This is a genomic window from Turicibacter bilis (assembly GCF_024499055.1).
GTDB lineage: Bacteria > Bacillota_I > Bacilli_A > MOL361 > Turicibacteraceae > Turicibacter > Turicibacter bilis.
This window is the reverse complement of the sequence record NZ_CP071249.1, coordinates 403700-519042: the sequence shown is the minus strand read 5'-3', so window position 1 is coordinate 519042 and position 115343 is coordinate 403700. Positions and strand designations below refer to the sequence as shown.

The following is a 115343-nucleotide window of genomic DNA, read 5'->3' as shown; positions in this document are numbered from 1 at the left end:
TTGTGAATCAGATGGGATCGAAACGTACAGTCCATTGCTTGATTTAGATTTAGAAGATTATTCGATTTGTGATGCGGGAGATGTCGCTTTATCGAACGGAAATACACCGAAAATCTTATCTGAGATAGAAGAAGTTGCAGCGGGAATTATTAATGATCATAAAAAGCCATTAATGATTGGTGGAGAGCATTTGGTAACACTTCCAGTTATTGAAGCATTAGTGAAAAAGCATCCTAATATTCATATTCTACATTTTGATGCGCATACAGACTTACGTGAAACGTATAACAATGAAAAATTATCGCATGCAACAGTTATTCGTCGTTGTTGGGATATTCTTGGTGATGGTCGCATTTATCAGTTTGGTATTCGTTCAGGAATGAAGCAAGAGTTCGATTTTGCTTTAAAAGATCACCATACTTATATGGAGCCATTCACTGTTCATAGCGTGAAAGATATTGTGGCACAGTTATCAGGGAAAAAAGTATATATCACGATTGATTTAGATATTTTAGATCCATCTATTTTCCCTGGAACTGGAACGCCAGAACCAGGTGGAATTACATATCGTGAACTAGAGACGGTGTTTAAAGCAATTAAAGCAGCTGACATCGAATTAGTTGGAGCCGATATGGTTGAATTAAGTCCACATTATGATACAGCTAACGTATCAACGATTGTGGCATGTAAAGTATTAAGAGAATTAGCATTATTAGTAGCAAGTAAATAGATAGGTAGGGAGATATTTATGAAACAACGTAAATTATTCACATCAGAATCAGTAACAGAAGGGCATCCAGATAAAGTTTGTGACCAAATTTCAGATGCAGTTTTAGATGCAGTTTTAGCACAAGATTCAATGGCGCGTGTCGCATGTGAAACAGTTGCTTCAAAGGATTTAGTTTTAGTGACAGGAGAGATTACAACGACAGCGACAGTTGATTTTGAAGCGATTGTTCGTCAAACGATTCGTGAAATCGGATATACAGCAAAAGAAATTGGATTAGATGCAGATAACTGCCGCGTGATGGTAGAGTTAAATGCACAATCACCTGATATTGCACAAGGGGTTGATGCTTCATTAGAAGCGCGCGAGCAAGATGAAGAAGAGGCAGTGATCGGAGCGGGCGATCAAGGATTAATGTTTGGTTATGCTTGTCGTGAGACTGAAGAGTTAATGCCGTTACCCATTTCATTAGCTCATAAATTAGCTAAAAAATTAAGTGAAGTTCGTAAAAATGGAACATTAGACTACTTACGTCCAGATGGAAAAACACAAGTAACGGTTGAATACAATGAAGTAAATGAACCAGTACGCGTTGATACGATCGTTATTTCAACTCAACATGATGAAGAAGTGTCACATGCACAAATCGTTGCTGATTTAAAAGCGCATGTCATTGAAACAATCATTGATCCTGCTTTAATGGATGAAGCAACTCGTATTTTCATTAACCCAACCGGACGCTTTGTGATTGGTGGACCAGATGGAGATGCTGGATTAACAGGACGTAAAATCATTGTTGATACATATGGTGGATATGCCCGTCACGGTGGAGGAGCTTTCTCTGGAAAAGACTCAACAAAAGTAGACCGTTCAGCAGCTTACATGGCACGTTTCATTGCTAAAAATATCGTTGCGAATGGTTTAGCTGAAAAATGTGAGATTCAATTATCTTATGCCATTGGGGTTGCTGAACCAACATCGATTTTAGTTGAAGATTTCGGAACTGCAAACGTTTCAAATGAGCAATTAGTTAACATCATTAAACGTAATTTCAAGTTACATCCACAAGGAATTATTGAAATGTTACAATTACGTCAACCCATCTTTAAACAAACAGCCGCATATGGTCACTTTGGACAAGCCAACTTACCTTGGGAACAAGTGATCGAATTAGCAGTATAAATCTCTATATAATATAGAAAGAAAAAAAGCTATAAATATTTCAAAAACAGTTTCAGTTTTGGGGTTGAAAAAAGTAAATTACCTTAATTTTTACAAAGAAAAAAGCAGTCACTTTTACAATGACTGCTTTTGTTGTATTATCAACGTTTTTAAGTATTATTTATTAAAAATATGACGATTTTTACATTAGTTTTTACATCACTAAATTTTACGGTAATAAATTTATTACCGACTTTTTTATGACTGTAAAAATATCTACAAAAACGATTGTAATTTCAAATGATAAAACGATAATTTTAGGCGATAACTCCCTTATGTATTAGAAAAATTAGCCTTATATAAAGGGTTGTCATTTTACCTACTTTTTGTCATTTATTTTTACAATTATTATTTTACTCTATTGTTCTAAAATGTAAAGTTTTTCCTGTTTTTGTGATATAATCAAGAGGACAAGATTAATATAGTTCATGATAAGTAAAAATTGACTGATAAGGAGAGGTAAAAAAATGAAACTATTGAAAATAATTCTGTTCAGTCTGGCCATTGTGATAACTGGCTTACTCTCATTATTTGCATGGGGATGTGTCGGGGGACAATACAATCAAGATGTTTTAAATGAGTTAACAGGTCAAATTATATATACTCGACGTGATACAGATTCCATTTTGAAAATTTATACCGCTCAAGCTAATTTAGAGAATGAACAATTACTTTACGAACATCAAGATTCCATTGATAATGGAAACATTTCGGGTATTACCTATGATAAAGCAAATAACCGTCTTATTTTTGAAGCCTATGATGACGCATTAGAAGATTGGGGACTTTTTAAATTAAATGAGGATGGAACAGCAACTTCTCTTGGAATTTCCACCCTCGATTTAGAAGCAGATTGGCGTGTTCATTCCATAATGGCTGAGGATAGATTTTACGAAGAAGGTGGTGATTTATACTTAAAGGATGCCGTTACGGATGAAACCATGTTAATCAAAAATTTCTACGGAGCCTATGATGCAAAGTTTTCACCAGGTTACGTTCCTCGTGCTCTTTCTCAAGATGAAACCTTTGTTTTCTTTTCTTACAGTAAACACCTCACACCTTTTGGTGCTCTATTAGAGGGATTACTTAATTCTGATTACCACTTTCAAACCTATGTGCGAAACGTAAAAACAGGAGAAGAAAGTTTATATGTTGATTTTGGAGAGATTATCTTTCTATCAGAAACCGATAATTTCCTCGCCCATAACTAAGGTTGTGGGCTTTTTTACTTTTATTAGGCCTTATTTTAGAAAGTTAGGAAACTATAATCATTATTAATAAGTAATATTGAATGCTCTTAAAATATTAAGATTTAAAACATAACCTTCTAATAAAAAGGTACTTATTCAAGCGGATTAAACCCTACTCGATAAGTACCTTTTTAGGTATAAAATCATTTAATTGACCATTTTAACAGAAATTTAGTGATTAAAATCCATAAAACTGAAACTGTTGAATATTTCAATTGATAGCTTTTTTTGTCATAGCGTCTAAAATTATGTCATACACTTATTAAGAAAGAGGAAATTCTTCCGAAATGGAATCCTAGGACGAGGTGATAAGTATGATTTATAAGTTATTTAACTATTTAAAATCAGTCTCAGTGGAGGGGGAACATGGAATTGAATATTTAAGACATAATTCTCCTTATTTTGAAAGTGAACATGTATGTATAGAAGTTAAAGAAGTCTCTCATAATGAGATTCAGGTGCAAGTGATCCGTACCGTTTATCCTCTTTATAAAGTGAGACTCGAGTTTTTAAATCCAATGGAGAATGTTAAAGCGCAATTAGATTCGACAGGGGAATCTACTCCGTTTTGTGAGGAAGCAAAACACAATCAATGCTATACTTGTTCTGATTGGGGAGTATATGCTTTAGGAATTGAAAAAGACTATGGAAATGATGCGTCATTTCTTGTTAGTCCACACTATATTAAAGTAGAAATTCCATTAAATGATTCAAATGATTCTTGCTATCGTCTTTTATTTGAAAAATATTTAACCATTCATCCGAACCAAGAAATTGTCTCACGATTTAATCAGCTATTAGGGTATTCAATCGCTAATTAGATCTATTAAAACCTTCAGGGATTTATTGTAAAATATAACTTTTTTATTAAATAGAAGTAAAATATGGATTTTATCTAGAAGTTTGTCGAACTTAAGAGTTTTTTAAGGTAACTTATGGTATAGTGATGAGGGGATGATTTTAAATCATCAAATCATTAATTGGTGATATTGGGAGGATTTATGAAGAATCAACTACAATTAATAGCTTTAGTAAGTATCCTCATGGTGATAGGTGGATGTTCTCCCCAACTCAAGGCATTAAATGTTGTTCCAAAACCGGAGATAGAAACAGTAGAGTTAGAATCATTAGAAGTAGTGAGTGAAATAATTTCATCTAATTATCAGCCATTGGCTGAATCGTTAGATGCCTATTTACTTGATCAATCATTTAATGGTGTAACATTAGTCGCTTCAGGTGATCAAATTATTCTGTTAAAAGCGTATGGATTAGCTCAAGTGAATGAGCAGGAAGAAATGACAGTCGATCATCAATTTCAAATTGCTTCTGTTTCAAAGTCATTTGTCGCTGTTAGCATTTTACAATTAGTTGAAGCGGGAAAATTAACATTAGATCAGACGATTGATAAGTATTTTCCAGATATGCCAAATGCAGAGTTAATAACGATTCATCAATTGTTAACGCATACATCAGGCTTATACTCAGGTGATGATCTAACAAATTACAGTCAGGTAACAACTGTTGACGAAATTATTGCACCTGCGTTTAAGTCTTCGAATTTATATTATGAGGAGCCAGGAACGTATTCAATTTATTCAAATTTAGGCTATGATGTCTTAGGAGCCATTATTGAACAGGTTAGTGGTCAAACTTATGCAGACTATATTGAAGAACATGTTTTGATTCCTGCCGGAATGACTCAATCTGGTTTGAATATGGAAGGATTAGTATTAGAAAATATGGCAACAGCTTATAATGGGAATATCTCCGAGGGCGATGAAGCTAAAGTCTTACATCCATCCTTTGGTTATTCCTCTGGTGGACTTCATTCGACAGCCATGGATTTATATAAATACGATCGTGCGTTACATTCTAATCTGTTAATTTCACAGGAAAGTTACGATTTAATGACTCAAGAGTCTTCGAAAGTTGGAACTAAATCATATGGTTATGGTTGGTATGTCAATACGGGGGTAGAGGACACAGTTTCTCACCCTGGAAATTTAATTGGTTGGCATTCGATGTTACTCCGTCATCAAGAAGATAAAGTTACGGTCATTTTATTAACAAATCATGATGAAAATGACATGTTCATGGCTTATAATCTGGCTCGTTTAGTTTTAGCGGAAGTGCAATAGTAAAGGGAACTCTTCTTAATTGAAGAGTTCCTTTTTATTTAGCTCTTTAACGTTATCTAGTATAGTGGCTAGGTCAGTTAAAGGAAATGAATTAAATTAAATAGTTGATTAAGAGACGATGCTATGATAGTAGGTAAAGATTCATAAGAAAGGGGAAAATTAAATGAAATTTGGAAACAAGCCTCTCATCAGTGGTATAAAGAGAAATAAGGACGGAAATAATGAATCATAGACCGAGGAAATCGCAAAAATCTTACACCATTTAACAAGAAATCAAAAAGGAAATGAAATCATGACGAAATATATGAAACCATCACCAGAAGAATTAAGAATGAATTTGACACCTTTACAATATGAGGTGACACAAAATAATGCAACCGAACAACCGTTTTATAACGAATATGATCAGCATTTTGAAGAAGGGATTTATGTCGATGTTGTCAGTGGGGAACCCTTGTTTTTATCGTGTGATAAATTTAATTCGGGTTGTGGGTGGCCTGCTTTTTCAAAACCTATTTCACGCCAAATGATTAAGGAAAAGGCAGATTGGTCACATAACATGCATCGTATTGAGGTTAGAAGTGCACAAGCAGATTCTCATTTAGGCCATGTGTTTAATGATGGACCGATTGAACAAGGAGGATTACGTTATTGCATCAATTCGGCGGCTTTACGATTTATTCCAAAGGAAGAGATGCAAGCAGCGGGTTATGGGGAGTATTTACCGTTATTACGTTTAAATGAATGACTTTATTGAAACGTAATAAAGATTGTCAGACAAGCAATACGAGAAGTAGAAAATGAGGTTTCATCACGAATAGGAGATCCATTGTTTTCTAGGTAGCTTGATACCGCTTTAATACGATCTAATCAATCATTCCAAAGCGTTGAACGGAGTGAAGAAAGATTAATCAAAATACGATTTTAATTTTATTCTAATCAATAGTTTTAATAAAAGAGAGTCTAAATTTAAATGTTAAGGCTTTCTTTTTTTATGAGGAATAAGGATAGAATAATGTTAAAAAAACGTCTATTTTATCTCTTGATTTTCTAATACGGTATGCTAAAATAGCTATTATTTACCAAATTATGTAATTAAATTCTTGCTAGAGGGGGAAATCTAGTAAGGATCTAATTAAATAAATCATAAGGGGGAATCCTATATGGCACGTCAACAGTGGAGTTCAAGAAGTACTTTTGTCATGGCTGCGGTTGGGTCAGCCGTAGGGTTAGGGAATGCTTGGCGATTTCCGGGAATCGCATATCAAAACGGGGGAGGGGCATTTTTAGTTCCATACTTTATTGCCTTATTTACAGCTGGAATCCCATTACTAGCTTTAGAGTTATCAATTGGTAAAAAGTTTCAATCAGGTGCACCAGGGGCGTTCGCTCAACTAAATAAGAAATTTGAATGGTTTGGATGGTGGGGAGTAGGAACCGCATTTTGTATCGCGGCTTACTACTCTGTTGTCGTAGCTTGGGTGATTGATTATGTTGCGTTATCTTTTAAAGTACCGTGGATGGATAAAGCTGCAGCTGAAGTGTTTACACAAGGGGTGTTATAAGTCTCAAGTGGGATGTTTGATTTAGGAGGATTTAGTCCTGTTGTTTTACTTGGGCTAGTCTTTGCGTGGCTAAGCATTTGGTATTGTATTCGTCATGGCGTAGCATCTGTAGGGAAGGTTGTAAAATATACTGTTATTTTATCAATTATTTTACTGATGTTTTTAATCCTCCGCGCGGTGACTTTACCTGGTGCTTTAGAAGGATTAAGTTATTATTTAGTTCCTGATTGGTCTAAATTATTGGATATTAATGTTTGGGCCGCAGCTTATGGTCAGATTTTCTTTAGTTTGAGTATTTTATTCTCCATTATGGTGGCCTATGGAAGTTATTTGGGGAAAGATGCAGAAGTGACTAAGGATGCAATGATTATCGGTTTAGCTGATGCTGGAATTAGCTTTTTATCAGGGTTTGCTGCCTTTGGAACACTTGGATATCTAGCTCAAATTAGTGGAACACCGATTGTCGAGATGAAGCATACTGGAATTATGCTCGCCTTTGTCACTTATCCTGAAGCGTTAGGACAAATGCCTGGTGGAAGATTTGGAGTCATTTTATTCTCATTAATTTTCTTTATCATGTTATTTACATTAGCGATTGACTCGGCATTTTCTATCATTGAAGCGATTATTACAGCATTTGTTGATAAATTTGGATGGAATAAGGAACGTACAACCTTCTGGTTTTGCGTAATCGGATTTTGTTCAAGTTTAATTTTTGCGACTCGTGCTGGACTATATTGGTTAGATATTGTTGATCATTTTGTGAATGATTTTAATTTAATTGCCATTGGATTAGTGGAATGTATCGCATTAGGTTGGATTTTTGGGGCTAAAAAGCTTCGTGAGTATCTCAACTCTAATACAACCTTTAAGTATGGAGTTTGGTGGGATGTTGCGATTAAATACATCTGTCCAGTTATTTTCTTATTTATTAGTGTAACGTATCTCATTACTAATCTTAAAAATCCATACGATGGTTATCCCGTAGCACATTTGATCACAGGAGGATGGGCAGTGGTCGCTTTAACCGTTGTTTTCGGTATCATCATGAGTTTCATTCCTACAAAAGATCAATCAAAGTCTGTCGAAAATAAAAAAGTGACAGTTTAATAAAGGGAAGATCAGTCTTAATTAAATAGACTGGTCTTTTTTATGTGACGTCGCATTCATCTAAAAAAGTCAGAGGATTGACGCAACAAGGTAAAATTGGTTATGATAGAGCCATTTAGATAGGAGGGTTTTGATGGACGATCAAGCTTATATTCAAAAAGAGGCAGAAATGCTGTATCAGTACATGATAGAGGATGGAGAAACCTTTAAAAAGCCAAAACAAATCTATCATCAGATTTTTAAAAGTATCCAAAGTAGTGTGGCCTGTGAATGTGGGGGACTTGCGCACTTAGAAATCTCTGAGCAAGAAGTTAAAGAAATTATTCAAAAAATCGTTGATGAACACCCAGTTAGTTTAATTAAATAAGATTAAAAATTCCCCAAGTATTTTTTATAATTGTTTTTTTAATATAAGTATGAGGAGGTTTTATAAAACCCTAAACATTAGGCAGTAAATGATAAAAGATATAGCAAGTTTATATAAACTTCTAGCTTGACGATATGAAAATCTTACTTAAGTAGGAGTAATTAGAAGTAGAAGGCGATTACTAAATCCAATGAGTCGCAAGATTGGTTGTATGGAGAGTGGGCATTATAATCTTATAGAATAAATGTGATCAGATAGCATCTCATCAATAATTAGTTTTTTTAGCAAACAGTATTTTTTACTGTTCTTTTTTATCACTAAAATACAGGTAATTATTAAAAAAATATCAGAAAATTGATTTTAATTCGCACAAAAAGTAATATTTTGAGGGTATTTTTGCGTAGCATTAATAGGTAATATTAGGAAGGGATTAGGAGGAGGAGGCATGAAAAAATTCTATATGAGTCTCGTAAATCATCGGAAAACGATGGTTATGATTTTTACGATGGTTTTTGTGGTGTGTTTATTACTTGGGAATCTAGTTAAGGTCAATTATGATATTAATGACTATCTGCCAGAGAGTAGTCCCTCTACAGTATCCCTTGAGTTGATGCAAGAAGAGTTCGATGGGGGGATTCCTAATGCGCGTATCATGATTTCTGATGTTACAATTCCAGAGGCTTTGGAATATAAAGAGAAGTTGGAAGCTGTTGATGGAGTCACAGCTGTTACTTGGCTAGATGATGTGGTCAGTATTTTTGTTCCTCTTTCAACACTAGATACTGATACTCTCGAAACTTATTATAAGGATAATAATGCATTGTTTACAGTGACCATTGAGGAAGATCGTCGTATTGAAGCGGTATCTAGTATTCGTGAGCTCATAGGTGAAGATAATGCGATGACAGGAAGTGCTGTTTCAACCGCTATTTCAACGACTGAGACTGTTTTAGAAATCAATAAAATTTCAATTTTTACAGTTTTGTTCGTTTTAGTTGTCCTAGTGATGACGACAAATTCATGGATGGAGCCACTGATTGTTCTGATCGGCCTTGGTCTTGCTATCGTCATTAATAATGGAACGAATTTGATTTTTGGTGAGATATCGTTTGTTACGAATGCAGCAGGAAGTATTTTACAACTTGCAGTCTCGTTAGACTATTCGGTATTTTTGCTTCATCGTTTTGAAGAATGCCGTCAAGAAAATCCAGACGTTAAAGCTGCGATGACGGAGGCACTTTGTAAGTCAACATCCTCGATCCTTTCTAGTGGATTGACAACAGTTATTGGTTTTTTGGCACTAGTACTGATGCAATTTAGACTAGGACCTGATCTTGGCCTTGCTTTGGCAAAGGGTGTGGCAATTAGTTTGATTACGGTATTTGTTTTCATGCCGTCATTTATTTTATTGACCTATAAATGGTTAGATAAAACAAGACATAAAGAATTATTACCTAAGTTCGATTTATTTGGAAAGATTGTGAAAAAAGTTACAATTCCTATGGTTTGTATTTTTGTTATTCTCATTATACCTGCTTATTTAGCTTCTAATGCTAATGATTATTATTATGGTTCATCTAATATTTTTGGTAGTGAAACCCAACTAGGATCAGATACAGCTGTAATCGAATCAGTGTTTGGCAAAAGTGATACCTATGTGCTGATGGTGCCAGTAGGGGATACAGCAACTGAAACAGAACTTTCTCAGGAATTAAATAGCCTACCACAAGTCACAAGTATTATTTCTTATGTGGATCTGGCTGGGGCAGAGATTCCACTGGAATATCTAGACGAAAATACACTCTCACAGTTGATATCAAAAAATTATAGTCGAATGGTGTTATCAGTTGATGTTCCTTATGAGGGAGAAGATGCCTTTTCTTTAGTTGAACAAGTTCGCGACATCGCACAAAAATATTATTCTGATACGTATTATTTAGCTGGTGAGGGTGTCAGCACGTATGATTTGATGGAGACTGTAACCAATGATATGGTTAAGGTTAATTTGATGGCAATTGCAGCCGTATTTATTGTTCTCTTATTATCACTACGATCAATTTCTTTGCCAATTGTTTTAGTACTTAGTATTGAAACAGCCATATGGATAAATCTATCTATCCCATACTTTATGGATACGCCTATTTTTTATATTGCTTATTTGATTATCAGTTCTATTCAGCTTGGGGCAACTGTGGATTATGCTATTTTAATGACCGATCGATATAAGGAAAATCGTGAAATGATGAACAAAAAAGCAGCGGTTATTCAAACAATTTCTGATGTGACTGTTTCTATCTTGACATCAGGAAGTGTCTTAACGGTAGTTGGCTTATTACTTGGATATATTACGACAAATCAGCTGTTAGGACAGCTTGGTATTTTTATTGGACGCGGTGCTATCTTATCATTAATCATTGTATTGTTTGTGCTACCGGGACTTTTATATCTATTTGACCCATTAATTATTCGGAAAAGGAAAATCAAGCAGATACAAATGGGAGCTGATTAAGAATGTTAACAGGAGGTCATCTGAAAATGAAAAGTGTCAAAGGGAATGAAAGTAAAGTGATTGCCACTACATTGGCTGTATTGATGTCTATTTCAATGCTACCAGTGATGGCACATGCCGTATCTGAAAATACACCCAAAGAAGAAGTCGTATATATTAATCTGAATAACGATGGTTCAGTGGAGGAAATTAATGTTGTCAATATTTTTGAGTTGAATGAAAATAGTGAAATAGTTGATTACGGAAAATATAAGTCCATTCGAAATATGACAACAACAGATGAAATTAAAAATCTTGATGATACAATAATAATTGATGCACAGGCAGGAAAGCTTTATTACGAAGGGAAACTTGATAGTCGTGTGATTCCTTGGGATATTAGTATTCAGTATTATATGGATGATAAAGAATATACCGCTGATGAAATTGCCGGTCAGAGTGGAAGTTTGAAAATTAAGATATCTGTAAGTAAAAATGAACTAGGGCAGTCCGATTTTTTTGATACTTATGCCCTTCAAGCCTCTTTAACATTGGATACAAAAAATTGTGCAAATATTGTGGCAAATGAGGCAACTATTGCGAATGTGGGTAGTGATAAGCAATTGACTTATATTTTGCTTCCTGGTCAGGAAGCAGACATTACGATTACGGCTGATGTCACTGATTTTGAAATGGGGGGCATTTCGATTAACGGGATTCCACTTAATCTGAATATTGAAGTGGATGATGAAAAGCTAATAGAGCGAGTCACTGAATTATTAGATGCGATTGAACAGTTGGATGATGGAGCTAACGAACTAAAAAGTGGTGTAGCTGATTTGCAAGAGGGTGTTAAGAATGATTTACAAGCGGGGGTTAACGATTTACAAAATGGTGTTCAAAATTTGTATGCGGGGACTAAAAGTTTAAAAGATGGTGGGAGTTCATTACAGAGTGGCGTGGCAAATTTACAAATTGGAGCAGAAGCATTAAATGAGGGACTTCAGTCGTTGAATGATGGGATTGTCCAAATTCAAACGGCACTTCAGTCTTTGAACGGTCAATCATCTACTTTAACGGAGGGTTCTTCTAAAATCAAATCAGCATTGTCACAGATTCAAGGCGCTCTTAACAGTGTATCAGTAACAACAGATGATTTTAAAGCATTAATCCAAGCCTCTAGTGAACTTAAATCAGGTATAGAGTCTTTGGTGTCTAATGTGTCTTTTTTATATCAAAACGTAAGCTATGAGTCTTATAAATCTGTCATGTTACAAAATGGTCTGGATATTGAGGCGTTAAAACAGAGTAATGATTCAGCGATTAATGCGTTACAAGCCACTATTGTCTCTTTAAGTGAGCAGATTGCAACACTGCAAGCAGCTGGAGTAGATACAACACAGCTTCAATCCCAAGTAGCGCAACTCGATAATATCATTTCACTATTTGGAGCTAATAATGCTAGCATTAGTGGGACAGAAAGCTATCTCTCTACTATTCATGAAAATCTCTCAGCATTGTTAGAGGCGGTAACAGCATTACAAACGAATTATACAATCTTTGATGCAAAAATAGATGAACTTGTTAATATGCTTGGCGGTCTAGCTTATAAGCTCACTGAGTTATCGACGGCAATTAATACTTTAGTGACTGAGTATGAAAAACTTGATTCGGGAATTAATGCTTATACAGAAGGGGTGTCAGAAATCCTTGCCGGTTATTCACAGGTATCTGATGGGGCGACTAAGCTAGTAACAGGTAGCGGGACGCTAAAAAATGGAACAGAAACACTTTATAGCGGAACCAGTGATTTACTTTCAGGAATTGTTGAAGTTTATAATGGGACAGGGACATTAACAGATGGAACTGGCACATTAGATGAGGGAGTTGCTAAATTGTTGACTGGAATCGTTGATCTTTACGATGGAACCGGTGAATTAAAGGATGGAACCACAACAATGCGTGAAGAAACGTCAGGCATGGATACAGAAATCAGTGATAAAATAGATGAATTGTTAGAAAGTATCACTGGAGGAGACAGAGATATTGTTTCATTTGTATCAGAAAAAAATACGAACGTAAATGCGGTACAGTTTGTCATTCAGAGTCAGGCGATTGAGGTATCGGAAGTAGAGGAGAATTACTCACAACCAGTAGAAGAACTTAATTTTTGGGGTAAATTGTTAAAACTATTTGGCATTGAGTAGGCTGAAATATCTTTTATACGAATACTTGAGAATGTTTAAATAATTAAATTCGGTTTACTATAGAAAAAGCAACTAGATGGCAATACGCTACTGAGTTGCTTTTTTTATTAAGACACTAATTTAGTATTTGAAATTAATAGTAAGTATTTAATAGGCTAGATTGGACTTGTCGTGAGAAGATTGAGTTGATTAGATGTGCCAGTGTTGTACGGATATTGAGAAGAACAGGATGGAACGATTAGCTGAAAAGTGGGGATAGATAGTCATTGAAGAGGAGAGCGCACGTTGTAATTCTAAAATCGTGAGCGAATCGAGTTTGAGTATTATCAAATTAAATTCGTAGCCATAAGACTGATTCAAAAGTTGCTAAAATATTAAGTGATAACTTTCTCTTAATTTCAGTGTGTAATAAGAAACCAGATATGAAGGGTGTCCAGTGGATTAAAGCGGACATGTCTAACTTTGTTAAATTCAAATATGACTTTGATCGAATTCTTTCTATAATGTTAAATAACTAAAAAATCGAATCTGTTTTGACTCCGTTATTTTTAAAAACATATAGAAATAACGGAAATAATGAGGTAAGAAAGAGTGTAATATCAATGGTTGATAAGAATTCATATATAACTTCCTATAATATATATTATGTAAACTTATAAGTTTACATAATGAGGATTATTGGTATTTTAGGCACAATGACTATATAAGTCCAGATAAGTTTTTTACATCGTAAAAACTTTTAGCTGGACTATAGTCTGCCTTGCACGGCATAACCATCTCATATTTCGGTTGATGTATTAAATGTAGAAAACATTTCTGTTTGTATATAGATTTTTGTACATATTTTAGTTTTAGTGTTTAAAACTAAGATTATCTTAATTTTAGGAGGTTTTTTTATATGCGTGTTCCTTTATGGTTAGATACGGTTTCGGCACCCAATTATCCGACACTTACTCATCCTCTAGATGTTGATGTGTGTATTGTTGGAGCTGGAATTACTGGTGTGACGTTAGCTTATTTACTCAAAGATACTGATTTAAAAGTTGTTTTAATTGATTCCGATCATGTTTTACATGGGACGACGGCTTATACAACAGCAAAAGTGACGGCCCAGCATGATATTGTTTATGATGAAATTATCCATTCTTACGGTGAATATCAAGCTAAGTGCTATGCGAATGCTCAAACAGATGCCCTTTATTTCATTGAGCAAACCATTCAGCAATTAAAGATTGACTGTGAATTTGAACGAAAATTTGCAGCAATTTATACGCAAGATCCTACGTATGTTCCTGTGCTTGAAAAAGAGTTTAAAGCTTATCAAACGTTAGGGTTAAAGGGAAATTTGGTAGATGAATTAGATTTACCTTTTGCGATTGAGAAAGCATTGATTTTAGAGGATCAGGCACAGTTTCATCCCTTAAAATATACACTTGGCTTACTCAACTCTATTGCAGAAGCTTCTAATATTGAAGTTTATGAAAATACGCCTGCCACAGATATAAAAAAACAAGATTCTGCTTATGTGATTGAGACAGCTTCTCATGTGGAAATTCGTGCCCAAAAAGTGATTCAAACCTCACACTTCCCTTTTTATGACGATCTTGCCCTACTCTTTGCTAAAATTGAACCTTCTCGTTCTTATTTAATTGCTTGTGAGGGAGCACAAAATTTACCCGAAGGGATGTATTTGTCTTACGAACAGCCGACGCACTCCGTTCGAACCTATCAAGATTTATTACTCATTGGTGGTGAAGATCATCGAACAGGAAATCAAGAAGATACAGTGGCTAAGTATGAGGCATTAAAAGGTTTTGCTCATCAGAATTTTCATGTCGATGATGTGATTTATGAATGGTCAACACAAGATTATGAGACGGTTGATAAGCTTCCTTTTGTCGGTCGGATGCAAGAGAATGATAATATCTTTGTCGCAACAGGTTTTCGAAAATGGGGAATGACGAATAGTACGGCAGCTGCCCTACTTTTACGTGACTTAATTTTAGACAAAGAAAATCCATATGAACCTTTATTTAGTCCACAACGTAAAAATTTAAAAGCACAAATCAAAAATCTAATCTTTTATAATGCTCAAGTGGCGTTTGAATTGTTGAAAGGAAAATTACAACACGTAGAAGGAGTAACCTCACTTAATCCTGGTGAAGCGACAGTTATTTCTACAGATGAAGGAAAATATGGCGTTTATAAAGATGAAAATGAGGAGTTATTTGTTGTCGACATTACGTGCCCTCACTTAGGATGTGAGTTGAATTTCAATCGTGCAGAATGTACATGGGATTGTCCATGTCATGCCTCACGTTTCTCATATAAAGGTGAGATTATTTCGGGACCTGCTCATTATTCATTGAAGTCGACGAAAAATAAAATTGATCCGAACCTCTTTTAATTTATCTACAAAATAACTCATAAACAACAACTGATGCTATAAACATTATGTTTTTAGTGTCGAAACTAGTGGTAAATCGTCAAAAAAGGATGTTAACGACTCCCCTATTTCATTTTATTGTGTTTCATTGAGGGGATTTGGTTGAAGGCAGTTCAAATAGAACGTATAATAGATTTGAGCCTGTTGTGCTCACACTCCTTATCTTTACCTACATTCCTAAAACACCATTGACCGGCAATGGTGTTTTTTCTTTACGCTATGTTTTAGAATAATGTTGATATTTAAAAAGAAAAAAGCTGAAACTTATATTTCAGCCTTTTTCTTTTTAATTTATTCTAATTACTTATGTTCTTCCCATTTACATTCTGTAAATTGGATTTCTGTAAAAGTGGCTTCAAATGAAGAATCTTCTGGACTACAAGCATATACTCCAATTCTTATTTCGCCTTGCCCCTCAAATAAATGGAAAATCCTCATTTGTTTATAATGAATTCCATCATATGAATTTTCAATACAATAATCACTACCACGTCGGCTGAGCCTATAATACATTTCTTTTTGTTTAGCTGGGATATCTGTTGTTGCCCAATCTGAATACCCATGATTAGTCACAACACTCCCTAATCGTTGATAGTTCTCATTTTCATATTCTATAGATGCTTTAAACCAATTATCACTATCTTGATAAATTATGACCCCACATTGGTCAAATCGATGTTTACTGTTAAATTGTGTTTTCACACTAAAAGAAAAATATTTTTCACTTGTATGAATCAGTAATGCAGGCGCATTGTCATTTTGAAAGCCGTAGTAGGTTCTTTGCCAAAAATCTGTTTTAGGTTCCGTCTTAATCATTAATTTTTCATCTGATAAATTATATTCTTTAGGTTCGTAAATCCAAGTAGAATTATAACCTTTCAACAACATATCTTTCCCCCTATAAAAGTTATCATTCATAGCTCTTATTTAACAACAATCTAACCTCGATTTCATAGCATTGGTTACTTAATGTTTAGGTTAATTATATACTAATTGTAATAAAATAGGAATATAGCAAAAAAACACTTACTTAAATACCTATTAACAATTTATGTAATTTATTGGATAGGTTACAATTAATTAGACAGTTTTTTTAAGGTCATGTAGAATTATAAATAATATCAATCTAAAGGAGCTTTAACATGACCCAAACTAAAACTCGTAGACTTCGCCGTACGTATACAGATGAATTTAAAAACCAATTAGTCCAGCTTTATTTAAATGGGAAACGTAAATGTGATATTGTTCGTGAATACGATATCTCATCGTCTTTACTCGATAAATGGATTAAACAGTCAACTTCTACAGGTTCTTTTAAGGAGAAAGATAACCGCTCAGAAGAAGAACAAGAGTTAATCCAACTTCGTAAAAAGGTTAAACAATTGGAAATGGGTCACCTAGCATGCGAAGCATAAATCCTCCACTGCTAGGGAATGGAAAATGATATTTTAAAGCAAGCCGCGCTGATCTTAGGACGAAGATAAATGTGATTAAAAACAATACACACAAATATTCAGTTTCAGCGATGTGCAAAGTCCTTAATGTGCCTCGTAGCACTTATTATTACGAGTCTAAACCGAAGAAAGATGAAACTCAACTGGTTACTGATATCATTGAGATTTTTCGTCGAAGCCGAAATAATTACGGGACTCGAAAAATTAAGCAAGAGTTAAAAAAGATGGGACAACAAGTTTCACGTCGTCGTATTAGTCGTATCATGAAACAAGAAGGCCTTGTATCGAATTATACCGTTGCTCAATTTAAGCCGCATACAGCTAAATGTAACGAAGATAACACTGAAAATATCGTGGATCGTAACTTTGATGAACAACCACATTTAAACGTTGTTGTCAGTGATTTAACGTACGTTCGTGTAAAAAATCGCTGGCACTATCTTTGTGTGCTTGTAGACCTGTTTAATCGTGAAATTATCGGTTATAGCTCTGGGCCTAATAAGGATGCAGAATTAGTTAAGAAGGCGTTCAGTACAGTCCAAACTAACCTAAGTCAAATCAAGATTTTCCACACGGATCGAGGTAACGAATTTAAGAATAAAATCATTGATGAGATTTTAGAGGTATTTGAAATTGAACGCTCTTTAAGTATGAAGGGATGTCCCTATGACAACGCTGTTGCAGAAGCGACCTATAAAGTAATCAAAACAGAATTTGTAAACCATCAGATATTTGAAACCCAAGAACAACTAGGTTATGAATTTGCCGACTACGTTAACTGGTATAACAATCATAGGATCCACTCTTCACTAGGTTATTTGTCCCCAGTTGAGTATCGTAAAAACACCCTTAAAAAAGTTGTTTAGTTTAGTGTTGACAATCCATATAGATGTTAAATTATATAAACTGTGGTTTGCGTCTTTTAATACTTTCATTTGATATGACAGAGTAACTTGCTTGTGATTGAACATATACCTTTTGAATCTTTGAGATTCCTTTTTCAACTTCGACTAAATTTTCTGGTAAATCAACTGATGCTACTCGCTTTAAAAGTGCTAAAATAACTGCTTTTGGTATAAATCAAACCCATCAAACGTATGTTCTAATAATATTATAATGGATATTTTAGGAGTTAGTTATGCAAATTCTGTGTGAAATATCAACACCTTTCTAAAACAAAGCCTTTCTTTATTAAAAAATAAAAAAATGACTATAACATTGTATAACTAATCATAAATAATCCATACTACTAATGAGCACAACTTAGACATTCAACTAGAGCTCACCTTTCTTCTCCTCCTCATACCTCTCTATTTGTAATGATGTATTATTAATCTAAAAGACACTGATTCAGTGTTTTTTTATTATTTATAGAAAAAATTCGATTTTTATTTTGTATTTTCTTCTAAAAAGGTGTAACCTTAAATGGTAGCTGAAGGAGGTCTGAAGATGAAAGAATTTAGTAGTTTAGATGTAGCTAAAGCGGCTGTTAAAGTTTCAATGACCGCATCGAGAAGTGAAGAAGATCAATTAGTTCGTGAATTAAGATCGCAAGGTATTTATGCCACTGCAGTGGATATCGGGGGAAATTTAATTCAATCCATTCCTAAAATTATTGAGCGTGCGATTATTGCCTCACGTAAAACAAATGTGACAAAAGAATCTTTTATTTTAGATGGAGCTGTTGCAGGTGCAACACGTGATGCCATTATGCAAGTTTCAATGAAAGCAACTGGGTTAAATGCAGGAGGTAAAGTTGCCATTGCTCGCTGTGGTGAAAATTTAACCGTCTGTATTTTCTTAAGTATTGGGTTACTTCATTTAGATGATGTCGTCATCGGTCTCGCCCATCGTTCAGTACCTGCAAATCTGTAATTTTATAAATAGATAAAAAAATCTCTATATTCCTTTTGACATTTATTACCAAAACTCATATAATAATCATAATTTAAAACTACTCAATAGTAGGAAAACATAAATCAACGGTGATTTATGAGGTAGAAATTATATGGGGATTTTGTAGGTTCGTAGAATGGTAGCTCAAGTAAATTAAACCTCTATTTACATAGGGTTTTTAAAGTCTACCTACAACTCTCTTTATAAGAGAGTTTTTTTTTATTTCCATATAAGCAGGTGATGTTTGACTCATCTGAGTTTAACAAGATAAAAAATGAATATAGGAGATGATCGTATGAAAGCCAGCAAACTGTTAAAATTTGTAGGTGTTGGGATGGTTTTTAGTAGTTTTTTATTTGCTTGTAGTCATAAAGACTCAGATGTAAAAACGATAGGTGTTTTACAGTACATGGAGCATGGTGCATTAGATGCAGCTTACGAAGGTTTCATCGCAGGATTAGCCGAGGAAGGATATATTGAAGGGGAAAATATTAAAATTGATTTAAAAAATGCTCAAGGGGATCTTACAACCGCTCAAACTATTGCTAATCAGTATGTAAGTGACGATGTGGATATGATGTTCGCCATTGCAACACAAGCTGTTCAATCTGCCTATAATGCAACAAAAGACATTCCTATCTTAATGACTGCGGTGACTGATCCTGTTGAAGCTGGAGTCGTAAAAGACTGGAACCAGTCAGGAACAAATGTGACAGGAACGAGTGATTTAACGCCTGTTGCTAAACAAATGGAATTGATTACCGAGTTAGTTCCAGAGGCGAAAACAGTTGGTGTGATTTATACAACGAGTGAGGTCAATTCGGAAGTTCAAGTCAAGATGGCAGAAGAAGCCGCCTCTAACTTAGGGTTACAAGTGATTCGCGTGGGAGTCACAACGGTTAATGATATTCCTCAAGCAGTTGCATCTGTGATTGATAAAGTTGATGCGATGTATGCCCCAACTGATAACTTAATTGCAAGTTCGATGCCAGTTTTATGGAATGCTTGTTTAGATAAAAAAGTTCCCATTGTTGCTGGAGTGGATACGATGGTCATTGATGGTGGTATTGCAACTGAAGGGATTGATTACTATCAATTAGGATATGAGACAGGTTTAATGGCTGCTCAAGTATTAGAAGGAAAAGATCCAAGTACGATGCCAATTAATACCCTTCAAAATACAACGTTAATCGTGAATCAAAAAAATGCAGAAGCCATTGGATTATCCATTCCTGATTCGATTTTAAAAGGTGCTGAAATTATAGGAGGTGAATAAGATGGGAGTTTTATTAACAGTCTTAGAGCAAGGACTCATTTTTGGGATCTTGGCTCTAGGTGTTTATTTGACTTATAAAGTGTTAGATTTTGCTGATTTATCGGTTGAAGGAACCTTCCCACTAGGAGCGGCTATTACAGCCTTCCTTCTGACACAAGATGTCACTCCCCTACTCGCTGTGTTAATTTCTTTTTTAGGTGGCATGTTGGCTGGAGCTGTGACAGGAATTTTGCATGTTAAGCTTAAAATTACGAATTTGTTATCAGGAATTTTAGTGATGAGTGGTCTTTATTCCATTAACCTACGTATTATGGGAAAAGCGAATATTCCACTGTTTAATGAAGAACGTATTTTTTCAGGTGCGATTCCTATTTTATTAACCATTGTGATCATTGTAGTGTGTGTTAAAATCATCGTCGATTTATTTTTAAAAACGAAGTTTGGATTTATGATTAAGGCCACAGGAGATAATCCCCAATTAGTGACGACATTAGGGGTGAATCTAGGATGGGTTAAAATTGTATGTTTAATGGTTTCGAATGGATTGGTCGCTTTAGCAGGATCATTAAGTGCTCAGTATCAAGGATTTGCTGATGTTGGGATGGGAACAGGAACGATTGTCATTGGCTTAGCCGCCGTTATTTTCGGTGAAGCGATTTTTAAAAAAGCACGTTGGATTCTTCCAACCACGATGGCTATTATTGGAGCGATTTTATATCAAGGATGTACAGCTATTGCGTTACAGCTAGGATTCCCTGCAACAGATTTAAAATTATTAAGTGCGTTAATTGTTACATTAGCTTTAGCGTTAAATAATCATAAAATTAAAGCTTTTCCTACCCTATTATCTAAAACTTCGAAACCATCTAACATTAAAGGAGGGATTGCGCGTGCTAAACATTCAACAATTAAGTAAAACTTTTTATCCGAATACCGTCAATGAAAAGAAAATTTTTCAGGGGTTGGATTTAACGATTGAAGAAGGAGAGTTTGTGACGGTGATTGGAAGTAATGGTGCCGGAAAGTCAACCTTATTAAATCTAATCTCCGGAACGTTAACACCCGATGCAGGGGTTATTTCCTTACTTAATCATGAGATTACCCAACTAAAGGAATATCAACGGACACGCTTTATCTCACGCGTCTTTCAAGATCCAACGCTCGGAACTTCACCTTCTTTAACCATTCAACAAAACTTATCCTTGGCTCGTAATAAGGGAAAACGATTTGGTTTAGCATTTTTAGAATCTAGAAAAGATATTGAAACATTTAAAGCAATCGTTGCTCCTCTCCAACTTGGGCTTGAAAATCAATTGCAAACTCCAGTTGGTCTATTATCAGGAGGGCAACGTCAAGCGCTCTCTTTAATTATGGCGACTTTGGTGAAGCCCGATTTATTACTGCTTGACGAGCATACGGCAGCACTCGATCCTAAAACATCCGCTAAAATTATGGATTTAACGAATCAAATGGTCCAAGAATCAAAGATTACGACGTTAATGATTACGCATAATTTAACGCATGCGATTAAATATGGATCTCGTTTAATCATGCTACATGAAGGACAGATTGTTCTTGATATTAGTGGCCATGAAAAACAAGAACTAACGCCTGAAAAATTATTACATCAATTTGAAAAAAATGTGCATAATGGATCGCTCAGTGATGAATTATTATTCTCATAAAAAAAGTGATGTCACGTAGCGACATCACTTTTTTTATGAATGGAAAAGAGACGATTCGATCTCTTTTATAAAACTGATCTAATATCATGATATCGTCGTATCTCCCCTATTCTACGATTTAAAGACTTTATTTTTAGTCGTTGATAGCTACGATTTTAAATACGATAGGCTACTTTTTTAAAACGTATTTAAAAATACCTTTTTGGAAAAAAATAGAAATAAACGTTTGACTTTTATTATTTAAGCTCATATAATAATCATAATTCATTGAAATCCAACTTAATCAATAGAAAATAATCCATGAGGTTGGTGTCTTTAGTAAATAGAGAGGTTTGAGAGACAACTCCTTTATTCTCAGCCAAAAGGTAATGTGATGTGAAGATAAAGAGGATGGTTTTACTCATTATGAGTTGAACAAAATAGATAATGATAGGAGGATGATCATATGAAAGCTAGTAAAGTATTAAAAGGTCTAGGGGTTGGGATGATTTGTTGTTATTGTAGCTTTCTAGCTGGTTGTAGTCAAAAGACGGATTCAGATATGAAAACAATTGGTGTTTTACAATATACAGAACATGCTGCCCTAGACGCTTCTTATGAAGGATTTATTGCTGCTTTAGAAGATGAGGGATATGTTGACGGAGACAACATTCACATTGAGTTTAAAAATGCACAAGGACAAAATCCAACGGCACAAACCATTGCCAGCCAGTTAGTGAATAGTAACGTTGATTTAGTTTTTGCCATTGCGACACCAGCGGCTCAAGCGGCTTATAACGCGACAAAAGATATTCCAATTGTGATCACAGCGGTAACTGATCCTGTGGAATCAGGGTTAACAAAGGCATGGGATGTGAGCGGAACAAATGTGACAGGAACGAGTGATTTAACACCTGTGGCTAAACAAATGGAACTGATTCAAGAACTGTTACCTGAGGCAAAGACAGTTGGGATTTTATATACAACGAGTGAAGTGAATTCGGAAATTCAAGTGGCATTAGCAGAAGAAGCTGCGGCTAAGCTAGGGCTTGACATTATCAAAGTTGGAATTACATCTGTCAATGAGATTCCAAATGCCATTGCTTCTGTTGTTGATAAAGTTGATGTGATTTATACCCCAACGGATAATTTAGTTTCAAGCTCAATGCCAGTCGTTTGGAATGCCTGTCTTGAGAAAAAAATTCCAGTTGTCACAGGTGAAGAAGGAATGGCTAAAAAAGGTGGCGTTGCAACCGAAGGTATTGACTACTTCCAGTTAGGTTATGAAACAGGTTTAATGGCTGCTGAAGTATTAGAAGGAAAAGATCCAAGTACCATGCCAGTTAAAACGTTAGAAAATACGTCTTTAGTTGTGAATCAAGAACATGTCGATGCGATTGGTTTAACCATTCCGGATAGTATTTTAGAACGAGCTGAAATTGTAACGAGTGAAGAATAACAGGCTGGATTCCCCTACTCTAACATAAAATGATTAATTTGTTGCTAAAATGTATATCAAAGAAAGAAAGGTCTAAAAATTAGACACCTCTTTCTTTTTTTTGTCAAAAGGTTGCATCAAAGAACTGGAATGAGTAAAATAATTACGTAGTAAGATTAAAAAATAAATAACGTGGAGGCTTTTTTATGGCAAAAAAAGTAGCAGTAGTATTTACAGGTGGAACCATTTCAATGAAAGTAGATCCACGTCTGAAGGCCGCCATTCCGTCAATGTCTAGTGAAGATATTATGTCAATGGTCACAAACATTGATCAAATTGCTGAGCTTGATATTGTAGAGTTTGGAAAACTTCCAGGACCACATATGACACCCGAAAAAATGATGGAGTTAAAACGTGTGGTAGAAGAAAAATTAAATCAGGACGATATTGTAGGTGTTGTCGTAACACATGGGACGGATAACTTAGAAGAAACAGCTTATTTATTAGATATTTGTTTAAATACTGAGAAACCAGTCGTTGTCGTTGGAGCAATGCGCAATGGATCAGAACTTGGTTATGATGGGCCAAGTAATTTAGCAGCTGCTATCTGTACAGCGGTTCATCCTAAATCACGAAATAAAGGAGTCTTAGTTGTCTTAAACAACGAAGTCAATGCAGCCCGTGAAGTGACTAAAACTCATACGATGAGCCTGGATACATTTAAATCGTTAGAGTTTGGTCCAATTGGTATTGTCGATCAAGATGATGTCATCTATTATCATAAACAATCGATTCCAACTAAGCATGTGCAGACGGATCGTATTGAAACGGATGTTCATTTACTGAAAGCTGTCTCAGGAATGGACTCTACCCTTTTAGATTTCTTAGTTGAAAAAGGGGCGAAAGGAATCGTCATTGAGGCGATGGGACGAGGAAATGTTCCACCAATGATGATGGAAGGAATCAAACGTGCCGTTGCTCATCAAATTCCGGTCATTATCGTGTCTCGTTGTCCAATGGGACGTGTACTAGAATCGTATGGTTATGACGGTGGTGGTGCTCAATTAGTTGAAGCGGGAGCTATTTTAGCAAGTAACTTAAACGGTCAAAAAGCTCGTATTCAATTAATGTTAGTTCTAACAGTCGCTAAAAACTTAGAAGAAGTCAAATCATACTTTATAGATTAATTAAAAAGCGCAAAAGGAGGAAATTTCGCCTTTGCGCTTTTTTTCTATTAAGATAATTCTTCAAGTAAATATTGTTTGAAGTCTTCTATCAAGGCTTCTTTTTGAGTTAGCCATTGATCGTAAGTCGTCATTTGGGCTGTTATATCACGCAACGTATCCGCAATGACAGAGGCAACTTTTGTAATATTGTTTTCATAAATACATTCAACGTCATCAATGGAAACAATTATATGAGCGACGGTTTCCATGAGGGTCTCCATGACTTCATCAGCATGCTCTTCAAGTTGTGAATACAAAATCTTTTTAAGTCGTGTGATTGAAGATGAAGTTTGATACGCTTGTTCGAGGAAGCCTAAGAACTTTTCAAAATCATCGACGCTATCTTGAGGTTCGATTTCAAATAAGATTTTGAAGAAGAGATTCCAATGGAACTCTTTATTCATCACATCCCTAAAATACGGCCCAACAATCTGCGCGAACTTATTCGTATAATGAGGTTCACGTGAGAAAATAATTGGAACGTTGAATTCGACTTGCTCATTTGAAATTTGAGAAATACGTTCAAGTGCCTTAATAAGAGAATCACTAATATTTTGAATTTCTAGCATCCCATTTGGAGAGAATGTGTATTTCATGATGGTTTGGCATGCTTTTTTAATATTAACGTTCATTCCCAGTTGCTCTTTTAACTGTTTAGCAAAGACATCATTACACATTTTAGCCATCACTTCTTCTAGGTTACGACGTTGATACTCTTCATCCGTTTGTCGTTGTTCCACATTTCGGTAAATGGTTAATAATTGTTTATCGAGTAAAGCTAAGTTATTTTTAATCGAGTGCATCATTTCAATTAATAAATCATCGACTAAAAGGAAGTTATAATTTTTATAAATAATTTTATGTTCAATTTCACCCCAGAATGAGTTAACAAGTGATTTAATCTGTAACTCAAAGGGTAACTCATTATTCGTATCTGTGACAATTCCATCAATTCTGAAGATTTTAAATCCATTTTTCTGTTTTTGTGGTTGACGCCCGTCTAAGCTTAATTTAACATTTGGATTCATTTCATTATAATAGTACCCATCATCATTTCTCACATTAAAATGTTTTTTTAAGACTTTATAAATCGCACGTTCATCTTGTTCAAAGCGACATTCAATACGAACTCCAATTAAATCGGATAATTGATAAATCAGGCGGATGGGGTCATTGTATTTTTTATAGTATCCTTGGCGAAGAATTTTTTCTTTTAAGCTGTCTCGTCCTTTCACACGAGTGGTAATATTTAAATACTCCATCGTATGGAGGTTCATAATTTCAGTGAATTCCATCTGAAGTAATTTTGAAATGACTTCTAGTTGATCACGTTCTTTATCAAGTGTCGATAATGCTTTGTCAATATATCTAAATTCTGCTAATGGCAAGGTTAACTCCCCTTTTTGCTTAAAATCTTATATCTTTATTTTAACTCTATTTTTAATATGATGCTAATGAAAAATTAGTATAAATTAAAAACCTAGCAAAATATCATTGCTAGGTTACCAAGCGCGTTCATCTGAAAAACCATAAGATTCAACTTCATAAAGGTATTGACTTTGACTAATATCTTTTGGAGTGACCAACCAGCCACCATTACTATCGATATCAACGCCAATAGCATTAAAAACTTTCCAAACAATATCTGAACAATGCGTGAGATTCATGTTTGTTTTAGTTGCAATCAGATTATAATTAATATCTAAAAAATCTGACATCGCTCGTTTAACGAGTTCACTGATGGTTTCTTCAGTGCGGTTTTTGAGGCGTAGCACTTTCACAGTCGGATAATAGTCCCATTTTTCAAGTGATTCTAATCGCGAACTTGTTCCATACCCTAAGGCTTCAAGAACTAGTCCCGCTTCTGCATCGAGCACAATTCCAGCATGTCCATGGCGATAGAGTAGTGTATGATTAGATTTGGTGATTAAAATATCTCCATTTTGAATATCTTGAAGCTGATGGCACTTGACTTGTTGATTCTGCTCATCGACACAACGCTCTTCTAACGTGATAAGACTAATAGGATAATCTACGACTTTAAAGTCTTCAGTTGCTTGTTTCATCACTGAAATAGAATTTTCAGCATGATTTGGCGTATAAGCATTCAGTTCAACTAAAAAATTTAGCATGGAAATGATTAAAATAAAAAAAAGAAATGTAATGAAATAATAGTTTGGTTTCATTTGATCCTCCAAAAGTGGTATAAGACAAAGTAGTTTCTCTATTATAGCATACATTTCTTTAGTTTATACAAGATTTTCTTACTTGACCCATGATTCATACCATAAAATAAAGGTCATTAAGGTCCAAATTTTACGACTATGATCCCCTCTTCCTTTAGCATGGGCTTCTAAATAGGAAAGAGCCACCTGTTGATTGATGAGATGCTCACAACTTGGCGCTAAAATGATGTCCCGTGCTTCGTCGAAAAGTTCGTTTTTAAACCATTTTTTTAAAGGGACCGGATAGCCTTTTTTCGGAGCCTCAAGGACATGAGCTGGGATAAAGCCTTCAAAAGCTTCTCGTAATAAAATTTTTGTTTGAACCCCCTCTATTTTTTCACGATGTGTTAAATATTTCGCTAGTTCGAGTACCTGTTGATCTAAAAAGGGTACCCGAAGCTCTAAAGCATGTGCCATCGTTAGTCGATCTGACTTCACTAAGAGATCACCACGAAGCCACGTTTTTAAATCAATCATTTGCATTTGTGTTAGTGGATCGAGATTCTTGATTTGATCATAGATCGGATGGGTAATCTCCGTAAAGGGATGAGACGGATGATAAAAGGATAGGAGCTGATCTTTTTCTTGCTCGTTAAAGACGAAGGCGTTCCCAACATATCGATCTCTTAACGGAATACAGCCGCGTCTGATAAAGTTTTTCCCTTTGATATTCGGCAAATGGTTCGCCACCCATAGAAGTATTTGTTTCATCGGTTGAGGAATCGGGTGAAACAGTTTTAAGGCATCTACTTCTCGATAAATTCGATAGCCACCGAAAAGCTCATCGGCTCCCTCTCCGGATAAGATGACTTTGACATGTTTTCTTGCTTCTCTCGCGATGCTATAAATGGCAACACTTGAGGGATCAGCAACGGGGCTATCTAAAAACTCAATGGCTTGCCTAGCTTCCTTCATAAATTCATGAGCATTTAACGTTTTTGTTGTTAAATCTAGCTTTAATTTCTCTGCTGTTTTTATAGCCTCATTGATTTCGCTATAACCTGCTTCTTCAAAACCAATTGTAAAAGCTTTTAAATCCTCTTTAAACGCTTTAGCACATGTTGTCAAGATGGTGGAGTCTATTCCCCCTGATAAAAAACAGCCAACTTCTACCTCACTTTGTAGGTGAGATTTGACGGAAGAGACAATGGCTTGCTGGAGTTCTTCCTTTAAGACATAGGACGTTTTTTTAGTCGGTAATAATTCTACTGTGGCATACGTCTTTATCCTTAGTCCTTTCTCAAGTGAATAAGTTAAATAAGTCCCTGCTTCAAGTGCTTTAATATCTATGAGGCATGTATCAGGCTCGGGAATGTATTGAAAGGTAAAGTAATGCTGGAGTGCTTTAAAATCGAGAAACTGTTCTTTATCGTATATGGATTTAAACACTTTAAGTTCCGATGTTAGGAAGATTCCATCGTCAAAGTGGTAATAATACAATGGTTTAATCCCAAACCGATCTCGAACAGCAATTAATTCTTGTGTTATTTCATCGTATAGCACAAGGGAGAACATCCCTCGCAGTTGAGACATGAATTCTAACCCTAATAACTGATAAAGAGTCACAATCACTTCCGACTCACAAGAAGTTTCAAAACTGAATCCTAATTTCTCAAGTTGAGTGCGAAGTTCTAAATAATTATAGATTTCTCCATTAAACACAAGGTGGCACGTCTTATCACTTGAATGAAAAGGCTGTGATCCACCTTCTAAATCAATAATACTTAAACGATTGAATCCTAAAATAAGTTGTTCAGATACATATAATTGTTCATCGTCTGGTCCACGGTGCTTTATTTGTTGTAAAGCATACTGCATGAATTGGAGATCCTCAATCGTTGTTTTATTTTTCATCAAGACAACTAATCCACACATGGTTATCACCTATTCAGCTAACTTATAAGATAGTTTACGAACTGATTGTCTTAGAAAGAACTAAAAAACAAAATAATTAACGCAAACATTTGTTCGCTCCTTATTCGAACGGTGAGAAAAATAGACTCAGCTACGTGTATTTTTTGCTAAATGAGTAATAAATGACTTATTTTCATGCAATGATAACGCTTAATCAGGTCAGGTGCCATTTTGCCACCGTCTGGATAATCTTAGAACGAATGTTCGGAAATATAAAAAAGATAGCAAATGCTATCTCTTTTTAACAGTTAATAATCGTTCCACCATTGACATGGATGGTAATACCAGACATATAAGATCCTTCATTAGAAGCTAGCAACACGTAAGCACCTGCTAATTCTACGGGATGTCCCATACGTTTCATTGGCACATTCGCTCCATGTTGAGACACTTTTTGAGCATCAAATGACGCTGGAATAAGTGGTGTCCAAATGGGACCTGGTGCCACTGCATTCACGCGAATCCCTTTTTTAGCTAAATTAGAAGCCAGTGAACGAGTGAAGGCTGTTAAGGCTCCTTTTGTAGATGAATAATCCAATAACGTTTCATTTCCTTCATAAGCAGTGACTGATGTTGTGTTAATGATGCTATCTCCTTCAGTTAAATGCGGCACCACAGCACGCGTTAAATAGAAGGTTCCGAAATAGTTGACCGCAAATGTTTTATGAAGGTCTTCATCTTTAATTTGAGTGATTTCATTTTGTGGATATTGAACAGCGGCGTTGTTTACTAAAATATTAATTTGATTAAATTTTGCTAATGTTTGATTGACAATGTCCTGTGCGAAGCTTGGATTCGTCAGATCACCTTGAATTAATAAGCATTCACCGTGCGCCTGCTCAATAGCTTGTTTAGTTTCATTCGCATCTTCTGTCTCATCATAATAAACAACAACCACTTTTGCTCCCTCTTTGGCAAAAGCAAGCGCAACAGCACGCCCGATTCCGGAGTCGCCACCTGTAATAATCGCCACTTTATTTTTTAACCGTCCAGAACCATTATTATATTCAGGATGATCATAGATCGGTTTGGGATCCATTTGTGATTCAATCCCTGGTTGTTTCGTTTGAGTTTGTGGTTTTGCGGTTTTGGGAAACTGACTGCATGGGCTAGTCATTTAACAAATCCTCCTTTTGATTAAAACATTCATTGATAGTTTTCACAAATGTCCTATTTTTATAAGAAAACCTTGAATGAAAATATGAACAAAAAGGCCATTAAATGTCTCTTGTCGAACCGCAAGACACATGCTATATTATAAGGTAGCAAAGTTCAAACTTTTTAGAGATTTAGGGGGACATGAGATGGATATTAAGCAACATGTTGGAATGAGAACACTAAAAACAGGAATAGCCGTTGTCATCACCGCCTGTCTCGGAAATACCTTTTTAATTAGTAACCCTTTTTATGCCGTGATTGGGACGGTGTTTGCGATGCAAAATACAGTGAAAAGTTCCTTTGTGGCAGGAAAAAATCGATTACTTGGCACCGTACTAGGAGCTATCATTGGTTACCTATTTGCACTTGTCCATTTTGATCACCCACTTCATCTTGGTTTTGCAGTCATTGTGACGATTATTTGTTGTAATGCTTTAAAAATAAGCTCCTCTATTATCATTGCAGCAACCGTCTGTATTTCTATTTTAATGGGGATTACAGCCGATCAAAATCCACTTATTTATTCTCTTTTACGTACGACAGATACTTCAATTGGAATCATTGTGGGGATTTTAGTCAATTATTTTATTGCACAGCCGAATTACTTAGGGCGTTTAACGGATGAGATTGAAAAGATTGAACAAATGACGATTGAACTGGTCAAAAATATTTTAATTCATCAAGACTTAAATATATCTCCTTTAAATTCTGAATTAAGTCGTTTAAATGCGTTATATCATAATTATTGTGCTGATACAAAATTTCATAAGAATCCTGTTTCCTCTAAAAAATTAAAGAAATCCATTGATGCGTGCCACGACATTTATTTTCATGCTAAGTGTATTGCTAAACTGGAATTAGAGCAAACAGAGATGACGTTTGATAATAAAATGGAGATTATTGAATTTTTTAATCAAGGCTGTCAAGAAAAAGTCAAGCTTAGGGAACCGATTCATCCTATTTTTGAATATCATATTCATAAGATGTTAGACCAAATTTATTTATTAACCTCTACCGTTGAAGATTTAACGGAGCATTTGAATCCAACACAAGAATAAAAGGACTAATCAACGATTAGTCCTTTTATACTATTTTTAGAGTGAATCGGTTAATGACATGATGTTTACCACATCCAGGCATCTGCATCGCAAAGATAAGAGCTTCTTGTTTTGTTTTCCACGCAGAGTAATGACAGATTTTTACGTTATTTTCGGGAACAACATAAAGACAAAGCCAGAAGTATTCTGGATGAGCCAACACCATTTCTAAGTCATCAATATCAATGATGACATCTCCATCTAGTTCTAAAATTAAGATAGCTTGGGCTAGTGTATATTTATTAATATCAATATCTCCTTCATTCCATTTATCTTCGATGGTTTGAATGATATCGTTGATTTCTTTGATTAACTCATGTCCTTCAAGGGTTAAATCTAAGACATAAGGTGTGAATTCAGTCTCTAAATGACTGTAAATGCGATACAGGGCTTTTCGAACTTTTGTTAGCTTGGCACACTCCTCTTTGAGTTTGTGATAAAGCGATCGATTAATCAAGATGATAATGTTATTGTTTTCAAGCAAACTATGACAACATTCTAGAATTTCATCCATTTCGGATAGACAAGTTCCAATATTTGTCTTAATTCGTAACATTGTTTGACTTAACATCGCCTAAACACCCCCTTTTCTATAATATATGACAGTACCTCCTTCTGTGAGAACATAAAAAAAGAAGGCAGTTGCCTTCTTTTAAATAAACTGTTTTAAGTCACCGAGTGTATGGACGGGAGCGTGACAGCTTCCACCTTCACAGACGTAAAATGAGGGATCTTTTGATAAAGGATAGTCTGTTAAAAATGGAATTAAATCTGATAATTTGTTCTCATTTTCAGGGGTTTTTAAGATAACGGTTAAATTAAACAATGGAGATAAAGAAAGAAATGTTTTAAAATCTTCGATTTCATTGTCGTTTGTTAAGATAGCGATGAGTTCTTTACTTGATTCGAGAGCGAATTGAGCAGCGATTAAGTAAAAGGCATGACTAATTTCATAATGGGTCGCATGAGCCGCCATGAAGTTTAGTTGCTCCATCGCTTCTTTTTCTAATGTGGCGTCTCCTGTTAAGCGAGCTAAACGAATTAAGTTATAAGCTGCGACTGAATTCCCTGATGGCATGGCCCCATCGTACGTTTCTTTTGGACGAATCATTAAATGCTCAGCATCACTGCCATATAAGTAATAACCTCCCGCTTCACAATCCTTAAACAAGCGAATCATCTCTTGCGTTAGTTCGATGGCTTGTTTAAGGTAGTCTGGGTTAAAAGTACTTTGATAACTTTCAATTAAACCATAGACATAAAAAGCATAATCATCTAGATAACCTAGATAATGACTTTTTCCTTCGCGGTAACGAGCGAGTAATCGTTTTTCTTCAAAGAGATGTTGATTAATAAAAGAGATTGTTTCCTGAATGAGGGTCTCATACTGCTGATCTTGTGTCACATGGTAAGCTTTTGCTAGAGCGACTAGCATTAAACCATTCCATGACGTTAGAATTTTATCATCTTTATGTAAATGATAACGTGAAGCACGATACGTTAAAAGCTTCTGTCTTAACGGTTCGATGTGTGATTCGTCAAGATCAATGGATGCATGGAGACGATTGAGAATGTTCTTTCCTTCAAAATTTCCAAGTGAGGTTACGCCATAATACGTATTAAGGAGCGCTCCTTCTGTTTCACCGAGTACCTCAATGATTTCTTCTGGTGTAAAGAGATAGTACTTCCCTTCTTCTCCTTCACTATCAGCATCTTCAGCACAGTAAAAACCACCGTCAGGATGATGAAGATTATTGAGGACATACTTAAGGGTTTTAGTGGCAATCATAAGATATCGTTTTTCTTCGGTGACTTCGTAGGCTTCTAAATAAGTGATAATAAGTAGGGCATTGTCGTAGAGCATTTTCTCAAAGTGTGGAACGAGCCACTCATCATCGGTGGAATATCGGGAAAACCCAAAACCTAGATGATCGAAAAGACCACCTTTATACATTTGATCCAGTGTCTTTTTCACCATTTTGATGGCATTTTGATCACCGGTACGTAACAGATACATGAGACGATGTGGGGTTGGAAATTTTGGAGCATCTCCAAACCCACCGTTTTCAAAATCATAACTCGCCTTAAAATGTTGCATGGCATGGGCAAAAAGTTTTGAATTGACTTCTTGATTAGAGTTTCGCTGTTCATTCATTTGTTCGAGATGTTCTTGAATGCCAGTTGTTACTTGTTCAATTTTTTCACGATTTTCAGACCATGTTTTAACAATAGCTCTTAACACATCTAGTAGTCCTGGTCGACCATAGCGACTATTTTTAGGAAAATAAGTCCCGGCATAAAACGGATGAGCCTCTGGTGTCATTAAAATGGTGAGTGGCCATCCACCCTGCCCCGTTAAGCTCTGACAAACGGTCATATAAACACTATCAATATCCGGGCGTTCTTCACGGTCCACTTTAATTGAAATAAAGTGCTCATTTAAATAAGCCGCCACTTCTTCATCTTCAAACGATTCATGCTCCATGACGTGACACCAATGACACGTTGAATAACCAATACTTAAAAAAATCGGCTTATCTTCGGCTTTTGCTTTGGTAAAAGCTTCTTCATTCCATGGATACCAATCGACCGGATTATACGCATGTTGCAATAAATAAGGGGATAATTCATGAATCAAATGATTGGGGTGTTTACTTGTTGTCGTCACAAAATCAACTCCTATTCCTTTCAATAGCTCTAGTGTTTGAAAAGATCGGGCTTCCTATTCCATTTCAGGCAAGGTTAATTGAAAACGTTCTATCGTTTCAGGATAAATTTTAAGTGGCTTGAAACTTAATCGCTTAATTTCTCCCGCATTATCTACTGAAAAATAGAGTTCATAATCACCAATGGGATGATGAGCGCCAATCATTGGAGTGATTTTTAGGGTAACGGTCGTTGGTTTATAAGGTTCAGCTGTTAGGTCAAGTATCGACATTTCATAGTTATAGAGTTCCACACGCTTACCTAGGTCTTCTCCATAATACTTCACCATTTCTTCTTCAATAGCAGGTTGTAATAAATTGATAATGAGTTTTTCACAAGATTCAGGATTAACATTCATGGCATGAGCAGTCTTAGGAACTAAGTTGAAGGTAAGAACAAGAGAGAACATGACTAAAAACTGTCTCATTCGGTGAATTTTCATCTATAAAACCTCCTCTTTACATGAGCTTTCTCATATTATTTGTCATTCAAGGATTAAAAAAACACGACGTTGAATGTTTTTGATTTTATTCCCCTTCAGTCAGGAAGAATTGATTTAATTTTCAACATTCATTTATAGACTGGCTTCAATTATCAAATATAGGGATGTCGTCTAATTCTTTGGTCTCTTGAAACGTTTGGGTTTCAATGTCTCCTAAAGAATCAATCAAGTACGTGGCGATATAATTAGCATAAACTTTCTCTTCATTTAAAAAAGAGGAAAAGGCTAATTTAATGGAAATTTGTGTTTCATTGATTTGTTCAATGTGAAGAAGATTGATCTCCTCTGAGTTGACTTTTAAGGGTGTAACGGCTCTTTCTTCTCTTATTTTTGCAATAATTTTAGGATATAACAGGTTAATAATCAGTTGACTTTTTAAGTCCATCCTTGTTATGTTTTCCTTTTCCTGAGATTTCTGTTTAGAATCTGGTGGGATCATTAAACATAAAAACATCATACTGATGATTAGAATGAGACTATAAACGAATCGTACATCCATACTGGCTTCCTCCCTTTTAACGCTTAGCTTAATATTTGAAAGAAAACAGTGACTTATTCAAAAAGTGATGATTAAAATGCTAAATAGCCTTACTAACTCATCCGTTCATCCCCAAAGACATAAAGTTGATTTTTTTAGAGGGTCATCATCACTCATGGGATAAGACGACCTTTAATCGATTTAAACAGCCAGTCAAAAAAACAAGCAAGCCAAGGCCTATAAAGCCTTTACTTGCTTGTTCATGATTGCTATGGATTAAAAACTAAGATGATTTATTCTAGAGGAACGAATGGTCATCACGCCAAATGATTTCCACAGTGAGGACAGTATTGGTACGTGGCGTCTACCACTTCGTGACAGTGATGACAACGTCGTTTATTTTCTGATGGGGTATAAACGATTTCTTGATCCCATAAGGTGAGTTCCATCTTCTCATCCGCTTCAAGTGCTCTCCCCTTTTCTAATGGGATTTTAGCAATGGTTTGGCAGGTGTCACAAACAATATAATATTCTAAGCGCCATTTCCAGAGTGGAATAAAAAAGAAATGGAATTGATGATAGTGTTTAAATAACGTGAATTTTTCCGTTCCACGACAGTGTTTACACATCGTAGCCGGTAGTGGTTTAAGTTCAACGTTTTTTGTCTCTATTCCAAAAATACCAATAAAAAACATAAATCAAAAATCCTTTCTTAACATGCTCTTTCTTTTATTATAATGAACTTTTCGTGTGTTTTAAATAAGAACTCATCAGAAACATTCCAACTTTTAAGAATTTTTACAATCAAATATAGGAATAGAAACACCATCTTTTTGACTTGTTTTTATATAATATAGTAGTTTATAGAAAAGGACGTGAAAAAAGATATGGGTAATACGTATCAAACAATGCCTTTAGATCCCACGACAAATTATCTAAAATATGGTCAAAAATTTCCCCCAACTCAAATGACTTATGATCAAACTTCAAATAATGTAGCAGCCATTAACCAGCGTAACGATTTATCACAGTTGAATGATTTAATTAATTTAAGTAACGCTGACCTAGATAACAATTTTATTTCAACGTTAACTAGTATTTTTCATGTGGGTGATACGATCATTATATATGAAAGTATTTCCGGTTACATTTCTTCTGGAGCCCTTCTTTCAAATATAACGATTAAACCCGGGACTTATGTTATTTCTAAAATAGTAGAAGGTAGTCGCCATCCTATTCGTATTTCAAAAACTGGTAAAGCAGCAGGGGCGTGGATTGATGGCATGACCCTTTATAAACCTTTGTCAGGCTTCTTTGTTGAAGATAGTATATCTACTAGCCAACCACTTGTTCCTATTTTTACTGATACTAAAACACAAGGTTTTTGGGGTGATGATTCAATCGGATTAAACCTTCCCAATCTCTTTATTGAAGGTGAGAAAGTAATTGTGACAAAAAATATCGTAGGTTACAAAACGTCAACCTCATTGAAACGAGCCAAATTTATAAAACCCGGGACTTATTATATTTATAAATACGTTGAAGATGCTACTCATCCTCTCAATATTACTTCAAATCCTGGAATAGCGGGCACTTGGGTTGATACAACTTACATTGAAAAATAAAACAAAAAGGATATGCAAATTTTTACGCATATCCTTTTTGTTTTGATAGAACTGAATTAAACGATAAAAAGTAAAAGTCACAGAAGTGCAATTATGAATCCATTGTTGTTTCTTACTGAGACGATGGGATGTAGAAGATTTATGTGTCTATATACAAAAAAGAGAGAAACTCTCTCTTTTAAACTAATTGATTAATCCATTTTTTCGAGCGTACACGGAACATTCCGAAGAAGACTTTGACTGCTTCTTCTAATTGAACGATAATAGCAACGATCAGAAGTGGCGCATGGAAGAATTTAACCGCGATAAAGGTACCTAAAACACCAACCGTCCATAAGACCCCTAACTCTAAAATCATCGCATATCTCGTATCTCCACCCGCGCGGAAAACACCAACGATATTAATAATATTAATAAAACGGAACGTTAAGCCTACCGCAAAGACAATTAAAACGTGTGACATGAGCGTAAGTGTTGATGGCTCGAAGTCTTTATATAATTGAAGCATCACAGGAATACACATGACAAGCATTAGTCCTGAGATAATTCCAAGGACAATCCCTACCTTTAAGAATAAGATTGCATCTTGATAACTCTTTTCTTTCTCCCCAGCTCCTAGTTTCTTACCAAGCATGACCGTCGATGCATTTCCAACCCCAATTGCTGCAATAAAGAAGATATTAAAGATTGAATTGACAATATTCATAATGGAAATCGACTCCACATTAATCATCCCGTAAATCACCATGTAAGCTGTTGTACCAAGCCCCCAGAAGCATTCATTGATCACGACAGGTAAACTTGTGACAATTAGTTTATTAATGAGCTCACGATCAAACGCTAATAACACCGATAACTTAGGATTCATTGTCTCTGTTTTTAAGTAAGCAAAGCCAATCACTAGGATAAACTCAACGATACGTGAAACAAGGGTCGCAATGGCAGCCCCGATGACCCCTAATTGAGGGAATCCCAATAATCCAAAAATTAAAATTAAGTTAAGGATCGTATTTAACGTTAACGCAATGATCGAAGCAATCATTGAGAATTTAGGTTTTTCCACTGCTCGTAACCCCATACTAAATCCAAACGATAAAATCATGAACGGATAACTTAAACAAGCAATACGTAAATACTTGGCACCGAGTTCTTGAACCGCGACATCTTGAGTAAAGATACGAATAATCTGTTCTGGAATCAGTAGAGCTAAGCCCGTAAAAATAGCAGCTAATCCAATCCCTAAAACTAAAGTAAATCCTAGTAAGCGGTGAATGTTTCGAATCTCTTTCTTTCCCCAAAACTGAGCAAAGTAGACCATTCCTCCACTATAAATTCCGAACATCACCATATTTAATAAAAAGTAATATTGGTTTGAAACCCCAACCGCAGCCACTGCATCAACTCCAACTTTTCCAACCATCAGTGTATCAACCATGTTTAAGCTTGAGGTCACTAATTGTTGTAAAGCGATAGGAAGCGCAATAATCCATAAATCTTTGTAAAAGGCAGCATTTTGTTTAAAATGTTGCTTCAAATTCATCATATCACATCCTTATTTTTTTCCATTAAAAAGAGGAAGACTCAACGTTCTTCCTACGATTTACTTCTCTATAATCTATCAGATTCAATTTCCCTTGTCAATGACCGTTTCGTGTTCTGCGATTAAATTAATTTCATCACCTAAGACTTCATGGCGACGACTGAGTTGTTTTAACGTGAGTGTGTCAAAAGTTTTACATTCAATCGCTGCCATTAACTCCGTATCACTAATAAAAATGGTCTCAACTTTACGCTGATCAATATATAATTGCGAATCAATATTAAAGCCCGCTCCATAAACGATGAGCCCCGCTTCCGTCCAATGATAATCCTCTAATCGTTGTTCATTTAATCCAAAATGAAGTGTTGTTTGATGGGTGGTAAACACCTGATTCGTCAAATAAGCCTTTCCTTCTAGCTGATCATATTGCGACAAACGTAAAATATCTTGATAACATTCATGATCTTTATAAGTAATATGAAGCTGTTGCATGATGGATAAAGGGATATTCAATGTTTTCATCAGCCAAGTCCCTAATTGATAGCACTCCAATTGTTTCGGAAGTGGATAGTCAAAGCTTGGATGAAAGTGTGAGATAAAATAAGGGACTTCATACGGATTATAGGGATACATCGATTCATCATTTAAAATTGGAAGATTAGGTAAATGATCAGCAAACATCATGAGAATTACCTCTTGCTCAGATGCTTGCAGTTCCTGAATTAAACGATGAATTTCTTGATCGAGCTGATAAATACGCTTCGCATAATCTTGTAGGGCATACTTCATCTCTATGGACATAGGTCCTTCTACTTGTATCAAGGGATTATCATCAGGCGTCTCATCATAAGGCTGATGAGTTCCAACCGTAATCCCGTAAATAAAGGCTGGCTGATCAGTTGCTAATGTTTTTAAAACATAATTGACTAAATCCGCGTCATTCATTTGAGATAAATCATGGGGTATCCCTACTCCACTCATATATTCGATTGGAATATAGCGTGAAAAGCCAAGGTTTTCGTATGCTAGATGTCGATTATAAAAATTTCCTTCATAATTATGAATTAACGTTGAGCAGTAGCCCAATCGTTCTAATTGAGAAGCCAATGACTCAACGGGTGTATGTTTTAAAAATGACTGATGCGGAATTTCTCCTGGTTTTAATAGCTCTGCATTCATCGACGTCAAAATAGAGAACTCCGTTTTAGCTGTTCCTCCCCCAAAGGTCGGGACCCGCATGACACCACTTTTTTTCTGTTGCATCAACTTACGAAAAGTCGGAATGGGATCTTGGCTAAATGAGACTCCCTCTAACCTTAACGGATCAAAAAATGATTCGAGCTGTAAGAGAATGATTTGCGGGTGATGGACGGGCAACTTTGAAGAATGATAAGTGATTCCTTTCAAAATTTGACTCATCATCTCTTCGTTATAAGTATCTGGTTTACGGTTAAGATACGGATAAATCGAGTCTGCCATTGCATAGGCAAAACCTCTCTCCTCATCCTCAACCGAAGACGAATCAACAGGCTGTCCTTTCTCGATTCGATTAAAGATGAAGGCAGCAAGTGTCACGTAGATCGACGCTAATAGATAATCAAGAGATTTCACGGAATATTGGATTTGATACCACCCATATCCAATATGGAGAATGATCGCCATTCCAGCAATAATAAGGGCAATCACCCATGGTTTAAAATAATGTGACGATAAACTCAGTCCTTCTTTAATCAGGAAGATATCCGAAAACATTAAAGGGTATCCTCGTAAATGGGTCACAATGGCATTCATGATCGCAAGAAATAACCAAAAAAACGTCATAAATCCAATAAAAAAAAGTTTACGTGAAACAAAGAATGAAAAAACTAACGTTGCAGAGACAATTAATAAATTAATGGCAAAATAACTTGGCCGTTTTCTAACAAAGTTGAAAGCCTTGATGATGGATTGAAATTTGATCATCTCCATGATTAAGGTCAAAATAATTGATAAGAATAACCATCCGATCCAATATTCCATATTCTCCCCCCATAAAAGAACATCTGCTTAAAGATAAAAATTAACACAAAATTTGGTATCTTTCAAGCATCCTCGAGATAAATGATTGTATAAATATAGTGAAACCCCGATGAGATTACCTTTCTTTCAGATTAGAAAGCATCGCCCATCGGGGTTTTAAGTTTATGAATGGGTTGAAATTGACTAAACAGATTCATTCGCAACGTTTTATAGGCTAGATTAAAAATAAACCTTTAACGCTCAATAACTTTTATAATTTTACCTCGGACACGTCCTTCCTCTAAACGAACTTGATTAATTCGAAAGGCGACTTTCATTCCTTCTTTGACCGTGAAAAAAGTTGGGACTGGACAAATGGCGTCTAAATTTGGTGCAATATTCACAAAGCAAGCCCACGGTTTCACGCTACGCACTAACCCATAGACGACCGTTTGTGGTTCAAAATCTTCGATAGTGATTGAAGAGTGACACTCATATTTAGTCACTGCTTGAACGTTGATTTTGAGATTATCATTCACTTTCAACAAACAAACTGAAATTTGATCCCCTTCTTTATACACATCTGAAACTGTCGTATAATCATTGGCAAAATCTTGATTTCTTAAAATCACAGAGACACCGTCAATACTTAAGTAAGCGCCAAAGTAAACTAAGCGGGTAACTTTAGCATCAAACGTTTCTCCTGCCTTTAGACGTTCAATCAGTTCTAATCGTTTTTTATGTTTGACCTCTCGACATGAACCGAGATAAACGTGACGATTAGCATCATACGCTGTAATCATATATTGAAGCATCGTCCCGATATAATGATTTAATCCTCCCTTAATCTCATATAATTCGAGTTCTTGACGCGGAATAATCACTTTGTCTCCATCTAAATCTAACCAAACGGCATAATCATTTAAAATGATATCGTATTGAACGAGTCTAACAATGCCTTCTTTAATTTCTTTCTTTGTTTTTAATGGAATCATTTGTTGAGAAAATTGCTCCATTATTTATCCCCCCCCACATTTAATCAAAATGATTAAGCGTTATAGAAGCTCTCCTCCCGAAAGAAAGCGTTTCTAATTATATTTTACCAATAAGTAGAGCAAAATAAAACTCTCATTTTCATAAATAACGGGTATTTATTTTACATTTTTCGAAAATGAGCGTCATCTGATGAAAAGAAGAGATAAAAATCAAAAAAACCTACCAACAGGTAGGCTGAATCATTCATAATATGATAAAAAAGAACACCGAAGGCCATTTCGGTGTTCTACAAGTAAAAAGGATGTATGATGAGGACATACAAATTTTTCACCTGTAGTCCACGAGATAATCGGTCGTGGGTAGAAACTAGTTAACCATATCTTAACAATTATACAAGTAAAATATTATAACTATTTGGAGTAGGAAATAAATTAATTATTCATTTCCAGGGGTATATAATATCATCATCTCACGTTATTTGCAAGCGGTTTTTATCATTTTTTTAAAAAAACACACTAGAACATTCTGGTAATAAGACATATTTCTAGATTATTCTAAATTTACAAAAAACATGAAATAAAATCAATGATGTTCTTAACATGAGCCTCACTATCTAAATGTATATAAAAGCTAGTGGCATCCTATCATTTTCAAGGTGACTACAATTAACCATCGGTACCAGTATGATTAGGTTCAACTTCGTCTGGCAAAGGGATGTTTAATTATTAGCTAACGTGGTTAACCGTTTATTTAAAATATGAATAATGATTAAATGACACGAATAAGTAGCAAAAGATGAAACGCCCATTTTTATAAATAAACGTTATTTGATCAAAAGAAGAGATAAAAATCAAAAAAACCTACCAACAGGTAGGCTGAATCATTCATAATATGATAAAAAAGAACACCGAAGGCCATTTCGGTGTTCTACAAGTAAAAAGGATGTATGATGAGGACATACAAATTTTTTACCTGTAGTCCACGAGATAATCGGTCGTGGGTAGAAACTAGTTAACCATATCTTAACAATTATACAAGTAAAATATTATAACTATTTGGAGTAGGAAATAAATTAATTATTTCCGGACCTTTATATTATCATCATCTCAAGTGATTTGCAAGAAATTTATCTCGTTTTTTTCGAAAAAGATGATAGAACATTTTGGTAAGGAGAAAGATTGATAGAATCTTCTAAATTAACTAGAAACTGTGCGATTAATTCAATGATTTGCTCAACATCTTTGAGGGATCCCACTTCACTACCTGAATGCATATATCGAAGTGGAATTGAAATAAGAGCTAGTGGAATCCCATCATTTTCAAGATGAATTCGGTCTCCATCTGTTCCAGTACGTCCGGGTGCGGCTTCGTATTGAACAGGGATGTTTAATTCTTTAGCTAAAGTCGCTAATCGTTCATTTAACAGGTTATTAATAATTGAGCCATTAGCTAATACAGGTCCGCCACCCACTTCAATTTCTCCGATTGCTTCCGCATTCGCATCTGGATAATCCGTCGCAAAGGTTACGTCAACCACTAAAGCTAACGTTGGTTTCACACGTTTAGCCGCCCAAACCGCCCCACGCATCGTTGTCTCTTCTCCAACGGTTGTCGCACTATAAATCCCAACACGTGCGCCTAATTCTTTCGCTCGTCGCAGCGCTTCAATCACAATAAATGCACCTAAACGGTTATCTAACGCACGCCCGGAAATGCACTCATTCATTAATTCGCAATAATCCGTTGCTGCTACAACATAATCACCAGGTTTAACAACCTTTAATGCTTCTTCCTTTGAACTTGCCCCTAAATCAATGAACAAATCGGTTGCTTCTAATGATTTATTTTTAAGAAGTGAGCGATTCACCCCAACCACTCCATTGACGATGCCAGATGATGTTAAAATTTGAACTTTCTGTCCCAAATAAAGAGCCGGACGAATTCCACCCACATTGGTTACTTTTAACAATCCAGCATCTGTAATCATCGTCACCATGAGTCCAATTTCATCGACATGTCCTGCTAATAACACCTTACAAGGAGAATCAGGATTTAAGACACTAATCACATTTCCTGTGACGTCTGCCTCAAAGGTGTCAACCGTCTCTTTCATGTAATGAATGATTTTCTTTTGTAAGTCAAATTCAGCCCCTGATGGAGAGGGGGTTTGAATCATTTCATATAAAAAGTCTTTATTCATTTCGGTTACTCCTTTATTAAATTAATTCCCAAACAATCGTGACGTAATCAGTGGCACTGATATCTTGAGGTTGTAAATCCATCATGGCCATTGAATAATTAGCACTCTCACTTAATAGGAGTTCACGTGGTTGATAACTGATGGTACTCCAATCATAATCAATCACTTGAATCGGTCCTAATGTCACACCCGCTGCTTGTGCTAAAACATTCGCCTGCTCAGTTGCCTGCTTAACGGCATCCTGAAGAATTAACGATTTTAACGCGGATTCATTTTTTAATTGATACTGAATGGAGAACTCTGGATGCGCTGGGCAATTACTAATGACTTGAATGACGTCGCCAAGTTTTTCATGATTAAAATCAAATCCAAACGTTAAACGATGTCTGACAATGTAACCGCGAAAAACACGAACATAATTCCCCTCTTCGTCTTTCACTTGCTCATAATCCGTATCGACTGTAAAACTACTTGTTTTTAAGTCTTCTTTTTTAAAACCAATCTCCTCAAGACAATGCTGTAATTCTTCAAGCTTTTGACTAGCCAACTCGATGGCTTGGTCATACTGTTCATCTCTCGATTCTAAATACAGTGGAATCTCAATATAATCTGGCGGTAAAGACGCTTGCCCCGTTCCTTTCACCGTTATCGTCCGTTGTTTCATCCCATTCCCCCTTCTTTATGATTTATGCCTATTATAGCATACCTTACGTGGTTTAACCAAAAATGACCAAAATAAAAATGATATCCAAAAGGTAGGATGGATATCATTTTCTCAAATTCGTTTAGATGATTGATTCTCTCTCATAATCGCCTAGTTGAAAATCCTTTTCAATATAATAACTTCCCCACTCTACGTTTACTACCAAATCTGGGCACTTGCATGCGATCGTCTCCGGCATAGGATTAAAGGCACGAACTAATTCAGGATAAATGGCTTGATCATAATCTTTTTCATTTAAATCAAATTCAATCTCATCCGAAAGATGGTGTGTGCCGTAATAAACCATATAATTCACTCGGTATTTGAGTACCTCTTTATTCAAGCGTTGGTATAAGCGAGTTTTATGCTTTAAATTTGAACTAGAAAATTTCCAACACTCATGACTTTGAACCTCTGGTGTTAGAAAAAAAACAGGATCACCTTCATTTTCATCAATTCCCATGGAATAACGATACTCGCCAGATTTTTGAATCCAGTCTAAGTAGACCTTCATTTGTTCTTTTGGACCACTGACCCGGACCTCTACACAATTTTCAATTTCTCTCATAGTCTCTCCCCCTTCATCTCTTATTTATATATTATACTCTATTTTATAATAAAAAAGGTAATTAATACCAAACGTATATAACGTTAATTAATTTTATTAAGGATTTGAATTCAAGTAGAAAATTTGAATATTTATACAGATTGGATAAACAAAAAAGGCTATCGCAAATGATAGCTCTTTTGTGTTATATGCTCTAATCTATTTAGATTCTAGTTTTTCTAAACGGTTTTTATAAAACTCTTGTTTTCTAAGCTCGATGGCATCTTTGATGTGTTGAATAAATAATAGATTCTCTTGGTATGGGGCTAAAGAATTAGTTAAATACATAAACTCCTCATCTGAACTAAAGATTTCAGATTCACTTTGGCACAAGAAGTGTACTGGATTTTTCCGTGCTAGTTTAACGTATTCTGCTTTTCCCCACTCCTTAAAGGTTTGGCTGTTTTTGTCACGTAATAAATCGACGGCATTTGATCCATGAGAATAAAAATCTTTAAATGATTCATATAAATTATCATCATTAATTTTTAATTCTAAGCGCCCGTTTTTAATAAAAGCAAGTATCGTTGGTAACTTATATGTTTTTGACATCGATGTTTTCTCGATCATATTGATAAAGTTGACAGCTGGAGTATCTAACCAGGCTATCTCTTCGTCACTTAAATCATTCTGATTCTTTAAGAAGTTTAAGTAGTTTTTAAACGGATTGATTTTAGCTTTGGATTTGATATTTAAATAAATCGTTTCATCCATATAGGTAAATAGCTCAGTACGTGAGGGACGATGACCTAACTCGGCTTTGATTCGTTCATATTCTTCAACTAAAAGCTTCTCTATTTTAATTGATGAGCGATCCATTTTCTCAAATAAGTCAATTAAGCGGAAATCAAAATCCATGATGCAATCTTCTGGTAATAATGCATCTTCTTTAATGACATCACTTGCTTTCTTGAATTGTGACTTTGATGCACCAGTCATTAAATAAGGTGAAAAGTTTGCTTTTTTATAGTTTCCAATAAAATCAAGGACATTTAAATAGTGCTTATCCTTATATAAACGTAACCCACGTCCTAATTGTTGTAAAAAGATCGTTGGTGATTCTGTTGGACGTAACATCATGACCATATCTAAAGAAGCAATATCTAGCCCTTCATTAAACATATCCACCGAAAAAATTACATTAATTTCACCTTTAACTAGTTTACTTAATGCTTTTTCTCTTGCCGTATTATGAACCCCTTCATCTCCACTGTACACAGCACAGGCGCTTACCCCGTGATTCACAAAGTAATCTGCCATAAATTCTGCATGATGTTTACTCATACAAAATCCCATCGCACGTGTTGAACGATACTTTTTATAATGACTGAAAATTAAATCAGCTCGCTTATGAATACTTAATGCTTCTTCAAGTTGAGTGGTTTGATATTTCCCATTACGATAGTCAATCGTCTCATAATTTACTGTTTCATCAAAGATAGCATAGTATCTAAATGGCACTAACCAACCTTGATTAATGGCTTTTTTAAGGGGTGCTTCGTAAACTAAATTATAATCACAAATTGCTAATACATCTTTACTGTCTAATCGCTCTGGTGTTGCCGTTAATCCTAAAAGGAATCTTGGTTGAAAATAGTTAATAATATTTTGATAGTTTTGAGCAACCGCATGATGAAACTCATCCACAATGATATAATCGAAGTAATCAGGTTGAAATAGTTTCAAACTATCATTTTTACCTAAACTTTGAACAGATGCAAAAATGATATCTTTATCAGTCTCTTTTTGAGTCCCCATAAAGAAACCACGTTCACTGAGAGGGCGAACATTTTTAAAACTCTTCTCTGCTTGTTTTAAAATTTCCTCTCGATGCGCCACAAATAAAATTCGTTGATACTCCCGTGAATCAAAGGCAGCTAAATACGTCTTCCCAATTCCAGTTGCAGCAACGACGAGCCCTTTATCAAACCCTTCTTCTCTTGTTTTCTTTAAATGATAAAGAGCTTCTATTTGAGCACCACGCGGTAAATATAAATCCGTCACATATGATGGTGCCTCATCAGCTGCAACTTCTGTAAAGTTTGTATTTGGAAACGGTGTTGTTTGATAGATTTTATTTTTCTTCCAATTCTTTGAATAGAAATCCAGTTCTGCATCCGTAATTTTAATGGAATGATTATAAAATAAATCTTCAAATACTTGATAATACTGCTCATACTCTACCTGATGCGTCAGTTTATCAAGTTTGAAATTCCACTCTACCCCACTTGTAAAAGCAGATTTAGACAAATTTGAGGATCCAATGTACATGTCAGCCCCATCTTCATATTCGAAAAAATAAGATTTTGCATGAAAACTACGATTAGGCTCATTAAAAAATCGCAAATCAGCACTATCACCGAAAATATCTTTTAATCGATACAACGCCGAAGGCTGTGTAATATTCAAATAATTCCCTGTTAAGATTCGAATCGGAATATTTTTCATTTTAAGTTCTATTAAATCTTGTTCTAATAGTTTAACCCCTGATTCCATTAAAAAAGAAACGATAATATCGATTTTTTTAGCTTTTTTAAAACTCTCTTTCATATGATAATACAGATAATCATCATACCCTGTAATACTTTTAATTGTTGTCACCATTTTCACCCTACCTTACACTTTGGTAATATTTTATCATTCTTTTGAAATTTTTGACAGAATTTATCTCTTGAAATATAATAAAACTAATTAAAGTACAGAGGAGAATGATCTATGATTCAATACGATAAACTAGTTCGTGATTTAATTCCGGAAATCATCGCAGCATCAGGAAAAACAGCAGACATTGAAATTGTTAATAATGACGTTGCCTTTAATTATCTAGTTAAAAAACTAGATGAAGAAGTCACAGAATTCAAAACGGACAAAAACCTAGAAGAACTAGCCGATGTCATGGAAGTCTTATTTGGATTAGCCCATAAACTTGGATACACAGAGCAAGATTTACTAAACAAACGCCAAGAGAAAAAAGAAGCACGTGGAGGCTTCGAAAAAAATATCATCTTAAAATCAACAAAATAAAAAGACACTCCTAACGTTAGCAATTAAGTCTAACAATGGGGGTGTCTTTTCCTTAAGCTATTTTTTAAAGCTCTGTTAGACAAAAATGTTGATATGGGTTATTCTCCTACTTGAAATGGAGGGAATCTTAAAAAATAATGTTCAATAACCACTGCTATCAAACGATTGATTACCACCAAGATTGGCTAACACAGCTTTATTATCATGCATGTTGATCTTCTCCTAGTCAAAATTAAAAGAGCCACTACTGATGTAATGGCTCTTTCTCTATTTAAACTAATGTAATTTCTTCAACACGTTTAGTTGTTAAACAGGCACCTGCAATACTAGCGTATTTCAAATCAGGTTGTAACTCATTTAAGACTAATACTTCACTATCAATCACATAGTTCATGAAGTCTAAAATTTTATCGTCTGATAAATCTTCTGTTGGATTATTAATCTCAATTGAGCGTGTTTTATTTTCAGTGTCTTTGAATTTACAAGTTAATGTGTATGTTTCTTCCATGACTTTTTCCCCCTATCATTATTGTTTATTAAAGCATACGATAATCAGCCACGACCGATTTCGTGTGTGTACCTGATGATAATGCCACATACTTCTCCGCAAAGTTTGATAACTCTTCATCTGTGGTGTCTAAGCGAACGTTTGAAAAAGACTTCGCCTTGACAATGTCTTTCCCCTCATCGTCTTGACCAGCCGTTAAATAAATAGATAACTTGCGATCATAAATATCTTGCATGTTTAATTCCCCCTAAATTCATTATGTGTTTGAGGTAGCGCCACCTACCCTTTAATTATATCCCGATTTACGTTTCTATCCAAAAGCTGTCCCGCTACTATGAATGCCCTTCATTAAATACATCGAACTAAAACAAAGGTCTTGGTACTGACCCACCGCAGGGATGCTAGTAACAAGACCATTAGTTTTAGGTCAGAGTTGAAGAAAGAATACTCTTTGTAGCGGGATTGAAGATGATTATAGAAATACCTGTGGTGACATAAAGCACTCTAGCCTTTTTCAAAACAGATGATTTCTCTTTAAATACCCTGCTTTTGAATAAAAACAGAAATATAACCCATAACATAATTGTAAGTTTAAGACTTGCTATTCCAAAAACTCCTTATGTTATAAATTCCCTTTCATCAAACAACTGATTCCCCCTATCAGTTGTTTTTTTTGTCTTTTATTCTTAATGCATCCCGCTACTGTGAATGACCTTCATTAAATACATCTGACTAAAACGTGGGATTGGTACTGCCCTCACTACGTCAGTAGTCAAGGCAAGTAACAAGACCATGAGTTTTAGGGTGGAGTTGAAGAGGGATTACTCTTTGTAGCGGAATGATTAGGATGATTAAAATGCCTGTTGTGACATCAAGCACTCTAGTTTTTAAAACAGATAATTTAGATTTAAATACCCTTTTTTTGAATAAAAATAGAAATATAACCCATAATAACATCATTGTAAGTTTAAGACTTACTATTCCTAGAACTCCTTATTTTTTAAACTCTCTTTCATTGAACAACCGATCCCCATCAGTTGTTTTTTTCTTTTATTCTTAATACATCCGCCACTATAAAACTACCTCCTATCTACATCCTCTAAAACGGAGATTGGCACTGCCTCACTACGCTATAAAATCCACATCTGTAACTGTTACATGAAAATTAACAAAACAAAAACCATTATCTGAGTTCAGATTAAATCTGATTTGAGATAATGGTTTTTTTAGCCCCTTATTATAATTAGGCTCTGTTTTAGAAGAGTGTTGATATTTAACTAAAAATATGAACTTAATGTTGATTAGGCTAAAGTGATTATTTTTTGAAATTTGATAACATCAATGATTTTAGCCATCAATATTTATTTAAAAGTCTATTATAAAAAACTTTTTCTCCAACTGCCACGCCCCTTAAAGGGAAATTCCGACTTGCTCTAGGTCCGATTGAAATAGTAATCGGATATCGGTATTGTATACGTTGTTCTTGTATTTTTTCTGAATTTGCTTCATTTATAATATGCTGAATTCTTTGAAATTCTTCTGATTGATTTAATAAAACATTTCCAACTTCTTTTAATATTAACATGTTTAGTTCTTGTTCACTTAACGCATCACTTAGTTCACCAGGAACCGTATATCCAATGATTTTATTAAAATCTAAATCATAGGTTATAGAGATTCCACTTTCCGTTTCAATTTCTTCAAATGTTCCTACGCCATCCTCTTCGTGATAATTCTCTTGGTCATAAGTTCCATTTATAATATTCTGAATTCTTTGAAATTCTTCTGATTGATTTAATAAAACATTTCCAACTTCTTTTAATATTAACATGTTTAGTTCTTGTTCACTTAACGCATCACTTAGTTCACCAGGAACCGTATATCCAATGATTTCATTAAAATTCAAATCATAGGTTATAGAGATTCCACTTTCCGTTTCAATTTCTTCAAATGTTGAATTATTCGTTTCTGTTACGATCAAGTCATTTGTTTCTAGACTACTTAAATTAGAGTTTGCCAAAATATTATTTTCATTTCCAAGTACTAGTAAAGCAGAAAAAAATGTTATAGCATATATTTTTTTCACAGTTATCCCCCCTTTTTTATTAACTGTTTTATAAGTGTATCATAACATATAAAAATTAAATTTATTGTCTTTTTTTGGCTCAACACCAAAATTGGTTCTTGACACTTAATTCATCTATAAAAAATCGTTCATTACATTCCAACAAGATTCTATTCTCATAGATCGTTCGATTCGGAAGAAAATAACTTCTTCGAATTAATGTTTTAATTTTATTATTTCGTCCTTCTACTGAACCATTTGTGTAACGACACTTATGGTAATTAGAAATTTCTTCTGTCCAATTTTCAAAAGGTTTAAGTGCTTCAGTTAATTCAGGAATATTTAGGGCTTTAGCTCGAGCAATCCATTGAATTAAACGTCTATAAGAATTTGTTTCATCACTTAATTCATACCAATTAATCAGTGATTCTTTAATGGCATACACTTCCGTCAGTTCTTTTGAATAGCTTAGAAGTTTTCCTAATTTTCGTTCTTCTTTCTCGCTCAAAGAATCATATCGTTTACCGATAAGGTTTTTATTTCGTTTCAAATATTTACGACTTTCCGGTGTTAGCGATAAACTAATCCGTCTTCTCACAGCCTGTAAGGCATCTGTTAGATAACGATTCACATGAAATCGGTCAGCAATTCGGATAGCATCAGGAAAAACTTCAGCAACAAACTTGTGATAAGAACGTGCTAAATCCATCACAACAGCGTAGGGTTTCAACTCTTTGAGTTGCTTCATTAAGCCTTGATTTTGAATTAACGTTTGATAAGTTCTTCCCATGACTAATGTTAACAGGTTACCATTTCTTAGGTCATGAAATCCTGTATTATAAGTATGACCTTTTCGAATCGCAAAATCATCAATGCCTAATATGAGCCGAGTTGATCCTTGAGCAGCAGCGATCACTTTTCTTTGAATAGACGGAATTAAATGAGCAAGATGTTGCTTAATGAAGCGTTCACCAGTTGAGTAAGGGACCTTAAACGTATCTGTTAATTGTTTAACAGTGGTACCGACTAACGGTTTAGAAAGTTCACGTTTATAATCGTTTGTATAGCGAGTTTTCCCTGTCAAAAATGCATATTGATAGGTAAAAGAAACTTCACACTGTTTACAGAAAAGACGCTTCATCGGAATCAATAAAATGGTTTCACGATTGAAACAACGTAAATGTCTAACTTGACGTAGTTTTTGACGGCTACCTTTACAAATAACAAATGCTTGAGTATGGCAACAAGGACAAGGTTGTTTACTCTTTGTTGGACACATGCTTAAAACTAAAACATGATCTTCAGAAATATGATAGTTACTGACTGTAACATCTTGTAATTGAATTAAATCATTGATATGATGTAAGTGCATCTAAAATCTCCTAACTTTGGTTTGGTCGCACTTACTAAAGTACAAGATTTTAGATGTTTTTTTTATAGGTAAATATAAGCATTTATTTAGTCAAGCACCATTTCTGGTGAAGACTCCTTTTTTTTAAGGAACTATGAAATCAACTAAAACAGTCTAAAATAATAAAAAGGATTTTAAAATAAAGGACTACTGAGCAACCCCCAGTAGTCCTTTATTTTACGTGAAGTAGTATATCATCTTTTAAAACTTTTGCCTCTTCCAATGTTTTAGCAGGTCCTACTATGACATTGGAAGAGTTTATAATATTAAAAACAATTTTACTGAAATCTTTTGGCGTGTAAAATGTGATTACGCCAACTGGTAACAAATGAGGTATTGAACCCTGTTCATCTAAATTAACACTTATAATGCCAATATAACCATTATTTTCTTCAATTAATTCGATAAACATAGGTTCTTTTTTTGTGAGTTCATTGTTATTTATTTCTATCCTACCGTTAAATCCGTCTTCTAGGAATGTTTTTTTGGTCAATACCCCTTGGATTTTTACAGTTGTTTTATTGAGTTCGATATGACTGATATCGTCAAACTCAATCGCAGAGAATTCTTGAAATATTTCTTGTTTGATACCAACGAAAGATAAATAACATATTACGCTAATAAAACTAACCAGTAACGAAAGAATAACTTTTTTAATCATAATTAGTAAATTTGTCCCATATGTGATGGCATACTAGCTGTGAAACTAGTTACTGTTTTTCCTTGGGCACCTTTTAATGTTATAGTACCTGCCGAAGAATAGGTAGAAGTACCTTTTCTGAAATTATCTATTGCGTTATTATAAACATTATCAAACTCTTTAGATTTGTGAGTAGAGTTAACTTTTTTGTTAATGTTATCAGCTGTACATCCTAAACTTCCATTTCCAGAGCACGTAAAGTTGGGAATTGCAGTAGAAACTGATGTTGTAGCTGCATTTGCTCTAAATGATAATTGCTGATTATTATCTGATTCTCCATTCTTCTTAACATAACAGAATTTTACTTGCGTACCAACAGTTCCAGTGTAAGTAGCTTCACCATTACTTACCATTTGTGATGAGCTAAATACGTCTCCTGCTAATTGATATAATGAAATAGCAGTACCTGCAAAACCAGATATTGATGAAATAGCAGCATTTGCAGCATAATCAAATATTTTCAACGCACCAGCACTAATTAGCTGTGATGATGACTTAATTGTTGTTTTTGATATAGATTTAGCTAAACTACTAGATGTGCTTGTAGGAACAGCAGTGATGACTTGAACTTCATAGTTAACTCCATATTTCAGAACAACAGTTCTTCTAGATGTCCAAGTAACATTACTAGTTGTACTAGGATAAGATACACGTTGAGATACAGGTAATTTTCTATTAACTTGTTCTTGAGTTAAAATTTCCGCACCCAAACTCACCATTTCTTCTAAAATTCTTTCTTTTTCTTTTTCTTTAAGTTGTTCGTCATCAATAAATATTAACTCGCTTAGCTCTACGTGTAATTCATCAAGACGTTCACTATTTTCTAATTCAATAATCTTTACATCATCATTTGCACTAACGTTTAAATTATAAGGTGTTAATACTGCAAGTGCACAGATTAAACTAATAAATTGTTTTATTCTTTTTTTGAAAAATTTCATCCTAACCCCTCCTATAAACTTTAGAAAACGTTTATATATTAACATATATTTCTTTTTGTGTAAATTTTTAGAAAAATGTAGGTGGTGGATGTAAGTTTAAATGGGATTAAGAGTAGATATGAGGTTCTAGAGAGTTTTAAACTAGTAATATTAATTTTATCGCTATAAAAGCAGATAGGAAATAGTAAATAATCGACACTCATTCTCTCTTATATGTCGTTATTTACTTCATTCTTACCTGCTTTTTCTTGTTTTTAAAGATAACGTAGCACTAAAACCAGTTGAATCAGCATTGTTTTTTCGAGTTTTTACCTTAAAAAAGAGGGTGTAAGATAAAGTGTGTAAACTCTTAGAACAGTTACCATAATAAGTTAACTATTTCAAAGGAGTTTATTATTTATGACAAGAAAAGCTACGATGAACCAATTATTTAATCTCCTCCAAGATGAATACAACATTAAATCTGCTAGTGATATTGAAGCTGTTTTATTAGACATGTTTGGAGGCTTTATTGAACAAGCATTAGAAGCTGAATTAGATCAACATCTAGGATATAGCCGATATGATTTTCGTAATAAATCAACTTCAAATGCACGAAATGGACGTCAATCTAAAACCATTCAAACGCGTCTTGGTGAAACAACGATTCAGACTCCCAGAGATCGGCAAGGTTCATTTGAACCTCAAATCGTGCCTAAACGTCAAACCAATGTCATCGGAATTGAAGAAAAGATTCTATCGCTTTATGCTAAAGGTTTATCAACGCGTGATATTTCTAAAACATTAGCAGAGATTTATGGCTTTGAAACGTCACATGAAACGATCTCTGCTGTAACTGATAAAGTGATTCCACTGATTCAAGATTGGCAACAACGGCCTTTAGAGCCTGTTTATCCTATCATTTATTTAGATGCGCTTCATGTCAAAGTGCGTGATGGAATGAGTGCCTCAAACAAAGCAGTTTACTGTATCATAGGTGTGTCTTTAGATGGTCGCAAAGATGTTTTAAGCCTCTCTATCGGAGAAGCAGAAAGTGCCTCTTATTGGATGAGTTTATTAGATGAATTAAAGGCTCGTGGAGTGCAAGATATTTGTATTGCCTGTGTGGATGGTTTAAGTGGCTTTAAACAGGCCATTCAAGCTGTTTTTCCTCATGCCCTCGTTCAACGTTGTTTAGTTCATTTAATCCGACAATCAACGAAATTTGTTTCTTATCAAGATAGAAAATCATTCTGTTATGATTTAAAACAAATCTATCAAGCGATTAATCGATCAGTAGCAGAACAAGCCTTTGAGACCTTTAAAAATAAATGGAGTCCCCTGGTACCTTTAGCCGTTAGAGTGTGGGAAAATAACATCGAAGAAGTTTATCAACTCTTTAATTTTCCTAAAGAAATTCGAAAAATGATTTATACGACAAACGCCATTGAAAGCTACAATAGCCAATTAAGAAAAGTTCTAAAAGGAAAAGGAGCTTTTCCAAATGAAACATCGGTGATGAAATTAATCTATCTTCAAACCATGGAAGTTACTAAGAAGTGGCGACGTCAACTTTCAAATTGGAGTCAAATATTAAATCAATTATTAATCTTATACCCAGATCGTTTAACACCCTATCTATAATTTTTAAAAATTAGTTTACACACTTAACTTGACAGGCTCTTAAAAAATGTCTACCTCCCGTGCTTCTAACCACTCCCCTACTTTTTAATCAAGGCACTGTTTTAAAATAAGGTTGATAAATTCTAATTAATATCTTTCTTTGAAGATTATCTAAAATTAATATAGTTGTCAATATTAGTGATTTTTTTATCAATATTTAATTGTATAATAAACTTAAGAAAACATTAGGAAAGATAATATGCTTTTGATAATTTGTTTTATACTTTTAATTTCTGTTTTATTTTACTCACTGCCAACTTCCACATCAATTGAAACTTCACCACTTACGATTTCAAGTGGTATCACCTCACCAGAAGACTTGTCAGTTAGTACCACTTTAATTCCTCAAGAAGTTTTAACACTAATTATACTGTTGTTAATATTTAGTCCTTTAATTTATAAGCTCATAAAAAAAGTTTGTTTTTTAAAAAATATTGATAAATAATTAAAAAAAGAGTAACAAGAATGGCAAGGATATTCCATATGATTCCGTTTATATTTTCGGTTTTAAACATCCTGTATAAATCGCAAGAATAACACATTACGAATACACGGTCAATCCATTTTAAAATCTCCCTTTGGATAAATCTATCTCAAAACATGATGGATACCAACACCGCATTTATGCCGTGTTTGTTTTCTTATGGTTTGTGAAGAAATATTTTACTTAGAAGAGTGAGTGTTTTTTTTATGAACCCTTAATTGTTTATAAATTTAGGATTAGAATGATGAAGTGGTAATTATTGCTGCTGCAACAGTTAGCACTTCATCCCCTCTGTATAAAGACTATCACTAGGTATAGAAATAATTGTCCCGCTACTTTGTGTCATCTCTATTAGATATAAACACTAAATATCAAGTCACACCGCCCTAAACATACGCTAGTATGTCGGCCGGGTGGGAATTAAATATTTAGTGATCCTCTTATTAGGAAACAATCCAATGAGAAAAGGCTAATGACGTTTTAACGTGATTAGCCTATCCATGCTTTAATCTATTTCTTTGGGAGCAATGAAGTTAGAAAATTCCTTGTAGCGGGATAGCTCATGATTAATTCAATCCCCTTTTATATCTATGCCACAGGGAGCAATGGATACCAACACCGCAATCGTGCCGTGTTGGTTTTCTTATTTGTCTTTCTACTTTAATTTCTTCCTTAATCAGTAGATAGTATTTAGTACAAAGAGTAACTACCAGTTCAGTGCCTTCCGTCTACGGATTCACCACTGAACCGTTAGTTACGGGCTTTGTATTCCTATTTTTTATATGATAAAAGCCCCAATCGTTGACTTGCAACAGTTAGGGCTTTTATCAATTTTATATACAAAGACTGTTCTTTATGTATAGTGAAAAAAATATCCCACTATCATGAGTTTTCTCTATTAAATAGAATAGCTAAACATTAAGACAATCACCACTATGATACGATAGTATGTTGGGTAGTGGAGGTAATGCCAACTGTATTCAAGGGTAAACCATCTCATGAGGAAAGGCTAATGATAGGCAAATGTCGTTAGCTTATCCTTGAATAATTTGTTGTAGCAATTAAATAGCATCATTCACTACCATTTTAACTCTCTAAAATTCTTAACGCTGTAGCAATTGAATCATATGCGCCTTGCACACGATTCATTGTTAATACCTCTTGCTCTATTTCTCCCATACTCTTTCCTTCTCTTTTCAGTCGCTCAATCATTATTTCAGGTGATTCATATTTCTGCTCCAACTCTCGTTTTATATGATATAAGCGCTTTTTTAAATCTCGCAATCATTTCCCCCACCTTTCATCATCCTACATAAAAATATAACATATTTTTCTATTTTAGTTCAATTATTTTCCACACCGCTTTCAAAAACCACAAAAAGAGACAATTTCATTTAGTTTCAGTCGATTGAAAAGGAATTAAAACTAAATTGCCTATGACCTAGATCCGTAGGATAGAGGTACAAATAGATAGATGTCTTATAACAGGATTATGCTGATTAGTTTAAAGGATTTTTAATCTTAGTCTCAAAAAATCATGGATACCCACACCGCAATCCTGCCGTGTGGGTGTTCTTATCCCCTTGCGACATAGACGTTCTCTTGTATCAGAAGATTGACTTTACAAATAATATCCCCTGTTAAAGAACGAATATCAGATGAGCTTGCAACCGTTTGGGATGGAAGCCCCTCTTTGTACTAAGGTTATATCTAAGTATCGTGATCCCCCTAATAGGAATTATCTTTGTTAAATAAGCAACTAAACAGCAAGCCCTCACTGACCCAACATCAGTATGATGTGGCGTAAAAAGGGATTGATGCTTAGTGATCATCTTTGTTTGTAATAAAACATCCAATAAGAAAAGGCGAATGATGTGATGAACATGATTCGCCTATCCATGCCTTATTGTGTTTCTTTAGGTGAAATGCAATTAGATAAATTCTTGTAGCGGGATAATTCATGTTTATTGCTATCAAGGCTTTAATGCTATGTCAAAACATCATGGATACCCACACCGCACTCGTGCAGTGTGGGTTTTCTTATTGTTTGCAAACTATCATTCTACTTGAAGAATGATAACTTTTTATGAACAATAAATTTTTTATAAATAAATGTTTAGGCTTATGAAGTGCTAATCGTTGCTATTGCAACAGTTAGCAGCTTCATGAAAATCATGTACTAAGATAATCATCACATATAATAATTATTTTCCCGCTACTATGGACAAGCTGTATTAAATATAGTAACTAAACATCAAGCCCTAACGACCAACATCAGCATGATGTGGGCGTATAAAGTGATTGGTGGTTAGTGATTTCTCTATTTTAGATTAAAAATCTAATGAGACAAGGCTAATGATGTGCAAACATGATTAGCCTATCCATTTTCTGTTGTTATTAGGAAGCATTGAAGTTTAATCACGAATGGTAGCGGGACTGGAATCTTTTAAGGTTTGGTGGTTATTCTCAACTACTAGGGCTTGATTCTTAGGTCTATCAAGGAAACTTTTCTTAAAGATGGCACTTTATTTCATGTTTTAACATAAGAAGAATTCATTAGAACCCTTCATCACAGAAAAGTTCATCACACTCGATATCAAAAATATCTGAGAAAGAGATGAGAGTTCCTTCCCTCATCACAAGGATGTTTTGGTAATCATCAATCTTTTTCACATAGCCATTCGTCGTCACATAGGCACCACCAGATTTTTTTTCATCGTGTTGAAAATAGGTGATTGTGACCCTCGGCCGCTTCAGGAGATGTTCCTTTAAAAGTTGTATCTTCTCATTTAGCCTGTTGAGGGATGATTCATCTAGTTCTACCTTATCCGCCGTTAGTCTTGCAACTTCCCTCACTGCCCTGTCATGTCCAGTTAGTGCCGCAAATGGAGCGAACTGCGCGGCACGATGACTATTTAACATAGGGGGATGGTTTTTAGATTTTTGATAGGGCAGATGTAGTATATCGCTATATTTATGATTCATAGGTATTCACCTCATTCTTTGTTTAGGCTTTGTGACCGCCAATTTGATTATTTCTATCTCTTGTAGTTGCCCCTTCTTCCAAATTCATTCCTTTAAGAATCGCATTTTTTCCAAACTTTTTACGAATAGATAATAGCGCTTCTTGTTTCTTACGTTCCTTTTTAAGAGTAGCCTCTTTCTTTTTTTGCTTCTCCTCAATGATACTGTAATCGGTAAACAAATCAAGTTGCTTCGTGGTTGGGATTGACTTTACTGTCCGCTCATCTACCACATGATTAAACACCACCGTTAACCGCCTCACTAAAAGCTTCTGATTCACGATTTGATCAAATAAATCCGTTATCGCATTCATAATCAGTGTGGTTGAGGACGTGTGACCTTCAAGCTTTCTTGAACCACGTGCACGCTTTGGAATCTTTCTTCCATATCGGTCTACGGTCACCTCTTCGATATAATCCCTTGCCATGTTTGGATCAGCTAAACTCTCCCTATCATAATCAATCACTAATACTAAGTGATTGGTGACTAACTTTTTCTCAACCATTTCAAGCACAAGAGAATCCGCCATCTCACGAACAACTAACCTCGCTTTATTAGCTGGATAAGCGCTTTGCAAAATCTGTCCTGAACTGATACTGCTATTTTCAGGTTGATAGGCTTTAATATCAGCCATGGTACAAGATTCCCACCCCCAGGCATGGTCAATTAATAACTCGGCCTGAACCCCAAATAGTTTATATAATAACTTCTCTCCACCCTCCGATAAGGACATTCTTGCCACATCCCCCATCGTATACATCCCATGGGCCTCTAGCTTCGTTGCATAACCTTTCCCAACACGCCAAAAGGACGTGAGGGGCTGATGATCCCATAAAACCCTTCGATAAGTCATTTCATCAAGCTCGGCGATACGAACACCCAATCGATCAGCCGGCATTTTCTTCGCCACAATGTCCATCGCCACCTTACATAAATATAGATTAGTTCCAATTCCAGCAGTAGCTGTGATACCTGTTGTTTTTAAAACATCATGAATCATGGTCATCGCTAAATCATAAGCGCTCATTTGATACATCTTAAGATAATGGGTCGCATCAATAAATACCTCGTCAATGCTGTAAACATGTATATCTTCGGGTGCAATATATTTCAAATACACCTCATAAATTCGAGTACTGTACTGGATATAATGTGCCATTCTGGGCGTGGCAACAAGATAAGATACCTCTAAGTTGGACGAATTCATCAACTCCGTCTGATCATACGACGCACCAACAAACGTGTGATGATTTGCGTTCTGTTTACGAGCATGATTAATTTCTTTAATCTTCTGCTCAACCTCAAATAAGCGAGGTCTACCGGAAATACCAAACGACTTAAGGGAAGGAGAAACCGCAAGGCAGATGGTCTTTTCTGTCCGACTTTCATCGGCAACAACGAGATTCGTCGTCATCGGATCTAATCCTCGCTCATGACACTCAACGGAAGCATAAAAACTCTTAAGATCTAGTGCGATATATACCCGATCTGCCATGCCATTTCCTCCTTTCTTTATCATTATTATAACCACAATCGAACGAACGTTCAATGTTTTTTAACGAATTTAATTCCAAAATTAACTAAAAAATTATGATAACCAAAGATATAATCTGAATAATAAAACACTCTTTTCCTGCTTCTAAAGAATCTTTATTCTTTTAAAACGCACAACAAGACAAAAAAAGCACCACGTAGTAGATGAACTTCATGATGCCAATTGTTATAAATACGTTTTTATTATTTATTTTTAATCTATTGAATAAATTGGGAAATCGACGTCAATAACATCAGTGTGCTACTCCCCCTAGCATGTATAGAAAACTTACTTTCTACTCTTCCTTATAATGATATATTTAGATTCAAGTAAGCCCTAATCGTTGCTCCCCCCCTGCAATCATTAGGGCTTTTTTCATACTTATAAATATTTTTTAGTGTTAAAAACGTTAGGTTATTTCCCGCTACGATGAATGACCTTTATTAAGTACAACAACTAAATATCAAGCCACACCCCACCCGACGTATGCAATAGGCGGGTTAATCGGTGGGATTGATATTTAGTGACTCTTTCTTTTAGGGATAAGCTTTTATCTTTCCTTGTAGCGGGATACCTATGGTTATTTCAATCTTCTGTTATATCCCTATCACTATTAAGGCATGGATACCAACACCGCACTCATGCCGTGTTGGTTTTCTTATTCTTCTTGCTACATTGATTTATTACTTAATCAGAAGATACTATTTAGTAATTCGATTAAATAACAGTTCAGGATCTACCGTTTACGGATCACGACTGAACGGTTATTTATAGACCTTGTATTTATATTTCTCTTGATGATGATAAAAGCCCCAATAGTTGCCTTGCAACCGTTGAGGCTTTTATCAATTTCTTGGTACTAAGTTTTATTCTTTATCCACAACGAAAAATCTCCCGCTACGATGAATGACCTTTATTAGATACAATACTAAACATCAAGCCCCACGCCCTAACCATACGCTAGGATGGTGGTACGGGTGGATTGAATGTTTAGTGATGACTTTGTTTTAAGCTGTGTTAGATAATATTGTTGATATAAAAAAAGAGCAAATTTAACTTTGCTCTATCTATAAAAATAAAATATTCTTTACTTTTTAATCTAATAAGGTTGTCCCATATGAATTATCAATAGCACATAACCATTTACCATTGACTTTTCGATAGACATACGTTGCTCGACGTTCCATCGCATATTCACTCTCATCCTGATTATCTGATTCTAATAATGTTTGAGATAACACTAAGACTGTATCTCCAGCTTCAAGCATTGTCATCTTTCCTTGTGTTGGCACCAAACTATTTTTAAAATAAGCAGCAATCTTAATAAACGCCTCTTTAATTTCTTGTTTACCATGAGCTAATTTTCCAGGCATCATCACTAAAACAGCATCATCTGTATAAAAATCCATAAGTTTATCGAATTCTTCGTTTCGAATTGCCTCATCAGCTTGTTCAATTAAAGACTTAATTTCTTGATTCATATGCTATCACCTCTATAATAGTTAGTCACTAATTGTAGATAAATTTATTTTATACGATTAATTATAAAGATAATTATTTTCATACTCAAGAATAAATATTAAAAAATAACTGCGTTAAACAATCTTATTGATAATGAATCACTTGATATCAAGAGTTTCTGACATTCATTTATTAGGAGTTTATCTATTTCAAGAGAAAAAACTCCTAATAACAACAGCTTAGTCTAACAGAGCTTTGTTTTAAAATGAAAAATACAATAAGAAAAGGCTAATGATGTATTTACATGATTAGCCTATCCATTGGTTAATTTATGTTTAGGATTATTGAAGTTAGATACTCACTTGTAGCGGGATAATTCATGATTAGTTCAATCCCCTTTTATATTACTATTTCAATGATTATAGATACCAACACCGCATTGATGCCGTGTTGGTTTTCTTATGGTTCGTTATATATCATTTGATTTGAAAAGTGATAATTTTTTATGAATAATTATCACTTCATAAATAACTGTTTAGATCATGAAGCTGCTAATTCTTGCAAAGCAACAGTTAGCAGCTTCATGAAAACCATGTACTAAGATTACTACTTGGGATAGAAAGATTCCTCCCGCTACTAGATGCAACCTCTATTAACTATAACCACTAAACATCAATTGCCTACGCTCGAATATCGGTACGATATGAGGCGAACTGGAAAGATTACATGTTTAGTGATGATAAAAGTTCTAATGTGAAAAATCCAATAACAAAAGGCTAATAACGTATCAACGTGATTAGCCTATCCATGTTTTATTGTGTTTATTAGGGAAGATGTAGTTAGTAGTTTTCATAGTAGCGGGAGGCTTGTGATTAGTAAACTGACTATTGTTACATAGGTGACACCTTAAAGTCCCGCTACCATGAGTTTTCCATATTAAATATAAAACTAAATAACACATCCACCTGCCCAAACATCCGAATGGATTTAGACCTAGGTGGAGTGATACTTAGTGATGATATGTTATTTTTTCTTTCGCTATGTTTTAGAAAAGTGTTGATATTAAAAATAATTTTAATATCAAAAAAGTATGAGTTATACTGCTTGATATAACTCATACTTTTTTGCTCGCATTATATTAAAATTGTATATTAACTAATAATTTTGATTAGAAAAAATATTATCATTAAGCAAAAATACTTAAGTTTTTCCATATAAGTTTTTCTGAATTTGATTTTACTCCTCCAAAATCATCAATAAAATATTTATAATGAACTGCACCAAGTTTTTCATATATCCTTTTAGCATTATCATTTCCTTCAACAATACAAATACTCATGCATTCATATCCATGTTTTAAAGCATACTGCCCTACTCTATAGATTAATTTCGTTCCTATTCCTTTTCCTCTTGAATTTTTTGTTATATGTAAAGAATCTAAATACCAATAATTTTCTTCCTCATCATCCTTTTTAGATGCTACAAAACCTAAAAATTCATTTTCTTCATACGCAACAAAAATTTGATTTTCATTTTTTAGATATTTACTCCACTTTTCTACTGCATAATCTTTAGTTAAACCATTTAAATAATCTTCAGATAGTAATCCTTTATAAGTTTCCTTCCAATTTGAAATATATAATTCCGCTATATTATCTATATCATCATATACTGCATCTCTTATAATCATAAAACCACTCCTTTAATAATATTTGTTATAAAAGTATATTTACTTCGTATTATATAACAATTACGTACTTGTTTTTATTATAGGAGGGTGTAAGATAAAGTGTGTAAACTCTTAGAACAGTTACCATAATAAGTTAACTATTTCAAAGGAGTTTATTATTTATGACAAGAAAAGCTACGATGAACCAATTATTTAATCTCCTCCAAGATGAATACAACATTAAATCTGCTAGTGATATTGAAGCTGTTTTATTAGACATGTTTGGAGGCTTTATTGAACAAGCATTAGAAGCTGAATTAGATCAACATCTAGGATATAGCCGATATGATTTTCGTAATAAATCAACTTCAAATGCACGAAATGGACGTCAATCTAAAACCATTCAAACGCGTCTTGGTGAAACAACGATTCAGACTCCCAGAGATCGGCAAGGTTCATTTGAACCTCAAATCGTGCCTAAACGTCAAACCAATGTCATCGGAATTGAAGAAAAGATTCTATCGCTTTATGCTAAAGGTTTATCAACGCGTGATATTTCTAAAACATTAGCAGAGATTTATGGCTTTGAAACGTCACATGAAACGATCTCTGCTGTAACTGATAAAGTGATTCCACTGATTCAAGATTGGCAACAACGGCCTTTAGAGCCTGTTTATCCTATCATTTATTTAGATGCGCTTCATGTCAAAGTGCGTGATGGAATGAGTGCCTCAAACAAAGCAGTTTACTGTATCATAGGTGTGTCTTTAGATGGTCGCAAAGATGTTTTAAGCCTCTCTATCGGAGAAGCAGAAAGTGCCTCTTATTGGATGAGTTTATTAGATGAATTAAAGGCTCGTGGAGTGCAAGATATTTGTATTGCCTGTGTGGATGGTTTAAGTGGCTTTAAACAGGCCATTCAAGCTGTTTTTCCTCATGCCCTCGTTCAACGTTGTTTAGTTCATTTAATCCGACAATCAACGAAATTTGTTTCTTATCAAGATAGAAAATCATTCTGTTATGATTTAAAACAAATCTATCAAGCGATTAATCGATCAGTAGCAGAACAAGCCTTTGAGACCTTTAAAAATAAATGGAGTCCCCTGGTACCTTTAGCCGTTAGAGTGTGGGAAAATAACATCGAAGAAGTTTATCAACTCTTTAATTTTCCTAAAGAAATTCGAAAAATGATTTATACGACAAACGCCATTGAAAGCTACAATAGCCAATTAAGAAAAGTTCTAAAAGGAAAAGGAGCTTTTCCAAATGAAACATCGGTGATGAAATTAATCTATCTTCAAACCATGGAAGTTACTAAGAAGTGGCGACGTCAACTTTCAAATTGGAGTCAAATATTAAATCAATTATTAATCTTATACCCAGATCGTTTAACACCCTATCTATAATTTTTAAAAATTAGTTTACACACTTAACTTGACAGGCTCTATTATAGCATTATTTTTACCAATTTATCACTAGTTAAATAAACTGTGCTCTTCTTAATTTAAAATCCTTTACTTTAGTATAAGAATATACTACATTACTTTGTACAATAAAATTCTTAGCTTTAATAGAATCTCTATCAGTTTCAAATATTCTTAGCCATTTAAAGCATTGCATATAGTTTGAGATATATTTACTTGCAACACCGTTAAATCTACCCATCCATTTCTTCAAATTACTATGAAGGCTATTGATGTGTTTACATGATTAGCCTATCCATTGATTATTAGCAGGAATTGAAGTTGGAATAATTCTTGGTAGCGGGATACTCATGCTTATTGAACATTCTTTTTATATCTCTATCACAAAAACATGGATACCAACACCGTATCATACCGTGTTGGTTTTCTTAGTCCACTGTTGATAATTGCTACTTCTTTAATCAGTAGATATCGGTTAATAATCTGAGTAAATAACCATTCATTTTTGAACCGTTATTTACGTCCTTATTTATAATATGGTTGATAATGATAAAGCCCCAATCGTTGTATAACAACAGTTGGGGCTTTATCAAATTCTATGTACTCAGATTTAGTCTGTAATTAGAAAGAACACTCTCCCGCTACTAAGAAGCCTCCTCTATTAAGCAACACCTAAACATCAAGCCCTAAAGCCCCCAACATCATCATGATGTGGGCGTATAAAGGGATTGGTGGTTAGTGATTTCTCTATTTTAGATTAAAACTCTAATGAGAAAAGGCGAATGATGTCAAACATGATTCGCCTATCCATTTTCTGTTGTTATTAGGAACCCTTGAAGTTTAATCACGCATGGTAGCGGGATGCCTATGATTATATAAATTCATATTTTATATCCTTTTTTAAGGTTTCATTCTCCTTTTATAAACGTAACATTTTTTGCTTCATACGTCTAATTTCCTCTAATGCAATCTCAGTATTATCAATTGTGGCAATTAGAGAAAACTGTTTGATCTATTTATAGATAGTAACTTCTGACACACCATATTCACGACTAAGGTCTTTGACTAAACGTCCCTTTTTATAAAGTTCAACAATCATTGATTTAAATTCAGTATTATATTTTTTGATAGCGACACATTCTTTGATTAAGTCTAGTATAACGACTTAACTTATGTGTGTCCATAAAAATATACTAGAACCACATACTCAAAATATAAAAAATAACTTTCTATAAATCTTTTAATAATCCTTCAAACCACTTAATATTTACTAAATGATGAGAAACTGAATTTTCCATCATTTGTCTGAAATAATTAGGAATACTATCATTATTTTCAAGAGATTTTTCTAATAAAAAAATTCTCTCCTTAGTTTGTTCTATTTGTGTTTCTATTAGCTTTTTTAATTCCTCGCTTCTATACTCATCAGCAAATAATAGCGCTCCATAAAAAGATAAATTTACATACTCAGTTTTAGCTCCATACTTTTGCATTAATCTTTCAAATTCTTTATCACCTAGTTCGGTTATAATATAATTTTGTGTATCTCTAGTATTATCTAATTTTTCAATTCTTTTAATATACTTTTTCTCTTCTAATTGTTGAAGATTATAATAGAATGACCCTTTAGTAAAATTCACTATGTATTTATAGTGTCTCTCTTCCATTAAGGATAATAATTCATATCCGTAAGAACCTGGGTTTTGTTTTAATAAACCTAAAATTAATAATGGTATCAAAAAAATATCTCCTTTACATTTCTAAAATTATACAATAATTATTTTGTCATTATAAGATTTAATCATTATTAATTTTCATAACCTGAGCCATAAATTCATCATATGATATTTTTCCTAATGCAAAGTCCATGCTGTTTATATACATCTTTTCTGTCTTTGTATATGTTCTTGAATAACTTAATTCTAATAATTCATTTTCATTAATTAATTGTTCTAATATATGTTGTTTCTTAGAAAAGGCCTCAAAATATCTTAAGCCAAATTTTCTTTGAGAAACTGCATCAATATGAATACCATCTGGATTAGAAGTTAAACCTACTGCAGTAACAAAATAACAATTATCTTGTTCAAAAGCAAACTTCTCTAACTCTTTATTAACCAAAGCATATTCAGTACAGTTTTTACCAAACCCTTCTTTTCCTAAAAAGTCTGGTAATCCACCAATAATAAGTGGAATATCTGGAGTATTTAATTCTTTTCTAAGTGTTTCAATAATTACAAGTAACTTTTCATAATATACTTTATAGTTACCATTAAAACTATCACTTTCTCCTTGATGCCATAGAATGCCGACTAATTCGCTAGTTTGCATAGCGAATTTAGCTTCACTTATGGCATGTTTAAAAAGTACCTTATCTATAGCCCAATCATCTAGTGAACTACCACCTTCAGCACAAGGAATTAAGCCAATAGTATCTTCTTGATTTTCACGACACCAGGCATCTGCAAAAGAACCAGCTAGACTGACTCCTGAAACAGGACGATCATAATTTATTGGTTCAGTCATCATTTGCCATTGTCCATTACGTAACATTTGTATTCTTTCATTGTAAATAGGAGGGACTTCATCAATAAAACCCCTTCCAGCCATGTTTGACTGTCCTAACATTAAAAATGATTTAATCATTTTTTTCATCCTTTCTTTTGTTTAATATTTTTAATTTGAGCAAATTTTATTAAATGACGAATCGTCAATACAAGTGCGGCACTTGCTCATGAAATAACTAAATCTATCATTAGTCTAATTAGACTAATGTACTTAAACAGTATAGTCTAATTAGACTATACTGTAAATAAATATTTTCATAAATTCAATAAAAAACCACACCTATTTATGGTACGGTTCTCCGTTACACCTCCAAAGGAGCACGTTTTACTTTAATTGTTCTAAAGCCTTATATTTTTTAAGCTCTTTCATAAGTTCTTTCTCTATTTCTTTATCTAAATATCTCCTTGGAATTATATGAGCTACAAATCCACTTATATATAAGGATCATATCTTCGTAAACTTTTACATCTTTTATACTTTCTAACGATACTGTTTCTGATATAGAATCCCCTTTTACTACTATTGTCCCATCAATAATTTCTAAAGTCTTACTTCCAAATATTGATGAATTATCTCCTTAACTTATGAGTTTATCAGTTTCTTTAGCTACTAATTTTTTGTATTGCTTAGGATATGTTAAAATCCAAATGACTAAAAAAACTATCGCTACTATAATCCAATATATACTCGGTTGATTAAATATCCCCGTTCCTGTAAAGTAGATTGGTATAGAAAGTATTATGGGTACAGCATATCTAAGTATGTTAAATGTACTTTTCTGTGATTTCGAGTTTTCTAAATGATGTAAATTGAAGCTTATATAGTCATCTTTTGTTATTTTAAAGTCGATTTTCATTTGTGCCGTCCCCTTATTATTAAAAACTTTATTTACATTATATTACAAATTTCAAGCACTTACAATTAAGCATAGTAACATGAAAAAAGGAAGGGTCTTCATCTTCTTCAGACGACCCTTCCTTTACTTTTAGGCTTTGAATGTCTTATATTTAAATCCTACATATAAAAATTTAACTTATCTATTTAAATTTAATCTCTAATTGCGTTTAGTTTATGAAGCAAATACTCTTTTTTATTCAATGGATCATACGTTGTTTTTTTGCGTGCTTTTGAAAATTCAGCTGAAGCTTCCTTATACCCATAAAATTTTGTCACAAACATTCCTCTACCTTCTGTATATGAAGCTATTTTCATTTTATATTCTTTTGAATTTTCTACTGGAATTAATCCCTTTATTGAGAATTCATCCCCTATAACAATAGGATTATCAAAGGTTGCCCTCATAGTTTCTAAATCCCATACCGCTTTGCTTAAAGCATTTTGAGGAATCTTTAACTCAAACTCATGTAATGGCTCTAATAAAACAGTTTGTGCTTTATATAATGCTTCCATGAATACCATAGGTGTCACATTTCTAAAATCTGCTGGAGTGCTGGCTGGACTAAAAAATTCACCACAGCTAAGAGTGACTTTTACATCTGTAACCTCCCATCCAAATAATCCTTGTTTACTTGTCTTAATAACTGCTTCTTCAATTGCATTTTGAAAAGATTTTGGCAATGACCCTACTGAAACATTAGAAATATACCTAAGACCTTCGCCTCTCCCTGCTGGTTCTATTTCTAAGCCTACTGTCGCCCAAAATGGATTTAAGTCTTCCTGCATATGCATTATTGACGCTCCAAAACCTTTAGGTGTTTCCTTATAGATAGTCTCAATATTCGAAAACTCTACTTTTATTCCATATAAATCATCTAACATGGAACTTAGTATTTCCATTTGAACTTCACCGAATAAGTTGACATAAATTTCTTTATCTATGTCATTCATCTCTAATTCTAGTAGTGGATCTTCCTCTGCAAGTAATGTTAATGCTTTAAATAGCTCTGGATTTTTTTCTTTATCAATTGCAGAAATTGTTGTTTTTAATGCTGGTTTAGCTATAGATATATTTTTAATTTTATCATTTGAAATTCCAATAACATCTCCCACTTGGAAACTTGTAAGTCCATATAAAATACCTATATCCCCTGCTTCTATCCTCTGTGCTTCAACAACTCCCCCATTTTCTAACCTATTAATTTTCTTTACTTTTTCTGCTATCTCCTTATTAGGTACTTGAATTTTATCTCTTACAGATATTTTTCCTCCAAATAATCTTACATAAACCTTCTTTTCATTTTTACTTGTTCTTTCGATTTTAAATACTACTCCAGATAAATCACTTTCACAATCATCACCTGCAAATGGAAAATAACTACAAATTCCATCTAATAAGTCTTCAACTCCAAGTCCAATTGCTGCCGCACCACAAAATACTGGATATAGACTTCCTTCACTTGCATATAATGAAAGCTTTTCTTGTATTTCTTCTTTATCAGGTTCTATTCCACCAATATATCTTTCTAAAAATGCTTCGTCTAAGTCTGATAAAACATCAATAGCATCATCATTTATCATGCATGTATCAAATAGTTTTTTTATATAAACAGCTTTGCTTCCTACATCATATACTTCTTGTAATCTAACTACTTTATTGGACATATTCTTCTTTATATCTTCAAATACTTTATTGAAATTTGCCCCAATTCTATCTAGCTTATTTACAAAAATTATTGTTGGAATGTTTAACTCCTTTAATGTCTCAAATAATATTCTTGTTTGTGACTGAATACCCTCTACTCCTGATATAACTAGTATCGCTCCATCTAAAACACTTAATGAACGTTCAACTTCCGAAATAAAATCCACATGTCCTGGAGTATCAACAATATTAACCTTGACATTATTCCAATTAAAAGATATGGTTGATGATTTAATGGTAATCCCTCTCTTACGCTCAAGCTCCATAGAATCCGTCTGTGTATTGCCTAAATCAACTCTTCCAACTGATTTTATAGCTCCACTATAATATAATAAGTTTTCTGTTATAGTTGTTTTTCCTGCATCCACGTGTGCTACGATTCCTATATTAATTATTTTCTTCATAATCAATACCTCCAACTCTATCAACCACCTTTTTATCCATTATCATAGCAACAATATATAACACTAATACCGGTGTTACTAATAACGAAGTACATGCTATACCCATACTCACTGAAATATTTGTAGCTATGATTCCTATAATTGGTCCACCTAAAATTTGACCTAAGGAATTTATTTGTCCATTTATAGAAAGTACAGTAGATCTGGCCTTGTCATCTATATGTCCATTAAGCCATGCACTAAATATAGGTTCATTTATAGTTCTAAAGGTACTTGTCGCTAAATAAGCTATTAGCATTAAGTTAAATCTTTTTGTAATAGCAAATATGAACATAAATGATATATAAAATATATTTATACATAATAACAGCTTTCCATTTTTATTCTTATCATCATCCTTAAGCTTCTTTTCCATAAAATGCATTACTATAGCACTCAATATCATTCCTGCAATTCCAAAAATTCCGAACCAAGTCACTGGTTTAAGGTTTCCAAGTTTAGGAAGCATAGTATCTTGTAAAAAATGCATATTAGAAAGTCTATCATAACCTTCACTGGATAATCCATAAAATAAAGTTACTGAAAGCAAAATTATAATTATAGGTTTATTTTTTATAAATTTAAGACCAGATTTAAAGGTATATCCCATCTTTTTAAAAGTATTTAAATCCTCTGGAGCAGATGATTTAAAATTATTTTCTGGCATATATAACCATAAAAATAATGCAAGAATTATAAATAAGACTCCACTAACTATAATAGGTAGTCTTACAGATAAATTAGCTATTACAGTGCTTAGTACTATTCCAATAACCGATCCTATCTGTCCTGCTTGTGCTCCCTTTATATAAATTTTATCCAAATCTTTATCTTTCTCTTCTTCCGCAATCCAAGCTTCAACAGATCCACTAATAAAAGTAGAACCTAATCCCCATACAATCTGTGCTACAAGTACGAAAACGAAACTAGAAATAGAACCTTCTAAAATAAATCCCACTCCTGTTAAAACTACACCAATAACAATAGATAGTTTACGACTGTACACATCTGCAACTATTCCTGTAGGAATTTCAAATATAAAGCATGCTACTTCTAAAGTAGTTCCAACAAGTATAAGCTGAAGTGGATTTAAATGCACCGTTTCAATGTGATACACTATCATAACTGTAGCTACTAGTGAAAAACACATTGCTGTAATAGCTGAAAATAATAAATAAGTTTTATATGCTGAAAGTTTATTAACCATTAATAATCACCATCCTAGTATTTTTAAAAAAATTTATTTGTTTTTCATAATCTTCATATTTAAATATATAAATCATCAAAATAATCTCCTTAAATAAAAAAAGCTGTAAGTGAACATAATTCACTTACAGCCTCATAATTATATAACCTAAATATAAACATGAAATATACAACTTTAATTTATATAACTTATGATTAAGCTATGCAAATTAAAGTCTTATATCATATCTATAAATATAGTAAAAATAGGCATAAAAATACCGTGTTTAGAACACAGTTTTCCTATTCTTCAAATAAAGATGTAATATGCTCATTATAATACTGATTATTTTTAGAGTACACAAATAGACATGGTAATATCAATATTATTAATAATTGTTTCTACCACAAATAAACCTTGAGTTATCCAAGATTTTTTTCATATACTTTTTAAAATAATCCTTATTCAGTTAGTTTAGTTAAAAACTACCTCTTTGCGCATATTTACATCTCCTTTACATTTATATTTTTCATGTTTATATTTTAGTATAATTACATTATATATAAACTTTTATTTTTTTTCAATACTTTTATATTCATATTTATCCAAATTCAATTGAAACTTTATTACTTCAAATAACTTATATACACAAAAGAATAACTACTAACTTTAACCTAAATCTGAAATGAATATAAAAAATATATTTGTGGAATGTTTTACAATTTCTTTCAATACTATAGATTAGAAAAAACAAATTCTAATTTGCTGAAATAGGTGAAAAACGAAGAACCTATGAATAAAACTACAATAACCTACAAAAATTCAAATTTTAGATTTTTGTGAGTTTCATTGCAGAATTAAAGCAGACCTACCTTTCATTTATATATCCAATTTTGGTAAAGTTCGCACTTACTTGTGATACGGTTCACCATCTCTTATGCTAAATCACATCTCTATTGAATTAAATGTTTCTCTAATTCTTATAAGCTTTATTACATATCTTTTGATTTATGGCATATATAATTTTTTAATATCATATATCTTGAAAATCACTTGTAACATGTATATGAACGTGGATGCTAACCGAAACACCCCATCTCTACCATGAAATTCCCCTGTAATAAAAATACACTATCGTCATACTAGAATAAGACTATCCATGCTTTATTATATAATTTTATATGGTAACTACGAATGAATTGTGATATACTATTTATGTAACGAATTAAAAAGTTATAACCCTTATTGTTATTTCTCTTTTAGTTAGTTTGTTTTGTTTGTTGAAGAACAGCCTAGTCAACTGTTCTTCTTTTTTTATTTCTGAAAACTGAAAGAAAAAGCCTAGCTGTCATTAGCTAGGCTTTTTTGATAAATTAACAGCAACTGTTCTATCGTTGCCTATTGCATATCATGACACGATATGCAAAAAATACCGTTTAACTTTTCTAGTCCTAGTTTTATACGTGGATATTTCCCGCTACTTTGAAATTCTTTTTATTAAATGAAAAAACTAACCATCACAAGACTCCACGCCTAACATACGTCAGTATGTAGGAAACTCGGAGGATTGATGGTTAGTAAGAACCATAGTTTTAGTGCTAAAATTCTAATATGAAAAGGTGAATGATGTGTGAGCATGATTCACCTATCCTTTTACTGTTGATACTAGTGAACAATGAACTTTAAATGCTGCATGGTAGCGGGATGGCATTAGTTATTCAAACTTCTCTTTTATACCCTGTCTCAAAACATAAGGATACCCAAACCACAGTCCTGTCGTTTGGGTTTTCTTATCCCCTAACGACTAGGATGCTTTCTTGTATGAGAAGATTAATTTGATAAATAATAGCCCCTGTTAAATAAAGAATATACGATGATCTTCCATCCTCAATCGTTGCCTTGCAACCGTTTGGGATGGAAGGTCCTCTTTGTACTAAGGTTATATCTAAGTATCGTAATCCCGCTACTAGGAATTATCTTTGTTAAGTAGGCAACTAAACATCAAGCCCTCACTGCCCCACATCAATAGGATGGGGGCGTAAAAAGGGATTGATGCTTAGTGATCATCTTTGTTTGTAATAAAACATCCAATAAGAAAAGGCGAATGATGTGATGAACATGATTCGCCTATCCATGTCTTATTGTGTTTCTTTAGGTGAAATGCAATTAGATAAATTCTTGTAGCGGGAGGCTTGTGGTTATTAGGATAACTGCCGTTACAGGCGGCACTTTAAAATCCCGCTACGATGAGTTTTTCAGATTAAATATAAAACTAAATAACACATCCACTTGGATGTAGGCATGAGTGGATTGATATTTAGTGATACTGTTATTAGGGATAAATGTAGTTAGAATGCTTCATGGTAGCCGAATATTCCATGTTTATTTCTAGCATGTTTTAAATCTATTACAAAAGATCATGGATACCAAAACCACATGAATTCATGTCGTTTTGATTTTCCTATTTTTCTTTTTATATCAATCTCTTTATTAATAAGAAGATACTATTTAGTGGCGGGAGTAAATAATAGTTCAGTTTCTTCAATACTGAACCGTTATTTACGTTCCTTATATTCATAGTTCTGTTGATGATGATAAAAGCCTCAATAGTTGCCTTGCAACCGTTGAGGCTTTTATCAATTTCTAGGTACTAAGCTTTATTCTTTATTCACAACGAAAAATCTCCCGCTACTATGCAGTCTCCTCTATTAAACAAAAACAGCTAAACATCAAGCCCCACACCCTAACCATACGTTAGGATGGTGGCACTGGTGGATTGAATGTTTAGTGATGACTTTGTTTTAGAATGAAAAATACGATAAGAAAAGGCTAATGATGTGTGAACATGATTAGCCTATCCATTTACTTATTGTTATTTGGAAGCATTGAAGTTTCATCAGGCATGGTAGCGGGATTACACATGATTATGAAAATACCTGTTGTGACATAAGGCACTCTAGTTTTTTAAAACACATGATTTATCTTTAAATCTCCTGCTTTTGAATAAAAGCAGAAATATATTCCATAACATAATGGTAAGTTTAAGACTTGCTATTCCAAAAACTCCTTATATTATAAATTCCCTTTCATCAAACAACTGATTGCCCCCATCAGTTGTTTTTTTATGTCTTTTTATTCTCAATACATCCCGCTACGGCAATCACCTAAAACATTTGGGATGGGTACTGACCCATCTCCACGATAATATTCACATCCGGAAATTTTACAGGGAATTGATAAAACAAAAACCATTATCTGAGTTCAGATTAAATGTGATTTGGGATAATGGTTTTTTCTTTTCCTACGTTATCAATTTAAATCAGACAATTAGTTATCACAAATTAAGTCATTGATTTTTGTTTACTTTATATTAATGAATATCTATTAAATAACTTAAATTTTATAGCTTGCTAATTGTTTGATCATAACTGGATCTGAATGTGAGAAGAACTGGCTTGAACCAACGTTTAATGTTGCGATTGCAGTTTTATCTTCATCTGTTAATTCAAAGTCAAATACATTGATATTTTCAGCCATACGTTCTGGTTTAACTGTTTTTGCTAATACTATGACATCTTGTTCAACTAACCAACGAAGGATAACTTGTGCAACTGATTTTCCATACTTTTCACCGATTTTTGTCAGAACAGGGTTTGTAAAGATTCCATTTTGTCCCTCAGCAAATGGTGCCCAAGCTTGTGGTGCAATTCCTTCTTCACGTAAAGCAGCAATTATTTCTGTTTGTTGTTGAAATGGATTGATTTCAATCTGATTAATAGCAGGTGTTACTTCATTAAAAACAGCTAAGTCAACTGCACGATCAACTGCGAAGTTTGAAATACCGATAGCACGGATTTTTCCTGCTTTATACAATTCTTCCATTGCACGCCACGCACCGTAAACATCGTTATATGGTTGATGAAGTAATAGTAAATCAACATAGTCAGTGTCTAATGCTTCAAGTGATGCTGTGAATGATTTCATAACCCCTTCGTAGCTAATATTTTGAATCCAAATTTTTGTTGTAATAAACAACTCTTCACGAGCCACATTAGATTCTTTAATCCCGATACCCACTTCACGTTCATTCATATAGCTTTGCGCTGTATCGATATGACGGTAACCTGCTTTAATCGCATCTTTAACTGCTTGTGCCGTATGTTCTGGTTCAATTTGGAATACACCGAAACCTAAAATTGGAACATCTACCCCATTATTTAATTTTACTGTTTTCATCATTTATTCGCCTCCTGTAATTTGTTTCAATCAAATTTACAAGTATTACTATAGACTATGAAGTAAACTCTATAGCAACTAATTTTTTCTTAATTCCCATAATTTTTCAATATCTTCTTCTAATATCTTACCATTTTTAAATTTTGCAAGATGCTCATCATAAGTCTCGATTTTATAAGCAAGTAAATCACGAGCTTCTTGAATTTCAGCTAGTTTTTTTTCTACTTGTTCAAGCTGATCAATTAAAATCTGTTTTTGTTTTTTCTCTACGTCAGGGTTATCCGCCTCATGCTCTTTTGCAAGACGAGCAAACTCTTGTAAAGAATCAATTGTCATTCCAGCCTTTCTCAAAGTTTTGACAAGAAAAATCCAGTTTAAATCGCTCGTCTGATAGTCACGATATCCTTGTTTATTTCGTGTAACTGCTGGAATGACGCCAACTTTTTCATAATAGCGTAAGGTATCAATCGAAAGATTGAACATTTCTGATACTTGTTTTGAGTTCATCTGTTTCACTTCCTATCATTTACTTCTGTATTATAAACACTGGAGTGAACTCCATAGCAAGCGAATTATCTATTATTAATCATATTTTACACGTATATCCAAAAATTAACAACAATTGATCTATAAAGGCAATAGTGATTGAATTAAATCACTTTTACTAGTTCTCTATCTTAGATGATGATAAAAGCCCCAATAGTTGCCTTGCAACCATTGAGGCTTTTATCAATTTCTATGTACTAAGATATATTCTACATTTACAAATAATAATATCCCACTACTATAATCGCCTTCTCTTAAATAGCAACTAAATATCAAGGCACCTGCCACCACCATTCCCTACTAGTTGAGGATACATTTACTCCGTAAATGGCAGGTGACCCATCACCCCATACAATCTTTTGACTTCATCAGGTAATCCCTCTCTTGCACTGTAAGCCAAGTCACAATTTCCTCTTAATTTGTTTTCCATTTTCACTTCCCCTTTCACATTGATCGTTATAAAAAAAGCCATTCATTTGAACGGCATAAAAGAAAAATATAAGAGACTTTGTTGAATTTTAAAAAATAGTGATGAGTAAATGGAGGAGATTTTGCAACGCTTGGTCATCGTTACAATAATAATTATACTTCGATTTGTGTTTTCATCCCATGAACCTGCTACCAAGCTTTTAATGATTTCAAAAATTCTTAAATAAGAAAAAGGCAGTTAGGTAGCAAATGCTACTTGACTGCCTTTTATTTTCCATTATTCTTATAATAATTCAAATGCCCTATCCCATGCTTTTTGGTACTCTTTTTGTACCTCTTCATCAAATTCATTATCCTGAATTAATAAGGCTTTTAATAGTAATAGTGAATCTAATCTTTCTTCAAATTGTTTTTTGGACCTTGTCAAGTTAAGTGTGTAAACTATTTTTTTAAAATTATAAATAGGGTGTTAAACGATCTGGATATAAGATTAATAATTGCTTCGTTGCAGATTTTCTTGCCATAAATGATAAACTCCTTCGAAAATAGTTAACTTATTATGGGTCACCTGGCGATTATCGTAGATAATCTAATCCTCAACTGCTAGGGAAATGGTAACTGTTCTAAGAGTTTACACACTTTATCTTACAACCTCTGGATATTTTTGAAGCAATGGAAAAAAGTCATTCAGTACGTCGCTATTTAGATAAGAAGATTGAAGAATCGGTTGCTAATGAATTATTAACTTATATTGAAGAGTGTAATCAAAAAAGTGGATTACATATGCAGTTATGTTTAGATGAACCAAATGCTTTTGATAGTTTTATGGCACACTACGGTTCATTTTATAATGTTAAAAAAATATATTGCGATTGTAGGTGAAAAGTTATGTTGTGTGATTGCACTTGGTTATGGCGAGACACAAGGGGGCCCGCATAAAAATAAACCAATGGAAAGTCTATGTAAAACAGATAAACCCATGCTAGATTGGTTTTAAAAAGGAATGGAAGCAGCACTTTTAGCTCCTACTTCTTTGAATCAACAAAAATTCTTTTTCAATTTAGAGGGGAATACAGTCATAGCGAAAGCAGGACTAGGATTTTATACGAAACTTGATCTTGAAATTGTAAAAGCTCATTTTAAAATTGGTGCACAGGGTGCCGGGTGGCAGTGGAAAAAATAATAGAATATAAGATAAAACCCCATCTTTTTTAGAATGGGGTTTTATCTTATAGAAAAGCGATGTTTTAGAAGATTAAGATTTAATATTATTAACGTCTTTTAAAATACTTTCAAGTTTCTTTGTTGAAGTGATGCGTTCATTGCACTTATTACTATCTAAACACATATAAAAACCGATTGAGCGATAAGTATCTTTTCGTTTACAGATTGGAGAAACGAAAGCTACTTCATTTTTAGGTCCTATGTGATTACAAAGAGCACAAATATTCGTTTGTTTAACTTTTGCTTCAGTTAAACGACAAGACATACCGAGTAACTTGCCGTTTAATGGATAGATAACAAATAATTTTTTTGTAGCCTGATCAAACCAGCCAAGATACACTAAGGGGGTGTCTTGAGCCTCTGCAGGAGGTAATTTTAATTTTTTCTCTTTTTTAAAGAGTTTACTAATTTCTGCATTTGATACAGGTTGCATACCATAAACGTAATTTTCAAGTTCTTCTAAAAATTTATTAATCTGTTTTGAATCCTTTAAATCTTTAATATCTAGTAACAGTTTCTCCTCTGATGATAAATGACTTAGGTGGCTGAGAATTTTATCTTGAATATAGTCACGGCTAGCATCGCGAGTATTGTAATCGTTGCAATTACGAAGCGCACTGCTTAAGTCTTGTAGACGTTTATTAATATAATTAAATTCTTCTTTCTTTAAGAATGCATTCATGACAAGAATCTCCTTTCTATTTGTTTCTATAAAAAAGATGATTATGTCCAATATAATCATCTCTTGATATTGGATTTATTATCAGTTTAACATGGATAAAAAACTGGTGGCAATCCAATAAATAATTCTATATTAATTATGAGCATTTACGTTTTTGTTCATTAATAATTCGTCGAATACTTTTTTCTGATAAATAATATTCTTGCGCTAGAATAGGAATCGTTATTCCATTTATATATCTTTGATAAATATCTTGATTCCTCAGTTGAAGCGTATGTTTTATTCCACTTTTCTCGCCCCAAGATTTTTGATTCCCATTTTTTCTAGGAACATAAAGATATTCGCCATCCACATATTCTTGAATCAGTTTTAAAAGATCTTTCGGTAACACATCTTGTGCTTTTACATACCTCATTTTCTTACTCCTTTACGATTAAAAATTTAAGTCGTAAAGCGAAGAATTCTCAGAAAGCATGTGTTACAGAGCCGAATCATGTTTATATTTCAGCTATTTAATTAATCGATTAGGCTCCAAACAAAGCATAGCTGACTTTGAGTTTCTTCGCAAGGAGCAAGTCGAAATAAAATTGAAGGTATCTAAGACATTCAAAAAAATCACCTCCTAAAAGATAAAAAGATAGAGTTATTATAACATATAAAAGTAAATCATAAATATAGTCAAAAATAGGTATATAAGTCCAGATAAGTTTTCTTCAAAGAATTTTTCTAACTGGACTATAGAATTCCTTAATCAGTCAATAACATTAATCATTTCCATTTATTATCTGGATTGTAGAATACTTATCTGTTTCTATATAGACTATTTGTGAGGATAAAATCATTAGTGTCAATCTATTAATCATGATGATAGTATAAAAAGTGCACACGTTAAAAAGAGATTTATTAGCCAATAATAAAATGACGAAAAAACAGATAATTGGATACCCAATCCTAGGGAAAATGTACGTAGATAGATTAGCAAGGATATTTTTTTTGGATACAAGTAAGTAAGCATCTACAAAATCATCAATCGTATTTTTAAATATTAATTTCTCCATTCCTACATCTCCTTAACAAAAAAATGGTTATAAAATCTTTTTTTACAATTATTATATCTCAAATCTTACCAATTTTATATACAAATCACTTTTATCTTAAAAAGGTAAATCATCGTCACTTACGGAAATCGGATTCATCGTTCCATTTAGACTCCCAGCCATAGTTGTAGCGGTTGCGAATGGACTGTTGTAATTAGGATTTGAGAAGTTTGGATCAAAAGGATTGATATGGCTCTGTGTAGCAGGATAGTCCTGGTTATTAAAAGGCTCTACTGGTTCAGGGAGCGTACTACTCTTTTTAGATTCTAAGAATGTAAATTTATTAACTAAAACCTCTGAGATATACTGGCGCACTCCCGCTTTATTCCCTACCAATTGAGGATGGCTAAGAGCTTCGCTACTTAGCGCAGGGGACCTATTCTCATAATTTCTGACTTGTAATCGCCCCTCTATCCCAATCATCTTTCGTTTAGGACATACCTATCAATGGTTTGAGCCGTTTTATTCCAGGCTATACAGTTAATAAAATCCGCCTGGTTCCTTTGATGATCTAGTTAAAAAACTAGAAGAACTAATCGATGTCATGGAAGTCTTATTCGGATTAGGTCATAAACTTGGATACACAGAGCAAGATTTACTAAACAAACGCCAAGAGGAAAAAGAAGCATGTGAAGGCTTCCACAAAAATATCATCTTAAAATCAACAAAATAAAAAGACACCCGCTAACGTTAGCAATGAAGTCTAACAATGGAGGTGTCTTTTTACTTAATCTATTTTTTTCATAATCACGTTCAACCAACTAACGTTCTCACGACCTGGAATCACATCTGTTGTGACTTCTACTTCTTGAAGTTCTAAATTAGGAAACTCTTTCAGTAAGGTACTGAATGAAACTTCAGTAAAGTCATTAAAGTATCGTCCGTCACGCTCACCTTCAAAATCACCGTATTTGAATGAAGCATAGAAATAGCCATCCTTTTTTAACGCTTTCTCTACTCTCTTTAGTGTCTGTTTTAATTCATTAGTTGGTAAATGTAATAAAGAGGCGCATGCCCATACTCCATCAAACTCATTAACAGCATCTAGTTCATTAAATAACTGACAAATGACATCTTGCCCGATGTTTTTGCTTGCAATTTTGCATAATTCTTTAGAACCATCTACGGCAGTCACTTTATAACCATTTTGAAGGAACCCTTTACTATCTCTTCCCGATCCACACCCTAAATCTAAAATATGCGCATTCGGTTGAAGATATTTTAACAGCATCTCACGCTTACTATCAAACTCAATATTTAAAGTTGTTTCATTGTATGCCTCAGCACACTGATTATAATAATTTAATGTTTTAGTCATCGTTGCCCTCCTAAAGTTCTTTTCTACAGTGAATGATTTAGCCATGGTGTTAAGTTAATTTCTGTTGCAACGCGAACGTAGACGTTTTTTGATTTTGTTGAATGTTTTTTATCAAATTGAAAAACACCAAGAAATCGATAATAGTTTTGTCCTAGATTATTTTTACTTTTAGCAAATATAATTCGATATTGATTTGTTTCACCTACTGCATAGCGAATATCGCCTTTTTTATGATTTTCTTCATATATATAGTTCCAATCGCTTGATAACGTATTAATCCATCCATTTGCGACGGCTTCTGCTTTTCCTTCTACCATTACTGCAAGCTTAGGACACCAAACAGAGTATCCCTCACCGAGAGGAATTCCACTTTTTTGATATCCTTTATAGTTCTTGCCAAAACATCGTGCAATCATTGTAATTTTATCAAACTCTAAATGATCCTCTACTCGAATGATTTGTTTTTTAATACTTTCCTCTGCTGCATCGAGCTTCACAACCCAAGGTTTAATTTGACGGTTAATTAAAATTGTCTGAATTTCATGAACAATGTCATTAATTTGATTTTCAATCGAATCAATACTTTCATATGCTTTGACTCTCCTTAAAATAAACCCTTGCGTTTCTTCAACCGAGTCTAACATTTCTTCTATACTTAACGTTCGAATTCTATCTTCTTCATCATGTTCAAGATGGTATTTTTCGTCACATTCAATCCCATAATTGATTTGTGGAAAATATAAATCAATTAATGCGTATCTCCCATCTGACCGCTTCACATATTGCTGCGTTACAGGTTTGACATCTAGACGATTTAACTTATGATAAATTCGATTAATGATGTAATTTTCATAATCTTTACGTTTCGTTCTGGATAATGTCTTAATTAAATACTCTCTTTTTTTATCTTCAATAGACATTGATTGATTACTTAATTTGTTATACATTTTTACACTCATCCCACTTTTTACATGATTTAAACTAAGTTTATTTTAACAAATTATAGAAAAACATGACATACTTTGGAGATAATTTTAATTTAATAAGCAATCCCATTGATTGTTTTTTAAAAGACCTCAGTTGTATAATGAATATACAACTGAGGTCTCTCATTTTTAGGAAGATTAACTGTTAAAATAATAACGCTTCTTGTACTGCATCTTCCACGTAAACGCGCGAGGGAATCACCAGGTGGGGTTCGACTTCGCCTTTAATGTGTTGGCTTTTTAAGTATTCACATCCTTTTTTGAAGCTGGATGGAACGAGACTTAGGGAATAGATGTTTTCAAATCGACTATAGATGGAGTCCCCCCCTAGCCCGGATAAACAAATTAACTGGGTGTTATTTTTCTTTGCGAGTTCAATAAGTGGTTTTAAAAGGTGGGCTGCATTCGTCTGGGCAAATGGGTTATCCATGAGTAAAACTTTTCCTTCTTCAAAGCTTGAGAAGATATCTGTTTCGTCTCGACGCATGAAAGAAAGTAAACTTGTTAAAATAACGAAGGCGGATAAGAATCCTTCCCCTCCTGAATTTTTCGCCACTTGCTCCCATGTGATTTGATATTCACGTTGCTCTTCAATTTTATATAATTTAATCTCAACATTTGACGTTCCAACAATTTGGTCATAAAGTTGTTTGGTTGTCACTTGATGGCCAATAAACTCTTCGATATTTTCATTATTTTGCATGAGTTGTAAGCAATGTTGCGTTAATGAGTTGACAAAGTCGTTCATTCGCACGTGATAAACATTGGCATTACTTTGCCAATCAGGTAGCTTGATGCGAAGCATTTTAATGTTTTTCCCACGAATCGGAATACTTGAATTTTGATCAATTAAACCGAGTTGTTTATGAATTTCTCCGACATAATCAAGTAACAATTGAATGACATTGCTTTTCTCTTTTTCACTCATTTCAATATCAACATCTAACTTTTTCATTAGGCTGTTAAAGACTTGATGCATCGTGTCGTACTGCTCGATAAACGATTGCGGGACATGTTTGCATACAGCAAATCGCTGTAATGGACGATTAAAGAAATCCTCTTCAAATAGAGGGAGGCGACTCATTCGATTAAACTCATCGCTAATTGAATGTTTTAATGTTTCGACCATTTTTTGTTGTTGTCTATAATCACGAAGTAATGTTCCTCTCTCTTTTTGCCATGCTTTTTCATCATAGCTTCGATAGCTTGAATCAATGACAACATCTGTTTCAGGTAACTCTTGGTTATATTCGACTAAATTCGATTGCTCACGGGCGTATAACGCTAATGATTGCTCGAGCGTATGAAGACATTGCTTCACCGTTTTAATTTGTGCTCGATTTTGTGACAGCAATATAATGAAATCCCGCTTCACGACTTCAGATTTATCTAAAATCTCGGTTTCACCTAAATCACGTTTTAATAAATCATAGGCATTTTTCTTCTCAGTTTCATATTTTGCAACTGAAATCTTTAACTCATTAATCACCTTTTCTTGTTCACGAAGTTCATGCGTCAATCGTTCAATCTCATGTAACACCTCTTCATGCGCAAATTTATCATAGGTTATGTGTTGGTAATCAGCATCTGAAAGTTCATAACGTTGCATGAGTGTATGAAGTTGCTCTTCTTCAAAGTTAAATCGCTTTTTCGCTGAAATGAGGTCTTCCTCGCTGCGATGTAGCACCCCATCTAATTGATCTTTAATGGCCTCATACTCTGCTAATAAATCCTCCACATCTTTTCGTAATTCTTCTCCTTCTTCATAATGCTCAAAGCGTTGAAGAACTGCTTGTGACTGGGATAAACGCGCTTTTTTTTCACGCTCACTGGCTTTTAATCGATCGTATGATTCATGAAGTTCTGCTTGCTGTTGCATCGCCTCATCAATCTCGCTTAACGTTGTATTTAATTGCTCACGGACGTCTAATAACTCCTTCAGAAACTGAACATAACGCTCATAAGCAATTATAAATTGTTCAAAATCTTGAAGTTTCAATTGAGTAAAGTGAATCTGTTCTTGACGTGTCGTTAACTGTTTCAAGATCGCGTCTAATTCTCCACGAAGACGCTCTTTTTCCGCTTGAAAATGAAGAAGTTGTTGTTGTAATTCATCTTGTTGTGTTAAGGAATCAGAGAGTTGTTTTTTAGCATGATCATATGTTGTGGCAGATAGCTTTTGATATTTTAAGACACCTATTTGCTCCTCATATCGTTCAAGATGAAGACGTTGTGTGGCACACTTATCTTGAATCTCGGCAATTTCTTTTTCTTTAAGCAGTAACAATTGTTGCAAACGGTGCTCGTCTAATAATTCTTCATTAAACCAAACATAAAAATGAAGGGTATCTAATTGACAATAACCAGATAAATACGTTGTGGCCGGTGCTTGTTCTAATTGTTCCCTCAGAATCATCGGTACAGGGAATGGCGTTTTAATTTGAAGGTCAATACGTTTTAATCGCTTCATCTCTGTAGCATTTAAAATCAAACTGTAGGGCAAAAATGGATTTTTCGAAATAAGGAGTTGATTTTCTTCGGCTGAACGTTGATTTCGTTTTAACCAGTCTATTCCTTGGATATATTGAATCCCTTCATCCGCTAGACGTTGTTTTAAATCATCAGGAATCGGCAAAACTTCTCCCGATTGAAGTTGTTGTTTTTCTTTTTGTAAACGATCCATTTCACGTTCAAACTCACGTAGACGTCCTTCAACGGTTTGGCGCTTTTGGTGTAGCGCCTCTATCATGCCATCTGTATCAAGAACGGCTTCTTCAGGCCAAGCAATGTAACTACGAATACGATGACGAACTTTCAATTCCTCTTCTAATTGTTGTAGTTCTTGTTGATAGGCGTTGATCATCATTTTTAACGACCCAAGTGCTTCTTTAGCATCTTCTGAATCACGATTCACCTTATGCTGCAACTCTTTTACGTGAAGCTCTTGTTCTAAGTCTTGTTTTTTTTGTTTCTTGAGTTCTCCAAGCTGATGTTTGATCGAGTCGATTGTCTCCTTTAACAATCCCGCTGCATAAAAACCTTCTAAGTTTCGTTGAATAGCTTCGTCATACTTAGAAGATAAGCGTTGTTCGTCTTGATCAAATTGTGAAATAGCTTGCTCAAGTCGCCCTATTTGAGTGGAAAATTGCTGACGATCCTCTTGCTTGATCTCTAATTGCTTGTGAATGTGTTTTTGTTGTTGCATCACATCTTTTATTTGCCAACGAACATGAGTTAAGTCAGCTTGTTCACGTTCGACTTGCTGTTCATACGCTAAACTTAAACTATATCCAAGATTTTGTAAACGTGGGAGTAAATCTTCTTGACTTTTTTTCGCAACGGCAAGTTCCGATTCACAACGCTGAACATCTTCTGACGCTTGCTTATACGATTGATAACGATTCGCTGCTTCATAGATGTGTTGTTGTCTCACGGTTATTTGTTGACGCTCTTCTAATTGAGTTAACCGATGTTCTTGCTCACCTGTTTCCTTAAGTAAGGTTGTTATCTGATCCATTAAATCATAAATGACAAGGGATTGTTGTTCATAAGCTAGACGATGTTGTTGTTGAGTTAACTGCTCTAATTGCTGGTTCTGCTGCTCCTTTGCCTGTGTCGTTTCTTGGTGTAAGACATCTAAAATGGCATATAATTTAGCCAATTGACATTCATACTCATGCACTTGAGTTTCATTCTCGAGCAACTGTTTTTCAAGCTCTAAAATCGGCTGCATTTCTTCTTGAAAACGTAAAATTCCTTCTTTTTTTTTGAAATTCCCTTCGTTCGCCTGATACTGTAAGATATATTTTTTTATTAGTGTTTCAAAGTTTTTCATGCGGTCTTGCTGCTGATTGAGCTTATTTTCAATCGCTTCTAAAAACCATTTTTCTGTGAGCCCTTTTTCATCTTTTGCATCCTTAAATAATTCAGATAATCCCGACTCTTTTAAATTGACCTTTTTGATGATGGACTCCCATTCTTTATAATAAATTTGAAATTCTTCTAATTTATTGAAGTAGGCACGGCTACGTGACGGTTGATTCATATCATAGTAATCAAATTTAAGTTGTTTATCTTGTTTACATTGCTCAAATAATTGACGACAAACATAAAACCCTTTTAACGTCTTACGCTGACTTTCTTGAATCAGTAGCGGGAAGTTTTGAATATCGTAATCATTTTCTGACGTATATTCATGAATAAAGTTAATCATTTCAAGGTCAAAACGATGATCCTCGTCCTCTTTCAGCTCTTGATTTTTACGAACCATCATTCCCGTTAACACATACCCAGCCTCATGATCTAAACTCCATTCCACTAAAATAAACGTTGGCTGATTCGTCGTAAAATAGCTAGCAAATGGACGATCACTCGTATCACGGTAACGTTTATGAACAAACGGAGCGGTTAACATTTGAATTAACACCGATTTACCGCCCCCATTCCGTAAAGAAAGTAACGTATTTTCATTGACTAGTTCAAAGCATTCATCATCGATTCGAATGGCGTTATTATTGTAATTTAAGTTGACAATACGGATACGATTAATTCGACTCATTTTCGGCCTCCTTTAGGACGTGTAATACTCGAGTATAGTTGTTTTGATTTAATAAATTAAAATCCATCAGTTGATCAAGCTTTTTCGTTGTTGTAATCATTTCATCTGCTTCAATGTATTCAATGAGTTGTTGCTCTTGTAAAAACTTAAAGATTCCATGTAAAAATCCTTCTTTTGTTGTTTTTTGTTTTGAACCTCGATCATCACTTCGTAGCGCTTCAAAGGCTTCTAGCATGTTACTATAGGCAATGCCAAGTTGCTGTTGTTGTTCTTCGTCATAGTAGGTTGCGCCTTCTTTTAAACGCTCGGCAATGATATTTTGTAACTCTCCCACACGCATAAAGTCTCGCCCTTTTGCACTTTGTCCTTGTCCATCATAAAATTCAACAAGTAAGGTTAAAATGACAAATTGAGATAAATAATAATCTTTATCTGTTCCCGATGATTTACAAAGGACTTTTTTTAGTTCACGTTTTGAAAATCCTAGAACTTCATTTTCCTCTTTTGGAATTAAGTAGATGCTACTTCCATAACGTTCAATGACACAATTGGCAATTTCGCCTTGGCTTTTGACTAAATTCATCACCGTTTCATTTCCAGTATAGGCGTAATAAAGAGCTTTGTCTTGTTGCTCATTTAATTCACGCTGTGAAAGTAAGTGATAAAAGATTTGCTGGCTAAGTTTTACTTCTTCTATTTGATAACTCATGTTACTTCACCTCTAATTTAATGTTAGAACATTTAATCGTCTTTTTACGCCCTTCTTCATCTTGAACGTGCTCAAATGTCACCACTTTTTTTGTTTCTGTTCGAGTGACCGTCAGCGTTTCAATTCGTTTTAATGGAAATTGTGCTTCCAGTACATCAAGCAAACAAGTGCTCAGCTGAAATTCAAAGGTTTGTTCACTAATATTTTCGGAACGTTCTTGTTTTAAGCGTTGGATATCGAGTTCTTTCGCTTGCAATAATTCAATCATAATTTCTTTAAAAATTTCAACGGTTGGAATAAGCTGTTGTAATTGAGAGTCATTCAGTTGTCGCTGGATCTCATTTAGTTCAATACTTCCCGTTTTAAAAACAAATGACAGTAAAAGGGTTAGACTATCCCGATAACGCTGAAGTCGTTGCTGCTTTTGTTCAAGGATAAAGGTTTCCATTGATTCTTCTTCAATTGTGGTAAAAAACTCTTCTTCTTTTTTCTTTTTTGAAATCGGGCGTTGTAACTCAATACTTTTATTAAGGTTGTACGTCTTTTCTAATGGTTTCATAAATAACGGGCGTAAGAAATAATCCATAAAATCCAAGGTATGTGGTTGTTTTAATACTTCTTCATAAAGTTCAGTGCGTAAGTTAAATCGTTGAATCATCCCCATTTGCGTCAAACCTTCAAGTTCTTTGGTATACAAACTTTTCAAATCAAAATGTAAGTTTAAAATTCGCTGATGTTCATCAAGGGCTTGATTTAAATAACTTTCAATCGTTTTTAAATGCCCTAAGTTTTCACGTTCATCTTCTGCAAGCTTTTGAATCGTAATATCTTTTTCTTCTAGTTCTTGCATTCGACGTTTAATATTCTCGCGATAGCCTAAAAATTTCTCTTTGGTTTCTTCAATAATGCTTAAATTTTGTTCAACAACTTCTTTATAGTCATCCACTGAATATAGCAAGGCATTTTGACGGATTTTTCGCATGGCTCCCTCAATTTTTTGAAATTGAATGCGCAATAAATTAAAGATATTTTTGACATCATCCACCGCTTTATCGTACGTTGCCTTCTCTAAGTGCAGTTTAAAGATCATCTCTTGAATCGTTAATTGTAAATGACTGTCGACTTCAAGGGTGGATAACATCAGTTCATAGCCTTCATCGGTTAAGTAATACGACGTTCGTTTCAATTCTTGATCGATGTAAACCACTTTGTTTCCGACGAAGCTGATATAAATGGACTCATACTGGCTTTCTTCGTAATTATAACTCTCAAAGTACATCGGACGTCCTTCATTACAAAGGGCTACATCAACAATAAAAATAGCCAGCTCTTTTGCTTGTTCATAGGACAGTGACTTCTGATAAGCTTGCATGTTAAGTTGATCAATGAAATTCGCAATGTCATCCATCGTGCACACCTCTTCTTTGAGTGAGCACTCCATAATATAAAGTAAGACTGAAAACATGAGGTTGACTTGTTCATAAGATTCATCAAACCCATAACTTTTCCATGTCGTTTTGGCTAAACTGTTCTTAAACAAGACCGCATAGGCACCCACTTTTTTCATACGCATTTGAAAGTGTCGTAAAAAATCGTACTGCATGTCCTTCCTCCTAAAAATCTTCCATCGTCAATATTTCTTGTGGAATATAATACTCATTCTCTAAAATGGCTTTCATGGCTGACACCTCATTAAAATAGCTAAAGAAAACGCCTTGTTCGTGACGGTTTTGTTTTTCTTTCGTCTTTGGTAATGGAAGATTGGCTGCTTTTTGAAGCATCGCCTCATATGCTGACACCAATGGCTCACAGTAAAAATGGGCGCATAAACTTTCATAGATAATGATTCCTTCATAATCTAAATCTCCAAAATAGTAAAATCGATTGTCTTGGTGCAATAAATACGGTTCAACGCTCGCGTGAAAATGTTGAAATCCTTTAACGCCCTTTTTACCGCCTCCATAAATTAAGGTACTGATTCGACACCCGAGAATCTCTTTATGCCCCTCAATTAAATATTTACGCAAACTATAAAACGTATCTTTATTTTCAATAATTAAAATATTTTGAGGCGTCTCTTTACAAGCACTAAAATACGCCAGGGGTTCTGCTGTTTCATAAACGTTTAAATCAGTCATTGATAGGCCAACATTTTTTAAAAGTCTGTTTCCTTCTTCTAAGAGAAACTTCTCTTGTTGCCAAATCTGAAAACTGCGTTCATTGATTGCAGTGGGATGTTCTAAATCAGATGATTTCGTTTGAAAAAAAGAACTGAGCTTCAATATGGCTTCACGATCGTTGCTATATTGCGTTAAATGAGTCAGGTAATAATCATTTTTTAGTTTGGGATGAATTAAATAGAGTAACTCCTCACGAAGAGTTGCTTCATTTTCTATCGTGACTTGAATTCGGTAAGTTTTATACAATGCTGGTTTTTTCCCATTACTCCCACTACTTTTGATTGGGATGATGACTCCTGTTTTTAGTGCCTCTTGTATAAAATGATATAACTCTTGATAGTTACCTAGCTTGTAATGTTCCTCAATAGTTGCTAAGTCAATCTTTTTACGAGGATAGTGTTTAAAAAAGTCCATTATATTCACCTCTATTTTTATCTGACAACTTTTACGATAATTATACATGAAATATAAAAAGTAATCCGCTTTTTATCGAATAAAAGTTGAGTGAACTCCGGATTTTATCATTTAAAATAAGGGTACGAACTGAAATATTAGGTGTCATCGGAAATCATTCATCACTGTTATTCTTAAAATTCGATAAATTATTGTAGTCGTGAATTTTTTCTCATGTTAAAATGGATAAGGTATTTCAGATAAGGATGTGTTATTATGAAGCAAATGTCTTCTAAGTATTTAAATTTAAATTTATTATCTGCCATGGCTAACTCTGGTGATGGATATGTTATTTTAATCACTAACTTTGGCCATGTCATGGGACGTTTATATTACGCTGGAGATCAACTAGATGAAACAATGGCAGGAATCATCTCGGCAGCAAAAGATGAAGTGATTAAAAACATGCGTGAAGAGGACGTCGAATTTATCGGTGATGGTAGCATGATTTGTGTCAAAGAGGCTATCGTCACTTATGCAGCGGGACACACACTAAGTTTTGATGAATTAACCCTTCATTGTGATCAAATCGTTGGATTCTCTCCTATTGATCGTGAATCATACGTTGCAAACTTAGAACAAGAATAATTTAAAACACCTCCGAAGAGGTGTTTTTTTTGTTTAACTAAGAACTTTTTCTCCTATAATAAGGTATTCGAGGTGATGAAATTGAATATCTTAGATATCTTACATGCACTTGGCTGGAAAATTATTTCAGCCGATAACTTTAAACAGATTTATGTGATTACTCAAAGCAGTGAACGATTAGCTAGAGCACAAGAAGTGGCTAAAACTTATCAAGTCACCATTGATGAAATGTGCTTTGATGAAACTGGAAACCTCTACATTAGCTTTATGGATAAAAAAACAAAAGAATTCGTAGATAATTATTATCATAATGGAATGGATCCCCATGAACTTTATTAAAGACAGATTTCAAATGATTAACACGAGATTTTAAAAATTGAGAACCGTATAAAAGAAGGCAGTTCATAAAGAGTCAAAAAAAGATCATAAAATCCAGCATGAATCGAATGAACTACCGATTGCATGCCGGATCACGACTAGTCTTGTCAATTTAATTCATCTTGTTTGTTTTCTGTGCCACAATTAAAAAACGATGGCGTGTAAAATCAATATACCCTTGTTGATCAATAACAGCTTGGATGGCTTCTAAACGATCAAAGTATTTTTCCACTGAAAAATCAGGGATTTGCCAACTGATCGCTTTTAAATAATAAACAATGGCTCCCACATCATAAAAACGTGTAAATGAGACATCATCCGTTGCCTTTAAAATCGTTAATCCTGCTTCTTTTAAACGGTTCACAGCACAACGTAAACTCCAATTGGAAAAGTGACTGGGTTCTGCATTTAACCAGATGTTCAACTCACAGTCACTTAAACCACCGACTTGTTGAGTAATGAAGTAACCATCTTCTGATAAAAGACGTGCCACTTCATCTGCGTTAAACGATTCATGCTTATTCATGATGACATCAAACGAATCCTCTTCAAATGGTAAATGATCATCTGATTCAATTGGAACGACAGTTACTCCAAGTGGTGCTAAACGCTCAGCAGCAATCGTTACATTAGGTTCATACCCTTCTGTTGCAAAGGTCACCGCTGGAAGTGGTGCGAATGAACTTAAATATTCACCGCCACCTGTGCCCATATCTAATAATCGGTGACAATTTTCAAGATATGGCTTTAAAACATTTGAAAATTTCCACTTTAAAGGAAACTCTACCATTCGACCACTGTCTTCTAAGTAACTAAAATCCCATCCTGAAAATGGTTGTTGTTCTTCTTTAATTAATGTTTCAAAAAGCCCTTGACTCATACTCACTACCCCTTTACTCCTTTATTTCTAACGATCGTCTTTCCCCAACGAACGTTAGCATTCACTCACCTACTCACTCACGTCATGGTGATAGGACTCTATTTGAAGATCAACGTCTTCAAATTCATCCTTTGCAAAAAAAGAAAGATCAATAAGTTGCTTTAGCTGATTTGAAGTCTTAGAATGACTTCCCTACCTATATGAGCCTTCAAATCATGACGTTCAATGATTATGATACACTGTATCAAGTCCTTGAATACTAGCTTTGCATGACTCCACTGATCGTTATCTAAAAAGCTTTCCATATAACCCACTTGACCATCATTTACGATTAATAACCGATACCGTTTGAATGGTACGTTTAAAATAGGTTTCAGTCATTCAGTTCACTTGTTGCTATGTCAATTCATTTAGGAATAGCGATAGCCATCTGCTTATATAACCTATCATCTTCAACATTTTTACATCAGCTTAAAAAATTAAATGGCCTCGTTCTAAGAATCGATCCCACTCTTTTGAGACGCTAAAGTGTGCCATCTAGATCTAAGATAATTCACTCATCAGCCTAAAGCATTTTAACTTTTCTTTTTTGTTAAATTAAGAATATTATACACTGTTTTTCAAATAAAATGTAAAAATTTTTCAATATTCCCATAAATTACTGTAACGGTTGAATGATGCACTCAGAATCTTTCCAATTATCAGGTGAATAAAGTAAGTAAAAAGTCGTATATAAATCGGAATCTTCAAATAATAAGTAACCTGTGACACTTTCTTGTGGTGCTAAGGTGCCACTCGTTAACTCGGATTGATTATCAATTAATAAAAGACTTGGCATCGTTAAACGACCTTGCTCATTCATTAATTTAAAATCAAAAGCGGTATATTCTTGATTTTCAGCCGAGTGATTTGTCAACTCAACACGAACAGCAACAAATTGATGATGTTCTTTAGCTTGCGTGTATTTAGTTTCTTTTATTAACTCTGTTTCTAAAACTTTGAGTTGTCTGTTATTGAGTTCGTCCACTGACTTCCATTGTTCACTTAATACGACTTCAGATTGTAGCGGTAGGGACTGGTTACTTGTTTCCATTAAATTGATTTCAAGCATTTGTTTTGTAAATAATGAGGGTTCCTGATAATAAAGCTTTAAATCCGTCGCTCCTTTAGGAACTTCAAATAGTAAGGTGCCCGTCACCATTCCTCCGCTAGCTAACTCGGTTATTCCTAATGTTTCTACTTCAGATATTCCCATAGCTGATTTTACCCGATTAGGACTTGAACTACACTCTAACTCAAAATGAAAGGGATAGTACGTCATCGCACGATTACTTGGATTTTTAATACTTAATGAGACTTCAATATATTCAAATCCAGCTTTAGCACTCTGATTCATTCGCCTCACTTCATGAACTTGAATCATCGTTTGTTTTGTCTTGATGATTTCTCCAATTTTGCTAACACTGACTTCTGTTGAGGCTTCTTCATTGGATTCTGCTTCTGTAGCTAGTGGTAAATACGTTAAGGTCAAATAGGATTCGTCAATCGGTTGTAAATAAACTAGGGATAACTCAATTGTTTCTTCTCCCGCGAGATCAATCCTTGTTTCTGTCGTATCCTCAATGGTTGGTGTTAAGACTTCAAGCATCCCTGTTTGTAATTGAAGTTCACGTGTATCAAGTGTATAGGGCTCATTCATTTTATTTGTTACCCTTAAATCTAATTGAACAAACTCATATCCTTCAGGTGCATTATAATTTTCATTACCTAAAGAGGTCTGCTGATTCAGAATATTAATCTCTAAATGATTGGTATAGCCGGTTTCAGCAATTTTATAAATTTTCATTCGATCTCCTGCCTCAATGGGAGAAAAGACAAAAATATTAGACGGTTCTTCCTCAGGATTAAATTCAGTATAAGTCTTGGGTAATGATTCACCGATTTGTGTGATGATGACTAATAAAAGTGTCACACCTCCAAAAAGTGCAAGGACACGTCTTCTAGTTTTAACGGAAGGAATTCCCCATCTAATGATGACTTCAGGGCTAAAAATACCGGTGATGAAACACAAGAAGGAGCAAAGTAGTAAGATTGATTTTATGTCTGGCATATGAATCCTCCATTTCGCCTAGTTAATATGACTTATTATATCGCATGACGGGTGGTAGCATTTGATATTACTCATTCTTCGATAAAAAAATCATTCATTAAACGTCTTTAAATAGAGAGGAAGTTGTCTCAGTCCGTCACATTCTCATTTCTTCTGTCAAAGGAAAACAAAAAAAGAACGGAAGCCCGTTCTATCGATTATTCAGTAATTTAGCAATGAGCGCATCAGTAAACTGTGTCGTTGTCGCTGTTCCACCTAAGTCCTTGGTTAAGTCATGCCCTTGCTCATATACCGCATAAAGGGCGGCCTCAATGCGATTGGCTTCATTTAGAAGGTTTAAATGTCGAAGCATCATGATTGCAGATTGAATCAAAGCTGTTGGATTGGCCTGATTACAGCCGGCAATGCTCGGTGCACTACCATGAACAGCTTCAAAAATGGCAATCTCTTCTCCAATATTTGCGCCCGGAATTAATCCAAGTCCACCTACAAATCCGGCACATAAATCAGATAAAATATCGCCATATAAATTCCCCATCACTAAAACATCTGAGGATTCAGGATGCAAGACTAAATTCATACACATCGCATCTACAATTTGTTCATCATATTCAATGTCAGGATATTGTTCACGAATGTCACGAACACAATCTAAGAATAAACCATCACTTAGTTTCATAATGTTCGCTTTATGAACAGCCGTTACTTTTTCACGTTGTTGTTGATTTGCGAGTGTAAAAGCATACTTCGCGATGCGATCACTTGCTTTTTTCGTGATGACCTTAATACTTTCAGCCGCTACCTCTCCGATTTTATGTTCAATTCCAGCATATAAATCTTCTGTATTTTCACGAACAATAATTAAGTCAACCTCCTCATAACGGGAAGGAACCCCTTTAATACTTTTAACAGGACGTACATTGGCGTATAAATCAAAATATTGTCGTAAGGCTACATTAACACTACGAAATCCTGATCCAATCGGCGTTGTAATAGGTCCTTTGAGCGCGACTTTGTTTTTTTGAATAGAATCTAAGACCCCCTGTGGCAGTGGAGTGTTTTCTTGATCCATCACTTTCGCTCCCGCTTCAACGATTTCAAATTTAATCGGAACCTTGGCAGCTTCAAAGATTTTGACGACAGATTGACTAATTTCTGGTCCAATCCCATCCCCTGGAATTAATGTGACTGTTCTCATTAAGCTTCCTCCCTTTGACGAATTAAATTAATGATCCCACCTGCTAGAATCGCCTCTTTTTCACGAGGACTTAATGGTAAATGAACGGTAAACGTGCTTTGTTTACTCTGATTTGTCACTGTAAGCTGTGTTTGATTCAATTCAATGGCCTCTTTTAAATTTTTGATTGATAATCGATCTCCTTCTTCAATCAAATCATAATCTGAAGACTGTTCAAATTCAAAAGGAAGGATTCCTGAGTTAATTAAATTTGAGCGATGGATGCGTGCAAATGACTTAGCAAAAACAGCTTTGATTCCTAAATACAGTGGAACAAGTGCCGCATGTTCACGTGAGGAACCTTGTCCATAATTTTCTCCTCCAACAATAAAGCCTTGCTTCGCCTGTTTGGCGCGTGAAGAAAAAGTAGAATCAATCGTTTCAAAGCAATGGTTCGATAAATATGGGATGTTTGAGCGATAAGGGAGAAGCTTAGCATTTGATGGCATGATATGATCAGTGGTAATGTTATCTTCTACTTTCAATAACACCGAGGCTTCTAAATCCTTTTTAAGTGCCTCATTTAATGGGAACGATTTAATATTAGGTCCTCGAACGACGTCTTGTTTTAGTTCGTTTGGTAAAATAATACTATTATCTAACACTTCAAACTGATGAGGGAATGAAGGGTGCTCAAACGTTGTTGCTTGCAATGGACTAACTAATGTCCCACTAATTGCGGAATAAGCTGCTGTTTCAGGTGAACATAAATAAACTTGTGCGGATAACGTCCCACATCGTCCATAAAAATTACGGTTAAATGTTCGTAAACTCACGGCATGACTGGCAGGAGCTTGTCCCATTCCAATGCATGGACCGCATCCAGATTCTAAAATTCGCGCCCCACTAGCAATTAAATCTGCCAATGCTCCATTTTGAGCTAACATCGTTAATACTTGTTTTGACCCTGGTGAGATGACCAGACTGACATCTGGATGCACTCTTTTCCCTTTTAAAATAGCAGCGACTTTCATTAAATCAAGATAAGAGCCATTCGTACAAGACCCAATGGCCACTTGATCGACTTTTATGGCTCCTACTTCTTTGACGGTTGAAACGGCATCTGGTGAATGAGGTTTGGCCACAAGTGGCTCTAATTCATCTAAATGAATTTCATAACATTCATCATAATCAGCATCCTCATCTGCAACTAATGGTGTAAAGTCTTGTTCACGTTGTTGAGCCTTTAAAAAGGCGTATGTTTGCTCATCACTTGGGAAAATAGATGTCGTAGCTCCAAGTTCTGCTCCCATATTAGTCATCGTTGCACGTTCCGGAACCGTTAATGTCTTTACCCCTTCTCCACTGTATTCGATAATTTTACCAACGCCACCTTTGACACTTAGCAGACGTAAAACTTCTAAAATAATATCTTTAGATGAGACACCCGTTCTTAGTGCCCCAGTTAGTTTGATTTGAACCATCTTGGGCATCTTTAAATAGTACGGTTGACCTGCCATAGCAAGTGCAACATCTAAACCACCTGCCCCAATGGCTAACATGCCAAGCCCCCCACACGTTGGCGTATGTGAATCACTCCCAATTAACGTTTGTCCAGGTACTCCAAATCGTTCAAGATGAACTTGATGACAGATCCCGTTGCCAGGCTTTGAAAAATAAATCCCATATTTATTAGCGACCGTTTGAATATATTTGTGATCGTCTGCATTTTCAAAACCAACTTGTAACATATTATGATCGATATAGGCAACTGAGCGTTTAGTTTTGATTTGATCAATATTCATGGCTTCTAATTGCAAATAAGCCATTGTTCCTGTTGAGTCCTGTGTTAACGTCTGATCAATGCTGATTGCAATTTCTTCTCCTGCTTTCATCTCTCCATGAAGCAGGTGTTTTTGAATAATTTTTTGTGATAATGTTAATCCCATTATAAAACGCCCCCATTAGATTTTAAAAACTCGACATAATTGGCTAACTCTTCATCTGACATAATTCCAATTCGACCTTGTTCAAATTCCTGATCCACAAATCTTTTTAATCGACAGACGAGTGCTGAGTTTTTATCTACAGCCTCCTCTTCTTTTAACTGATAATAGCTATTCACCCAATGAGCAATTCCAGCTAATCCTGAATGAGCAGAAATCGAGACAAGGGTTGGACGATTTAAAAATTTATCCGTATCAAAAATATTATAAATTTCTTCATTTTTTAAGAGGCCGTCGGCATGAATACCGGCACGAGTCACATTGAAGTTTTTTCCAACAAAAGGAGTATTAGACGCCACTTTATAACCAATTTCATGCTCATAATAAGAAGCAATCTCTGTAATGACAGTAGGATCCATGCCATCTAGTGTTCCTTTCAGCTGGGCATACTCAAACACCATCGCTTCCAGAGGCGTATTTCCAGTTCGTTCTCCAATCCCAAGCATCGTACAATTAACGCCACTAGCTCCATATAACCAAGCATTCGATGAGTTATTAACGGCTTTATAAAAGTCATTATGCCCATGCCACTCAATTTGTTCACTTGGAATTTGAGCATGATGATTAAGTCCAAAAATAATTCCTTGAACCGAGCGTGGTAAAGCCGCTCCTGGATAAGTAACCCCATATCCCATCGTATCGCAAGCTCTCACCTTAATAGGAACACCACTTTCGTTACTTAATGATTTCAGCGCCATAGCGAATGGGACTACGAATCCATAAAAATCAGCACGGGTAATATCTTCGAGGTGACATCTTGGAATGATACCAACTTCTAACGCTTGTTTAACGATGCCTAAATAATGATCAAAAGCTTCTTTACGTGTCATCTTTAATTTTTTAAAAATATGATAATCCGAGCAAGAGACTAAAATACCCGTTTCTTTTAATCCCATCTCATGAACTAATTGAAAATCATCCTTATTCGCACGAATCCATGCTGTGATTTCTGGAAATTCATAATCTAATTCTAAACATCGATAGACGGCTTCTCGATCTTTTTTCGAATATAAGAAAAACTCACTTTGACGAATCTTTCCTTGTGGTCCACCAAGACGATGTAGCATTTCATACAGTGTTACCATTTGATCAACGGTATAGGGTGCGCGTGATTGTTGTCCATCTCTAAATGATGTATCTGTTATAAAGATATCATCTGGCATACGTATAGGAACCCGCGTATGATTAAATGTCACCTTTGGAATTTCATCATACGGATAAACATCGCGATAAAGATTTGGATCTTTAACATCATTTAATAAATAATTAAATTCAATCGCTTCCATTAAATTCGTTCGGTTATTAAATTTAATCATCAAACTCATCCCCCTATCTATGACTGACTTATACCAAAAACACAACTTTTACCAATTAATGGTATTGTAGCATGCTTTATACGAAATATCAGTAACTTTGAAAATTGTTTTACTATCTTTTTAAAATCAAACGTTCCTTTAAACTCATCCTCATTATAAAATGGGATAAAGTAACATAAAAAGCGTTTTTAAAGGTCGGTTTTTATCATTTTTTAGGTTTTCATTATTTACATTGTAAAAATCTTGTGTTAAATTAAATAACGTTCGCCAAAAAGTGTAGCAATGGAGGTCAATATGAGACTACAACAAATGATATTTGCAGCTTTTGCAAGTACTGTTTTACTGATTGGGTGTCATGAGACACCAAACGTGGTTGCATCTTCAGAAGTGACGCCAATCATGAACATACAAAGCCAAATGAACCTTAATGAAACCATCGAACCATTAAGCCTAACTCAAGACATGACATTAATGCAACATGTTAAATATATAAAAGAAGAAATTAAACACGTCGTTTTACAATTTACCCAATCTTTTTCATCAGTTCAGATGAAAACTGTGTTCCAATCATTACAAGACATGATCGATTCACAAATCGCTTTTATGAATGATTCCTCACATTTATTTATGAGATTAATCGAATTTGAGGATTTTTATCCAAGCTCATATAAAGGAATTGAATCATATATAAAAGAAGAACAAATCATTATTCATGGTGAATTAAAACCCTTAAATATATAAAAAAAGGTTAACTCCAATGTCAGAGTTAACCTTTTTTTATGCTCCTTTAATCAACTTCGCAAATGCATGCTTCTCTTGATGGTTTTGAAATAATTTAAACCAAGCACAAATTTCTAATGTGAAATCTAAAAAAGCAATGCTTTGTGCCGTGATAATATGTCTGTCACGTACGAGTCGCTTTTCAATACAATTATCGCGCGGGAATGGATCTTGGATTCCATAGACATATTGGTATTTCGTTGACCACTGCGTTAAAGGTGTTGTATAAGTCGCTTCATCTAAGACACCTGATTTAGCTAACATGATGGTTCCAGCTGTTCCAATCGCTGCTAATAGTTTTCGCTCACCATGATAGCGTTGAATTAATTTAACTAGTGAAGGTTTAATATCAACCTCTCGCCCCCCACATAATATAAGTCCCTCAGTATCTAAATCAACGACTTCCGCAAGGGTACAGTCAGGTTCAAAGTTGAAGCCTGATTGTGCTTTGACGACACGATCCTCATAAGCGACCGTTATAATATCTTTCCCTGCATCTGAATGTAAGACATGACAAATAAACGTAATTTCATAATCTGTCATCCCATCAAATAAAAAAACCAAAACTTTCCCCATATTTAGCCCCCATCTAACTCATCTTGCGTTCAAGTTATTCTCATTTTATTTGAAATTGCCATACCTTGTCAACGCTTTCCCCAGTAATGTTCAATAATAGAACTAAACTGTCCTTAAGTCCGAATGTTCGACGGAAAAAGTTGCTAAGAAACGTGCTTAATAGATTACTCAATCAAAGAAAAAGGATAGCTTTTCTGAGCTATCCGTTCTAAATGATTATTTTTTGCGACCTAATCCCATTTTATGTTCCACTTTTTTTACTTTTTTGAATGCTAGTTTATTCGCTTGTTCTGCCCCACGATCTAATACTTCATCAATAATTGGTGAATTTAATAATTCTTTCATACGATTTTGGATCGGTTCTAATTCAGCCACGACTACTTCAGCTAAATCAGATTTAAATTGTCCGTATCCGCATCCTTCATAGCGAGCCACGATTGAATCAATTGATTCTCCAGTAATCACTGAGTAGATTTCTAATAAGTTTGATAATCCTGGTTTATTTTCACGGTCAAATGCGATAATTCCATCTGAATCCGTCACAGCCGATTTAATTTTTTTACGAATGACATTCGGTTCATCTGTCATTAAAATGAAGTTACGTGGGTTATCATCTGACTTGCTCATTTTCTTTGTCGGTTCTTGTAATGACATAATACGAGCCCCTGTCTTAGCGATTAATGGCTCAGGAATTTTGAAAGTTTCTCCAAAGCGGTTATTGAAACGCTCTGCTAAGTCACGAGTTAACTCTAAATGTTGTTTTTGATCATCTCCAACTGGTACAAAATCAACATCGTATAATAAGATATCAGCTGCCATTAAGACTGGATACATGAATAATCCAACACCGATTCCTTGTCCTTTAGCGGCTTGCTTTTGTGATTTATCTTTAAATTGAGTCATGCGCTCTAATTCACCCATGGATGTGTTACAAGTTAACATCCAAGCTAATTGCGTATGCCCTGGTACTTCTGACTGAACGAAGATCGTTGCTTTTTCTGGATCTAATCCACAAGCTAAATATAATGCAGTTAACTCTTTAATTTTTTTACGTAATTCTAAACGATCTTGTGGGACTGTAATCGCATGTTGATCAACAATGAAAAATAAACATTCATGCTCATCTTGTAATTTCACGAAGTTTTTTAATGCCCCTAAATAATTTCCAATAGTTAATGTTCCTGATGGTTGAATTGCAGATAAAATTCTTGCCATAATTTCGACTCCTTTATTAAGTTTTAATCATCCTTTTATTGTTTATCTAAATAAAAAAACGTCCTCTATCTCAATCGATAGAGGACGATAAAAACCGCGGTACCACCTCAATAGAATAAATCCTTGTTTATTCCACTTCATACTCATAACGGGAGTTTACCGGGTTCCTTACTCTTTTTATTCAGGTTCCACTCATGAGCCCATTCATTTAAGACATTTATCGATTCACACCACCCATCGACTCTCTTTAAAATGACACTTAAACTACTATTTCTCAATCAAAGGTTTATTATTTATTATCATTGTATGAAAAGCATCTCACTTTGTCAATTAAAAATCATCATCACTTTCAAAAAGTGCGGTTAACTCTTCACTACTTAATTGAGTAATAAAGGTTTCTCCTTCTTGAACGATTGCTTCAGTTAAATCACGTTTTCGCTGTTGAAGACGTTCAATTTTCTCTTCAATTGTATTTTTAACGAAGAGTTTAAATACTTGAACCGTTTTTTCTTGACCGAGACGATGTGCACGGTCTGTTGCTTGATTTTGAGCACTCATATTCCACCATGGATCATAATGGATGACGACGTCTGCCCCGGTTAAGTTTAATCCCGTTCCACCCGCTTTTAAAGAGATTAAAAAGACAGGGGTATCATCTGAATTAAACTGTTCCGTTAATGCTAAACGCTCATTCGTTTTTGTTGAACCCGTTAACATTAAATGTTTGATTTCTTTAGCCGTTAATTCTTTAGATAAAATATCTAACATCGATGTGAATTGTGAGAAAATCAACACTTTATGGCCTGTAGAAATACATTCATCGACTAATTCTAAGCAAAGTTTTAATTTTGCGCTTTCCCCTTTATAGTTTTCTAGATATAATGATGGATCACAACAAATTTGACGTAAGCGCATTAACAGTGCCAAGATTTTAATACGGCTACGTTCAATGCCTTGCTCTTGAATCTCTTGATTCATTTCTTCTTTCATTTCATAAACCATCGCGTGATATAAGTCACGTTGCGTTTTATCCATTTCACAGTACATACTAGTTTCAATCTTCTCAGGTAATTCTTTTAAGACGTCCTTTTTCAAGCGTCGTAAAATGAATGGAGCCACTTGTTGATGAATCCGACTTAATAAATTCAGATTCTGTTGCTTCATGATAGGCACTTCATACTTCTTCCTAAACTGTGCGTATGTTCCAAAGTATCCTGGTAAGATAAAATCAAAGATCGACCATAAATCTGATAATGAATTTTCAATGGGGGTCCCAGTTAAGGCAAATCTAATTTCACTATTTACTTTTTTCACAGCTTTTGCACTTAACGTCGTATGGTTCTTGATATAATGTGCTTCATCTAAAATACAGTATCTAAAGCTTTGGGATTGATAACTCTCCACATCGCGACGTATTAAGTCATATGACGTAATGACGATATCAACGTTAGAACTGTCTTGAATGAGTTGCCTTCTCGTCGCTGGATCGCCATGAATAATCATAGTTGTTAACCCAGGAGCAAATTTATGAATTTCACTCTCCCAGTTATAAATGAGCGAACTTGGTGCCACAATGAATGATGATTTATTGGATTGACCCTTCTCAGATAATAAAACAGAAATGACCTGTAATGTTTTTCCAAGTCCCATATCATCAGCTAAAATTCCACCCATTTGATATTTTGATAACGTTTTAAGCCATCGATAGCCTGTTTTTTGATAACGACGAAGTGTTTTTTGAAGATTAACTGGCACGGTAAAGTCAGCATCTTCCACCTGTTTAAATTCACGAACCATCGATTTAAAGGAAACATCGCGTTCGACATGTAAGGACTGACTAATTTTGGTTAATTGATCTAAGTACAGCGCTCGATATTTTGGAATTAAAACTTCTTCCTCGTCTAATTGGTCATCATTTAGATTTAAATCATCTACAAATGAAGCAAGTGTATCGACATACTCATTCTTTAAATTTAAGAATGAACCATCTTTTAAACGGAAATATTTCTTATTTTGACGATACGAGGCTAGAATCTTTTTATACTCAGATGGTCCAAACTCTAAATCTTCAAAATTTAAGCTCAGCCAATCATTTTTCAAACGAATACCAACTGAGAATGATTTAGGCTCTTTTATTTTAATCGCTTTAAACGTTTCAGAAGCATAAACTTCTCCTAACTGCTTTAATTCAGCTGTTCCATCATGTAAAAATGAATAAATCGCTTCTTCTTCCGCTAAAAGATAAGTTCCATTAGATTGCTTTTGGAATTGGTATTGTTCTAAGAGAGCTAAGATTTGAGCTTCTTTGTTTGCATCTCGTAAAATAGAGGTACTGTGTTCAAAGGAATTCGGATCATTTGCCTGAATAACCGTATCACCGTAGCAAAATTGAACATTCAATCCAATATTTCCTCGTTTTAATGAGTCTAAATAAAATTTAATCACTAATGGATAAACTTTAAACCGTTCATAAAGCGCATCTAAAGATGTGTCCCGAATGTAGTTTTTAATTTTGGGCATGACTAATGATAAAAATTTTCCCATATAAGCTTCATTCATACGCAACTCAAAACGAGGTGACTGAATGAGTGTTTGTAAGATTGGGAGCATTTGATCGATGAATTTACTTCCACAGCGATAGGCTTCTCGTTCACAAAGAAGATACATGTATTTCTGCCCTTGAATCATTCTAAAAGCTCCGAGATTATGCGATAAATAATAGTCTTCATCCTCTTGTGTTAATCGAAATTCAATCGCTGGTTCATAGGGATGGAGGGTTATCATTTCACTTGATAAATCCTCGATGTCACATGCAATCGTTTGACGTTGATATAAGTCATAAAACCGATCAAACCAACTAGGGGTCAAGATTAACGTACGAGTTGACTTCACAGGCCCTAGTAATGGAAGCTGTTTTGCATAAATATCATATTCCTTGACGATTTCACAGATAAAGCTCGCAAATGGACGTGAACCCTCATCAAAATGTTGAATCGCATGTTTAAATTGAAGCTCTTTCCCATAGCTTACGACATTTTCATTCCAAATATCGCTGGCTAACTTATAAATATCGCGAACAACATAAGGACGATGAATGCCGACAGAGACCTCAACTGAGGCTTCTTGTTGTGATTTCATGATTAATTTTGGATAGATCATGACATCTTTTGTATACATCTCGTAATTCATCTCTGTTGTTAATTGTGATTCATAAGCCGCTAATAACTCGTCCATGAGGCCTTCTTCTTCATCTCCTGTGGAGTGAATAACAAGTTTATTACGCACTTGATCATCATAGACCTTCAACAGTGTCGCAATCACATGCTTACATGAACCAAAGTTTGATAAAAATGTTCCGCAATCACATTGATCATGAATCACTTTACTCTTTTCATCTAAATTAATCAAAATATGATGTAATTCGTTATCATCTTCAACTTCTGCAAAGATTTGATAGAGATCGACTGGATCGTAAGTTACATAGTATTGAATTTTTCCCCCACTGTTATAAAAAGATTGAGCACGCGAAAAAACAGCAGGGTTAGCTGCTCGATTTTTAATCATAGTTTGGTTTAAATTCACGCTACTCACACTCCTATTTTCCACTTATCTCTTCATTTTACCATAAATTGCTCATATAAGAAACGAGAGACGCTTGGCTTTTTGTAAAGAACTGTCAAATCACTATTAATTTACCCGAACCAATGACATTTTATAACCTTCAGATCTAACGTTTTCTTGTCTTAGAATGATATCAATATATTCTTTTAACAGGACAATCTGCGGGGTCTGATAGTTATAGTTCGTGTAGTCACAATAAAGCTCTAGTAGGTGGGTTGCTAACTGAATATATTTTGAAAGTTGCTTAAAGGAAATCACTTCCGTTACTTTCGATGGAGAGTTGATTAAAGCATTAATGTCTTGTAATTCGTCTACTGAAAAACATACTCCAAAATAGCTCAACCACTGGACGAAATGAACAATCGTCCATTCAATACAAAATTCTGGTGACGATAGTGTGAAATAAAAAGGTTGTTGCTTAATCAACCGGCATATTTGAAGAATTTCTTCGTAAAAATCGGAGACTAACGCTCGAAGTTCAACTTCTATTGGAGGTTCCTTCCATTGTCCAAAGTTCATCGCCTCAATTCGAATTCGCTCCGATTTAATTAAGAAATCACGATCAATAAAAACAATTATTTTAGATTGTTTAAAAAAATAGCTCTTTTCATCATTTTTAATAAAAATAAATTGGCTGCTCCATGCTGTTTTAAAGATGATACAGCAATTAAAATAAATATGACTGCTTTGATAAAAGGATCGTTCTTTTTCGATATGACCAACAGGATCAATTTCATTAACCCAATTTAAGTCTATAAAGAAACTGGCAGGATCTGTACAAATTACGATAAATTTATAACCTAAGTCAGTGTCTTCCTCTTCAAAGTCATAAAGAAGAAGTGCTCTAATTGATTCACGATTACTGGCCATTTGATAAACAGACCATAATTGCTGATTTAATAACATCCCACCTCTCCTCTCTATCTTTTTAATACAGTTTATGGAGAAATTTCAGTCATCATGATAGTTTTTAATACAATACATGCGAAAATTATCACAAATGGTTATATTTTTTATTGTTTGACTTTATTGTATCGGCGATGTTTTATCATTTTTCGTTGGATTTTTTTTATTGTCAATTAATTAGAGTATTGTCTAATTTTATAATTACTTTAATTTAAAATATAAAAAAAAGGTTATCGTGGCTCTTATTGGCGGTCACGATAACCTCTTAATCTTGCAAAATACGTTTTTCTTTTTTGTTCTTGATCCGTCATTTTTAATTTATACGTGTGATGAATATTTGAAGGAATCGTTCGCTGCTTTGGTCGAAGCGATGGACGCTTTCGTTCTTTCATAGCTAATCACCTCATGTCTTATTCTCTTATTTTATCATATGCATCCAGCCTTTAATTGGCATCGTTACATGATGATTAATCGATAGATAAAAGAATGCCCCAAAAATCAATATGGGCATTCTTCATCACATTTTTATTGTTGGTAAATAATAGCTAAATTATTCAACATCTTGACTATTTTGTTGATTATTTTCTGCACGTTTAGGAAAATGTGGGGCCTTAAACCCGATAAACTGACCTTCACTTCGAATTTTTTCTGAAACGTCAGACATATGTTTTTGAATAGACTTTGCCTCTTCATCTGTCATTAATCCTAGTTCCACATACTTATCTAATAATTTAATTTTTGCAACATTAACCTTATCATAGAGATCATAAATTTCTTTTTTCTGTTCATCTGTTAAAGCACTAAATTTCTCTTGCATTTGTTTATACTCAGCCTCAAATTGTTTTGCCTTCTCTCCTTTTTGCTCTTCAGTTAAAGCAGGTGGCGTTGGCATCTCTTTTGTTGATTCTTTTGCGTAACCCGTTAAGCTAAGTGTGGCTGCTAAAAAGATAGCACCTAATGTCATATTTATTTTTTTCATCTTAAAATCTCCTTTCGAATAAACTGACTTTTTTAGTTTTCACCACTTTATCCAAAAGTTTGCATTCCAGGTTTTTGAAAATAAAAAACATCCTTAATTTATTGGATGTTTCTAACGACAATATAAACCTGTTTTAATTTCGTTGATATATGCTTCTTGATCAGGAATCTCTACTTTCATGGCATCACTAATGGATTTCATACGATCATATTTAACACGATAGAATTGAATCGAAAAATCAGCTTCTTCCCGACGATGAAGATGCCCCTCTAAGATTACATAAGCTGCCATTGGAATTGAATCACATGAATTTCCAACACTTCCGACATTGAATAACACGCGTCCTTGCTCTAAATGTTGCAAATATCCTTCATGAATATCACCATACCCAATCATATCAGCGGCTTTTGAACTGCTTTCAGTCGATGGTAATTTTGGGACTTCAAATAAAGCTAAACGTTTTTCAAGTGGAGAGGTCGCATAAACCCGATCATATAAACTATGTGGATTCGCATGAAAAAGACGAATATATTTTCCACTCATCCAAAAACCTGTCACCGAAGGTAATTGTCGAATATAGGCTAAACGTTCTTCCCCTAGTTGATTTCGATAAAACTGAATAAAAGGTGTCGCTTCCGTCTTCGGATCTGAAATAAAATCTTCCCAATTCCCTTTGACAATTCTTTGACACCTGATTTGACACACTTCTAATACTTCTTTTGAATGAGGGCCTTTCCCGATCATATCCCCTAAACAAATAATCTGAGAAACTCCTCGTCTATCAATATCCTTTAAAACGGCTTCAAGCGCTGGTAAATTCCCATGAATATCTGAAATAATTGCAATTTTATCTAACATTACCATTTTCTCACTCCACTCTTACTTCGGATAAATCTCGATAACGACAATATCTGGGCGATTAAATAAACGCAAACGTCCAAGCCCTCGACTGACAATCATCTTCATTTTTCCAATTTGATAAATACCTGCGCTATATTTAGGAAACAACTTTCGCTCCGGTGATAAGACTCCACCGATCAACGGTAATCGAAGTGCTCCACCATGAACATGCCCACAATAAACATGATCAAATCCATGTTGTTCATATAGATTTGCTAAAAATGGATTATGTGCTAATAAAATATTAAAATGTCCTTCTTCTAAATCAGGAAGTACCTCCGATACTTCTTTAATCGCTCTGACACTCACCTGTTTTTGAATATCGATGGGAACAGAATAATAATGCGCTAATGGGACCGTAAGCCCATAGATATACAGCTCATCCTCATTAATCGTGACTTTTCGAGACTCATTATTTAATAAATGAACCCCTAAATCTTCTAAAGACTTTAAATAGGCTTCATACCATTTCGTTTCTTGATTTAAGGTATCATATTTAGCCGTTATCTCATGATTCCCTTCAATATAAAAAATCGGATATTTTGATGAGCACGCGGTAACGACATCTAAGAAAGCATTGCCATTTGAATCCGTAGAGGTAATCATGTCACCCGTAGTCACAATAAAATCAGGATTTAAACGTTTAATTTTTTGAATCAAACGTCTATTTTGACGACCAAAGGATTTCGAATGTAAGTCTGATAATTGGACAATACGAATTGGGCCCTTTTTTAAATTTAGTTTATCTGTTTTTAATTTATAAAATGAGGTTGAAAAGACTTCTTGCTCAAAGTAAATGAATAAGAGAGTCACTATAAAGAGTAAGATTATCATATGTCATCTTTCCAAAACATTGAAATTTAATCTTTAAGCCTAAGAATATCAAATCGTTTTGGTAAATGTCCCTCCTTTCTAAAAAATTTTATTTCTCCTATATTATAAAATCATGGATACTAATCGGTAAACCTTTTCTTCAAGTCGGACAACCCATGATTTATTTTTTTCGTAAGATTCATCCACTAATAAACAATTTTCTAAGTCTTTATCAAATTGATGTGAGACGCGATGCGTCAAAAGTTGATCATAGATAAAGGCATTTACTTCATAATTGATTTTGAAGCTTCGTTGGTCAATGTTTGTCGATCCAACGGTACAAATCTCATCATCAATCACTAAAATCTTAGAATGTAAAAAACCCTTATATAAGTAAACATCAATATTCGCTTCTAGTAACTCATGAATAAAAGAAGTAGTTGTGCGATAAACATAATGATGGTCGGCAATTGTTGGAATCATCACTTCGACTTTAACACCGGAGTAAGCAGCAATTTTTAACGTCTCTAAAAACAACTGATCGGGAATAAAATACGGGGTTTGAATGCGAATTGATTTCGTTGCTGTTTGCATCATTTTCACAAAAGCTAATTTAATATCGTCGGTCGGTGTATCTGGACCATCTGAGACAATTTGGATTGGACAGATGGTCGTCACTAATGAAGCAGTGAAGTAATGATCTAGATTGGATTGAATGTGCACTTCATCACGTTTATCTTCACAAACCATGAAGTAATCTCTAAAAAAGCGATGTTGTAAATCCCAAACTGCATCGCCTACTAACCGAAGATGGGCATCACGCCATGGGGAATAGTTAGGATCGAGTGACATATACTCTTTCCCAACATTCATCCCACCTAAATAACCAATCCGTCCATCAACGACAACAATTTTTCGATGATTTCGATAATTATAATTTAAACCAATCAGACGTAAAGTGGGAGGATGAAACTTATAAACATGACCACCTGCTTTAATAATTGAATCAAAAAATTTTAAAGTTGTACCAAAACACCCCGCACTATCATAAACGAGTCGAACTTCAACGCCTTCTGCTGCTTTTTGGGCTAATAAAGAGATTAACCTCTGTCCAACCTCATCTTTACGGACAATAAAATATAATAAATGAATGGATTGTGTCGCCTGCTCAATATCGATAAATAATTGATCATACTTACTCTTTCCATCCGCAAAATACATCCAGTCATGATACATGAATAAGCGACTTCCATTATAAATTTCATTAAACGCAATGACCGATGCAACACACTCACTGAATTGATAATCAATTTGACGTTCCAAACGTTGATCAGTATATTCTGTTAAAAACAACAGCTTCTTTCTAGAAACTGGTGTTCGTTCAAACAAAAGGTACATAACAAATCCGACTGGAGGTAAAAATAACAAAAGGAGAATCCAAGCTAGCAATAGAGCTGGATCTTTTCGTTTATAAAAAATTAGGATTCCGATTAATATCAAGTTAATCATTCGAAATATCGCAAAAAAACCAGTAATCATATAGACAGCCTCCAGTCGTTTAACCCAAAACCCCTCTCTCCTATTTTAAGAAAAAATAGCCAAAGGCATATCCCATATAAATAAAGATTAAATTCCAAATGGTTATTCCAAACACCGAATAAATCGTGAATGTTAGAAAATTCATACGTACGGTTCCTACCGTTAACGACACTAACGTTCTTGCAACGGGAATTAGCCGAGCAATAAAAACACCTTTACTTCCATGTTTATCGGTATAACTAATCGCCTTATTAATCGAAGGTCTGATTTTTTCATATTTTTCATAAAATTTATCTAAAATAGGCTTTCCTAGAAAATAACCAATAAAGTATAATACATAACTTCCAAATAAACCGGCAATGACTGAAATAACTAGCGCTGTAATAAAATCCATATCATTCCCTGCGATTAAGATTCCTGCTGCAGGCATAATAATCCCTGCTGGTAACCCAGGTAAATTCATATACTCTAGGAAGACGATCAAAAATAAAAACACTAAACCATACTCCGAAAAATAATTTAATACAATCTGAATATTATCCATTTATGTCCCACCCTTTTACTATCTGTTCACTTATTATTCCACAAATTAATCAAACCATTCTATCACAAGAAATGGAAATAACAGTATAAATTATGTAAAAAAATAAAGAGGGTCTAAGAATAAACTTTAGACCATCTTTACTTAGATACGATGTGTAAATTCATAAAACCAGCCAAGAACATCACCGATTACCGTTGTGTTTAACGTATATACAACAAATTGTCCACGCTTTTCACTTTGAATCAAATCAGCATTTTTTAAAATATTTAAATGATGCGTAATCGAGGGTTTACTCATATCGAAACAATCGGCAATTTGACCGGCTGTCATTTCACCTTTATTTAAATTTTTTAAAATCGTACGTCTTGTTGGGTCCGCTAATGCTTGAAATGCTTTATTCACAGCTTCTTTCCGTTGCTAACCAATCAGCTAACGGCACACCTCCTTTATGTTATAACTTAGTATCCAGCCTGCTTGTATTTTTCAAGTTCAATATCTTCGACTTTTGTTAAATCTTCATGATAATTTTTAAACTGCTTAACCATAAAAATGATAAAGCTAATCGCAATTAATGTTATGAAACCTTCCACGACATAAATATTAAACATCCCCACTTGCACTAAAGCTGCTGGAACATCTAATATAGCATGTATGAACACAGCTAACACATAATAACAAATTTTTCGCTCTCGAACACCTTTAAAAACGAGAAGACTTAATCCAATTTGAATCATGATCGTCATTAACCGTTCATAGCCGGCCAATCCAAAAATTATCGGCGAAATCTGTGTGAGTTGCGTCACAACGGTCTCTTCTAATTCAGCACTTAATCCAAGTTTCTCAATCCATCCTTGATTAATGAGCACTGAAAAAATCAGATTATTTAAATACGTCGTTCCAACAATGAGCATGGCCTCTATCCCCCCATGTCCAATCCCATAACTGACTCCATCTTGGATTCGATTTTCTTTCTTCAAAAACCACTTAAAGCTAAAATAACGTCCTGTTTCTTCAAAAATGCCTGCCATTAAACCACCATATAACGAATAGATGAGAGGTTGCATGAGCCAAATCGATGTTGTTTGATTCACTTTTAATAAATAAACGTGAACAACAGCTTCTAGTATTTGTGTAGTCACAATAAAAACAATCAGCCCAACGAAAAAACTTTTAATGGATGCTTGATAGCGTCGTCTAACAAACCAAAATAAGCCAAGTGGAACCCCAAAACAAATCATAAGTGTCAAACACATCATCATCATTGAACTAATACTAACCATATTCTCCCCCTTAGTATAATTAGAAAAATATCTAATTATTAAGTTAATTATAAATCCCCTTTAAATAGGTGTCAATGCGCTCACTTGATGATTTTCTCATAAGACTTCTCAGTCGCATTTTCCCCTACTTTTTTGAATCCACATGATTCAAATAATCGCTGTGATCCGATATTATAATGATATATAGCCGGAACTGAAATTTTTGTCATACCAAGGCTCTTTGCACGTTTTAATAACGTTTTTATTACTGCTTTTCCAATGCCCTGTCCCCAATAGTCTTCATCACCAATTGCAATCGGTAAATTTTCTTCCCATAGTGTCACATCACCAATTGCATACCAGTTTTCGTTTTCTTTGACCTCAATAAAGTATAGCTCTCCCCGAGTACTTAGAAATTCATACATATTATAAATTTGTTCTAATTTGTATGTCTTATTAGTCACTCCTTCTGACAAATACATCACATTTGGATTCTGATACCAAGGATATGCTAAATCCCAATCGGATTTTTTAGGAGTCCTTAAACGTAAAGCTGAATTAATTTCAATGAATTCAGGTTGTTGTTGCATCTTCTTCACCTCACTCTTTTTAAGTATATCATATTTAAGACTTCATGTTTCCCTCATTCTCATTAGTAGTCAAAATTTGACTTTGACCTTTTTTAATTACTTGCAAGATCATGATGATCTCATTAAATTCATCTTCACTCAGTTCATCAAAATGACTCAATTTCTCAATTAATTCTGTCACATACTGAGATTGGTGGTTCGTTATTCGTCGATTTAAAAAATAAGTAGAAATGGTTCCCGTAAAAACACCTAAAAATCCAATTCCGCTAATCATAACTATCCCCGCAATCACCCGACCAAGCCCTGTTTTTGGAACAATATCACCATAACCAACGGTTGTCACTGTTACAATACACCACCAAAGGGTATCTTTAAACGCCATCCCCTCCACGAACGATAAACTGCCTGCGCCTAATAAAATAACAATGAGTGTCACTCCAGCAACATAATGAAAGTTATTCGTTTTAAAAAAAGAACCTACTCGCTTAGATAGACTACTTAACATAGCCGTCGCCCGTAAAACCTTTACAAAATGAAACAATGGTACTACTTGTGTCACACGAATTACCCTTAAAATACGAAAGAATGAAAAATAGGGGATGATTGTTAATAAATCTATTTTGTTATTTTTGACAAACTCTTTCTTACTCTCACTTTTTATTAACCGGCGAGTATAATCAATTAAAAAAAACAACCAAATTAAAATATCTAAAATATTAAAGACTTGATTGACTGACGCACTTAAATCTAGTGTTAATTGCATTATCGTCATCACAACCACTACCAGCGAACAAACGATAATACTCCATTGATACAAACTAATTTTAGTCATAATCTACCTCACTCGATTCATTTATGTTTATTATGAATCAAAGTGTTAATTCTTATCAAAAAAAGCGATGACTCTTGATGAATCATCGCTTTTATCGTTATTTTGATGTTTTTATCTTTCTATGATGATGAATCCACATTCCAACAACAATTAAGCAAATACCCAAGCTTAATGATAGCCCTAAATCACCATAACCCGTAGTTGGATGTTTTGAAGTGTCTATCTGTTCCTCTTGAACTCGATAAGTCTCTAAATAGTGAATTAAGTCAGTATCCGATGGATTGACCTGAAGAATTAAATAATAATTTTCAGTTCCCTTTGTTAACGTCACAGAATAAGTAGCAACTGAACGTGCAACCCTTGAAACCTTAACTTGATAATCATTAAACGCTTCAAAAAGTTCTTTTAATGCGTTCAGTTGTGTTCCTTTTTGAATCTTAATCACTAATGGTGCACCGTAGCTTCCATCTCCTTCAATAAATGAAATAAAATCAACATTTAAGATGTCTTTTAATACGTCTGGAACTGTATACGTTGGTTTTTCTGGTTGAGATGGATGTTCAGGTGTTTCAGGTGTCTCTGGATTAATTGGTGTTCCCGGATTAGATGGTTCTTCTGGTGTTGATGACTCTTCTTTATAGTCATAGTCAAGTAATAACACATACGTTGCATGTGGCTCAACCGTTACTTGATTTCCTTCAATCACATCTAATGGCTTAAGTCCTGCCTCCTCACCATTGACCACCAAACTCCATGTTCCTTCTTTAGCAAGTGTAATGATTTGCTCTTCATCTGTCACGTTATGGATGACAGCTGTATTTGAAACCAGCTTCTCAGCCGATTCATCTGTAATATTAAATGAAACAACACCTGTTGGTACCTCATCATCAAAACGCAGATTGGCAACCACTTCATCTGAGGTCATCATTCTAAAGGCAGGATTTGCTTTACGTAACTGAATTAATCCTTCATAATATTTAACCACATCTAAATGTTCTGTTTTTAAGTCCCAATTGATTTGATTCACTTCATCCGACGCATTGTAGCTGTTATGATTTCCATTTTTAGAACGAAGCATTTCAACACCCGCATGTAAAAACGGAACCCCTTGCCCAGTTAAGACAATCGCGTTGGCCTGTTTTTGAAGTTGTTTTAAATACTCTATCGACGTATCGCCATTTGCTTTTCTTTCGACTCCCAGTAATTTATCATACAGCGTATTATTATCATGAGCAGATACATAGGAAATCGACTGACTCGGATTTTCTGCCCAGAAGGTCCATCCTGTGACTTGATCATGGTATGATGAACCAACAATTCCAAATTTCAAACGATTGTAGAAATAATCAGATGTATCTCCATTAATATATCCCGCTTCCCAATCGTTTCCGACATTTCCTTTCACCGCATCACGGATATCGTCATTAAAGAAGGCAATATTAGGCATTTGTTTTGCATTTCCTTTATAAGCAGCTTCTTCATCTGGAAGTGGTGATCCTCCACCCGTCCATCCTTCTCCATAAATAATAATACTTGGATCAATCTCATGAAGAGCTTCTTCAATCGCATTCATTGTCTCAACATCATGTAGAGCCATTAAATCAAAACGGAATCCATTAATGTTATACTCTGTGGCCCAGTACTTCACAGAATCAATCATGAATTTTCTCATCATGGCGCGTTCCGAAGCTGTTTCATTTCCACACCCTGAGCCATTTGAAAAGCTTCCATCTTCATTTTGACGATAATAATACCCTGGTACAATTTTATTAAAATCTGAATCAGCTGTGGCCCCTGTATGGTTATACACGACATCCATGACAACACGGATACCATTTTCATGTAAAGATTGAACCATCTGTTTGAACTCATTGATTCGAACTTCCCCATTGTATGGATCAGATGAATAAGAACCTTCTGGCACATTGTAATGTTGAGGATCATAACCCCAGTTGAATTGTGGTTGATCTAGATTTTCCTCATTAATTGAACGATGATCAAAGGATGGAAGTAAATGTAAATGAGTAATTCCCATCTCTTTAATATGGTCAAGTCCCGTTGATAATCCTTGATCATTTACAGTTCCCGATTCCGTTAATTGTAAGTACTTACCAACATTCTCAATTCCAGAATTGCTAGCACTCGATAAATCACGTAAATGAAGCTCATAAATAATAGCATCTGTTATGTTTCCGCTAAATTCTGGATTAGAATCCTTTTCCCATGAATCCGGATTAGTTTGTTCTAAATCGACCACCATCGCACGTTTCCCATTCACACCTACTGCTCGTGCATATGGATCAACAGCCTCTTCTGTATTTGTTCCAACGGTTACTTTATACGTGTAATAAGTTTTGTGCCAGTCACCTTTTACAGTCACTTCCCAAACACCTTTTTCACCTTTTGTCATCGTCACTTCTTGAATGAAGTCGTCTTCATGACCTGTTTCATACAGTTTTAAGCTGACCTCTTTGGCTGTTGGAGCCCATACTTTGAAGGTTGTTTTTTCTTTTGAATAAGTGGCACCTAAATCATCGCCTTCATATGTATATAACGCTTCAAATACTTCTGAGTCAAAAAGTCCATAATAACCAATCACAGTTTTATCTCTAAATCCGTCTTTCGCAAGGTAATAATTCTCTCCAATTTCAATTTCTTCTTCTAATGTGATGTCTAACCAGGCTTTATCTTTTGACAATTCAACTGATTGAATGCTCAATGCTTCACCTGCTTCATTTGTCACTGTGACCCCTTCTGCATCTTCAAATAAAATAGGTGCTGTTGCTTTTAAGGTATTCATATCAGTAAATGTAACACCACTCAGTGCGGGTGATTTATCAACCTCATCTGTGTAATACACCATTTCTTCTCCTTGCAATAAATACACATGAAGTTGTTTTTTACCATCAACCTCACTTGCCTTAGTTAAATCAATCAAACGGTCTTTATCGATATCTTTAGCTGACCATTCACCCTTACGAACAATGA

92 protein-coding genes, 4 pseudogenes, 2 riboswitches and 1 other annotated feature (2 of these 99 running past the window's edge) are annotated in these 115343 nt (G+C 34.5%); of the genes and pseudogenes, 29 read left to right on the top strand and 67 right to left on the bottom strand.

Annotated features, from left to right (window positions below; genetic code table 11):
* The 11 genes and pseudogenes from speB to J0J69_RS02425 form a co-directional block, all read left to right on the top strand.
* Positions 1 to 730, top strand: partial view of an agmatinase gene (gene speB, locus J0J69_RS02475; RefSeq protein ID WP_055276715.1) — the 3' portion only. The gene continues 143 nt to the left of window position 1, outside the view; 730 of the gene's 873 nt are visible here — the last part of the coding sequence; its start codon lies off the left edge, out of view; its stop codon occupies positions 728 to 730.
* 18 nt (positions 731 to 748) lie between these two features.
* Positions 749 to 1909, top strand: a complete 1161-nt coding sequence (metK, locus tag J0J69_RS02470) for a methionine adenosyltransferase (RefSeq protein ID WP_212723315.1) — start codon at positions 749 to 751, stop codon at positions 1907 to 1909.
* 506 nt (positions 1910 to 2415) lie between these two features.
* On the top strand, positions 2416 to 3159 hold the full coding sequence (locus tag J0J69_RS02465; protein WP_212723316.1) for a hypothetical protein: 744 nt from the start codon (positions 2416 to 2418) through the stop codon (positions 3157 to 3159).
* A 353-nt stretch (positions 3160 to 3512) separates the two neighbouring features.
* Positions 3513 to 4019: a hypothetical protein gene (locus tag J0J69_RS02460; RefSeq protein ID WP_055276188.1), complete on the top strand. Its 507-nt coding sequence runs from the start codon at positions 3513 to 3515 to the stop codon at positions 4017 to 4019.
* A 180-nt stretch (positions 4020 to 4199) separates the two neighbouring features.
* On the top strand, positions 4200 to 5336 hold the full coding sequence (locus J0J69_RS02455; protein ID WP_212724211.1) for a serine hydrolase domain-containing protein: 1137 nt from the start codon (positions 4200 to 4202) through the stop codon (positions 5334 to 5336).
* A gap of 292 nt (positions 5337 to 5628) precedes the next feature.
* On the top strand, positions 5629 to 6084 hold the full coding sequence (msrB, locus tag J0J69_RS02450; RefSeq protein ID WP_055276184.1) for a peptide-methionine (R)-S-oxide reductase MsrB: 456 nt from the start codon (positions 5629 to 5631) through the stop codon (positions 6082 to 6084).
* Positions 6085 to 6499: 415 nt separating this feature from the next.
* Positions 6500 to 8011: pseudogene (locus tag J0J69_RS02445) on the top strand (sodium-dependent transporter).
* A gap of 133 nt (positions 8012 to 8144) precedes the next feature.
* On the top strand, positions 8145 to 8378 hold the full coding sequence (locus J0J69_RS02440; protein ID WP_055305127.1) for a hypothetical protein: 234 nt from the start codon (positions 8145 to 8147) through the stop codon (positions 8376 to 8378).
* 445 nt (positions 8379 to 8823) lie between these two features.
* The gene (locus J0J69_RS02435) at positions 8824 to 10887 is read left to right on the top strand and encodes an efflux RND transporter permease subunit (protein WP_212725570.1); all 2064 of its coding nucleotides are present in this window, start codon (positions 8824 to 8826) and stop codon (positions 10885 to 10887) included.
* A 26-nt stretch (positions 10888 to 10913) separates the two neighbouring features.
* Entirely contained in the window at positions 10914 to 13073 is a 2160-nt protein-coding gene (locus tag J0J69_RS02430) for a coiled-coil domain-containing protein (RefSeq protein WP_202966249.1), read from the top strand.
* 898 nt (positions 13074 to 13971) lie between these two features.
* Positions 13972 to 15480 (top strand): FAD-dependent oxidoreductase, encoded by a 1509-nt coding sequence (locus J0J69_RS02425; RefSeq protein WP_055305124.1) that lies wholly within the window; start codon positions 13972 to 13974, stop codon positions 15478 to 15480.
* 339 nt (positions 15481 to 15819) lie between these two features.
* On the opposite strand, the gene J0J69_RS02420 is transcribed toward J0J69_RS02425, so the two are convergent.
* Positions 15820 to 16407 (bottom strand): DUF1349 domain-containing protein, encoded by a 588-nt coding sequence (locus J0J69_RS02420; protein ID WP_212725569.1) that lies wholly within the window; start codon positions 16405 to 16407, stop codon positions 15820 to 15822.
* A 254-nt stretch (positions 16408 to 16661) separates the two neighbouring features.
* Between J0J69_RS02420 and J0J69_RS02415 the strand changes: the two are divergent.
* Positions 16662 to 17839, top strand: a pseudogene (locus tag J0J69_RS02415) (IS3 family transposase).
* 31 nt (positions 17840 to 17870) lie between these two features.
* Here J0J69_RS02415 and J0J69_RS02410 read toward each other — a convergent pair.
* Positions 17871 to 17987: pseudogene (locus J0J69_RS02410) on the bottom strand (IS1595 family transposase); the annotation flags it as partial.
* A 435-nt stretch (positions 17988 to 18422) separates the two neighbouring features.
* Between J0J69_RS02410 and J0J69_RS02405 the strand changes: the two are divergent.
* The 6 genes from J0J69_RS02405 (at position 18423) to J0J69_RS02380 (ending at position 24434) form a co-directional block, all read left to right on the top strand.
* Positions 18423 to 18848, top strand: a complete 426-nt coding sequence (locus J0J69_RS02405) for a HutP family protein (protein ID WP_055276175.1) — start codon at positions 18423 to 18425, stop codon at positions 18846 to 18848.
* Positions 18849 to 19164: 316 nt separating this feature from the next.
* The gene (locus J0J69_RS02400) at positions 19165 to 20145 is read left to right on the top strand and encodes an ABC transporter substrate-binding protein (RefSeq protein WP_212723322.1); all 981 of its coding nucleotides are present in this window, start codon (positions 19165 to 19167) and stop codon (positions 20143 to 20145) included.
* A 1-nt stretch (position 20146) separates the two neighbouring features.
* Positions 20147 to 21061 (top strand): ABC transporter permease, encoded by a 915-nt coding sequence (locus J0J69_RS02395; protein ID WP_055276171.1) that lies wholly within the window; start codon positions 20147 to 20149, stop codon positions 21059 to 21061.
* A complete protein-coding gene (locus J0J69_RS02390) occupies positions 21036 to 21830 on the top strand; it encodes an ABC transporter ATP-binding protein (protein WP_068759722.1) in 795 nt (264 codons plus the stop codon). Before J0J69_RS02395 ends, J0J69_RS02390 begins: the two co-directional genes overlap by 26 nt.
* Before the next feature lie 445 nt (positions 21831 to 22275).
* A complete protein-coding gene (locus J0J69_RS02385) occupies positions 22276 to 23268 on the top strand; it encodes an ABC transporter substrate-binding protein (RefSeq protein ID WP_212725568.1) in 993 nt (330 codons plus the stop codon).
* Between the two features lie 185 nt (positions 23269 to 23453).
* The gene (locus J0J69_RS02380; protein WP_055305117.1) at positions 23454 to 24434 is read left to right on the top strand and encodes an asparaginase; all 981 of its coding nucleotides are present in this window, start codon (positions 23454 to 23456) and stop codon (positions 24432 to 24434) included.
* A gap of 47 nt (positions 24435 to 24481) precedes the next feature.
* Here J0J69_RS02380 and J0J69_RS02375 read toward each other — a convergent pair whose 3' ends face one another.
* From J0J69_RS02375 to J0J69_RS02360, 4 genes are all read right to left on the bottom strand, one after another.
* Entirely contained in the window at positions 24482 to 25861 is a 1380-nt protein-coding gene (locus J0J69_RS02375; RefSeq protein ID WP_212725567.1) for a GTP pyrophosphokinase, read from the bottom strand.
* A gap of 114 nt (positions 25862 to 25975) precedes the next feature.
* On the bottom strand, positions 25976 to 26659 hold the full coding sequence (locus tag J0J69_RS02370) for a YiiX/YebB-like N1pC/P60 family cysteine hydrolase (protein ID WP_212725566.1): 684 nt from the start codon (positions 26657 to 26659) through the stop codon (positions 25976 to 25978).
* Between the two features lie 78 nt (positions 26660 to 26737).
* Positions 26738 to 28573: an asparagine synthase (glutamine-hydrolyzing) gene (asnB, locus tag J0J69_RS02365; RefSeq protein WP_212725565.1), complete on the bottom strand. Its 1836-nt coding sequence runs from the start codon at positions 28571 to 28573 to the stop codon at positions 26738 to 26740.
* Between the two features lie 280 nt (positions 28574 to 28853).
* A complete protein-coding gene (locus J0J69_RS02360) occupies positions 28854 to 29729 on the bottom strand; it encodes an SDR family oxidoreductase (RefSeq protein WP_055241764.1) in 876 nt (291 codons plus the stop codon).
* 187 nt (positions 29730 to 29916) lie between these two features.
* Between J0J69_RS02360 and J0J69_RS02355 the strand changes: the two genes are divergently transcribed.
* Positions 29917 to 30828 (top strand): FUSC family protein, encoded by a 912-nt coding sequence (locus J0J69_RS02355; protein ID WP_055305109.1) that lies wholly within the window; start codon positions 29917 to 29919, stop codon positions 30826 to 30828.
* Positions 30829 to 30853: 25 nt separating this feature from the next.
* On the opposite strand, the gene J0J69_RS02350 is transcribed toward J0J69_RS02355, so the two are convergent.
* The 5 genes from J0J69_RS02350 to J0J69_RS02330 form a co-directional block, all read right to left on the bottom strand.
* Positions 30854 to 31438 (bottom strand): hypothetical protein, encoded by a 585-nt coding sequence (locus J0J69_RS02350; RefSeq protein WP_055305107.1) that lies wholly within the window; start codon positions 31436 to 31438, stop codon positions 30854 to 30856.
* An 81-nt stretch (positions 31439 to 31519) separates the two neighbouring features.
* Positions 31520 to 33535 (bottom strand): thioredoxin domain-containing protein, encoded by a 2016-nt coding sequence (locus J0J69_RS02345; RefSeq protein ID WP_212725564.1) that lies wholly within the window; start codon positions 33533 to 33535, stop codon positions 31520 to 31522.
* A gap of 54 nt (positions 33536 to 33589) precedes the next feature.
* Complete coding sequence (locus J0J69_RS02340; protein WP_068759714.1) at positions 33590 to 34015, bottom strand: DUF3888 domain-containing protein; 426 nt, start codon at positions 34013 to 34015, stop codon at positions 33590 to 33592.
* A gap of 145 nt (positions 34016 to 34160) precedes the next feature.
* Positions 34161 to 34574 carry a hypothetical protein gene (locus tag J0J69_RS02335; RefSeq protein WP_055276150.1) on the bottom strand — a complete coding sequence of 138 codons (414 nt, stop codon included), beginning with the start codon at positions 34572 to 34574 and terminating at the stop codon, positions 34161 to 34163.
* Positions 34575 to 34870: 296 nt separating this feature from the next.
* Entirely contained in the window at positions 34871 to 35248 is a 378-nt protein-coding gene (locus J0J69_RS02330) for a zinc ribbon domain-containing protein (protein ID WP_055241779.1), read from the bottom strand.
* Positions 35249 to 35428: 180 nt separating this feature from the next.
* On the opposite strand from J0J69_RS02330, the gene J0J69_RS02325 reads away from it, so the two are divergent.
* Entirely contained in the window at positions 35429 to 36178 is a 750-nt protein-coding gene (locus J0J69_RS02325) for a hypothetical protein (RefSeq protein WP_144436979.1), read from the top strand.
* 178 nt (positions 36179 to 36356) lie between these two features.
* On the opposite strand, the gene J0J69_RS02320 is transcribed toward J0J69_RS02325, so the two are convergent.
* From J0J69_RS02320 to J0J69_RS02290, 7 genes are all read right to left on the bottom strand, one after another.
* Positions 36357 to 37718 carry an MATE family efflux transporter gene (locus J0J69_RS02320; protein ID WP_212725563.1) on the bottom strand — a complete coding sequence of 454 codons (1362 nt, stop codon included), beginning with the start codon at positions 37716 to 37718 and terminating at the stop codon, positions 36357 to 36359.
* Between the two features lie 84 nt (positions 37719 to 37802).
* Positions 37803 to 39737: an LTA synthase family protein gene (locus J0J69_RS02315; protein ID WP_212725562.1), complete on the bottom strand. Its 1935-nt coding sequence runs from the start codon at positions 39735 to 39737 to the stop codon at positions 37803 to 37805.
* 233 nt (positions 39738 to 39970) lie between these two features.
* The gene (locus J0J69_RS02310; RefSeq protein ID WP_212725561.1) at positions 39971 to 40732 is read right to left on the bottom strand and encodes a S1 RNA-binding domain-containing protein; all 762 of its coding nucleotides are present in this window, start codon (positions 40730 to 40732) and stop codon (positions 39971 to 39973) included.
* Positions 40733 to 41026: 294 nt separating this feature from the next.
* A riboswitch (purine riboswitch) is annotated at positions 41027 to 41128 on the bottom strand.
* A 539-nt stretch (positions 41129 to 41667) separates the two neighbouring features.
* Positions 41668 to 41769, bottom strand: a riboswitch (purine riboswitch).
* A 69-nt stretch (positions 41770 to 41838) separates the two neighbouring features.
* Entirely contained in the window at positions 41839 to 42912 is a 1074-nt protein-coding gene (locus J0J69_RS02305) for a zinc-binding metallopeptidase family protein (protein ID WP_212725560.1), read from the bottom strand.
* A gap of 16 nt (positions 42913 to 42928) precedes the next feature.
* On the bottom strand, positions 42929 to 43576 hold the full coding sequence (locus J0J69_RS02300; RefSeq protein ID WP_055276137.1) for an SIMPL domain-containing protein: 648 nt from the start codon (positions 43574 to 43576) through the stop codon (positions 42929 to 42931).
* Between the two features lie 121 nt (positions 43577 to 43697).
* The gene (locus tag J0J69_RS02295) at positions 43698 to 44183 is read right to left on the bottom strand and encodes a hypothetical protein (protein WP_055276135.1); all 486 of its coding nucleotides are present in this window, start codon (positions 44181 to 44183) and stop codon (positions 43698 to 43700) included.
* Positions 44184 to 44381: 198 nt separating this feature from the next.
* On the bottom strand, positions 44382 to 46823 hold the full coding sequence (locus tag J0J69_RS02290; RefSeq protein WP_212725559.1) for a DEAD/DEAH box helicase family protein: 2442 nt from the start codon (positions 46821 to 46823) through the stop codon (positions 44382 to 44384).
* A gap of 114 nt (positions 46824 to 46937) precedes the next feature.
* Here J0J69_RS02290 and J0J69_RS02285 point away from each other — a divergent pair, with 114 nt between their 5' ends.
* Positions 46938 to 47246 carry a nucleoside triphosphate pyrophosphohydrolase gene (locus J0J69_RS02285; protein ID WP_055241795.1) on the top strand — a complete coding sequence of 103 codons (309 nt, stop codon included), beginning with the start codon at positions 46938 to 46940 and terminating at the stop codon, positions 47244 to 47246.
* A 271-nt stretch (positions 47247 to 47517) separates the two neighbouring features.
* Here the strand turns inward: J0J69_RS02285 and J0J69_RS02280 are convergent, their stop codons facing one another.
* The 6 genes from J0J69_RS02280 to J0J69_RS02255 all read right to left on the bottom strand — a co-directional run bounded on the left by J0J69_RS02280 (position 47518) and on the right by J0J69_RS02255 (position 52871).
* On the bottom strand, positions 47518 to 47754 hold the full coding sequence (locus J0J69_RS02280; protein ID WP_055305080.1) for a DUF2922 family protein: 237 nt from the start codon (positions 47752 to 47754) through the stop codon (positions 47518 to 47520).
* 28 nt (positions 47755 to 47782) lie between these two features.
* Positions 47783 to 47989, bottom strand: a complete 207-nt coding sequence (locus J0J69_RS02275; RefSeq protein ID WP_055242749.1) for a DUF1659 domain-containing protein — start codon at positions 47987 to 47989, stop codon at positions 47783 to 47785.
* Positions 47990 to 49108: 1119 nt separating this feature from the next.
* Positions 49109 to 49840 carry a hypothetical protein gene (locus tag J0J69_RS02270; RefSeq protein WP_256637910.1) on the bottom strand — a complete coding sequence of 244 codons (732 nt, stop codon included), beginning with the start codon at positions 49838 to 49840 and terminating at the stop codon, positions 49109 to 49111.
* Between the two features lie 79 nt (positions 49841 to 49919).
* Positions 49920 to 51191 (bottom strand): ISL3 family transposase, encoded by a 1272-nt coding sequence (locus tag J0J69_RS02265; RefSeq protein ID WP_256637909.1) that lies wholly within the window; start codon positions 51189 to 51191, stop codon positions 49920 to 49922.
* Positions 51192 to 51402: 211 nt separating this feature from the next.
* Positions 51403 to 51891: a hypothetical protein gene (locus tag J0J69_RS02260; RefSeq protein ID WP_212726237.1), complete on the bottom strand. Its 489-nt coding sequence runs from the start codon at positions 51889 to 51891 to the stop codon at positions 51403 to 51405.
* Positions 51892 to 51893: 2 nt separating this feature from the next.
* Positions 51894 to 52871, bottom strand: a complete 978-nt coding sequence (locus J0J69_RS02255) for a hypothetical protein (protein WP_212726236.1) — start codon at positions 52869 to 52871, stop codon at positions 51894 to 51896.
* A 399-nt stretch (positions 52872 to 53270) separates the two neighbouring features.
* Here J0J69_RS02255 and J0J69_RS02250 point away from each other — a divergent pair, with 399 nt between their 5' ends.
* Positions 53271 to 54494, top strand: a complete 1224-nt coding sequence (locus tag J0J69_RS02250) for an IS256 family transposase (protein WP_070104378.1) — start codon at positions 53271 to 53273, stop codon at positions 54492 to 54494.
* A 1609-nt stretch (positions 54495 to 56103) separates the two neighbouring features.
* Here the strand turns inward: J0J69_RS02250 and J0J69_RS02245 are convergent.
* The 5 genes from J0J69_RS02245 to J0J69_RS02225 form a co-directional block, all read right to left on the bottom strand.
* Positions 56104 to 56301, bottom strand: a complete 198-nt coding sequence (locus tag J0J69_RS02245; RefSeq protein ID WP_212726231.1) for a hypothetical protein — start codon at positions 56299 to 56301, stop codon at positions 56104 to 56106.
* A gap of 1272 nt (positions 56302 to 57573) precedes the next feature.
* On the bottom strand, positions 57574 to 58002 hold the full coding sequence (locus tag J0J69_RS02240; RefSeq protein ID WP_212726232.1) for a YolD-like family protein: 429 nt from the start codon (positions 58000 to 58002) through the stop codon (positions 57574 to 57576).
* Between the two features lie 22 nt (positions 58003 to 58024).
* Complete coding sequence (locus tag J0J69_RS02235; RefSeq protein ID WP_212726233.1) at positions 58025 to 59536, bottom strand: Y-family DNA polymerase; 1512 nt, start codon at positions 59534 to 59536, stop codon at positions 58025 to 58027.
* Between the two features lie 1133 nt (positions 59537 to 60669).
* Positions 60670 to 61056, bottom strand: a complete 387-nt coding sequence (locus J0J69_RS02230) for a YybH family protein (RefSeq protein WP_212726234.1) — start codon at positions 61054 to 61056, stop codon at positions 60670 to 60672.
* A gap of 1166 nt (positions 61057 to 62222) precedes the next feature.
* Complete coding sequence (locus J0J69_RS02225) at positions 62223 to 62726, bottom strand: GNAT family N-acetyltransferase (RefSeq protein ID WP_212726235.1); 504 nt, start codon at positions 62724 to 62726, stop codon at positions 62223 to 62225.
* A gap of 161 nt (positions 62727 to 62887) precedes the next feature.
* Between J0J69_RS02225 and J0J69_RS02220 the strand changes: the two genes are divergently transcribed.
* Positions 62888 to 64111: an IS256 family transposase gene (locus J0J69_RS02220; RefSeq protein WP_070104378.1), complete on the top strand. Its 1224-nt coding sequence runs from the start codon at positions 62888 to 62890 to the stop codon at positions 64109 to 64111.
* 73 nt (positions 64112 to 64184) lie between these two features.
* Here the strand turns inward: J0J69_RS02220 and J0J69_RS02215 are convergent.
* The 9 genes and pseudogenes from J0J69_RS02215 to J0J69_RS02180 form a co-directional block, all read right to left on the bottom strand.
* A pseudogene (locus tag J0J69_RS02215) lies at positions 64185 to 64409 on the bottom strand (IS1595 family transposase); the annotation flags it as partial.
* 732 nt (positions 64410 to 65141) lie between these two features.
* Positions 65142 to 65258, bottom strand: a complete 117-nt coding sequence (locus J0J69_RS13480) for a transposase (RefSeq protein ID WP_370456891.1) — start codon at positions 65256 to 65258, stop codon at positions 65142 to 65144.
* A 100-nt stretch (positions 65259 to 65358) separates the two neighbouring features.
* A complete protein-coding gene (locus tag J0J69_RS02210) occupies positions 65359 to 65868 on the bottom strand; it encodes a PadR family transcriptional regulator (RefSeq protein ID WP_068759699.1) in 510 nt (169 codons plus the stop codon).
* 58 nt (positions 65869 to 65926) lie between these two features.
* Positions 65927 to 66775 (bottom strand): sialate O-acetylesterase, encoded by an 849-nt coding sequence (locus J0J69_RS02205; RefSeq protein ID WP_068759698.1) that lies wholly within the window; start codon positions 66773 to 66775, stop codon positions 65927 to 65929.
* 499 nt (positions 66776 to 67274) lie between these two features.
* The gene (locus J0J69_RS02200) at positions 67275 to 67553 is read right to left on the bottom strand and encodes a hypothetical protein (protein WP_035284861.1); all 279 of its coding nucleotides are present in this window, start codon (positions 67551 to 67553) and stop codon (positions 67275 to 67277) included.
* Positions 67554 to 67744: 191 nt separating this feature from the next.
* Positions 67745 to 69703, bottom strand: a complete 1959-nt coding sequence (gene tetB(P), locus J0J69_RS02195) for a tetracycline resistance ribosomal protection protein TetB(P) (protein ID WP_006440995.1) — start codon at positions 69701 to 69703, stop codon at positions 67745 to 67747.
* On the bottom strand, positions 69687 to 70949 hold the full coding sequence (gene tetA(P) / locus J0J69_RS02190; protein WP_006440994.1) for a tetracycline efflux MFS transporter TetA(P): 1263 nt from the start codon (positions 70947 to 70949) through the stop codon (positions 69687 to 69689). The genes tetB(P) and tetA(P) overlap by 17 nt, the downstream gene beginning before the upstream one ends.
* A gap of 3372 nt (positions 70950 to 74321) precedes the next feature.
* Entirely contained in the window at positions 74322 to 75167 is an 846-nt protein-coding gene (locus tag J0J69_RS02185) for an aldo/keto reductase (RefSeq protein ID WP_237252816.1), read from the bottom strand.
* A gap of 75 nt (positions 75168 to 75242) precedes the next feature.
* On the bottom strand, positions 75243 to 75671 hold the full coding sequence (locus tag J0J69_RS02180; protein WP_055304143.1) for a MerR family transcriptional regulator: 429 nt from the start codon (positions 75669 to 75671) through the stop codon (positions 75243 to 75245).
* A gap of 1140 nt (positions 75672 to 76811) precedes the next feature.
* On the opposite strand from J0J69_RS02180, the gene J0J69_RS02175 reads away from it, so the two are divergent.
* Both J0J69_RS02175 and J0J69_RS13610 read left to right on the top strand, forming a co-directional pair.
* Positions 76812 to 77021 carry a nitroreductase family protein gene (locus tag J0J69_RS02175; RefSeq protein WP_212726219.1) on the top strand — a complete coding sequence of 70 codons (210 nt, stop codon included), beginning with the start codon at positions 76812 to 76814 and terminating at the stop codon, positions 77019 to 77021.
* A gap of 121 nt (positions 77022 to 77142) precedes the next feature.
* Complete coding sequence (locus J0J69_RS13610) at positions 77143 to 77322, top strand: nitroreductase family protein (protein WP_502266728.1); 180 nt, start codon at positions 77143 to 77145, stop codon at positions 77320 to 77322.
* A 72-nt stretch (positions 77323 to 77394) separates the two neighbouring features.
* Here the strand turns inward: J0J69_RS13610 and J0J69_RS02165 are convergent, their stop codons facing one another.
* The 3 genes from J0J69_RS02165 to J0J69_RS02155 form a co-directional block, all read right to left on the bottom strand.
* Positions 77395 to 78045, bottom strand: coding sequence for a FusB/FusC family EF-G-binding protein (locus J0J69_RS02165; protein WP_055243255.1), 651 nt, complete (start codon positions 78043 to 78045; stop codon positions 77395 to 77397).
* A gap of 136 nt (positions 78046 to 78181) precedes the next feature.
* Complete coding sequence (locus J0J69_RS02160; protein ID WP_055243254.1) at positions 78182 to 78460, bottom strand: CD3324 family protein; 279 nt, start codon at positions 78458 to 78460, stop codon at positions 78182 to 78184.
* A gap of 739 nt (positions 78461 to 79199) precedes the next feature.
* Entirely contained in the window at positions 79200 to 79565 is a 366-nt protein-coding gene (locus tag J0J69_RS02155; protein ID WP_212725817.1) for a single stranded DNA-binding domain-containing protein, read from the bottom strand.
* Positions 79566 to 79686: 121 nt separating this feature from the next.
* Here J0J69_RS02155 and J0J69_RS02150 point away from each other — a divergent pair, with 121 nt between their 5' ends.
* Positions 79687 to 79815 carry a hypothetical protein gene (locus tag J0J69_RS02150; protein ID WP_256637908.1) on the top strand — a complete coding sequence of 43 codons (129 nt, stop codon included), beginning with the start codon at positions 79687 to 79689 and terminating at the stop codon, positions 79813 to 79815.
* 54 nt (positions 79816 to 79869) lie between these two features.
* Here J0J69_RS02150 and J0J69_RS02145 read toward each other — a convergent pair whose 3' ends face one another.
* From J0J69_RS02145 to J0J69_RS02120, 6 genes are all read right to left on the bottom strand, one after another.
* On the bottom strand, positions 79870 to 80460 hold the full coding sequence (locus tag J0J69_RS02145) for a class I SAM-dependent methyltransferase (protein WP_212725818.1): 591 nt from the start codon (positions 80458 to 80460) through the stop codon (positions 79870 to 79872).
* Positions 80461 to 80483: 23 nt separating this feature from the next.
* Positions 80484 to 81407, bottom strand: coding sequence for an AbaSI family restriction endonuclease (locus J0J69_RS02140; RefSeq protein WP_212725819.1), 924 nt, complete (start codon positions 81405 to 81407; stop codon positions 80484 to 80486).
* Positions 81408 to 81591: 184 nt separating this feature from the next.
* Entirely contained in the window at positions 81592 to 86004 is a 4413-nt protein-coding gene (locus J0J69_RS02135) for a coiled-coil domain-containing protein (protein WP_212725820.1), read from the bottom strand.
* Entirely contained in the window at positions 85991 to 86713 is a 723-nt protein-coding gene (locus J0J69_RS02130) for a DUF6063 family protein (protein WP_055243964.1), read from the bottom strand. Before J0J69_RS02130 ends, J0J69_RS02135 begins: the two co-directional genes overlap by 14 nt.
* A gap of 1 nt (position 86714) precedes the next feature.
* A complete protein-coding gene (locus J0J69_RS02125; protein WP_055304151.1) occupies positions 86715 to 88316 on the bottom strand; it encodes a hypothetical protein in 1602 nt (533 codons plus the stop codon).
* 10 nt (positions 88317 to 88326) lie between these two features.
* Positions 88327 to 89307: a Wadjet anti-phage system protein JetD domain-containing protein gene (locus J0J69_RS02120; RefSeq protein ID WP_212725821.1), complete on the bottom strand. Its 981-nt coding sequence runs from the start codon at positions 89305 to 89307 to the stop codon at positions 88327 to 88329.
* Positions 89308 to 89562: 255 nt separating this feature from the next.
* Here J0J69_RS02120 and J0J69_RS02115 point away from each other — a divergent pair, with 255 nt between their 5' ends.
* Positions 89563 to 89934, top strand: a complete 372-nt coding sequence (locus J0J69_RS02115; RefSeq protein ID WP_055243969.1) for a hypothetical protein — start codon at positions 89563 to 89565, stop codon at positions 89932 to 89934.
* Between the two features lie 72 nt (positions 89935 to 90006).
* Entirely contained in the window at positions 90007 to 90273 is a 267-nt protein-coding gene (locus tag J0J69_RS02110) for a hypothetical protein (RefSeq protein WP_370456879.1), read from the top strand.
* 151 nt (positions 90274 to 90424) lie between these two features.
* Here the strand turns inward: J0J69_RS02110 and J0J69_RS02105 are convergent, their stop codons facing one another.
* The 5 genes from J0J69_RS02105 to J0J69_RS02085 form a co-directional block, all read right to left on the bottom strand.
* Positions 90425 to 91192 carry a class I SAM-dependent methyltransferase gene (locus J0J69_RS02105; RefSeq protein ID WP_212725822.1) on the bottom strand — a complete coding sequence of 256 codons (768 nt, stop codon included), beginning with the start codon at positions 91190 to 91192 and terminating at the stop codon, positions 90425 to 90427.
* Between the two features lie 658 nt (positions 91193 to 91850).
* Positions 91851 to 93302 (bottom strand): DUF4352 domain-containing protein, encoded by a 1452-nt coding sequence (locus tag J0J69_RS02100; protein ID WP_212725823.1) that lies wholly within the window; start codon positions 93300 to 93302, stop codon positions 91851 to 91853.
* A gap of 190 nt (positions 93303 to 93492) precedes the next feature.
* Positions 93493 to 94500 (bottom strand): isocitrate dehydrogenase (NAD(+)), encoded by a 1008-nt coding sequence (locus tag J0J69_RS02095; protein ID WP_212725824.1) that lies wholly within the window; start codon positions 94498 to 94500, stop codon positions 93493 to 93495.
* Positions 94500 to 96428: an aconitate hydratase gene (locus J0J69_RS02090; protein ID WP_212725825.1), complete on the bottom strand. Its 1929-nt coding sequence runs from the start codon at positions 96426 to 96428 to the stop codon at positions 94500 to 94502. Before J0J69_RS02090 ends, J0J69_RS02095 begins: the two co-directional genes overlap by 1 nt.
* Positions 96428 to 97801, bottom strand: a complete 1374-nt coding sequence (locus tag J0J69_RS02085; protein ID WP_212725826.1) for a hydroxymethylglutaryl-CoA lyase-like TIM-barrel protein — start codon at positions 97799 to 97801, stop codon at positions 96428 to 96430. The genes J0J69_RS02090 and J0J69_RS02085 overlap by 1 nt, the downstream gene beginning before the upstream one ends.
* A 294-nt stretch (positions 97802 to 98095) precedes the next feature.
* Here J0J69_RS02085 and J0J69_RS02080 point away from each other — a divergent pair, with 294 nt between their 5' ends.
* Positions 98096 to 98542, top strand: a complete 447-nt coding sequence (locus tag J0J69_RS02080; RefSeq protein ID WP_212724965.1) for a hypothetical protein — start codon at positions 98096 to 98098, stop codon at positions 98540 to 98542.
* Positions 98543 to 98578: 36 nt separating this feature from the next.
* On the opposite strand, the gene J0J69_RS02075 is transcribed toward J0J69_RS02080, so the two are convergent.
* The 15 genes from J0J69_RS02075 to pulA all read right to left on the bottom strand — a co-directional run.
* Entirely contained in the window at positions 98579 to 99157 is a 579-nt protein-coding gene (locus J0J69_RS02075; protein WP_055243983.1) for a DJ-1/PfpI family protein, read from the bottom strand.
* A 216-nt stretch (positions 99158 to 99373) separates the two neighbouring features.
* Positions 99374 to 100372: a tryptophan--tRNA ligase gene (trpS, locus tag J0J69_RS02070; RefSeq protein WP_055243985.1), complete on the bottom strand. Its 999-nt coding sequence runs from the start codon at positions 100370 to 100372 to the stop codon at positions 99374 to 99376.
* Positions 100373 to 100449: 77 nt separating this feature from the next.
* Positions 100450 to 100663 (bottom strand) — a binding site (T-box leader).
* A 39-nt stretch (positions 100664 to 100702) separates the two neighbouring features.
* A complete protein-coding gene (locus J0J69_RS02065) occupies positions 100703 to 103954 on the bottom strand; it encodes a DEAD/DEAH box helicase (RefSeq protein ID WP_212724966.1) in 3252 nt (1083 codons plus the stop codon).
* A gap of 105 nt (positions 103955 to 104059) precedes the next feature.
* Positions 104060 to 104899, bottom strand: coding sequence for a hypothetical protein (locus tag J0J69_RS02060; protein WP_055275777.1), 840 nt, complete (start codon positions 104897 to 104899; stop codon positions 104060 to 104062).
* Positions 104900 to 105141: 242 nt separating this feature from the next.
* On the bottom strand, positions 105142 to 105291 hold the full coding sequence (locus J0J69_RS02055; RefSeq protein ID WP_156343973.1) for a hypothetical protein: 150 nt from the start codon (positions 105289 to 105291) through the stop codon (positions 105142 to 105144).
* Positions 105292 to 105449: 158 nt separating this feature from the next.
* Positions 105450 to 105878, bottom strand: coding sequence for a DUF2680 domain-containing protein (locus J0J69_RS02050; protein WP_055245113.1), 429 nt, complete (start codon positions 105876 to 105878; stop codon positions 105450 to 105452).
* A gap of 111 nt (positions 105879 to 105989) precedes the next feature.
* Positions 105990 to 106736, bottom strand: coding sequence for a metallophosphoesterase family protein (locus J0J69_RS02045; RefSeq protein WP_055304343.1), 747 nt, complete (start codon positions 106734 to 106736; stop codon positions 105990 to 105992).
* A 21-nt stretch (positions 106737 to 106757) separates the two neighbouring features.
* The gene (locus J0J69_RS02040; RefSeq protein ID WP_055304173.1) at positions 106758 to 107612 is read right to left on the bottom strand and encodes a metallophosphoesterase; all 855 of its coding nucleotides are present in this window, start codon (positions 107610 to 107612) and stop codon (positions 106758 to 106760) included.
* Between the two features lie 102 nt (positions 107613 to 107714).
* The gene (gene cls, locus J0J69_RS02035; RefSeq protein ID WP_212724967.1) at positions 107715 to 109130 is read right to left on the bottom strand and encodes a cardiolipin synthase; all 1416 of its coding nucleotides are present in this window, start codon (positions 109128 to 109130) and stop codon (positions 107715 to 107717) included.
* Positions 109131 to 109170: 40 nt separating this feature from the next.
* Entirely contained in the window at positions 109171 to 109674 is a 504-nt protein-coding gene (locus J0J69_RS02030) for a DedA family protein (protein ID WP_055245118.1), read from the bottom strand.
* Between the two features lie 141 nt (positions 109675 to 109815).
* Entirely contained in the window at positions 109816 to 110076 is a 261-nt protein-coding gene (locus J0J69_RS02025; protein WP_055245119.1) for an autorepressor SdpR family transcription factor, read from the bottom strand.
* A 56-nt stretch (positions 110077 to 110132) separates the two neighbouring features.
* Positions 110133 to 110954, bottom strand: a complete 822-nt coding sequence (locus J0J69_RS02020; RefSeq protein WP_212725827.1) for a YhfC family intramembrane metalloprotease — start codon at positions 110952 to 110954, stop codon at positions 110133 to 110135.
* An 80-nt stretch (positions 110955 to 111034) separates the two neighbouring features.
* Positions 111035 to 111523 carry a GNAT family N-acetyltransferase gene (locus tag J0J69_RS02015; RefSeq protein ID WP_212725828.1) on the bottom strand — a complete coding sequence of 163 codons (489 nt, stop codon included), beginning with the start codon at positions 111521 to 111523 and terminating at the stop codon, positions 111035 to 111037.
* Between the two features lie 34 nt (positions 111524 to 111557).
* Positions 111558 to 112355: a potassium channel family protein gene (locus J0J69_RS02010; protein ID WP_212724972.1), complete on the bottom strand. Its 798-nt coding sequence runs from the start codon at positions 112353 to 112355 to the stop codon at positions 111558 to 111560.
* 97 nt (positions 112356 to 112452) lie between these two features.
* Positions 112453 to 115343, bottom strand: partial view of a type I pullulanase gene (pulA, locus tag J0J69_RS02005; protein WP_212725829.1) — the 3' portion only. Its footprint extends 1396 nt past the window's final position; only the last 2891 of its 4287 coding nucleotides appear in the window; its start codon lies beyond the right edge, outside the window — the gene reads right to left on this strand; the stop codon is at positions 112453 to 112455.

What these genes read in the sequence shown, in the direction of transcription:
- metK (WP_212723315.1), top strand. Translation starts at nt 749, where the DNA reads ATGAAACAACGTAAATTATTCACATCAGAATCAGTAACAGAAGGGCAT.
- J0J69_RS02465 (WP_212723316.1), top strand. Translation starts at nt 2,416, where the DNA reads ATGAAACTATTGAAAATAATTCTGTTCAGTCTGGCCATTGTGATAACT.
- J0J69_RS02460 (WP_055276188.1), top strand. Translation starts at nt 3,513, where the DNA reads ATGATTTATAAGTTATTTAACTATTTAAAATCAGTCTCAGTGGAGGGG.
- J0J69_RS02455 (WP_212724211.1), top strand. Translation starts at nt 4,200, where the DNA reads ATGAAGAATCAACTACAATTAATAGCTTTAGTAAGTATCCTCATGGTG.
- msrB (WP_055276184.1), top strand. Translation starts at nt 5,629, where the DNA reads ATGACGAAATATATGAAACCATCACCAGAAGAATTAAGAATGAATTTG.
- J0J69_RS02440 (WP_055305127.1), top strand. Translation starts at nt 8,145, where the DNA reads ATGGACGATCAAGCTTATATTCAAAAAGAGGCAGAAATGCTGTATCAG.
- J0J69_RS02435 (WP_212725570.1), top strand. Translation starts at nt 8,824, where the DNA reads ATGAAAAAATTCTATATGAGTCTCGTAAATCATCGGAAAACGATGGTT.
- J0J69_RS02430 (WP_202966249.1), top strand. Translation starts at nt 10,914, where the DNA reads ATGAAAAGTGTCAAAGGGAATGAAAGTAAAGTGATTGCCACTACATTG.
- J0J69_RS02425 (WP_055305124.1), top strand. Translation starts at nt 13,972, where the DNA reads ATGCGTGTTCCTTTATGGTTAGATACGGTTTCGGCACCCAATTATCCG.
- J0J69_RS02420 (WP_212725569.1), bottom strand. Translation starts at nt 16,407, where the DNA reads ATGTTGTTGAAAGGTTATAATTCTACTTGGATTTACGAACCTAAAGAA.
- J0J69_RS02405 (WP_055276175.1), top strand. Translation starts at nt 18,423, where the DNA reads ATGAAAGAATTTAGTAGTTTAGATGTAGCTAAAGCGGCTGTTAAAGTT.
- J0J69_RS02400 (WP_212723322.1), top strand. Translation starts at nt 19,165, where the DNA reads ATGAAAGCCAGCAAACTGTTAAAATTTGTAGGTGTTGGGATGGTTTTT.
- J0J69_RS02395 (WP_055276171.1), top strand. Translation starts at nt 20,147, where the DNA reads ATGGGAGTTTTATTAACAGTCTTAGAGCAAGGACTCATTTTTGGGATC.
- J0J69_RS02385 (WP_212725568.1), top strand. Translation starts at nt 22,276, where the DNA reads ATGAAAGCTAGTAAAGTATTAAAAGGTCTAGGGGTTGGGATGATTTGT.
- J0J69_RS02380 (WP_055305117.1), top strand. Translation starts at nt 23,454, where the DNA reads ATGGCAAAAAAAGTAGCAGTAGTATTTACAGGTGGAACCATTTCAATG.
- J0J69_RS02370 (WP_212725566.1), bottom strand. Translation starts at nt 26,659, where the DNA reads ATGAAACCAAACTATTATTTCATTACATTTCTTTTTTTTATTTTAATC.
- asnB (WP_212725565.1), bottom strand. Translation starts at nt 28,573, where the DNA reads ATGTGTGGATTAGTTGTCTTGATGAAAAATAAAACAACGATTGAGGAT.
- J0J69_RS02360 (WP_055241764.1), bottom strand. Translation starts at nt 29,729, where the DNA reads ATGACTAGCCCATGCAGTCAGTTTCCCAAAACCGCAAAACCACAAACT.
- J0J69_RS02355 (WP_055305109.1), top strand. Translation starts at nt 29,917, where the DNA reads ATGGATATTAAGCAACATGTTGGAATGAGAACACTAAAAACAGGAATA.
- J0J69_RS02350 (WP_055305107.1), bottom strand. Translation starts at nt 31,438, where the DNA reads ATGTTAAGTCAAACAATGTTACGAATTAAGACAAATATTGGAACTTGT.
- J0J69_RS02340 (WP_068759714.1), bottom strand. Translation starts at nt 34,015, where the DNA reads ATGAAAATTCACCGAATGAGACAGTTTTTAGTCATGTTCTCTCTTGTT.
- J0J69_RS02335 (WP_055276150.1), bottom strand. Translation starts at nt 34,574, where the DNA reads ATGGATGTACGATTCGTTTATAGTCTCATTCTAATCATCAGTATGATG.
- J0J69_RS02330 (WP_055241779.1), bottom strand. Translation starts at nt 35,248, where the DNA reads ATGTTTTTTATTGGTATTTTTGGAATAGAGACAAAAAACGTTGAACTT.
- J0J69_RS02320 (WP_212725563.1), bottom strand. Translation starts at nt 37,718, where the DNA reads ATGAATTTGAAGCAACATTTTAAACAAAATGCTGCCTTTTACAAAGAT.
- J0J69_RS02315 (WP_212725562.1), bottom strand. Translation starts at nt 39,737, where the DNA reads ATGGAATATTGGATCGGATGGTTATTCTTATCAATTATTTTGACCTTA.
- J0J69_RS02310 (WP_212725561.1), bottom strand. Translation starts at nt 40,732, where the DNA reads ATGGAGCAATTTTCTCAACAAATGATTCCATTAAAAACAAAGAAAGAA.
- J0J69_RS02305 (WP_212725560.1), bottom strand. Translation starts at nt 42,912, where the DNA reads ATGAATAAAGACTTTTTATATGAAATGATTCAAACCCCCTCTCCATCA.
- J0J69_RS02300 (WP_055276137.1), bottom strand. Translation starts at nt 43,576, where the DNA reads ATGAAACAACGGACGATAACGGTGAAAGGAACGGGGCAAGCGTCTTTA.
- J0J69_RS02295 (WP_055276135.1), bottom strand. Translation starts at nt 44,183, where the DNA reads ATGAGAGAAATTGAAAATTGTGTAGAGGTCCGGGTCAGTGGTCCAAAA.
- J0J69_RS02285 (WP_055241795.1), top strand. Translation starts at nt 46,938, where the DNA reads ATGATTCAATACGATAAACTAGTTCGTGATTTAATTCCGGAAATCATC.
- J0J69_RS02280 (WP_055305080.1), bottom strand. Translation starts at nt 47,754, where the DNA reads ATGGAAGAAACATACACATTAACTTGTAAATTCAAAGACACTGAAAAT.
- J0J69_RS02275 (WP_055242749.1), bottom strand. Translation starts at nt 47,989, where the DNA reads ATGCAAGATATTTATGATCGCAAGTTATCTATTTATTTAACGGCTGGT.
- J0J69_RS02265 (WP_256637909.1), bottom strand. Translation starts at nt 51,191, where the DNA reads ATGCACTTACATCATATCAATGATTTAATTCAATTACAAGATGTTACA.
- J0J69_RS02260 (WP_212726237.1), bottom strand. Translation starts at nt 51,891, where the DNA reads ATGATTAAAAAAGTTATTCTTTCGTTACTGGTTAGTTTTATTAGCGTA.
- J0J69_RS02255 (WP_212726236.1), bottom strand. Translation starts at nt 52,871, where the DNA reads ATGAAATTTTTCAAAAAAAGAATAAAACAATTTATTAGTTTAATCTGT.
- J0J69_RS02250 (WP_070104378.1), top strand. Translation starts at nt 53,271, where the DNA reads ATGACAAGAAAAGCTACGATGAACCAATTATTTAATCTCCTCCAAGAT.
- J0J69_RS02240 (WP_212726232.1), bottom strand. Translation starts at nt 58,002, where the DNA reads ATGAATCATAAATATAGCGATATACTACATCTGCCCTATCAAAAATCT.
- J0J69_RS02235 (WP_212726233.1), bottom strand. Translation starts at nt 59,536, where the DNA reads ATGGCAGATCGGGTATATATCGCACTAGATCTTAAGAGTTTTTATGCT.
- J0J69_RS02230 (WP_212726234.1), bottom strand. Translation starts at nt 61,056, where the DNA reads ATGAATCAAGAAATTAAGTCTTTAATTGAACAAGCTGATGAGGCAATT.
- J0J69_RS02225 (WP_212726235.1), bottom strand. Translation starts at nt 62,726, where the DNA reads ATGATTATAAGAGATGCAGTATATGATGATATAGATAATATAGCGGAA.
- J0J69_RS02220 (WP_070104378.1), top strand. Translation starts at nt 62,888, where the DNA reads ATGACAAGAAAAGCTACGATGAACCAATTATTTAATCTCCTCCAAGAT.
- J0J69_RS02205 (WP_068759698.1), bottom strand. Translation starts at nt 66,775, where the DNA reads ATGATTAAATCATTTTTAATGTTAGGACAGTCAAACATGGCTGGAAGG.
- J0J69_RS02200 (WP_035284861.1), bottom strand. Translation starts at nt 67,553, where the DNA reads ATGAAAATCGACTTTAAAATAACAAAAGATGACTATATAAGCTTCAAT.
- J0J69_RS02185 (WP_237252816.1), bottom strand. Translation starts at nt 75,167, where the DNA reads ATGATGAAAACAGTAAAATTAAATAATGGGGTAGATGTTCCAATTTTA.
- J0J69_RS02180 (WP_055304143.1), bottom strand. Translation starts at nt 75,671, where the DNA reads ATGAACTCAAAACAAGTATCAGAAATGTTCAATCTTTCGATTGATACC.
- J0J69_RS02175 (WP_212726219.1), top strand. Translation starts at nt 76,812, where the DNA reads ATGGAAAAAAGTCATTCAGTACGTCGCTATTTAGATAAGAAGATTGAA.
- J0J69_RS13610 (WP_502266728.1), top strand. Translation starts at nt 77,143, where the DNA reads ATGGAAGCAGCACTTTTAGCTCCTACTTCTTTGAATCAACAAAAATTC.
- J0J69_RS02165 (WP_055243255.1), bottom strand. Translation starts at nt 78,045, where the DNA reads ATGAATGCATTCTTAAAGAAAGAAGAATTTAATTATATTAATAAACGT.
- J0J69_RS02160 (WP_055243254.1), bottom strand. Translation starts at nt 78,460, where the DNA reads ATGAGGTATGTAAAAGCACAAGATGTGTTACCGAAAGATCTTTTAAAA.
- J0J69_RS02155 (WP_212725817.1), bottom strand. Translation starts at nt 79,565, where the DNA reads ATGATTGGGATAGAGGGGCGATTACAAGTCAGAAATTATGAGAATAGG.
- J0J69_RS02150 (WP_256637908.1), top strand. Translation starts at nt 79,687, where the DNA reads ATGGAAGTCTTATTCGGATTAGGTCATAAACTTGGATACACAGAGCAA.
- J0J69_RS02145 (WP_212725818.1), bottom strand. Translation starts at nt 80,460, where the DNA reads ATGACTAAAACATTAAATTATTATAATCAGTGTGCTGAGGCATACAAT.
- J0J69_RS02140 (WP_212725819.1), bottom strand. Translation starts at nt 81,407, where the DNA reads ATGTATAACAAATTAAGTAATCAATCAATGTCTATTGAAGATAAAAAA.
- J0J69_RS02135 (WP_212725820.1), bottom strand. Translation starts at nt 86,004, where the DNA reads ATGAGTCGAATTAATCGTATCCGTATTGTCAACTTAAATTACAATAAT.
- J0J69_RS02130 (WP_055243964.1), bottom strand. Translation starts at nt 86,713, where the DNA reads ATGAGTTATCAAATAGAAGAAGTAAAACTTAGCCAGCAAATCTTTTAT.
- J0J69_RS02125 (WP_055304151.1), bottom strand. Translation starts at nt 88,316, where the DNA reads ATGCAGTACGATTTTTTACGACACTTTCAAATGCGTATGAAAAAAGTG.
- J0J69_RS02120 (WP_212725821.1), bottom strand. Translation starts at nt 89,307, where the DNA reads ATGGACTTTTTTAAACACTATCCTCGTAAAAAGATTGACTTAGCAACT.
- J0J69_RS02115 (WP_055243969.1), top strand. Translation starts at nt 89,563, where the DNA reads ATGAAGCAAATGTCTTCTAAGTATTTAAATTTAAATTTATTATCTGCC.
- J0J69_RS02105 (WP_212725822.1), bottom strand. Translation starts at nt 91,192, where the DNA reads ATGAGTCAAGGGCTTTTTGAAACATTAATTAAAGAAGAACAACAACCA.
- J0J69_RS02100 (WP_212725823.1), bottom strand. Translation starts at nt 93,302, where the DNA reads ATGCCAGACATAAAATCAATCTTACTACTTTGCTCCTTCTTGTGTTTC.
- J0J69_RS02095 (WP_212725824.1), bottom strand. Translation starts at nt 94,500, where the DNA reads ATGAGAACAGTCACATTAATTCCAGGGGATGGGATTGGACCAGAAATT.
- J0J69_RS02090 (WP_212725825.1), bottom strand. Translation starts at nt 96,428, where the DNA reads ATGGGATTAACATTATCACAAAAAATTATTCAAAAACACCTGCTTCAT.
- J0J69_RS02085 (WP_212725826.1), bottom strand. Translation starts at nt 97,801, where the DNA reads ATGATTAAATTTAATAACCGAACGAATTTAATGGAAGCGATTGAATTT.
- J0J69_RS02080 (WP_212724965.1), top strand. Translation starts at nt 98,096, where the DNA reads ATGAGACTACAACAAATGATATTTGCAGCTTTTGCAAGTACTGTTTTA.
- J0J69_RS02075 (WP_055243983.1), bottom strand. Translation starts at nt 99,157, where the DNA reads ATGGGGAAAGTTTTGGTTTTTTTATTTGATGGGATGACAGATTATGAA.
- trpS (WP_055243985.1), bottom strand. Translation starts at nt 100,372, where the DNA reads ATGGCAAGAATTTTATCTGCAATTCAACCATCAGGAACATTAACTATT.
- J0J69_RS02060 (WP_055275777.1), bottom strand. Translation starts at nt 104,899, where the DNA reads ATGTTATTAAATCAGCAATTATGGTCTGTTTATCAAATGGCCAGTAAT.
- J0J69_RS02055 (WP_156343973.1), bottom strand. Translation starts at nt 105,291, where the DNA reads ATGAAAGAACGAAAGCGTCCATCGCTTCGACCAAAGCAGCGAACGATT.
- J0J69_RS02050 (WP_055245113.1), bottom strand. Translation starts at nt 105,878, where the DNA reads ATGAAAAAAATAAATATGACATTAGGTGCTATCTTTTTAGCAGCCACA.
- J0J69_RS02045 (WP_055304343.1), bottom strand. Translation starts at nt 106,736, where the DNA reads ATGTTAGATAAAATTGCAATTATTTCAGATATTCATGGGAATTTACCA.
- J0J69_RS02040 (WP_055304173.1), bottom strand. Translation starts at nt 107,612, where the DNA reads ATGATAATCTTACTCTTTATAGTGACTCTCTTATTCATTTACTTTGAG.
- cls (WP_212724967.1), bottom strand. Translation starts at nt 109,130, where the DNA reads ATGATTACTGGTTTTTTTGCGATATTTCGAATGATTAACTTGATATTA.
- J0J69_RS02030 (WP_055245118.1), bottom strand. Translation starts at nt 109,674, where the DNA reads ATGGATAATATTCAGATTGTATTAAATTATTTTTCGGAGTATGGTTTA.
- J0J69_RS02020 (WP_212725827.1), bottom strand. Translation starts at nt 110,954, where the DNA reads ATGGTTAGTATTAGTTCAATGATGATGATGTGTTTGACACTTATGATT.
- J0J69_RS02015 (WP_212725828.1), bottom strand. Translation starts at nt 111,523, where the DNA reads ATGCAACAACAACCTGAATTCATTGAAATTAATTCAGCTTTACGTTTA.
- J0J69_RS02010 (WP_212724972.1), bottom strand. Translation starts at nt 112,355, where the DNA reads ATGACTAAAATTAGTTTGTATCAATGGAGTATTATCGTTTGTTCGCTG.